Genomic DNA, 115343 nt, shown 5'->3' on the forward strand with positions numbered 1-115343 from the left:
CGGTGGACGACGCGACGGCGCCCGACGGCGGTCCGGAGGTGCCCGACTCGACGGCGACCGACGCCGACGAGACCGACCGGGCCGACGCCGGTCCGGCCGGCGAACCAGGCAGCCCGGTGGTCGACGACGCCGAGATCGCCGAGGTGCTGGAGGCGGAGCAGCCGTCCGGCACCGAGGGGCCGGTGGTGGACGCCCCGGCCGAACCGGTCACCGAGCCGGTCGACGAGCAGCCCGCTCCGCTGCGCGCCGAACTGGGAGCGCTCCGGGCCGAACTCGACGAGCGGACCCGGGACCTGCAACGGGTGACGGCGGAGTACGCCAACTACCGCAAGCGGGTGGACCGGGACCGGGGTTCGGCGGCGAAGGAGACCACCGGCAAGGTGCTGACCGCGCTGCTGCCCGTACTCGACGACCTGGACCGGGCCCGCGAACACGGTGACCTGGTCGGGCCCTTCGGTACGGTGGCCGAGCAGCTGATCGGCACCCTGACGAAGCTCGGTCTCACCCCGTTCGGCGAGAAGGGCGACCCGTTCGACCCGAACCGGCACGAGGCGGTTGCGCACCTGACCTCGGCCGACGTGACCGAGCCGACCTGCGTCGACGTGATGCGGCGCGGCTACGAATTCGGTGACAAGGTGCTCCGGGCCGCGCTGGTCGCGGTCGCCGACCCGGAGTAGTCGGGCGCACCGCCCAGGTTGAGTGAGTGACCATGGTCGAGGTGCCACCACGGCGTCGTCCCTCCGGACGCGTACGGGTGGCACCTCGACCGTCAGACGGACGAGGGGAAAGGGGGTGGACGACCGATGAGTTCGAAGGACTGGCTGGAAAAGGACTTCTACGCCGTACTGGGGGTGGACAAGTCCGCCTCCGCTGACGAGATCAAGAAGTCCTACCGCAAACTGGCCCGGGAGTTGCACCCCGACCGGAATCCGGGCGACGCGCCGGCCGAGGAACGCTTCAAGGCCGTCTCCGAGGCGTACGACGTCCTCTCCGACCCGCGCAAGCGCAAGGAGTACGACGAGATGCGCTCGCTGTTCGGCTCGGGCGCGTTCCGGCGCAACGCCCGGGCGGGCGGGCCGCCGGGCGGTTACCCGTTCGACGTCTCCGACCTCTTCGGCGGGATGGGGCAGGCCGGGGCGGGGGCGGGTGACCGCCGGTTCGGTGGGGCCGGGTTCTCCGACCTGTTCAGTTCGATCTTCTCCGGTGGCGGCGGGCCGACCCGGACGCGTGGTCCGGCCCGGGGCCGGGACGTCGAGGCCGAGGTGGTGCTCGGCTTCGACGAGGCGGTCCAGGGCGTGACGATGCCGTTGACGGTGCGCTCGCCCGGGGTCTGCGACACCTGTCACGGCAACGGTGCCAAGCCGGGCACCCTGCCCCGGGCCTGTCCGCAGTGTCACGGCTCCGGTCTGGTGACCCGCAACCAGGGCTCGTTCAGCTTTTCCGAGCCGTGCCGGGAGTGCCAGGGTGTCGGCACGATCGTGGACGAGAAGTGCCCGGAGTGCCGGGGCACCGGCGGGGTGACCAAGTCCCGCACGATCAACGTCCGGTTCCCGGCCGGGGTCGCCGACGGGCAACGGATCCGGCTCGCCGGCCGTGGCGAGCCGGGTGAGCGGGGCGGCCCCGCCGGTGACCTCTTCGTGCTGGTCAAGGTCCGCGACGACGACCTGTTCGGCCGCAGCGGCGACGACCTGACGCTGACCGTGCCGATCACCATCGCCGAGGCGGTGCTCGGCACGGACCTGCGGGTGCCCACGATGGACGGCGCGGTGACGCTCCGGGTGCCACCGGGGACCCCGAGCGGTCGTACCCTGCGGGCCCGTGGCCGGGGTGTGGTCCGCCGGGACGGCCAGGCCGGTGACCTGCTGGTCACCGTCGAGATCGTGGTGCCGGAGAAGCTGTCGGACGAGGCCCGCGAGGCGCTGGAGGCGTTCGCCGCCCAGACCCCGCAGGCGGGACGGGAACATCTCGACGCTCGGTTGCGTCGTTCCAACTGACCGGTTCCAGGTGGAGCCCGAAGCAGCGCGGAGGTGGGCTGAGGTGGCTGAGGAGTTTGTCGTCTCCATCGAGCAGGCGTCCGATGCCAAGGTGCTGATGATCTCGGTGGCGGCCCGGATGGCCGGCATGCACCCGCAGACCCTCCGCCAGTACGACCGGCTCGGGCTGGTCCAGCCCGGCCGGGCGCCGGGTGGCGGGCGGCGCTACAGCGTCCGGGACGTGGTGCTGCTCCGCGAGGTGCAGCGGCTCAGCCAGGAGGACGGGGTCAACCTGGCCGGCATCAAGCGGATCATCGCACTGGAGCAGTTCGTGGACGAACTGCAGCAGCGGATGGCCCAGCTGCAGGCGGAGCTGGAGACCGCGTACCGGCGGATGGCGGAACTGGAGGCGCTCGGCTTCGCCCGGCGTGACCTGGTCCCGACCAACCAGACCTCGACCGCGCTGGTCGTCTGGCGCCCGCGCCGCACCACCGACCCGTCGGCCTGACCGACCGTTGTCCGCCCGGCTCCCTGGTTCGGCCGCGGCCGTCCCGGGGGCTCGGTAATCTGCCTGGTAGTGCGGGTCGCCGCACGACCAGGCCATCGCTGTCTGGTGGCCCGGCGACGACCGGCGACCGCTGCGGCGGGGGCACCGGTGGGCCGGGATCCACGGGGGGTCCCGGCCCACCGTCGTGAACGGCCCACCGTCGTGAACGGCCCACCGTCGTGAACGGCCCGGCTACAGGCGGCGGCCCTGCCGGACCAGGCCGCCCTCGCACCAGTCGTGGTACTGGAAGAGTTCCGGACGGGCCTGGAGCATCCGCGTGTTGTACGCCCAGATGGCCATCGGCTCGTCGCCGTGCTGCTCGGCCTGCTCGACGAGCTTGCGCAGCCGGCGGCGCGGATGGGCCCGGAACTTCGTCCGGATCCCGTCCGCCGCGTAGATGTAGAGGCAGTGCAGGGCGAACCGGCGGGCCGGACACGACGGGTCCATCGCCAGGTCGAAGAGGGTGGTGACCAGGTGGTCACCGGAGACCAGCAGGTCCCAGTCCTGGGGCATCGTGTGCAGCGGCACCGAGTCCGGCTCGTACGCCCAGGCCCGCAGCTCGGCGGGGGACGGGTCCACGGGATTGGCGAAGCCCCGAAACGTCGAGTCGTGCACGCTCAACGGGCCGCCCTTCCGCTCGCGTCATGGCTGGCCACCCGGCGCCGGCGGGGCCGGGCAGCTGCCGCGGCGACACGGTAACGCGCTGTGGCCGGGCAGCAGAAGGGCAGCCACCGGCTATTTCATCAACCCGTTACCTGCCCTGGTCACCCGCCCCGGCGCCGTCGGCGCGAAATGGCCGACCGGCACGGTTCACTCGGTGGCGACGACCGGCGGCCGGGGGCCGGCTGCCTGCTTGCGCAGCCAGCGCTTGAACCAGCCGAAGTCCGGCAACCGGGCCAACATCGGACCGGTCACCACGGTGACCAGGACGTACGCCGTGGCGAGCGGACCGAGCTGCGGGTTGACGACGCTGGCGCTCACGGCCAGGCCGGCGATGACGATCGAGAACTCGCCGCGCGGCATCAGCGCCAGGCCGGTACGCCATCGACCGGGCAGGCCGATCCCGGCCCGCTTCGCGGCGATGTACCCGGTGAGCACCTTCGTCGCCATGGTGACCACGGCCAGCGCGATCGCCGGCAGCAGCACCGGTGGGATGTCCCGGGGGTCGGTGTGCAGGCCGAAGAAGACGAAGAAGACCGCGGCGAAGAGGTCCCGCAGCGGCGAGAGCAGCTCCGTGGCGTTGTGCGCCACCGGCCCGGAGAGCGCGATGCCGACCAGGAACGCGCCGACCGCGGCCGAGACCTGCAGCCCGGCGGCGAGCCCGGCGACCAGCAGGGTCAGCCCGAGGACGCCGAGCAGGAGCGCCTCCGGATCCTGGGGGGAGAACATCCGGGAGATGCCGTTGCCGTACCGGATCGCCACCACCAGCACGACGACCACGGTGGCGACCGCGATCACCAGCGCGATACCGCCGCCGAGCAGGCCCTTACCGCCGAGGATCGCGGTCACCAGCGGCAGGTAGAGCGCCATCGCGAGGTCCTCGATGACCAGGATCGACAGGATGACCGGGGTCTCCCGGTTACCGAGGCGGCCCAGGTCGGCCAGGACCTTGGCGATGACGCCGGACGAGGAGACCCAGGTGACGCCGCCGAGGACGATCGCGCCCACCCAGCCCCAGCCGAGCAGGAAGCCGAAGGCGACGCCGGGCAACGCGTTGAGCAGCCCGTCGACCAGACCGGCCGGGGCGGCGGCCCGGAGGTTGCCGACCAGTTCGTTGGCCGAGTACTCCAGACCGAGCATGACCAGCAGCAGGATCACGCCGATCTCGGCGCCGACCTGGAAGAACTCCTCACTGGCGTTCAGCGGCAACACCCCGCCGTGCCCGAAGGCGAGCCCGGCGAGCAGGTACAGCGGGATCGGTGAGAGTCCGAACCGCCGGCTGAGCCGGCCGAGCATGCCGAGGGCGAGCAGCAGCGCACCGACCTCGATGAGCAGGATCGTGGTGTGGTGCATACGCGTCAGCCGTCCGGGTCGGTCTCGGCGAGGATCGCGGTGACGCCGTCGAGACCCTGGCGGGTCCCGACCACGACCACCACGTCGCCGGTCTCGAACCGGAAGGTGGGCTCCGGGGAGGGGATGACCTCACGTTCCCGGAGTACCGCGACGATGGACGCCCCGGTACGGGTGCGAGTCTGTGTGTCGCCCAGCTGGCGACCGACGTACCGTGAACCGGCCGGGATCGAGATCTGCTCGGTGAGCAGCCCGGCGGCCTGCTGACGCAGCCCGGAGAGCTGACCCAACATCAGCGACGCGCCGAGGATGTCGGCCAGCGCCTCCGCCTCGTCGTCGGTGAGCGGGATGTCGGCGGTGCAGGCGTCCGGATCGTCCGGATCGTAGAGCACCAGATCTCGTCGGCCATTGCGGTGTGTCACCACACCGAGCCGGCGGCCGGAGGTGGTCACCACGTCGTGGCGTACGCCGATCCCGGGTAGGGCCGTCTGTTCCACACGTACTCGCACCCGGGCAACGGTACCGTGCTGGTCTGAGCGCCGGACACTGTGTCCGGCGGGCCTGTCGGAGCCCGCCGGGAACCGCGGGGAGGGGGCGTGGCTCGATCCCGGGGGAGGTGCGTGATGCGGATTCGGGGCGGCCGGGTCGACGCCGGCCGGGCGGGTGCCACGATCGCCGTACTGGCCCTGGTCGGGGCGCTGCTCGTCGGCTGTTCGATCGGCGACGTACGGCGTACTCCGCCGGCCCCGGTCCGGTCGACGGGGGCCGGCGACGGCGTACCGCCGGTTGTCGAGCGGGCGGTGCGGGTGTCGGTGCCGGCGTCCGCCCGGCTGCGGCAGATCGAGTTCGTCGACGCCGACCGCGGCTACGCCCTCTTTGTGGTCGGCGCCGCCGACCCGGCACCGACCGGCGCCGCCGAACCCGACGCGCCGGTCTCCTCCGGCCTGCTGCTCGGCACCGTCGACGGCGGACGGTCCTGGCAACCGGTACGGCATCCCCCGCTGGCCGGCCACCCACAACTCGACGCCGGATTCGGGCTGCTGGTCCTCTCGGTCGGGGCGAACGTCTGGTACGTCTCCGCCGACCACGGCCGGACCTTCCGCCGGTACGACGGTGAGCGCCCGCCGACCGCGTACCACCAGCTCGACGGCCGGTTCCAGATCTGCTGCGAGGATGACGTCCGGCCGAAGGTGGTGGAGTGGGTCGGCGACCGGCTCCACCCGGTGCCGGCGCAGCCGGCGTTGCCGGTGCTCGGCTCGGTCGGCCACGGCGGGGACCGGCTGGTCGCCGCCGGGGTGTCGGACGGCCGACCGTACGTCTGTGTCTCGGCCGACGCCGGGCGCAGTTGGCAACCGGCGGTGCCGCTCGGCGAGGACCGGAGCCGTTCGCTGGTCCGGGCGGCGGTGGCGCAGGACGGCGATGCCTGGCTGATCGGGTACGCGGACGACCGGACGCTCTTTCCGACGCTGTGGCGGCGGGACGGGCCCGGTGAGGGGTGGAGCCTCGTCCGTCCGGTGGACCCGCCGGAGCGGTTCACCTCGGCGGTGCCGCTCGGCGACGGGCTGCTCGCGGTGACCGGCCCGGACGGTCCCGGTCTGGTCGGCCGCGGCAGCTATCTGCACCTGCCCTGGCCGGTCGGTGGGGCGTACCTGCGGATGCTGCCGGACGGCACGCTCTTCGCCGCGGATCCGCCGACCGGGCGGGCTTGGCTCGGGTCGGGACGCGGCACCGAGCGGCGCTGGGTGACGGTGCGGCTGCACCAGGGGTGATCGACATCACCGTCGGGAAGTTGAGTGGAATACACTCAACTCTGGTTGTGTCGTCACCAGTGGAGGTCGCCCCGCCGTCCGGCGGCGGCGGTCGTCACGCTGTCGGTGCCGGTCCGTCTCCACGACCGGCGGGACCGTATGGGGAGTTCATGAACGCCGAACGTCTCACCACCAAGAGTCGCGAAGTCATCACCGGCGCGGTCGCGACGGCCAACCAGCGCGGCCACGCCACCGTCGAGCCGTGGCACCTGCTGCTCTCCCTGCTGGACACCGGTGGGTCGACCGCGGCCGGGCTGCTGCGCGCGGTCGGGGCCAACCCGGCCGACGTCCGGCGGGCCGCCGCCCGGGCCGTGGAGACCCAGCCGGCCGCTCGGGGCTCCAGCGTCGCCGAGCCGAGCCTGGCCCGCGAGTTCGTCAACGCGATCGGCGCGGCCGAGCAGATCGCCCGGCCGCTCGGCGACGAGTACACCTCCACCGAGCACCTGCTGGCCGGGCTGGCCCGGGTCGGCGGCGCGGTCGCGAAGCTCCTCCAGGAGGCGGGTGCCACCGAGGAGGACCTGGTCGCCGCCTTCCCGGCGGTACGCGGCGGGGACCGGCGGGTCACCACCGCCGACCCGGAGCAGACCTACCAGGCCCTCGCCAAGTACGGCGTCGACCTCACCGAACGCGCCCGCGAAGGCAAGATCGACCCGGTGATCGGCCGGGACGCCGAGATCCGCCGGGTGGTCCAGGTGCTGTCCCGGCGTACCAAGAACAACCCGGTACTGATCGGCGAGCCCGGCGTCGGCAAGACCGCGATCGTCGAGGGGCTGGCCCAGCGGATCGTCGCCGGGGACGTACCCGAGTCACTGCGGGACAAGTTGCTCGTCTCGCTCGACCTCGGCGCGATGGTCGCCGGGGCGCAGTACCGGGGCCAGTTCGAGGAACGGCTCAAGTCGGTGCTGGAGGAGATCAAGAACTCCGACGGCCAGGTCATCACCTTCCTCGACGAGCTGCACACCGTGGTCGGCGCCGGCAAGGGCGAGGGCTCGATGGACGCCGGCAACATGCTCAAGCCGATGCTGGCCCGGGGCGAGCTGCGGATGGTCGGCGCGACCACCCTCGACGAGTACCGCGAGCACATCGAGAAGGACCCGGCACTGGAGCGCCGCTTCCAGCCGGTGCTGGTCGGCGAGCCGACCATCGAGGACACCATCGGCATCCTGCGCGGCCTCAAGGAGCGCTACGAGGTGCACCACGGCGTACGGATCACCGACGCCGCACTGGTCGCCGCCGCCAGCCTCTCCGACCGTTACATCACCGACCGGTTCCTGCCGGACAAGGCGATCGACCTGGTCGACGAGTCCGCCTCCCGGCTCCGCATGGAGATCGACTCCCGGCCGGTCGAGGTCGACGAGATCGAACGGGCGGTACGCCGGCTGGAGATCGAGGAGATGGCACTCGCCAAGGAGCCCGACCCGGCCTCGGCGGAGCGCCTCGATCGCCTCCGCCGCGAGCTGGCGGACAAGCGTGAGCAGCTCACCGCGCTCAGCGACCGGTGGAAGCTGGAGAAGGACCACATCACCCGGATCTCCACCGCCAAGGAGGAACTGGAACGGCTCGGCGGCGAGGCCGAACGCGCCGAGCGCGACGGCGAGCTGGAACGCGCCGCCGAGCTGCGCTACGGCCGGATCCCGGAGCTGAAGGCCGAGCTGACCCGGGCCGAGCAGGAACTCGCCGGGCTGCAGGCGGACGGCGCCATGCTCAAGGAGGAGGTCGGCGCCGACGACATCGCCGCCGTCGTCGCCTCCTGGACCGGCATCCCGGCCGGCCGGCTGATGGAGGGCGAGACCGCAAAGCTGCTCCGGATGGAGGACTCGCTCGGCACCCGGGTCGTCGGCCAGGCCCAGGCGGTCGCCGCGGTCTCCGACGCGGTCCGCCGGGCCCGCGCCGGGGTCGCCGACCCCGACCGGCCCACCGGTAGCTTCCTCTTCCTCGGCCCGACCGGTGTCGGCAAGACCGAGCTGGCCAAGGCGCTCGCCGGCTTCCTCTTCGACGACGAGCGGGCCATGGTACGGATCGACATGAGCGAGTACGGCGAGAAGCACTCCGTCGCCCGGCTGGTCGGCGCCCCGCCCGGCTACGTCGGGTACGAGGAGGGCGGCCAGCTCACCGAGGCGGTGCGTCGCCGGCCGTACTCGGTGATCCTGCTGGACGAGGTGGAGAAGGCGCACCCGGACGTCTTCGACGTACTGCTCCAGGTGCTCGACGACGGACGGCTGACCGACGGGCAGGGTCGTACCGTCGACTTCCGCAACGCGATCCTGATCCTCACCTCGAACCTCGGCTCGGCGGTCGTCTCCGACCTGACGCTCGGCGACGAGGAGCGTCGGGAGGCGGTGCTGGCGGTGGTCCGGTCGCACTTCAAGCCGGAGTTCCTGAACCGGCTGGACGACATCGTGGTCTTCGCCTCGCTCACCGGTCAGGAACTGCGCGGGATCGTGGACATCCAGCTCGACCGGCTGCGTCGCCGGCTCGCCGACCGCCGGCTCAGCCTGGAGGTCAGCGACCCGGCCCGGAACTGGCTGGCCGAGCACGGCTACGACCCGATCTACGGCGCCCGGCCGCTGCGTCGGCTGGTCCAGTCGGCGATCGGCGACCGGCTGGCCAAGGCGCTGCTCGCCGGCGAGGTGCGGGACGGCGACACGGTCCGGGTCGACCTGGCCGACGGCAAGGAGAGCCTGACCGTGGCCCGGGCCTGATCCGGACCGGTCGGGTCCGGGCCTGGTCCGGGCCGCGTCCGGGCCTGGTCCGGGCCGCGTCCGGGCCTGGTCCGGACCCGTCGGGTCCGGCGCCGGTCGGCCGGTACCGATACGGTGGTTTCCCGATCAGACCGCGACCCGCGGACAACGAACCAGGAGAGGAGAGCCGTGTCGGTACCAGCGAACCCGACTCCGCCGGCTCCGCCGGCACGTCCGGCCACCGTGACCATCTCCAGCTATCTCCTTTATCTGACCGCGCTCATGTTCGTGCTGATCGCGGTCGCCGGACTGGCCGCCGCCGGTCCGAGCGGCGAGGTGCTCGCCGACCTGTACGCCGGCACCGAGCTTGAGGGCACCGAAAACTTCGCGACCGTCGGCGGCATCGTCGGCGCGGTGGTGGAGCTGCTGCTGGCCGCGGGGCTGGTGGTCCTCGCCGTGCTCAACAACGGCGGTCGGAACGTCTCCCGGATCATCACCTGGGTGCTCGGCGGACTCGGCGTCCTGTGCTGCTTCGTACCGGGACTCGCCGGGACCGCGCTGAACGGCATGCTCAGCGGCGTCGGTGACACCGGTACGGCGAACGTACCGGACCCGCAGGAGATCCAGCGTCGGATCGACGAGGCGGTGCCGGGCTGGACCGGTCCGGTCAGCCTGACGGCCACCATCATCGGCCTGCTCGCACTGCTGGCGGCGGTGATCCTGCTCGCGCTACCGGCGTCCAACGACTACTTCCGCCGGCCGGCCGTGGCCGGCTGGGAACCGCCGCTGCCGGGCACGCCGTATCCGGGCCAGCCGTATCCGGGCCAGCCCTACCCGGGTCAGCAGCAGCCGCAGCCCGGCCAGCCGTATCCGGGCCAGCCGTATCCGGGCCAGCCGTATCCGGGTCAGCCGTATCCGGGTCAGCCGTATCCGGGTCAGCCGTATCCGGGTCAGCCGTATCCGGGTCAGCCGTATCCGGGTCAGCCGTATCCGGGTCAGCAGCAGCCGCAGCCGGGCCAGCCGTATCCGGGTCAGCAGCCGCCGCAGTCGGGTGGTCAGCAGCCGGGGCAGTCCGAGCCGCCGGTCAGCTGACCGGCGGTGCAACGGCCTCCGGGGAACGACCCGTTCCCCGGAGGCCGTTTCGGGTCTTCCGGCCCCTGCGCCGGCCCGGCCGGCTCGCTGTCGGGCTTCCGCTGGCCGGGCCGGTCGGTTACCTTGGCTCGGCGGTGCCCACGGCGGGACGCGCGGAACCGGTGTCGTGCCGGACGAACCGGTCCGCGCCGAGCCCGCCGCTGCGGCTGCGCTCCTGTCGTACGTCAGAGCAGCCGTCGAGAGGGACCTCAGTGGTGTCAGCCTTCACCCGACGTGGGCGGGTCCCGCGTACCGTCACGGCCCCGGACGCGCCGGAGGCGGCCGCTCAGGCCGGCCGACCCCGCGCCCTGGTCACCGGGGCAACCGCCGGCATCGGTGCCGCCTTCGCCCGGCGACTCGCCGCCGACGGTCACGATCTTGTCCTGGTCGCCCGGGACGGCCGGCGACTCGCGGATCTCGCCGCCGAGCTGACCGACCGGCACGGTGTCGCGGTCCGGGTGCTGGCCGCCGATCTCTCCACTGACGAGGGTTGTGATGCGGTCGAGGTGCGGTTGCGCGACCCGGCCGAGCCGGTCGACCTGCTGGTCAACAACGCCGGGTTCAGCCTCAACCGGCCGTTCCTGTTGTCGACCGCCGACGACGAGGTACGCCTGCTCCGGGTGAACGTGCACGCGGTACTGCGGTTGACCCTCGCCGCCCTGCCGGGAATGGCCGAACGTGGACACGGGGCAGTGATAAATGTCTCTTCGGTTGCCGGATTCGGCCCGGTGATGCCCGGGTCGACGTACTCGGCGAGCAAGGCGTGGGTGACGAACTTCAGTGAGTCGATCGCCCAGTCGGTGCACCCGTACGGCGTACGGGTGATGGCGCTCTGTCCCGGCTACACCCGTACCGAGTTCCACGACCGGGCCGGGATCGACATGTCGAAGACTCCGGAGTGGATGTGGCTGCGCGCCGACGACGTGGTCCGGCACGCCCTTCGTGACCTGCGGCGGAACCGGATGGTGAGTGTGCCGGACTGGCGTTACCGGGCGGTGGTCTTCGGACTGCGGCACGCGCCGGGCCGGCTGTGGCGGGCGGTGGCCCGGGACACCCGGGGGCGGATCGGTCGCGAGGAGAGCTGATCCGGCGCGGGTCGACCGGGGCGTCGGCCGGGCTCGGTGGGTCGACCGGAACGTGGTCGCTCCGACCGGATGTGACCCGAAAGCAGGCAGGATTCAGTGCGGAGAGTAGCCGATTTTGTGGCTGCTCGGCCACCGTGGAAGCCGTACCCACGGCCGCCGTGCCGGGTCGGCCGTTCGGCTTTCATCTCGGCGCAGTACCCTTACCGGCCATGGGGGACCACGACGACCTGCGTAAATTCATCACTGACCTCGCCGTAGTCCATGGACGGGTAGTCCTGTCCTCCGGGCGTGAGGCGGACTGGTACGTCGACTTGCGGCGCGTGACCCTGCATCACGCGGCGGCACCGTTGGTCGGCCGGACCATGCTCGATCTCACGGCCGACTGGGACTTCGACGCGGTCGGCGGTCTGACGTTGGGTGCGGACCCAATCGCCCTCTCGATGCTGCACGCCGCCTCGGCGCGGCAGCGTCGGTTGGACGCTTTTGTGGTTCGCAAGACTGGGAAGACGCATGGTCTGCAGCGCCGGATCGAAGGTCCGGACGTGCGTGGTCGCCAGGTAGTGGCCGTAGAGGACACCTCCACGACGGGCAGCAGTGTGCTGACCGCAGTGGAGGCGTTGCGGGAGGCCGGGGCCGTGGTCGTGGGCGTGGCGGTTATTGTTGATCGAGGTGCGGGCGACGCCGTGCGAGCCGCCGGACTGCCATACCGGGCAGCCTATACGTTGGCTGACCTCGGCCTAGTGGCCTAAAAGTTTGCCGATTCGGTCTGCTGATATGCAGGCGGGTCGATGCTGCTGGTGGAAGGATGGAATACGTGGGAACTGCGTTGGCCGAAATGACTATGCCTCAGATCTCGCCGCTTGCCGGCGAGCCGATCGAGCGCGCCGATGCTGAGCGGCTTGCGGGGGTCCTCAAGGCCCTTGCTGACCCCGCCCGGCTGCGGCTGCTCAGCCTCATCCAGTCGGCGCCGGAGGGCGAAGCGTGCGTGTGTGACCTCACCGCGCCGCTCGGCCTCTCGCAGCCGACGGTGAGTCACCACCTCCGGATCCTCACCGAAGCCGGCTTGCTGGAGCGGGAGAAGCGGGGCGTGTGGGCTTACTACCGCCTGGTGCCGACGGCGATCGCGACGATCGCTGATCTGCTGACCCCGCCGCGGAAGCGGGCCACCAAGAAGGCTCGCTGAATCAGTGACGGTCCGTCTGGTGTCCGCCCTACCCGGGACGGCGCCAGACGGCCCGACCGCTGACGACGCGGTGGGTTCGCCCCGACCGACAACGTGAACCGTCCCGAGGAGTGGCTGCGGGACCGGTCCAGGTACGTCGGGCGATGAGTGGTGGGCTCATCCGGTGGGCCGGGGTCGCCGGCACGGCGCCGGGCAGGCTGGGCGGGGATGATGTGTCGCCCCCGCCCGATTTTTTGCTGCCCACGCCAGGGTGCTCCACGCCAGGGTGCCCATGCCACGGGTCGTGCCGCCCCGTGGCATGGCCGGGCGCCCGCCGACCACGGCGACCACGGTGAGAACCGCGACTGTGGCGAACCCGCAGGACTACGGCGGAGGCCAGCCTGGACGCGGGCCGGGGCGCCGCCCCGCGTCACGCGGTGACCGGTCCGCTCAGTAGCGGTGGTGCTGCCGGCGCTGCTGGGCCTCCTGGGCGGCGTGCTCCAGCTCGGCGGCCTCCGCCGGGGTGGTGCCCCGCTTCGCGGCGAGCCGGGCCCGGAGCAGTTCCACGGCGATCGGAATCACCGAGATGACCACGATCGCGATCAGGATCAGCTCGATGTTGGTCTTGACGAACGGGATCTGACCGAGGAAGTAACCGAGGACGGTGACCCCGGTTCCCCAGAGGATGCCGCCGACCACGTTGTAGACGACAAAGGTGCGGTACCGCATTCCGCTGACCCCGGCAACGATCGGCGTGAAGGTCCGGACGATCGGTACGAACCGGGCCAGGACCACCGAGCGTGGGCCGTACTTGTCGAAGAACTCGTTCGCCTTAATCAGGTTTTCCTGCTTGAACAGCTTGGAGTTCGGCCGCCGGAACAGGGCCGGGCCGACCTTCTTGCCGAACGCGTACCCGACCTGGTCACCGGCGATCGCCGCGATGGTGATGAGCAGGCAGACCAGCCAGAGCGGGTAGGTGATGTACTCGCCGTTCGCGGTGAGCAGGCCGGCGGTGAAGAGCAGCGAGTCGCCCGGCAGGAAGAACCCGATCAGCAGGCCCGACTCGGCGAAGACGATGGCCAGAATGCCGAGCAGCCCAAAGGCGGAGATCAACCGCTCCGGGTCCAGGAAATCCGGCCCCAGGGCCAGCGTGGTGGTGGGCGTCGGCACGAGTGGACCTCCGGAACGGGGCGGCGGGCGTGACGAGGGGACCGCCGGATCGGTGGCGGCCACCACAGCAGTCTAGGCGGCGTCCACGTCCCGCCGCCGTCGCGGTTTCGGATGGGAGCCGGGTGGCCCGCTCCGGGCGGTCGGATCTGAACCCCCCGTCGGGCACCCGGCCCCCACCGCTGCGCTGTGCACCGGACCGGTCACAGCCGCGGGTCGACCGGCTCCGACTCGCTGGCCAGGATGGCGAAGACCAGTTCGTGCCGCCGCCACAGCGGAGCCCGCTCGGCCAGCAGGTCGAGCGCGGCCAGGCCGAGCCCGTGTTCCCGCAGCGCCAGCCCGCGCTTGCGCCCCAGTGACCGGTGCCGGAGCGCGGCGAGCTGCTCCGGCCCGGCGTACTCCGGGCCGTAGATGATCCGCAGGTACTCCCGGCCGCGGCACTTGATGCCCGGCTGCAGCAGCCGTCCCCGGTCGTCCCGGGCGGCCGGCCCGGCGTACGGCTTGACCACCATGCCCTCACCACCGGCGGCGGTCAGCTCCAGCCACCAGTCGGTCGCCTCCGCGACCGACGCCTCGTCACCGAGATCCACGACCAGTCGCCGGGTCGGGGTGAAGAACCCGGGATCGGCGGCGTGCAGCCGGTCGGCCAGGGCCAGATGCCAACCGTGGTCCCGGCCGGCGTGCGACGCGCCCTCGCTGGCGAGCACCGCGAACGGGGCCAGGGTCACCCCGTCGAGACCGTCGGTCGGGCGTACGTAGGCCCGGTAGGCGTCGGCGTACCGGGCCAGGTCGGCCGCCCGGCGGCTCATCCGGTCCCGGAGCTCGGCCACCGGCAGACCCCGGGCACCCGCCCGGTCCAGCGTCTCCAACACGGCCGGCAGGGCAGCCCGGCCGGCGGCGCCCACGGCCGCGTACTGCTCCCGGATCAGGCCGCCGGCCTTCGCCGACCAGGGCAGCAGTTCGCAGTCGAGCAGCAACCAGTCGGTCTCCAGCTCGGCCCAGAGTCCGGCCGAGGTGGCGGCGGCGCGTACCCGGTCCAGCAGGGCCCGGTCCAGCGGGTCGCCGAAGAACGGCCGACCGGTCCGGGTGTAGACCACCCCGTCACCCGGGCCGAACCGGGTCGTGCCGTCGGCACCCCGGTCGGCGGTGTCACCCCGGTGGACCAGCACCACGGCCCGGGAGCCCATGTGCTTCTCCTCGCAGACGACCCGGTCCACCCCGGCGGACCGGTAGTCGGCGAACGCCTGCGTCGGATGCTCCAGGAAGCCCTCCCGCGTCGAGGTCGAGCAGGGCGCCATCGTCGGCGGCAGCCAGGGCAGCCAGCGCGGGTCGACGGAGAACCGGCTGATCACCTCCAGCGCCGCCGCCGCGTTCTCGGCCGGCACGGTCACCGTGCCGTAGCCGTAGTCGACGTGTCGCCGGCCGGTGACGTCCCGCAGGTCGAGGCCATGGTCGTCGGCGGCCGCCCGGTCGCTCGCCCCGGCGCCGTCGCCGGCGCCGCCCGACCCGTCGGGTACGGCGTGCAGTGGCCGGGCCGGTGCGTAGTACTCCTTCGCCGCCGGCACCGAGACCAGCTCCCGGCTCGGGTAACGCAGGGCGGTCAAGGCCCCGCCGAAGACGCAGCCGGTGTCGATGCAGATGGTGTTGTTGACCCAGTCGGGGGTCGGCGTCGGGGTGTGCCCGTAGACGACCATCGCCGAACCCCGGTAGTCGCGGGCCCACGGGTAGCGCACCGGCAGGCCGTACTCGTCGGTTTCGCCGGTGGTCTCGCCGAACAGCGCGAAGGCGCGGACCCGGCCCGAGGCGCGGCCCTGGTACTCCTCCTTCAACCCGGCGTGCGCGACCACCAGTCGGCCGTCGTCCAGCACGTAGTGGCTGACCAGGCCGTCGATGAACGCCGACACCTCGCCGACGAAGGCCGGGTCCTCGGCCTCCAGTTGCGTCAGGGTCTCGGCCAGGCCGTGCGAGACGGTCACGTTGCGGCCCCGCAGCTTCCGGAGCAGCTTCTGCTCGTGGTTGCCCGGCACGCAGAGCGCGGTGCCGGCGGCGACCATCCCCATCACCAGCCGGAGTACGCCGGGCGAGTCCGGCCCCCGGTCGACCAGGTCACCGACGAAGATCGCGGTACGGCCCTCCGGATGCTCGGCGCCGATCGGCCGCCCGTCTGCGTCCCGGTGCAGGGTCCAGCCGAGCCGCTCCAGCAGCAGCTCCAGCTCGGCCCGGCAGCCGTGTACGTCGCCGACGATGTCGAACGGCCCGGTCAGCTCCTTCCGGTTGTTGAACAGCTTCTCGTAGCGGATCCCGGCGGCCTCGATCTCCTCGACGCCGCGCAGTACGTGCACCTTGCGGAAGCCCTCGCGCTCCAGCCGCCCGATGCTGCGCCGCAGGTCACGCTGCATCCGGGTGATGACCTGTCGGCCGAAGGTCCGGTCGGGCCGGGCCTGGGTCCGCTCCCAGCAGACTGCCTCGGGCACGTCCAGCACGATCGCCACCGGCAGTACGTCGTGCTCCCGGGCCACCGTCACCAGCCCGGCCCGGGCGTGCTGCTGCAGGTTGGTGGCGTCGACCACGGTCAGCCGTCCCGCCCGCAGCCGCTTGCCGGCCACGTAGTGCAGCACGTCGAAGGCGTCGGAGGAGGCGGACTGGTCGTTCTCGTCGTCGGCGACCAGGGCCCGGAACGCGTCGGAGGAGAGGACCTGCGTCGGCGCGAAGTGTCGCCGGGCGAAGGTCGACTTGCCGGACCCGGAGACGCCGACCAGGGCCACCAGGGCCAGTTCGGGAATGTCCAGGGTGGTCACGCGGTCTCCTCGGGCTGTTCGGGGGCGGACGGGGTGGCGCTGCTGAAGACGGCGAGCTGGGTCGGGGCGCCGACCTCGGGGTCCTCGTCCCCGACCCCGCTGATCGCGACCGTGTAGCCGTACGTCGTGCCGACCCGCCCGGCCCACGCGGCGAACTCCGCCCGGCTCCACTCGAACCGGTGGTCGGCGTGCCGCAGGGTGCCGGCGGCCAGCCCCGGGTAGCGCACGTTGTACTCGACGTTCGGGGTGGTGACCACCACCGTCCCGGGGCGGGCGTGACCGAACACCGTCGCCTCCAGCGCCGGCAGTCGCGGCGGATCGAGGTGCTCGACGACCTCCATCAGTACGGCCGCGTCGAAGCCGCGCAGCCGGTCGTCCCGGTAGGTCAGCGCCGACTGCCACAGCTTGATCCGCTGCTGCTGCCGGGCCGGTAGCCGATCCAGGCGCAGCCGGCGTTCCGCCATCGCCAGCGCCCGGGACGAGACGTCGGTTCCGACGATCTCCGTGTAGCGGCGGTTGCGGACCAGGTCGGTGAGGAGCGCGCCACCGCCGCAGCCGAGGTCCAGCACCCGGGTCGCGCCGGACGCCTCCAGCGCCGCCAGGACCGCCGCCCGACGTCGGGCGGCGAGCGGCTGCCGGTCGACCGTGGCCGGCAGCCCGGCCTCCTCGTCGGCGCCGGTGTCGACGGCCTCCACCACGCTGTCCTGGTCGGCGGGGTCGTCGGCGAGCCGGAGTTCCGCCAGTCGGGCCAGGGCGGTGCCGGCCAGCGCCCGCCGGTGCGCCAGGTAGCGCCGGGTGATCAGACCCCGCTCCGGATGGTCGGCCAGCCAGCCGGCACCGGCCCGGAGCAGCTTGTCGATCTCGTCCGGTGCCACCCAGTAGTGCTTGGCGTCGTCCAGCACCGGCAGCAGGACATAGAGGTGGTTGAGTGCGTCGGCGAGCCGGAGTGTCCCGGTGAGGGTGAGGTCGACGTACCGGCTGTCACCCCAGTCGGGAAACCGTGGGTCGAGTGGCACCGGCACCGCCGCCACCGTCCAGCCGAGCGGGGCGAAGAGCCGCTCGGCCAGGTCGGCACCGCCCCGGCAGCGCAGCGCCGGCACCCGCAACTCCAGCGGAATCGGCGTCGCGGCCAGTTCGGGGCGGTCCTTCGAGTCGCCGCGCAGCGCCGAGCGGAACACCGTGGAGAGCGCGGAGGAGAGCAGGCTGGAAGCCGCGTACGGCCGGTCGTTGACGTACTGGCCGAGGGTGAAGCCCTCCGGTGTGCCGGTCGTACCCCGGCCCGACCGACCGCCCCGGTGCCGGGTCCCGGTCAGGGCCGCCGGATCCGTGTCGAGCAGCAGCGCGGCGGTGCACCGCTCCACCGTGGCCTCCGGGAACAGCACGTGTGCCGTACCGGTGGGGACGGAGAACGAGTGCGCCCGGTCCGGATGCTTGACCAGCAGGTAGCCCAGGTCGGTGGCGGGCCGGTGGGTGGTGGTCACGGTGATCAGCACGGTGACCATGCTGACAGGCGGCCGCGTCGTCGTCGCCCTGATTATCGGCGGGAACGGCGGCACCCCGTCGCCCCGGAAGCGGGGCGACGGGGTGCCGTCAGCCGTGGTGCGGGTGGTGCGGGACCGGCCGGGTCCAGGCCACCGGACGCTGGCCCGGGTCAGGCCACGAAGCGGGTCCGACGGCGCCGGGCGAGCACGAAGCCGACCACGCCGGCCGCGAGCAGCACCGCACCGGCACCGGCGATCAGCCCGGTCGCGGTTCCGGTGACCGGCAGGCCACCGCCGGCACCGCCGCCACCCTCGGCCGCGTTCACCAGGATCTTCGCGGTGTCGTTGGACTTGTCGGCGTCGCTCTGCCGACCCGAGCAGTTGCACGGGAAGTTGATCTCGACCTTGCCGGCGGCGTTCGGGATCACCGTGTCGATCCGCAGGGTGAACTCGACCGTCTGCCGGTCGCCGGGCGCCATCAGCAGCGGGGTGTCGCATTCGTAGACCGTGCCGAACGGCTTACCGCTCTGGCCCCAGTCGTTGCCCTTCCGCCCCACGCAGTCCTGCGGGACGCCCACCGCGCTGGTCCCGCTCGGCAGCGTGACCCGCAGGTTGGTGACCCCGTCGCCGGTGCGGATGGCGTCGGCGGTGGCCGACCCCGGGTTGTCCAGGCCGACCGTCACGGTGACCTCGTCACCCTGCTCGCCGGCGGCGCTGTCACCGATCGCGGCCAGGTCGACCGGGTTGTTGCCGGTGACCGTCACCTCGACCCCCGCGTAGTTGTTGTACGGGTCGGGGTCGGTCTGGGCGCTCCGGGCACTCACCCGGGAGACCTCGCGCAGGGCCAGCTTGGCGCCGGTACCGGCAGTCCGCTTCGCCCGGGTCTCGTTCATCAGATCGGCGAAGTCGTCCTTCGTGTACCAGGTCATGTTGCTGTGCTCCCGCCCCGGCGCCTCGGCGGCGGGGCTGAGGGTGTAGGCGAAGTCGACCCCGTACGTCGCGCCCGCTTCCAGCGCCTCGTCAAAAACGCAGGCCTGCAGGGCGTCGCCGTCGTAGAAGCAGTTCGAGTACCGCTCCCGCGGAAGGATCCCGTGGTCGTTGTCGAACAGCAGGGCAGCACCGTTGAGCACCGTGGTGCTGGCGTTCGTGACCCCCGCCGTCGCGGTGAAGTCGTCCCCGGGGCGGGCGGTGACCCCTGCGCCCTCGAGGGCGACGAGGTCGACACCCTCGCCGACCCGGATGGTCGCCTCGTGGCTGACGGCCGCGCTCCCCTCCGCCTCGAAGGTGACCTTCAGCGTGCCCTCGTCGCCGAGGGTGGCACCGTCAGCCACCTCGAAGAGCAACTTGTGGTCGTAGTAGCTGCCCCACGGGTCCACCATGATCGAGCCCTGCGGGGTGCAGACCAGCTTCGTCCCCGCCGCCTCGCACCAGTCGGCGGAACCGGTTTCGGTGACGGTCACCTTGCCGGCCAGGTCGGCGAGGTCGTACGTGAGCTTGGCCTCGTACACCGAGTCCTCTTCGGAGCCGTACAGGATCGGCGCCGCGACCGTGCCGGGCTGGCCGAGTACGACGGTGGTGTCCGGAAAGTAGACACCGAGCTCGATGGCGGCGGCCTGGGCCGGCGTCGGGGCCACGGCGACAAGCGCGCCGGCCACACCGAGCCCGGCCAGCGCACGCCGGGTGTTTGTGATTCGCATCGAGGGGGTTCCTCCCGTGAAGATCAGATGCGGCCCCCGGAGCGTACAAACCGGAATCCGGTCCTGCTGTCCCGAAAACCAAGCAGGTCCGTTCGGTGGATGGGCGCCTGTCGTTCAGCCCGAATGTCTTTCCGGTATCCCGCAATCATTCGGTCCGTCCGATCCGTCGAGATAGCAGAAGACGCCCGGAGGTGTGCGTGACGTACGAGGAGTTCGCCGACTCCCGGCTCACCGCGTTGCTGCGCTACGCGGTGATGCTGACCGGCGACCCCCATCTCGCCCAGGATCTTGTGCAGGAGACGATGGTGCGGGTCCAGCTCAACTGGCGACGGGTGGTCCGGGCCGACGTGCCCGAACGGTACGTGCGCCGAATGCTGACCAACCAGTACCTCGACTGGCAGCGCGGGTCCTGGATGCGGCGGGTGTGGCTGCGCGCGGAACCCGACGAGGGGCTGCCCGCGCCGGTGGACCACGCCGAGGCGACCGCCGACCGGGACCAGATCTGGAGCTGGCTGGCCCGGCTGCCCCGCCGCCAGCGCGCCGCGCTGGTGCTGCGCTACTACGAGGATCTGCCCGACGCGGAGATCGCCGAGGTGCTCGGCTGCGCGGTCGGGACGGTGCGCTCGGCCATCTCCCGGGCCCTCGCCACCATCCGTGCCGAGTTCGTGGAGGCCTGACGATGAGCGACGACATGCGGCCGGTCGAGGACGAGTTGCGGGCGGCGTTCGCCCGGTACGAGGGGTTGACCCCGGAGGTCGGCCCGGTGCGTGAGGCGATCGCGGTGACGGTGACCCGGCGTCGACGCCGCCGCCGGGCGGTACGGGCCACCGGGGCGGCGTTCGCCCTGGTCGCCGTACTCGCGGTGCCGTTCCTGGGCCGGGCCGGTGACCTGCCGGGCGTTCCGGAGGTCGCCGCGCCGCCGTTCGTACTGGCCCCGACCGGTCCGGCGGAGCCGCTGGACTTCCTGTTCCTCGGGCTCGACGGCGGTGACGGGCGGAGCAACGGGCACCGGGCGGACACCGTGCTGATGGTGCACGTACCGGCCGACCGGAGCCGGCTCTACCTGATCTCGATCCCCCGGGATCTCGGCGTCGAGATCCCGGGCCACGGCTTCGCCAAGCTCGGTTCGGCCTTCTACCTCGGCAGCCACCGGCCCGGAGCCCGGCCGGACCTGGCGGCCGGGGCGGAACTGACCGAGCGGACGGTCAGCGAGCTGACCGGGGTACGGTTCGAGGCCACCGCCACCCTCACCTACCGGGGGCTGCGGCAGGTGACCGACGCGGTCGGCGGGGTGCGGGTCTGCCTGCCGGCCGACGTGGCGTCCCAGCACACCGACCGGACCTTCCGGGCCGGTTGTCAGCAGCTGGACGGTGCCGCCGCGCTGGACCTGCTCCGGCAGCGGTTCACGATGCGCGAGGGGGCGCACGACCGGGACCGTAACGGGCAACGGTTCGCCGAGGCGCTGCTGCACAAGGTGACCGACCCGGCTACCGCCCTCAACCCGGTCCGGGCCGCGCAGATCGTCGACGCGGTCGGCGGTGACCTCGTACTGGATCTCGGCGGGGTGACCGTGCCGGAACTGTTCGGCGCCCTGCGTGGGGTGGCGGCGGCGGACGCGGTGGGCATCGGTTGGACGATCCGCCCCCGGCAGAGCGCGGACGGCCTGGTCGAGACGATCGACGCGGCGGAGAGCCGGAGTCTGTTCGACGCGTTGCGCCGGGACACGGTGGCCGAGTGGGTGGCGGGGCACCCGCAGCGGATCACCCGCTGAGGCACTCCCACCGATCTGGAGGCTGACCCGGGTGGTGCCGGGTCGGGGTCCGCCCGGTCAGCGGTAGTCGTCGTCGTGCGGGGCGACGACCCGGGACTGTTCGATGGCGTCGTACTCGTCGACCTCCAGGCCCCGCTGGACGGACGGCTGGTCCTCGGTCGACGGATCAGCGACGGTGGCCTGCTCGACCGCGTCGGCGGCCGGCGCCTCCGGATCCCGTTCGTCGGGGGTGAGGTGGTCGCCGGGGGCGAAGTCCTCGTCGGGCTGGGCCATGTCGCTCTCCTGCGGATCGGTCACTTTCCTCACCGTACGGGGTGTTCCGTCGCGAGTCTGCCAAGCACCGTGCCCGGTGCGGCGGCCGGGTAAACCGGCAGTGCCCGGCGGGTACCCCGACCAGTCGCCCGGTCCGGTCGCTGACCTGCTGCCCGGTCCGGCGTCCGGTCGCCGGAATCGCCGCCCGGCTCCGGATCGGCGTGCCAGGATGGGGCCGTGGGCTTCCTGATCAGGCTGGTGATCAGCGCCGTGGCGCTGTGGATCACCAGCCTGGTGGTGCCCGGCATCGAACTGACCGGGCGGTCCGGCTGGGAGAACGCGCTGACGGTGCTGGTCGTCGCGTTCATCTTCGGCATCGTCAACGCGGTGCTGAAGCCGATCATCCACGTGGTCGGTTGCGTCTTCTACCTGCTGACCCTGGGACTGTTCGCACTTGTGGTGAACGCGCTGCTCTTCCTGCTCACCGACTGGATCGCGAATCTGTTCGACCTGCCGTTCTCCATCGACGGCTTCTGGCCGGCGTTCTACGGGGCGATCGTGATGGCCGTGGTGGGCTGGCTGCTCGGTGTGGTGGTGCCGGACCGGTCCGAACGCTGAGGTGCGGAAGGGTGGGTTGCGGCGGCGGAAACGGCCTGCGGGATACTTCCGGCGGAGGACAGCGCGGTCCGGCGCACCCAATGAACCTTTTTCAACCTCCCGTAGCGGTCCGTCGTGGCCCAGGTGGAAGTCGGGGCGCGTGCGCCGCGCGGTTCAGGTTGAAAAAGGTTCAATCAGACAGCGGCCGACGAGGCCGGGAACGTTTTCAAAGGAGCGTTTGACATGCCCATCGCTTCCCCCGAGGTCTACGCCGAGATGCTCGACCGCGCCAAGGCGGGCCGGTTCGCGTACCCCGCGATCAACGTCACGTCCTCGCAGACCCTGAACGCGGCGCTGCGCGGTTTCGCCGACGCGGAGAGCGACGGAATCATCCAGGTCTCCACCGGTGGCGCCGAGTACCTCTCCGGCCCGACCGTGAAGGACATGGTGACCGGCGCGGTCGCCTTCGCCGCGTACGCCCGCGAGGTGGCCAAGAACTACCCGGTCAACATCGCCCTGCACACCGACCACTGCCCCAAGGACAAGCTCGACAAGTTCGTCCGCCCGCTGATGGCCGTCTCCAAGGAGCGGGTCGCCCGGGGCGAGGAGCCGCTCTACCAGTCCCACATGTGGGACGGTTCGGCGGTCCCGGTGGCGGAGAACCTGCAGATCGCCTCCCAGCTGCTCGACGAGGCCGCGGCCGGGCACATCGTGCTCGAGATCGAGGTCGGCGTGGTCGGCGGCGAGGAGGACGGTGTCGAGAACGCGATCAACGACAAGCTCTACACCACCGTCGAGGACGGCATCGCCATGGTCGAGGCGCTCGGCCTCGGTGAGAAGGGCCGCTACATGGCGGCGTTGACCTTCGGCAACGTGCACGGCGTCTACAAGCCGGGCAACGTCAAGCTCCGCCCGGAGATCCTCAACGAGATCCAGCAGGCCGTCGGCGCCAAGTTCGGCAAGGGCGACAAGCCGCTCAGCCTGGTCTTCCACGGCGGCTCCGGCTCGCTGCTCTCGGAGATCCGGGAGGCGCTCGACTACGGCGTGGTGAAGATGAACATCGACACCGACACCCAGTACGCCTTCACCCGCCCGGTCGCCGACCACATGTTCCGCAACTACGACGGGGTGCTGAAGGTCGACGGCGAGGTCGGCAACAAGAAGATGTACGACCCGCGGGTCTGGGGCAAGCAGGCCGAGGCGGGGCTGGCGCAGCGGGTCGTCGAGGCCTGCGAGCACCTCCGCTCCACCGGCACCACGCTCGCCAAGTAACCGAGACAACGGTCGCGCCGCGGCCGGTGTCCCGGACATGGAATGTCGGGACACCGGCCGCCGGTCTGTCCGGGCTCAGCCGGTGGTGGTGAGCAGCCGTACCGCCTCGTGCACGTCGTCGGTGACGTGGATCAGCGCAGACAGGTCCCCGGCCGGTGAGAGGGTCAGCAACGGGCGCAGCAGCGCCTCCACCGGCAGGGTCCGGGTCCAGAACGCGCGGTCCAGGAAGACGTACGGGCCGCTCGCCCCGTCGGTGCCGTAGAACGTCTTCGTCGCCGCCTGGAACACCTCCTGGACCGTGCCGGCCCGGCCGGCGGCGAAGACGATCCCGCCCCGGGCCAGCCGCAGGATGGTGTCCTCCCGGATGGCGTTCGAGAAGTACTTGGCGATCCGGCCGGCGAACAGGTTCGCCGGCTCGTGCCCGTACAGCCAGGTCGGGATCGCCAGGCCACCCCGGCGGGCCCAGCCGTCCGGGTCGTCGACCCGGTCCGCACCACCACCACCACCACCACCACCACCGTCGCCGCCGACGCGGGGACCGGGCAGTGTCGTACCGAACCGGGCCCGGACCTGCAACGCGACGGCTGTGTAGGGCCCGTGGTCGGCGAAGTCCGGCGCGGTGGCCAGCATGTCGATCGCCGCGGTCAGTTGCTCCGCCGAGTGGTCGGCGAGGTAGGCGCCGAGGTTCGCCGCCTCCATCACCCCGGGCCCGCCGCCGGTCACCACCAGCCGGCCGGCCCGGGCCAGCTCCCAGCCCAGCGTGGCGGCCAGCCGGTACGCCGAGGTGCCCCGGGGCACCGCGTGCCCGCCCATCACCCCGACCACCGAGCCGGGTCCGTGGGTGGCCAGCCAGGACCGGGTGGCGTCGGCCAGCGCGTTGTCGACGGCGTGGTCGTGCAGCCGCTGGGTCAGCGCCTCCCGTACCTCCGGCAGCGCACCCCCGTGGGCCCGGAAGTGCTGGTAGACCAGGGTGTCGTACATGCCGGCGAAGCCGTGGCTGTCGAAGCCGGCGGCCAGGTCGTCCGGCGTGTAGAGCCGCGGCGGGTGGATCGGGTACGGCAGCGTCGGAAAGGCCGGCACGACGTACGCGCCCCGGCGTACCACCTCGGCCTCGACCTCTCGGGAGGCGAACCGGCAGCCGACGAAGAGGGTGTCGGTCAGGTCGACGGCGGTCAGGTCCGGCACCGGTTCGAGGTCGAGCCGCAGCCCCTGGACGGTCAGCCCGGCGAGGCTGCCGCCGCGCAGGTGGGGTTCGAGTTCGGCACGGGATTCGATCTCGTCGGCGGTGTGGTCGTGGGGTTCGAGCACGTCGGCGGGGGGTGGAGTGGGCACCCTGACCATCCTGCCCCGGGCCGGCAATCGTCCGCCGCAGGGGCCGGTATGGCGAGAGCCCGGCGACACCAGGGTCACCGGGCTCTCTGTTACCGGGTCCTGGGGAGGCTCCGGACCTCCATTTGTAGTCCACTCCGTCGCCGGGCGCACCGTCCGCACGCGTGACGGCTCCCTCAGCCGTTCAGCCAGCCTCCGTGCCAGGGGTCCCTGGTCGGCGCCGAACGCCGCCGGGTTGAATGGTCCGATGCAGAACCTCTTGCCCGAACCGCCGGCCACCCTGCTGCCCGGCGACGACGAGGCCGAGGCGGCGCTCGCCGCCGCGCGGCAGGCGGACACCGACGACGCGTACGCGTCGGCGGCCGCCCACCATCCGACGTTCAGCGCGGCCTGGGCGACGTTGGCGGCACGTGCTTTCGACGCCGACCAGGTGGTCGCCGCGTACGCGTACGCCCGGACCGGCTACCACCGGGGTCTGGACCAGCTCCGCCGTAACGGCTGGAAGGGGCACGGGCCGGTGCCCTGGGCCCACGAGCCGAACCGGGGCTTCCTGCGCTGCCTGTACGTGCTCTCCCGGGCGGCCGACGAGATCGGCGAGGCGGACGAGGCGGCCCGGTGCGCCCAGTTCCTCCGGGACTGCGACCCGGCGGCCGGGGACGCCCTGGCCGGCAGCTGATCCGACCCGGCGCCCCGCCTCGGGACGGGGAGCGTCGGAGCTCTGACTCGGACGGGAAGCGTCGGCACCGGCCTTGGAACCGGTGTGTCGTCCGTCCCGGCCCGGTGTGGTCGGACCGGGACGGACGACGGGTCCAACGGCGATGCCGGAGTCAGAGCCCTTCGGCGACGGCAGCGGCGATCTTCAACCAGGCGTCCCGGGTCGCGGACGACAGTTGGGCGTACCGGATCGGTTCGCCGGTGTCGATCAACCGCTCGTACGGGGCGGTCAGCACCACCCGGGTGCGGGCCGCGAAGTGCCGTTGGATCGGCGGCAGGTCGATCTCCTTCCGGGACGGCGGCATGGAGACCACCGTCACCGCCTGCCGGACGAGCCGCTGCCGACCGCTCTGCTCCAGGTGGTCGAGCATCCGGGCAGCCGTCTCCGCCGAGTCGTTACGGGCGGACATCGTCACCACCAGTTGGTCGGTGGCGTCGATCGCCGCCTGCCAGTTCTGGGCCCGGACGTTGTTACCGGTGTCCACGAAGATCAGCTTGTAGAAGCGGCTGACCACCTCGCGGAGTTCGGCGAAGGCGGCGGCGGTGAGCATCTCGCCACCGGTCGCCGACTCGTCCGAGGCGAGGACGTCGAACATGCCCTCGCTCTGCGAACGGACGTACTGGGACAGGTCACCGACCCGGCCGTGCGCCCCCTTGAACTGATACAGGTCACGCAGCAGGTCCCGGACCGTACGGGAGTGGAAGTCCTGCTGGGCCCGCATGCCGAGGGTGCCCTGGGTCTCGTTGTTGTCCCAGGCCAGCACGTAACCGCCGCGCTTCTGACCGAACGTCATCGCGAGCAGCAGGATCGCCACCGTCTTGCCGGCGCCGCCCTTCGGGTTGACCACGGTCACCTGACGCAGTCCGCCGAAGTTGCGGCGGATCATCTCGATGTCCTGCTTGATCTCCTGCTCGTGCCGGCCGGGAGCGAGCTTGACCAGCCCCAGCGTCGACTTGTTCACCACGGCCCGGACGCCGGTCTGGGCGACCGGGTCGGCCGGCCGGACGGCCCGACGCTGGGCGAACTCCTCGGCGGTCGGGGTCCCGCCGTCCGGTGTCCAGAGCGGGTCCGGGTAGCTCGGCGTCGGTGGGGCGGGGTAGCCCGGTACCGGAGGAGCGGGGTAGCCCGGCACCGGCGGAGCGGGCACGTGCGGCTGCGGCGGCACCTCGGTGGCGCCCGGGTGGTGTGGCGGAACGGGACCCGGTCCGGGCACCTGCGGCGGGACCGGCGCCCAGGGGGACTGGGCGGCGGCATCCGGCGGGCCGGGCACCGGCGGTGCCGGCGGATAACTCGGATAGCCCGGTGGGGTCGGGTACGTCGGGGCGGGCGGGTACGTCGGACCCGGCGGTGGCGGGTACGCCGGCTGGTGCGGCACCGGCGGCGGTGGGACCTGCGGCGGCACCGGTGGCGGGTACGCCGACGCCGGACGCGCGGTCGCCGAGTAGTACCCGCCGGTCATGGTCGGCGGATACGGCCCGATCGGTGGTGTCGGTACCGGCGCGGCCTCGGCCCCGCCGGTCTGCTGCGGCGTCCCGGCCGCCGGCTGTCCGGCCGGTGCGTGTCCGGCCGCCGGCTGTCCGGTCCCGGTCGGCGGCTGGCCTGCTCCCGGCTGGGCGGACGGGTCGGCGGGTGGTGCCGTGGTCGGCCGTTGGGGCGGTTGGGCCCACGGCGACTCCGTCGGCCGGGGGATCGCGCCCGCCTCCGGCGCGGTGGCCCGGCCGGCACCCGGCAGGGTGGCCCGACCACGGATCGGGGCTACCGGCCGGGCGGCGTCGGGTGGTGCGGCGGCACCCTCCGGCCGGTCGGCCGGCGGTGCGCCCGCTTCGGCGCCGCTGCCACTCCCGGAGGCGCTGGCCAGGCCGCTGTCACTCCCGGCGGTGCCGCCCGGACCGCTGCCACCTCCGGCGGTTCCGCCCGGTGGCCCGGGCTTGCCCGACTGCTCGCGGGCGGGGTCGGCGACCGTCGGCGTGACCGGTGCCGGACCCGGGGCGACCGGGTCGGTGCCCGTGCCGACCTTGGGCGAGCCGGTGCCGGGGCTCACGCTGGCCTTGCCGGCGTTCGGGTTCACGCTGGCCTTGCCAGCGTTCGGACTGACCGTGGCCTTGCCTGCCGTGGGGCTGATGCCGATCGAGCCGGTGGTGCCCGAGCCGGTGCTGATCGAGCCGGTGTTCGGGTTGACACTGGCCTTGCCGGCGACGGGGCTGGTACCGGCGGCCCGGTGACCGGCCGCGTCCTCACCCGGTCGGTCCGGTGACTCCGGACGGGCCGAGCCGGTGGCCGCCGACGCCCCGGACTGTGCCGGCGAGACCGGCGAGACCGGCGAGACCGGCGTCTCCGGCTGACGGATGTCGCCGGTGTTGACGGTGGCGCGGCCCTGGCTCGGGCGCACGGTCGGCCAGACCCGGGTCGGCGAGTTCACCGACGCGGCGTTGGCCGGGTCGGCGGGCGCGGGCTGAGGCGAGGCGACCGGGGCGACCGGCGCTGGGGCGACCGGCGCTGGTGGGGCGACCGGCGGCGGTGGGGTGACCGGGGCCGCCGGTACCGCCGCCCGGGCCGCGGTGGCCCGCACCGGGGCGGGCGGCACCGGGGTCGACTGGACCGGCGTCGAATGGACCGGCGTCGAATGGACCGGGGTCGACTGGACGGGCGTGGCCCGCACCGGGGTCGCCGGCACCGGCGGGGGCGGCACCGGCACCGCCTGTACCGGCGGGGTCGGTACCGGCTGCGGAATGCCGGCGATCGGCGTCACGCCCGGCACGCTGGACGACGCCGGCGGCACGGCCGGTGTCGGTGGCATCGGACCCGGCGGCACGGCCGGCGGGAACGGCTGGTTCGACACCGGCTGGGGAACACCGGCCAGCGGATTCGGTGAGCTGCTGTCCGGCAGCGGCGGCGGTACCCAACTCGAGATCGGGTTGGCGTCGTCGCGCGGCTCGGCGACGATCTCGTCCGGCGGCCACAGCGGTTCGTCCGCCCGCGGTGCCACCGGCACCTGGCCGGGCGAGTATCCCCGGTCCGCGTGATTGTCGACCACGGCCTACCTACCTCCCCCCTGCCGAGAGCATGTCCAGCTGCCCGAGGGTGTACGCGCCTGCCCGAGGGGTCCTCCGCCCGGGCGTGTGCCCGAGGGTATGCGCCCGAGGGTACGTCTGCCCGATCACGCAGACCGGATGCCTGATCACCCGAACCGGATGCCTGATCATGCAGACCGGACAGTCGCACCCGACCGGATACGAAGGTCCCACCTACAGCCTTCCACAGGGGCTCAGTTGTCGTACACCGCCCATGCCCCGGGTTCGATCCACCATGACCTCTTGCGGGTCAGGGTCGCGGTCACCCCGTCGTCCAGGAACGGGATCTCCGGGTCCCGCGGATTGACCGCCGCGGCCCGTCCCCGGGCCCGGCGTACCTCCAGGCGTACCGTCCGGCGTCCCCAACGGGACCGGGTGACCACCGGTACCGCGACCGCGACCTCGACCCGGCCGTCGGCCGGGTCCGGGGCGGACAGCAGCTGTACGCCGGCCAGTTCGGCGTAGCCGCCGGCGTTGCCGACGGCACAGGCGAAGATCGGCTCGTCGCCGGTGGAAAGCACGGTGTCATCGACTTCCACCCGACCCCGCCAGGCCAGCGGCTGGCCGGCCTCGTTGGCGGCTCCGAGCAGGGCGCCGTCCAGGGTGACCGAGCCGCCGTCGTTGCGCAGCAGGTCGAGCCGACGTACCCGGCCGTCGAGCACCGCGGCGGCGACCGCCTCCGGCCGGCGGGGCAGGCCGAGCTGCCCGGCCAGGTCGTGCGGACGCTCCGCCGACGTCGGACGGGCCGGTTCGAGCGGAAGTACGCCGATCGGGGGCAGGTCCGGCAGGGTCCGGTCGCCGGCCAGGTCGGCCGGGCGACGGCTGGGCGGCGGCGAGTACCGGCGGACCAGACGACGTACCACTGCGCGCAACTGGCCGTCACTCGCCGTAGCGACGATGAGTCGGGTCTTGCTGTCCGGGTCCGGCCAGGGCAGGCCGTCCGGCCGGGCCGGCCCGTCGAGCCGGGACAGCACCTGGTCGATCTCCGCGTCCGACCGGGCGGTCACCGTCTCGACCCGGGCGCCGCCCGCGGTCAGGGCGTCCGCGCAGTTCAACACCGGTACGCGTGGGGTGTCGGCACAGTCCGCCGGGCCCGGTGCGGCGTCCGTCGTACCGGCCGAGCAGCAGGCACCGCCCGCGCCACAGCCGGCCGTGCCGTCCTCACCCGAGGCGAGGGTGAGTAGTACCACGTCGTACACCGGAGGTCGCCTCCTGCCGTCAGCCCCGGCCTCTGCTGGCCGGGTGGTCACTTTTTGTTAGCCTGACACCTCGGGCTCGCCACGCGGTCGCCACCTGGCACCCGAGCCCCCTGGAGGCGGGTTTAGAGATGCCGGCGATCGTGCTCATCGGGGCGCAGTGGGGCGACGAGGGCAAGGGCAAGGTTACCGACCTGCTGGGTGACCGGGTCGACTACGTCGTCCGCTACTCCGGCGGTAACAACGCCGGGCACACCGTGGTCACCCCGGACGGGCAGAAGTACGCGCTGCACCTGATGCCGTCCGGCGCGCTCTCCCCGAACGCGGTGATCGTGATCGGCAACGGCGTGGTGGTCGACCCGAAGGTGCTGCTGACCGAGATCGACGGGCTCGCCGAGCGCGGTGTCGACGTCTCCCGGCTGCGGATCTCCGGCGACGCCCACCTGATCATGCCGCACCACCGGGCACTGGACCGGGTGGTCGAGCGGTACCTCGGCTCCGCCCGGATCGGCACCACCGGACGCGGCATCGGCCCGACCTACGGCGACAAGGTCGCCCGGACCGGGATCCGGGTGCAGGACCTGCTCGACCCGGGCATCCTGCGCAAGAAGCTGGAGCTGGTGCTCCGGGAGAAGAACCAGATCCTGGTCAAGGTCTACAACCGCAAGGCGCTCGACGTCGACGCGGTCCACGAGGAGTACCTGGCGTACGCGGAGCGGCTGCGGCCGTACATCGCGGAGACCCGGGCGATCCTCTGGAACGCCCTGGACCGGGGTGACACCGTCCTGCTGGAGGGTGCCCAGGCGACCATGCTGGACATGGACCACGGCACGTACCCGTTCGTCACCTCGTCGAACCCGACGGTCGGCGGTGCCTGTGTCGGCTCCGGCATCCCGCCGACCGCGATCAGCCAGGTGATCGGGGTGACCAAGGCGTACACCACCCGGGTCGGCTCCGGTCCGTTCCCGACCGAACTCTTCGACGACAACGGCGCCCACCTGCGCAAGATCGGCGCCGAGTACGGCACCACCACCGGCCGGGAACGCCGGTGCGGTTGGTTCGACGCGGTCGTCGCCCGGTACGCGGTCCGGCTCAACGGCATCACCGACCTGGTGGTGACCAAGCTCGACGTGCTCTCCGGGATGGAGAAGGTACGGATCTGCGTCGGCTACGAGATCGACGGCGAGCGGCACGACGACATGCCGATGACCCAGACCGCGATCCACCACGCGAAGCCGATCTACGAGGAGCTCGACGGCTGGTGGGAGGACATCTCCAAGGCGCGTTCCGAGGCGGAACTGCCGGAGAACGCCCGCCGCTACCTCGCCCGGCTGGAGGAACTCTGCCGCGCCAAGGTCAGCGTGGTCGGCGTCGGTCCGGGCCGGGAGGAGAACATCGTCCGGCACGAACTCCTGCCGGCCCGCTGATCCGGACCGCCACGTAGGATCGCTCGTCGTGCGCGTACTTCTCATCGGTGGCGGCGGGCGGGAGCATGCTCTCGCGCTCGGCCTGGCCGCCGACCCCGCCGTCGACCACCTGATCGCCGCACCGGGCAACCCCGGCATCGCCGCCGTCGCCGAACTGCGTCCGGTGGAGGTCACCGACCCGGCGGCGGTCGCCGCGCTCGCCGTGGAGACCGGTGCGGACCTGGTGGTGGTCGGCCCGGAGGCGCCGCTGGTCGCCGGGGTCGCCGACGCGGTACGCGCCAAGGGCATCGCCTGTTTCGGGCCGTCCGGCGCGGCGGCGGTGCTGGAGGGGTCGAAGGCGTTCGCCAAGGACGTGATGGACGCCGCCGGGGTGCCGACCGCCCGCTCCCGGACCATCGAGCAGGCCGGGACCCCGGTCGGCACCGCCCTGGCCGCCCAGGCGCTCGACGAGTTCGGTGCGCCGTACGTGGTGAAGAACGACGGGCTGGCCGCCGGCAAGGGTGTGGTGGTCACCGACGACCGGGACGCCGCGCTGACCCACGCGACCGCCTGCGGCCGGGTGGTCGTCGAGGAGTACCTCGCCGGCCCGGAGGTCTCGCTGTTCGTCGTCACCGACGGCGAGACCGCGCTGCCGCTGCTGCCGGCCCAGGACTTCAAGCGGGTCGGCGACGGGGACGCCGGACCGAACACCGGCGGCATGGGGGCGTACGCGCCGCTGCCGTGGCTGCCGGAGGGGACCGTCGACGAGGTGATGAGCACCGTCGTCGAGCCGACCCTGGCGGAGCTGCGCAGGCGCGGCACCCCGTTCAGTGGCCTGCTCTACGTCGGGCTCGCCATCACCGCACAGGGTCCCCGGGTGATCGAGTTCAACGTCCGGTTCGGCGATCCGGAGACCCAGGTCGTACTCGCGCTGCTGGAGACGCCGCTCGCCGGTCTGCTGCACGCGGCCGCGACCGGGACGCTGGCCGGGCACCCGCCGCTGCGCTGGCGGCCGGGCGCGGCGGTCACCGTGGTCGTCGCCGCCGCCGGCTACCCGGGTACGGTGCGCGGCGGTGACGTGATCACCGGAGCCGAGCGCCCCGGGGTGGTCCACGCCGGCACCGCCCGTCGGGCCGCCGACGACGCGTTGGTCTCGGCCGGTGGCCGGGTGCTGTCGGCCACCGGGCTCGGTGCCGATCTCGGTGCGGCCCGCGAGGCGGCGTACGCCCTGGTCGACGGGATCGGTCTGGCCGGCTCCCACCATCGGCGGGACATCGCCGAGGCGGCCGCCGCCGGGCACATCTCGCCGCCCCGCTGACCCGACCGGGCGGCTCCCACCGGTCGGCCCGGCTGACCGGGCGCACCGAGCTCGGCCCGGCCGGTGGCACCTGCGGTGGCTGGCACGAAACCGTGATTCGCGACCGTGTGCGCGTTCCTACCGTGAGTATCCAGTCCCGGCGGTCGGCCGGGCGATCCCAGCGGTGGAGGAACGACCATGCACAGGTACCTGACCCGCGCCGCCCTGGTCGTACTCGGCGGTGCGGTGGCGTTGGCCACGAGCGGTTGCGCGCCGACCGGCGGGCCCGGTGCCGGCCGGGTCACGTCCGCGCCGGTCACCGGTGAGGACGGTCTCGGCAGCGCCCCGGAGTCCGGCGTTTCGGACGCTCCGGTGACCGATCCGGGCCCGACCACGGGAGACGGCGTCCAGGACGGTGGTCCGACCGGTGGCGGCTCGACCGGCGGTGGTCAGCAGGGCGGCCACGGCCAGCAGACGAAGCCGCCCGGCGACACGCCGAAGAAGTCGGCGCCGGCAGGCCCGACCATCCTCGTCTTCACGATCACCCAGAAGCCACAGTGCCCGCAGGGCACCAGCGTGAACCCGATTCCCGGTGTCCCGGTCGCGCTGTCCTGGAAGGTCTCCGGCACCGACACGGTGACCCTCTCCGTCGACGGCGGCGGGATCTACGACAGTTACCCGGCCGAGGGCGGTACGACCATCAACTTCCCCTGTTCCGGAGCGCCCGGGGAGAAGGTGACGCACACCTACCAGCTCCGTACCGTCGGCGGCGGCGAGGTGCGGTCGAAGACGCTGACCGCCTCCGCGACCGTCCACGACATCCCCCAGGTGTGAGAAGGGCCCGTCCGGGGAGGAGGGGCCCTTCCCCGGACGTCTCGGGTCGGACGGTTCAGCGGAGCTGTCGGCCGGAGATGGCGCGGGCGATGACCAGCCGTTGGATCTCGGAGGTGCCCTCGAAGATGGTGTAGATCTTGGCGTCCCGGTACCACCGTTCCACCGGATGGTCCCGCAGGTAGCCGGCACCGCCGAGGATCTGCACCGCCTTCTCGGTCACCGACACCGCCACCTCGCCGGCCTTGAGTTTGGACATCGACCCCTCGCCCGCCGCGAACGGCCGGTTGTTCCGGCCCATCCAGGCGGCCCGCCAGACCAGCAGCCGGGCGGCGTCGATCTCGGTGCGCATGTCGGCGAGGGCGAAGGCGATTCCCTGGTTCTCGATGATCGGGCGGCCGAACTGGACCCGTTCCTGGGCGTACGCGAGGGCGTACTCGTACGCCGCCCGGGCCACCCCGATCGCCTGGGCGCCGACGGTCGGCCGGGACAGTTCGAAGGTACGCATCGCCGCCTGGCTCTTGCCACGCTGACCCGACCGCGCCCGGTCGAGCCGTTCGCGCAGCGCGTCCCGCCCGCCGAGCAGGCAGCGGCCCGGTACGCGTACCTCGTCGAGGAAGACGTCGGCGGTGTGCGAGGCGCGTAGCCCCAGCTTGCGCAGCTTCTTCGTCGCGGTCAGTCCCGGGGTGCCCGGCGGCACCACGAACACGGCCTGCCCCCGGGAGCCGAGCGCCGGGTCGACCGAGGCGGTCACCACGTGGACGGCGGCGATCCCGCCGTTGGTGGCGTACGCCTTCTGTCCGGTGAGGACCCATTCGTCGGTCGCCTCGTCGTAACGGGCCCGGGTACGCATCGCGGCGACGTCGGAGCCGGCCTCGGGTTCGGTGCTGCAGAACGCCCCGACCGCCGGTTCGTCGACGGTGCCGAAGCACTGCGGCACCCACTCGACGAGCTGCTCGGGGGTACCGGATCCGTAGATCGCGGCGACCGCCAGCGAGGTGCCGAAGATGGCCAGCCCGATGCCGGCGTCACCCCAGAAGAGTTCCTCGCTGGCGATGGGCAGGGAGAGGCCGGTCGGGTCGGCCCAGCAGTTGGCGAGGAACTCGAAGCCGTACAGCCCGATCTTCGCCGCCTCCTGGACGACCGGCCAGGGGGTCTCCTCCCGGGCGTCCCACTCGGCCGCGGCCGGGCGTACGACGCCGCTGGCGAAGCCGTGCACCCAGTCGCGCAGGTCCCGTTGGTCCTCGTTCAGGTCGAGCGAGAATTCGACCATCGCCAGCTCCTCGGAACTCGGTCCCGGCTCAGGCCTTGGGGATGTCGAAGAGGTTGGCGATGTTGGCCGCCAGCGGCAGGTCGCCCTTGGCCTTGAGCTTGCCGGTCATGAACATCGTCACCGGGTTGGCGCCGCCCGACACGATCTTGAGGAATTCGACGGGTCCCATGGTGAGCGACAGCCTCGGGTCCCGGCTCGGGGTCCCGGTGACCTGGCAGGTCCCGTCCTCGATGACCACCTCGTAGGTGTTCGAGTTGCCGTCCGGCCCGCCGGTGATGGTCCAGTGGATGACCGCGTTGGTGGAGCCGGCCCGGTCGGCCCGGAACAGGGCCGGCATCCGGGAGAAGACCGCGTCGAGGATGGTGCCGCGCAGGTCGCCCTGCATCACCTCGGCGAGTTTGGCGTCCGGGGTGGACTTGACGAGCTTGGCGAACTGCTGGGGCTCGACCGAGGCGAAGGTCGCCGGATCGAAGTCGCTCATGGGGGTTGACCTTCCGGGCAGGATCATTGGTTACTGTTGCGTAACCTTACGCATGGGTAGGTAAGCTCGCAAGGGTGTCGTCCACACCCGCCTTCAAGCGGCTGCCCCGGGCCGTACGCGAGCAGCAGATGCTCGACGCGGCGGTCCGGGTCTTCTCCCGGCGCGGCTTCCACGCGGCGAGCATGGACGAGATCGCCGACGAGGCCGGGATCTCCAAACCCATGGTGTACGCCTACCTGGGTCCCAAGGAGGAACTGTTCACGGCGTGCCTGCACCGGGAGGGGACCCGGCTGATGGAGGCGATCATCGCCGCCGTCGGATCGGCCCCGGACGCTGCCGGCGCCGGTGCTGCCGACCGTACCTTCGACCAGCGGCTGTGGTGCGGGCTCCGGGCCTTCTTCCGGTTCGTCGGGGCCAACCGGGACGCCTGGTCCGTGCTCTACCGACAGGCCCGGGGTGAGCGGCCGTTCGCCGGAGTACTGGCGACGATGCGGGCCCGGATCATCGAGGTCGTCGCCGGCATGCTCGACCGGGGCCTGGCCGCGGACGACCGCCGGGTCGACGCGTCCGAACTGGACATCATGGCGTACGCGCTGGTCGGGGCGAGCGAGTCGGTGGCGGACTGGCTGGCCGACCACCCGGATGCCGACCCGGACGTGATGGCGACCCGGATGATGAACGTCGCCTGGACCGGTGGTGGTGGCCTGCTGGCCGGCGACCGCTGGCGCCCGCCCCGGACGGGGTGACCCGGCCCGCGCGGGTCAGGCGAGAAAGTATCCGGCCGGGCGGCGACGAAGGCCATCGTTCCGGGCGGCGACGACCACCGTGGTGGGTGAAGTGGTCCCGCGTGTCTCCGGACGAGGGGGCCGTTGTTGTCGGCGCGAATCCGTTCTGGTCCACCCTGGCCGGTTGACGAGTCGACGTCAGGGTGTCAGTCTTATCTGACAGGGGGGTGTCAGTTGAGACTGACACCCGGAAGGAGTTGGTGGCATGGCAGAGGTGCTCTCCTCCGGCGAGGAACTGCTGCGGGTGCTCACCGCACTGGCGAGCCCGCACCGGCTGCGGATCATCGCCGCCCTCAGCGAGGGGCGCACGTACGTCAGCCAGCTGGCCCGCCAGCTTCGGATGAACCGGCCGTTGCTCTACATGCACCTGCAGCGGCTGGAGGCCGCAGGCCTGGTGGTCGGCACGCTGGAGACCGCCCAGGACGGCAGTTCGGTGAAGTACTTCGAGGTCGTTCCGTTCGCGCTCGGGCTCACCCCGGAGGCGATCCGGACGGCGGCCCGAACCCTGGACCTGGACGGCACGGGAAAGGACGAGAGCTAAGTGAGCAGAACATCCGGCACCGCCATCAACGTCGGGCAGAGCATGCCGTTGGCACAGTCCGACATCGCCCAGACCTCGACCATCGCCTCGACGGTGCTGGTGGTCGCACTGGTCGCCATCGTCGCGGTCGTTGTCCTCGGCTTCTACCGGGCCCGACGCGCCTCGGACGGCAACGAGCGCTACCAGGCGCTGGTCGAGCGGACCACGGAAACCGAGGCCCGGCTCGCCGACGTCGCCGAGGCGACCCTGACCGAAGTGAAGGGGCTGCGTACCGACCTGCGGGCGGCCCGGGAGGAACTGGCAGAGGTCAAGCAGCGCCTCGCCAGCCTGGAGCAGCTGCTGAGCCAGATCGGCTGACGGACCGAACCAGGTCCGGCTGACGGACCGAAGAACCAGATCAGCTGAGGACCGAGCCCGGTCAGCACGGGCGCGGCCGGGCTGACGCGACCGAGGGGGAATCGTGCGGGGCTTACACATGTCACGGAGGACACCGGGGCCATCCGGGATCTGGGGAACGGGCGTCCGACCCGCCCTGGCGGTCCTGATCCTGGTGTTGCTGGTGGGCGTACCGGCCGCCGGGCCGGCATCCGCCAACCCGACCGCCGCCGGGCCGGCGGCCGGCGAACCGGGTGCGGGCGCGCCGTACCGGGGTGACCCCGACGCCGGCCGGATCGCCGAGGCGACGGCATACCTGCGCCGGCACATGGCGGACACCCGTACGCCGGGACTGGCGTACGCGATCGTGCATCGTGACCGGGTTGTCGCGCAGGGCGCCTGGGGCGTCGACGGGGCGGGGCATCCGGTCACCGTCGACACGCCGTTCCTGCTCGGCTCGCTGAGCAAGTCGTTCACCGCGCTGGCGGTGATGCAGCTCGTCGAGGCCGGTCGGGTCGACCTCGACAGCCCGGCCCGCCGGTACGTCCCCTGGCTCCGGCTGGCCGACGAGGGCGTCGCGGCCCGGATCACCGTACGGCAGCTCCTGACCCACACCACCGGCCTGCCGCAGATCATGGGCGGCGGACTCGCCGACCGGTACGACAACGCCCCCGGCGGGCTGACCCGGCTGGTCCGTGATCTCGCGTCGCTCCGGTCGACCATGCCGCCCGGCGGGAGGTACCAGTACAGCAACGCCAACTACGCGATCGCCGGGGTGCTCGTCGAGGAGGTGACCGGGCAGCCGTACGGCAGCTATCTGCGCCAGCACGTGCTCGACCCGCTCGGCATGACCCGGTCCGCCGCCACCGCGGCCGAGGCGAGGGCGGTCGACCTACCGGCCGGGCACCGCTACCACTTCGGCCATCCGCGACGCGTCGGATCGCCGTACGACACCTCCGGTGTGCCGTACGGCTACCTGGCGGTGAGCCTCACCGATGTGACGCACTACGCGATCGCCCAACTGAACGACGGCCGGTACGGCGAGCACCGTGTCCTCTCCGCCCAGGGGGTCGCCCAGCTGCACACCGGGCGAGTCGGCACCGGCGGCGACGGGAAGTACGGGTTGGGTTGGCGGGAGCACACCTTCGACGATGCCGGTGGCCGGATTGTCTGGCACGCCGGCGCGACTCCGGAGTTCTTCTCCCACCTGGTGCTCGTACCGGGATCGGAGCTGGCGGTGATGGTGCTGTCCAACGCCTACAGCCTGGGCATGGACGGACCACTGGCCTCGGCGGCGTTCAACGTCGCGCGGATCCTGCACGGGAATGCGCCGGTGACGACGCCGGCGGACCCGCTCCTCGGCGGAACGCTCGTCGGGTTGCTCGTGGTTGTCGGACTGTTGCTGGGGTTGCTGGTCTGGTCGATGGTCCGGCTGGTCCGGCGCCGTGGCGGGACGTGGTCCACCCGTCGGGTCGTTGTCGTCACCACGGGCTGGGTCGTCGGTTGTGTAGCACTGGGGGTCGGCGCGCTCTGGGGGCTGCCGGCGGCGTTCGACGGTGCCACCCTGGCCGTGGCCCTGCGGTACACGATGGACATCGGTCACCTGGTGATCGCGGTCGCGGTGCTGGCTGGCCTGCTCGCACTGGCCCGGATCGGGCTCGGGTTGCGGATGCGTGGTTAGGAAGGGGCCCTTCCTGTACCGGAAACGACAGGAAGGGCCTTCCTCGCAGCTGTCAGATGCGGCCGGTGCCCGCGCCGCCGGTGACGATCGACTTCACGTTGGCGGCCGGGTCCAGGCTGTAGCCGTACGGGATGCTGGCGACGCTGCCGCCGGTCTGGCCGCTGCCCGAGTTGACGAAGTGGTTGTTCCGGGCGACCAGTCCGCCGACCGGCGAGCTGCCCTCACCCCGGTGGTACGGGTCCTCGACGTTCTCGAAGTAGTTCCCCTCCACCAGGACGCCCGCGTTGCAGGTCGAGGCGACACCGTAGCCGCCGACGTTGCTGTAGTAGTTGTTGTAGACGTGCACCGGGTTGCCGAACCGGACCCGGGGGTGGCGCTGGTTGGAGCCGTCGAACCAGTTGTGGTGGTACGTCACCCGGAGCCGTCCGACGTCCTCGCTCGAGTTGCTGTCCGAGTGGCCGAGCAGGAACGACTTGTCGTGGCCGAAGACCCGGTTCCAGGAGACGGTGGCGCAGTCCGAGCTGCGCTTGATGTCCACCGCCCCGTCGTTGCCGTTGGTGAAGCCGTTGTGGTCGATCCAGACCCGGGTCGAGTACTGCACGTTGATCGCGTCGTCGTTCCAGTTCCGGAAGTTGATGTTCCGGATGATCACGTTGTTCACGCTGGCGACGTTGAGCCCGCCGCCGGTGATGGTGGCGTTGCCGCCGACGCCGATGATCGTCTTGTTCGCGGCGACCTTCTGCATGCCGCTGATCGAGATGGTGCCGGAGACCCGGATCACCCGGGCGCCACTGGCCTGCATGTTGCTGATCAGGCCGGCGGAGTCGGTGACGGTGACCGCCGAGGCGCTGCCACCGCCGGTGGTGCCGCCGCACTGGGTCGCCCATCCCTGCATGGTGAACGAGGCGGCGGAGGCGGCGGGTACGCCGGCGAGCGAGGTCGCCGCGAGGACGACGGCGGTGGTCGCGGCGAGCAGCGGTACCCGGATGAGCGGCCGGGTGCGCGGTGTCGCGGTGGTGGTGTCGGTGCTGGACACGGGGGAACCTCCGAGTGGAAGTGGTCCACCTCGGCGGCCGGGTCGCGGGTGGGACGCGGTCGCCGCCAGCGGTGGGCGGGCGAGGGTGGCCGGACGGTCCGGACCACACCGGGACGGGATGTCGGAAAGCGCTTTCCCAATACTTCGGAGAGTATCGACGCACTTCGACCCTGTCAACGATGAACCTCGATGTTCGTTGACTTCGCCGCAGTGGTCCGCGCCCGGGCGATCTTCGGCGACTGTTTCCAGCAAAACGAACTTTGCCAGTTGTCTGGGCGGAGCCTGCTGACTAAGGTGATCGGCATACACAGGTTTCACTGCGATCAGGTGGCTGCGGGTAGCCGGCGGACGGAGCGTGGGCGGGTGGCCGGGCCGCCCGTGCCCCTGGCTCGGCGCCGGGCCATGGCCTCGCCGAAGCCGGTGGCCACCGGAAGGGTTGACATGACATCCACGGCAGGCAACGGGGGGCACGCCGTGCCCGAGAACCCACTCATCCGCAACCCGGTGTTACCGGGCTTCCATCCGGATCCCTGCGTCCTGCGGGTGGGCGCCGACTACTACCTCGCCACCTCGACCTTCGAGTGGTGTCCCGGGGTGCGGCTGCACCACTCCACGGACCTGGTGCACTGGCGCCCGCTCGGGGGCGTTCTCGCCGAGCGCCGGTTGCTCGACCTCACCGGCGCCGCCGACTCGGCCGGCGTCTGGGCCCCCGACCTGTCCTACGTGGACGGCCTGTTCCACGTGGTGTACACCGACGTGTCCAGCTTCGCCGGCGGCTACTGGGACTCGCAGAACTACCTCACCACCGCTGCCGACCTGGCCGGCCCGTGGTCCGACCCGGTGCCGTTGCACGCCCGTGGCTTCGACCCGTCACTCTTCCACGACGAGGACGGCACGAGCTGGCTGCTGACCATGAACACCGACTGGCGGACCGGCCGGAACCGGTTCGCCGGCATCCAGATCCAGCAGTACGACCGGGCGGCCGGCAAGCTGGTCGGCGAGGAGCGACTGATCTTCGAGGGGACCTCGGTCGGCATGACCGAGGCGCCCCGCCTCTACCGCCGGGACGGCTGGTACTACCTGCTCACCGCCGAGGGCGGCACCAGTTGGACCCACCAGGTCACCGTCGCCCGGTCACGGGAGCTGTTCGGCCCCTACGAGGTGGCGCCGGACGGGCCCATGCTCAGCTCCGCCGGCCGGCCGGACCTGGCGCTGCAGAAGGCCGGCCACGGCAGCCTCGTCGACACACCGGACGGGCAGTGGTACCTGGCCCACCTGACGGCGCGGCCGTACTCCCCGCTCGGCCCGTGTGTGCTCGGCCGGGAGACGGCGATCCAGCGGGTGACCTGGAACGACGCCGGATGGCCGCAGGTCGAGGGTGGCGTGCCGGCCGAGGACGTACCCGCGCCCGGGGCGCCGGCGGCGGTGGACCGGTCCGACAGCCGCGTCGACCACGACGACTTCGACGGGGGCCGGCTCGGCCCCGAGTGGTCGACCCTGCGTCGCCCGCCCACACCCGACTGGGTGGATCTTTCCAGCAGGCCGTCCCACCTGCGCATCCACGGTGGCCAGTCGCCGGTCGGACGGCAGCGTCCCAGCCTGGTGGCGCGTCGGGTGACCGCCCGGCACTGCCGGCTGGAGACGACGATGGAGTTCCACCCGCGTACGTTCCGGCAGCTCGCCGGCGTCACCGCGTACTACAACACCCGCAACTGGCACTACGCCTACCTCACCCGGGACGACGACGGCCGGCGGGTGCTCGAACTGATGTCGTTCGACCAGGGCCGGCGGGTCCAGCACGCCGGGTGCCAGGTCGACGTCACCAGGGCGGAGGCGGTGCGGCTGCGGGTCCGGTTCGACGGGCCGGTCGTACGGTTCGGCTACTCGTTGCGCCGGCCGGCCGGGGACGCGCGGGACGGCGACGGTTGGTGCGAGTTTCCCGTCGAACTGGACGCGACGATCCTCTCCGACGAACACGCCGCGGAGGCGGAGGCCGGTGAGCCGACCGCGTGGGGCTTCACCGGGGCCTTCGTCGGCCTGTGGGTGCAGGATCTGGGCGCCGACGGCGGATTCGCCGACTTCGACTCGGCGACCTACGTCGTGGACGAGCCGTGACCCGGCCGGCCGAACGGTCCCCCGGTCCGGGATCACCCCCGGATCGGGGTCACCTCCCCGACCAGGTACGGGCGCCCGCGCCGGGCGTCGTACAGTCCGAAGCCCCAGGCCGGTGTCGCGGTGAACGAGACCGTCCCGGGCAGGGGTAACGGCAGGGTGAAGTCCACGTCCACGACGTACGCGTCAGGGAGCCGGTTCGCCAGCGCGGCCAGGCAGCGGGCCTTGCTCCACATGCCGTGTGCGATGGGGCGGGGGAACCCGAACAACCGGGCCGCCAGCCGCGAGGTGTGGATCGGGTTGTGGTCGCCCGACACCCGCGCGTAGTCGCGGCCGATCCCGGCCCCGACCCGCCACACCGCGGTCGGGGCCGGCGGCGTCGGGCGATCGGCCGGGTCGCGCCGGGCCCGCTCCGCCGCCACCCGCTCCCGGCGCAGGTACGTCGAAACGCCCCGCCAGACCACCTCGGCGCCGACCGACGCGGTGCAGAGTACGTCGAACTGCCGGCCCCGGGAATGCGGTCGCAGGTCGACGGCCCGGACCGACAGGTCGAGTGGCTCGGCGGCGTCGACCGGACGGTGCGTGGTGATCCGGTTCGCCACGTGCACCAAGCCGACCAGCGGAAACGGAAACTCCGGCGCGGTCATCAGTCGCAGCGCCAACGGGAACGCCAGCACGTGCGGATAGGTCGGCGGCAGTACGTCGGCCAGTCGGAACCCGCAGACCCGGTCGTACCCGGCGAGGTGGTCCCGGTCGACGGTGACGCCCCGGACGACCAGTTCGACGTCCGGGAGCCGGTCGGCGCGGCGGGCCGCGCCGAGCCCCGGGGTGAGCCCGATCGCGGCCCGCCGGTACAGCGGTCCGGTGGCCGGCAGCCTCGGGAGTTCCGCCTCGGTACGTTCGTCCGGCTTTCCGGTCATCACGCCCCCAGCAGGCTCTGCCCGCAGACCCGTACGACGTTGCCGGTGACCCCCGCCGAGCCGGGCGAGGCGAACCAGGCGATGGTGTGCGCCACGTCGACCGGGAGCCCGCCCTGCGCCATGCTGTTCATCCGGCGACCGGCCTCCCGCAGCATCATCGGCATCTTCGCGGTCATCCGGGTCTCGATGAAACCGGGCGCGACGGCGTTGACCGTGATGCCGCGGGCGGCGAGCGGACCCGCCATCGAGTGCACCAGTCCGATCACCCCGGCCTTCGAGGTGGCGTAGTTGGTCTGGCCCCGGTTGCCGGCGATCCCGGCGATCGAGGAGACCCCGACCAGCCGGCCACCGGCCGGCAGCAGGTCACGGTCCAGCAGTACGTCGTTGATCCGCTCCTGACCGGAGAGGTTGACCTCCAGTACGGCGTCCCACCACTCGGAGGTCATCCGCCCGAGGGTCCGGTCCCGGGTGATCCCGGCGTTGTGCACCACGACGTCGACCCGGCCGTGCCGGGTCGCCAGGTGGTCGGCGAGCCGGTGCGCCGCCGCCGGGGCGGTCAGGTCGAGCTGCACCGCCGTACCGCCGATCGTGTTGGCGACCTCGGCGAGCGCGTCCCCGGCGGCCGGCACGTCAAGCGCCACCACGTGGGCGCCGTCGCCGGCCAGCACCTGCGCGACCTTCGCGCCGATGCCCCGGGCGGCGCCGGTGACCAGGGCGATCCGGCCGGTCAGCGGCCGTTCCCAGTCGACCTCGGGAATCTCCGCCGGGGTGATCCGGACGACCTGCCCGGAGACGTACGCCGACCGGCCGGAGAGCAGGAACCGCAGGGTCGACCCGACGGCCGGCTCGGCACCGGGGGCGACGTACACCAGTTGGGCGGTGCTGCCCCGGCCGAACTCCTTGCCGATGCTGCGGGTCAGCCCCTCCAGGGCACGCTGTGCGGTCGCCTCCCGAGGGCTGGCGCAGAGTTCCGGCTGGGTACCGAGGACGATCACCCGCCCGGACGGGCGGAGCGACCGGGCCAGCGGATGGAAGAAGTCGAAGAGGGCGCGCAGCCCGGTGGAGTCGGTGATGCCGGTGGCGTCGTAGACCAGGGCGCCGTAGCCCCCCGACGGGGCGGCCGGACCCGCCGGGTCGGGGTCCACCGGGTCGGCGACCTCGACGTCGGCGGCGGTGAGCAGCGCGCCGACCGGGCCGACGAGGCGACCGCCCGGGGCGGCGTCGAGTCGTACCGGGCCGTGGATCAACGGATCTCCGGGTCGGTACCGGCGCAGTCGGGGCGGATCAGGCAGGCCGAGGCGCCTGACCAGCGCCCGGCCGGGTCCGCTGTGGGCGAAGCTCGCGTACCTGTCACTCATGGCCGTAGCCTACTCACGGGTAAGGTTGTGGCAACCCTACGTACCTGGAGGCGAGGCCGTGCAGACCGTCCGTCGTGTCGCGATCCTCGGCGGCAACCGGATCCCGTTCGCCCGATCGAACGGCCGGTACGCGAGGGCGTCCAACCAGGACATGCTCGCCGCCGCACTGAACGGGCTGGTCGCCCGGTTCGGACTCGCCGGCGAACGGCTCGGTGAGGTGGTCGCCGGCGCGGTGCTGAAACACTCCCGGGACTTCAACCTGACCCGGGAGGTGGTGCTCGGTTCCCGCCTCGACCCGCGTACCCCGGCGTACGACCTGCAGCAGGCCTGCGGGACCGGTCTGGAGGCGGCGATCCTGGTCGCCAACAAGATCGCCCTTGGACAGCTCGACGTCGGCGTCGCCGGCGGTGTCGACACCACCTCCGACGCCCCGCTGGCGGTCAACGACGAGCTGCGGCGCGCCCTGCTGGAGATGAATGCCGCCCGCAGCCTCGGCGGGCGGTTGCGTGCCGCCGCCCGGCTGCGGCCGGGCCAGCCGTTCCGGCCGGAGATCCCGCGCAACGCCGAGCCGCGTACCGGGCTCTCGATGGGGGAGCACGCCGCGATCACCGCCCGCCGGTGGAACATCGACCGGCAGGCCCAGGACGAACTGGCGGTCCGCTCCCACCACCGGCTCGCCGCCGCGTACCAGCGCGGCTTCTTCGACGACCTGCTCACGCCGTACCTGGGACTGACCCGGGACCAGAACCTGCGGCCGGACACCGACGTGGAGCAGTTGGCGAGGTTGAAGCCGGTCTTCGGAACCCGCGGGCCGGAGGCGGAGCAGGCGACGATGACCGCCGGCAACTCCTCCCCGCTGACCGACGGGGCGTCCACCGTGCTGCTCGCCTCCGAGGAGTGGGCCGCCGCGCACAACCTGCCGGTGCTCGCCTGGTTCGACGCCTCCGGGAGCGCCGCCGTCGACTTCGTGCACGGTGACGAGGGGCTGCTGATGGCTCCCGCGTACGCCGTACCGCGACTGCTCGCCCGGACCGGCCTGACCTTCGCCGACTTCGACTTCTTCGAGATCCACGAGGCGTTCGCCTCGCAGGTGCTGGCCACCCTCGCCGCCTGGGAGTCGCCGGAGTTCTGCCGGGACCGGCTCGGCCTGGACGCCCCGCTCGGCCCGGTCGACCCGGCGAAACTGAACGTCAACGGTTCGTCGCTGGCCGCCGGGCACCCGTTCGCGGCGACCGGCGGTCGGATCGTGGCGACACTGGCGAAACTGCTCGCCGAACGGGGTTCGGGACGCGGTCTGATCTCGATCTGCGCCGCCGGCGGCCAGGGCGTGGTGGCGATCCTGGAACGCTGACCGGCGGCAGTTCCCGGCCGCCCCGGACGGCGGCTCAGGCGGTCAGCCGGGCGGCCAAGTCCCGAAGGTACGCGTCCGCCTGGTCGCGGTCGTAACCGCGAAGGGCCACCGGGATTTCGGGCAGTGCTTCGGTGATCTCGGCGGCGACCTGCCGGCGGCGGGACTCGTCCCCGCCGGCCAGCGCGGCGTGTCCGCGCTGGATCAGCGTGTCGACGCGTTCGAGGTCGTAGCCGCGCAACGCGACGGTGAAGCTCGGTGCGGCGGACGTCTGCTGCCGCAGGTCGGTGAAGCGGCTCCCGGCGGTTCGGGTCAGTGCCGCCGCCACCTGGTCGGCCGACTGCCGGACTGCGGCGAGGTCGAGCAGGACCAGACAGGGACGGTCCGCGACCGGGTCGTGCTCGGTCGACGGCAACTCGAAGCCGGTCGGGTCGGCCGGCACCAGGAGCAGGCGGGCCCTGCCGGCAGTCGCGGCGGACGTGGCCGGATCGAGGATGACCGCCGCCACCTCGTCCCAGGCGACGAGCCGGTTGATGCCCCTGAGCCGCAGGGCCAGCCCGTCGTCGCCGATCCAGATTTCGAACGTCCGGTGTGTACCGACCAGGAGGCCGCCGAGCAGCAGCCCGAGTACGGCGGTGACGAGCAGGCCGTTTGCTCCGTTCGCCAGTGCGACGACCAGGCCCGGCACGCTCGCCGCGAGGACGAGCAGGCCGAGTACGAGCGACGAGCGCCTCGGGGTCAGGGACATGTGGAAGCTCCTCACGTCGGGATGCCCCATCCTGCACAAGGCGCACAACCGGATGGTGCCCACGACCAACTCCCAACAGATGTTTGGTAGTGAGGCACCCGTCCCGTAAACTCCCCAACATGTCTTTGGGAGTTGGTGGCGGAGCCACCCCCGACACCGGGCCCGACCCGACCGCCCGGTTACGTGCGCTGGCCCACCCGGTACGGATGCGGATGCTCTCGCTGCTCACCGCCTCCGCACTGACCGCCGCCGAACTGGCCCGCGAGCTCGACCTCACCCACGCCAACGCCAGCTACCACCTTCGGCACCTGCTCGCCGCCGGGGTGATCGAGGTCGCCGGCGAGGAACGCATCCGGGGCGGAGTCGCCAAGCGCTACCGGTACGACGCGGACGCCGACCACGACCGGCAGCCGCCGACCGTGCCGGAGGGCGCCGAGCCCACCCCGGAACACCGGCTCGTCTACGCCGCCCTCGCCGCCGAACTGCGCCGCCGTTCCGCCGAACTGCGTCGCGGCCCCGACAACTTCCTCACCGACGCCGAGTTCTGGGTCGACCCCGAGACCTGGCAGGAGATCCGGGGCCTGATCGCCGAGGCGTCCGCCCGGCTGCACCGGGCCGCCAAACCGGTGCGTACCCCGGGAACCGTCCGGGTCAGCGCCACCGTCGCCCTGTTCCGGATGGAGGACTGACCATGCTCACCGCCGCCCTGGCGCCGCTGCGGCACCGACCCTTCCGGCACCTGGCAGTCGGCCGGGCCGCCACCATGCTCGGCAACGCGGTCGCGCCGATCGCCCTCGGCTTCGCCGTACTCGATCTGACCGGATCGGTCCGCGACCTCGGCCTGGTGGTCGGCGCGCGGTCGCTGACCAACGTGTTGTTCCTGCTCTTCGGCGGGGTGCTGGCCGACCGGCTGCCCCGGCAGGCGGTGATGGTGGCCTCCCTCTCGGCCGCCGCGCTGACCCAGGGGGCGGTCGCCGCCCTGGTCCTGACCGACACCGCGACGATTTCGCTGCTGGTCGTGCTGGGCGCGGTCAACGGGGTGCTGAGCGGTCTGGCCTGGCCGGCCGCTGCCGCGCTGGTGCCGCAGACCGTGCCGGCGGAGCTGCTGCAGTCGGCGAACGCGGTCAACCGCCTCGGCATCAACGCGGCGATGATCGGTGGGGCCTCCCTCGGTGGCCTACTGGTGGCCGGCGCCGGCCCCGGCTGGGGACTGCTGGTCGACGCGCTGACGTTCGCGCTGGCCGCGGTCGCCTTCTCCCGGATCCGGGTGGCCGCGGTCGCCCGACCCGCGACGAACCGGCCGCATCCCCTCCGCGACCTGCGCGAGGGCTGGGGCGAGTTCGTCGCCCGGTCCTGGGTCTGGGTGGTGGTGCTCGGCTTTCTGCTGATCAACTTCGCCTACGCCAGCTCGGTCAACGTGCTCGGCCCGAGGATCGCGGACGAGACCATCGGCCGGTTCGCCTGGGGACTGGTGCTCGCCGCGCAGACCGCCGGCATGGTGGCCGGCGCCGCGCTCGCGCTCCGGATCCGGGTACGCCGATTCCTCCTGCTCGGCGTGCTCTGCATGGGCGTGGACGCGGTGCTGCTGGTGACACTCGCCTGGACCTCGTCGGTCTGGCTGCTGATCGGCACCGCGTTTGTCGCCGGCGTGGCGGTGGAGCAGTTCAGCATCGCCTGGGAGACCTCGATGCAGCGGCACATCCCCGCCGACCGGCTCGCCCGGGTCTACTCGTACGACGCCCTCGGCTCGTTCCTGGCCATCCCACTCGGGCAGATCGCGATCGGCCCGGTGGCCGAGGGGCTCGGCACCGGGCGGACGCTGCTGATCGCCGCGGGAATCGTGCTGGTCGCGGTGCTCGGCATGCTGGCCGACCCCGGCGTACGACGCCTCGACTCCAGCCCGTCCGCCACCGTGCCCGAAGAGCGCGGTGCCACCGTGCCGGACGGGCCACCGGACCCGGGCACGTCGGTCTTGTCGTCGGTGGACACCGCACCTGCCCGTTAGGCGGGCCTCGGTCCGACGTCGCCCGACCGGGGTACTGGATCGTGCGCACCACGATGGACCGTGGCGACGGGCGCTGACCAGCCGGCCCGTCGGTTGACATCTGCCGGTAGGGTCGCGCTGATCATCGGACCGAGCATCGGGGACGTGCGCGATGAGCTACTCAGGCCAGCCCACCTCCGGGTCGCCCTTCCCTCCACCGGCCGTACCGCCGGCACCGGCACCGGCCACGTGGCCTCGACCGCCGACGACGCTGCCGTCGGCCCAGCCGTCAGCGGCTGGCTCGGTGGGGCGGGTGCTGCTCGGGTTGGCGCTGGTGGTCCCGGCTCTGCTCGGCCTGGTCTGGTCCTACCTCGTCCCCACGGTCTCCACGGTGCTGGCCAGCTTCCGGCACGAGGACCTGGGCAAGCCGCCGACCTCGGCCGGCACCGAGAACTACCAGACGATCGTCGCCGACGGGGTGTGGGGGCAGCTCGGTTCCGTGCTCCTGCTCGGCCTGCTGCCGTTGGCGTACGCCCTGGTCGTCGCGCCGCTGCTGGCGGTCGTCGCGGACCGGGCCGGTCGGGCGGCCCGACTGGTGACCCGGATCGTGCTCGCCCTGCCGATCGCCGGGTACGCCCCGGCCGCGCTCGCCCTCGGCTGGCGGCTGCACCGGGTCGAGCCGGGTGACCGGCTGGGCCTGGGCGACGTGCTCTGGGCGCTCGCGGCAACCTCGTTCGGCCTGGTCGTCGCGCTCGCCGCGACGGCGTTCCTGAGCGCATTACGCAAACGGTCCTCCGACCGTCGGTCACCGGCCGCCCTGCTGACCGTGGGCGGGGTGGTCGGCCTGGGCGTGCTCGCCCTGACCCTGCAGACGTACACGATGCCGGCGTTGCTCGCCGGGGTGAAGGCGGACGGATCCGCCCTGAGCCCGGTGCTGGAGGTGCTGCAGTCCAGTTTCGTCCGCTTCCAGGTCGGGCCGGGCGCCGCTGTGGCGACACTGCTCCTCGTTCTGCTCGGCCTGCTCGGGCTCCTCGCCACCGGGCTGCTGCTGGCCACCCGTACCCGGATCGAACTCGACGGTTGGCGGGACCGGCGCGATCCGCAGCCCGCCGCCCGGCCGGCAGTGCCGGGCCTGACCGGCGCGCCGACCGCGACCGGCGCTCCGGCCCCGACGGCGGTGCCGGTGGCGCCGACCGGCGGCCGGGGACGCGCGGTGTATCTCGCGTTCCTGGTGGTCGGACTGGTCGCCCTGGTCGGGGTGGTCGGCTGGGCATCCGCGCCCTGGCTGCGGCACCTCGTCGACGACCCTGCCCTGGACACTCTCGGCGGCGGCCGATCGGAGTCGGGGCTCAGCCTGGCACGGATCCTCGCCAACACCTGGCTACCGCCGCTGATCTCGGCGGTCGTCTCGGTCGGGCTCGGGGCGGTCGGCGGCTTCGGCATCGGCGCGCTGCGGCCACTCGGCCGCTGGAGCGAACTGCTGCTGGTCCCGTTCGCCCCGTGGCTCTTTGTCGGTGTCGGCCCGCTCTCCGTCGCCACCGCGAACCGGGCCGCCGACGCGGAGCAGGTCAACACGTTCCTCGGGCTGATCCCGCCGGTCTGGCTCTCCATACCGGCGTTGTTCGTCTTCACGCTGCTGTTCCGGGGCCAGCACGCCCGGTGGCGGGCCGGCGGGGGATTCATCCGCACGCTGCTGCTCCCGGCACTGCCGATGCTGCCCGTGGTCCTGCTGCTGACCTGGCTGTTCAACGCGCAGCAGCCGTTCTGGGCGCGACTGATGGCGGTCGACCCGGAGCTGATGTCGGCGCCGGTTGTCGCCGAGCTGGTGATGTGGCAGCGCAGCGGCCCGAACGGCGGCATCCTGAGTCTGGTCCTGCCGCTGCCGATACTGCTGATCTTCCTTCTGGCGTTCGTCGCGCTCCAGGTCGGTTACCTGGACCGGCTCGCCATCCGGGTGGGCCGGACGACACCCAACCCGGCAGCCGGCCCGGCCGGGGCGCCGACCGTACCGGCCGCACCGGTGGCGCCGTACCCGCCGTCAGCGCCGCCGCAGGCGTACCAGCCCCCGGTCCCACCGCAGCGCGGCTAGGGCGCGCGGTACCCCGGCCCGGGTCGGGACGGCGTGCCGTCGACCGGTCACGGCTGTTCGGCGCTGATCGCCAGGGTGCCGAGCAGCCAGGCGTCCCGCCCGGTCCGGGCGGTGAGCTGGACCGGCCCGTCGTCGGGCAGCCGGGTACGGAGGACCCGGGCATCCGTACCGAAGGTGTTCCAGCCGGCGGTCGTGCCGTCGGTACGGCTGGCGGCGGCGTTGCTCGGGTTGCCCCGGTCGACCGGGGAACCGGCCAGGTCGAGGCGGTCACCGGTGGTCGCCCGGTCGGTCTCCCAGCCGACGAACCCGATCTGGGCCGCCGCGCCCGCCGCCCCGGGCAGCGGGGTGGAGACCGAGGCGCCGGGACGGAGGGCGAGCGCGCCGTTGAGCACCGCGACACTGCGCGGCGGACCGCCGTCGGTGACGACGGCGAGCAGGCTCCAGCCGCCGAACGCGCCGACCCCGGCGCTGAACGCGCGCCGGTCGACTCCCACCCACCAGGTGCCGGAGCGGGCGAGCCGGGTGACGTCGACGTACGCCTGGTAGCCGTGCCGCCCCTCCAGCCGGGCCGGGAAGGTGTCGACCCGGTCGGCGCGCAGCGGGGTGTACCGGCCACTGCCGGGCGCGCGGAGGTACGCGGTCGGGGTACGCGGCGGACGGCCGGTACCGGCCCAGTAGAGGCCGGCCCAGAGCACCCGCCCGGTGAGGCGTACCGAGGCGCCGCTGACCATGCCGCCGCGCGGTGCGCCGGCCGGGGCGTCGGGTGCCGCGTACCGGGCCATCAGGTAGTCGCCGTTGTCCACCCGGCCGAGGGCGGGGCGGCCGGCCCGCGCCGCACGACAGGTGAGGTCGAGGTCGAGGCAGGAGAGCAGGGCGTTGCCGGCGGCGGTGAGCCGGGCCGGCACCGTGCCGGCGTACACCGTCGCGAGGCCGGTGTCGGCGACGTCGAGCCGGAGGGTGGCGGTGCGGCGGGGCGTACCGGGGGTGTCGAGGCTGAGCCGCACGGTGCCGCCCCGGGCGGTTCCGGCGACGGTGACCGGCAGGTACGCGGTACTCGTCGAGGCCGCCGCCAACGGTCCCCGCCGGCAGGTACCGGGGCTGCCGGCGGCGCAGGTCCAGCCGTCGCCGGCCGACCCGGTCCGGAGTCGGATGCCGTTCGGCAGGGTGATCCGGGCGGACAGCGGACCGGTCCGGTCGGCCGGGCCGGCCCGGTACGTGCCGGGCAGCCGCCCTCCGCCGGCGCCAGCGGAGGACCGGACCGGGTTGGTCACCGTCATCAGCAGCACCGTGGAGCGGCCCCGGACCAGCGTGCCGACCGGCGCGAGTGTCACGGACAGCGGGCCGGCGGAGCCCGGCGCGGTGGTGCCCGGTCCGGTCGCGCCGGGTGATTCGGCGGTACCGGGCCGGTCGGCCGCGCCGGACGGTTGACCGGCGGTCGGGCCGGGGTCGTCGGGCGTCCCGGCGGCCGGGTCGGGGGTGGGGGTACCGCCCCGGTCCGGGTCGGGGGTCGGCGTGGGTGACTCCTCCGGTGTTGCCGGACCCGCCGGGGGCGGCGCCGCCCGTCCCGGACCGGCGGTTGGTTCCGACCCGCCGCCGAGCGCGAGCGCGACCGTCACCAGCAGGACCAGTACGGCGCCGGCGGCGGCGAGCCGGGTGGCCGGGTTGCGGAGGTGTCGCCGGAGCCGGGCCCGGCCACGCCCCGGCGTGCCGCGGTCGGCCGGGTTCCCACCGTCCCCGCCGACAGCGTCCCGGCCTCCACCACTGCCCCCGGTGCTGTTCCCGCCTGCGCCGCTGCCTGTTCCGCCGTCCGCACCCGTGCCGCCGCTTCCGGTGGTGGCACCGGCGGTGGCGTAGCCGACCGCTGCGGCACCGACCAGGGCCGGGACCAGGATGGCGCCGAGACCGGAGTTGACGTCGCCGAGTTCGACGAAGAGCAGTCGACAGGACCGGCAGCCGGAGAGGTGGTCCTCGACCTCGGTGCGGTCCCGGGCGGCCAACCTGTCCCGGACGTATGCGCCGAGCCGGTCGGCGGTCCACCGGCACGCCGCCTCGGTCCGGGTGGCGGCGTGCTCCCGCAGGTAGTTCTGGCGAAGACGCTCCCGGGCGCGGTAGGCGAGTGCGGAGACCGTGTTGGGGCGTACCCCGAGCAGGCGGGCGACCGTGGCCGGGGTGTCCCCCTCCACCTCGGTGTGCCACAGCACCAGGCGCCACCGCTCGGGGAGCGCGGCGAAGGCCCGGGCGACCATGCCGTGCTCCAGGCCGCGTACCGCGGGATCGACGAACGGCTCGCCCGGGTCGTGGTGGGAGAGGTCGTCGACGAGGTCGAGCCGGCGGGACCGCCGGGTCTCGTCGTGGAAGACGTTGCGCAGGGTGGTGAGGAGGTAGGTGCGGAAGGCCGCCCTCGGTCCGGCGCCGGCGCGGAGCGCGGCGAGGACCCGGGCGAACGCCTCCGCCACCAGCTCGTCCACGTCGGACGGACGGGGGTCCAGGGTGCGGGCCAGCCGCCGGGCCGCCGTCGCGTGCCGCTGGTAGAGCACGGCGTACGCGGTGGTGTCGCCGTCGCGTACGGCGCGCAGCAGCTGCAGGTCGCTCCGGTCGTCGGAAGTCGGGGTGCCGGTGGTGTCCGCCATGTCCTGCCAGGTCGGTGGAGTGGACGGTCCGGTGTGGACCGGATCAGGCGCTCGCGGTGCGGCCGCCGTACGGCGGACGAGAGACAAACTACCAAGGGCAACCCGTTGGCGGCAGAAGGTGAGGTGAATTCCCCGCATCCCTCGTCATGATCGGCCTCCGGCGCCGTCTAGCCGAGAGTGAACCGCTGTGACGGATGGAGCAGTGACGCCGGATGAACGACGAACGTCCACTCAGCCCGGCGGCCGCGGAGCGCCGAGCCCGTGCCGCCCGCCGTTTCCGGACCGAGGCCGTGGCGCTGCGCGAGGCGTGGCGCGAGTCGGTGCTACGCCGGCGGCCGGCCTGGAGCGGAGGCTGGTGGACGCCGGCGGTCGAGAGCCTGACCAGGGCGATCGTCGAGACGCGCGACCCGCAACCCGCCTGTGCCCGGCTGGGCCGGGCCAGGGCCGCCGCCGGGGTGGGCATCGACGACACGGTGGCCGACCTCAGCACGCTGTACCGCAAACTGCCGGAGGGCGAACCACCCGACCACCTGCTGGAGGTGCTGGTCGAGGCGTGGACCGAGGTGACCCTGGTTCCGGAACACACCGCGCGCTGCGTCGGGTCGCTGCACCGGCTCCGGGACGTGGACGAACTCCGGGCGGTGCTCACGGAGATCGGTCGACACGCCCGACGGGTCGGCATCCCGCTCGGCAACCGGCACGTGCTGCTGGTCGCCGACCTCACCACTGTGCTCGGGCAGCCGGTGCTCGGCGTGGAGCTGGCGACCCGGTTCCGGGCGGCCTTCCCCGGCGGCGAGCCGATCATCCGGCTCTGGCCCGGCGGTTATGTGGTCCTCACCGACACCTCGGTGGCGCCGGCCCGGCGTACCGCGTCGCTGCGGCGGGGGCTGGCCGAGATCGGGCTCGCCAGCGCGCCGCTCTGGTACGAGGACTTTCCCGACGACGTGCCGGCCGCCCAGGCCCTCTACCAACAGCTCACCCGACCCTGAACCACCCGTACGGGACGGTTCCGGGCGCGTTCGCCCGGCGGTGTTGCGGACCCCTGCCCGGCCGGTGCGGCCGCCCCGGGCGGGATGGTCGAGAATGGCGAGGTGAGCAGCATTCCCAACGTCCTCGCCAACCGGTACGCCTCGGCCGAACTGGTCGCCCTCTGGTCACCGGAGGAGAAGATCCGGCTCGAACGGCGGCTCTGGCTCGCCGTACTCCGGGCCCAGCGTGATCTCGGCGTGCCGGTGCCGGACGACGTGGTCGAGGCGTACGAGCGGGTGCTGGACCAGGTCGACCTGGCCTCGATCGCGGCCCGGGAGCGGGTCACCCGGCACGACGTGAAGGCCCGGATCGAGGAGTTCGGCGCGCTCGCCGGGCACGAACACGTGCACAAGGGCATGACCTCCCGGGACCTGACCGAGAACGTCGAGCAGTTGCAGGTCCGGCGCTCGCTGGAGCTGGTCCGGGACCGGGTGGTCGCCACCCTGGCCCGGCTGGCCCGGCTGGCCGTCGAGCACTCCGAGCTGGTTTTGACCGGACGCTCGCACAACGTCGCGGCCCAGGCCACCACGCTCGGCAAGCGGTTCGCCAGCGCCGCCGAGGAACTGCTGATCGGGTACGAGCGGCTGACCGACCTGATCGGGCGGTATCCGCTGCGCGGCATCAAGGGGCCGGTCGGCACCGCCGCCGACCAGCTCGACCTCTTCGACGGGGACGCGGAGAAGGTCGCCGAACTGGAGCGGCGGGTCGCCGCGCACCTCGGCTTCGCCCGGGTGCTGGACAGCGTCGGCCAGGTCTACCCGCGCTCGATCGACTTCGACGTGGTCTCCGCGCTGGCCCAGACCGCGGCGGCACCGAGCAGCCTGGCCACCACGATCCGGCTGATGGTCGGCCAGGAACTGGCCACCGAGGGCTTCAAGCCCGGCCAGGTCGGCTCCAGCGCGATGCCGCACAAGATGAACACCCGGTCCAGCGAGCGGGTCAACGGCTTCGCGGTGATCATCCGCGGTTACCTGTCGATGGTCGGCGAGCTGGCCGGCGACCAGTGGAACGAGGGTGACGTCTCCTGCTCGGTGGTCCGCCGGGTGGCGCTGCCGGACGCCTTCTTCGCCGCCGACGGGCTGTTCCAGACCTTCCTCACCGTGCTGGACGAGTTCGGCGCGTACCCGGCGGTGATCAACCGGGAACTGGACCGCTACCTGCCGTTCCTCGCCACCACCAAGATCCTGGTGGCGGCGGTGCGCCGGGGCGTCGGCCGGGAGACCGCGCACGAGGTGATCAAGGAGCACGCGGTCGCCGTGGCGCTGGCGATGCGAGAGAAGGGGATCGCCGAGAACGACCTCTTCGACCGGCTCGCCGCCGACGGCCGGCTCGGGCTGACCCGGGCCGAGATCGACGAGCTGGTCGCCGACCGGGCCAATTTCACCGGCGCCGCCACCGCCCAGGTCCGGGCGGTCGCCGACCGGGTCGCGGCGGTGGTCGCCGCCCACCCCGAGGCCGCCGCGTACAGCCCGGCGCCGATCCTCTGACCCGCCCCGACACCCGGCGAACCGCCGTCGGGCGTCGACGCGTCCCGGCCGGGTGGCAGCGGATCAGGCGGGTTCGGGGAGCCGCGGTTCGGCGACCCGGCGCACCGTCGCGGCCAGCCGCTCGCGTGCCCGGACCTGGGCGGAGATCCGCTCGTCGAGCACGGCAAGGCGGCCACGTGCGACCTGGACGGCCCGGTCGACACACTCCGGGGTCGGCGCCACCTCGTCGAGCGTGGGCAGAGCCGGCGACGCCCCGCCGGGGAGATCCGGGCCAGACGTCGGCCCGGCGGCCACGTCGGGATCCGACGCGGACGTGGCCGCCAGGTCGTGGTCCAGACAGCTCTGGAAGGTACGGATGTCGTCGAGCGTGAAACCGGCGGCGACCAGGTGGCGGATGTTGCGGACCCGGACGACCGAGATCGTCCCGTAGACCCGGTAGCCGTTCTCCGCCCGCTCGGAGGCGATCAGACCCGCCTGCTCGTAGTGCCGCAGCGCACGCGGCGTCGTGCCGGTGACCCGGGCCAACTCGCCGATCCGCACAGCTTCCACCCCCGGGCCATTCTTATCTCATTGCACCGCGGCACCACCATCCACGGCGAAGACGGTGCCGGTGACGAAGGACGCCTGCGGCGAGGCGAGCAGGGTGATCGCCCAGGCGATCTCCTCGGGCTGCCCGAGTCGCCGCATCGGCGTGGCGGCCAGCTGCCATTCCCGGATCGCGGCGATCCGCTCCGCCGGGAGGCCCTGGTGCAGCGAGATGGGGGTGGCGGTCGCCCCCGGCGCCACCGCGACCACCCGGATCCCGTGCGGCGCCAGCTCCACCGCCCAACTGCGGGTGAGGGTCTCCAGGGCGGCCTTCGTCGCCGCGTACACCGAGTTGCCCGGCCAGCCCCGTTGGCCGATCGGTGTGCTGACGTTCACCACCACCCCCTTGGCGGCGGTCAGCGCGGGCAGCGCGGCCCGGGTCAGCATGATCGGGGCGACCAGGTTTGTCGCCAGCTGTGCGTCGACAGCCTCCGGAGTGATCGTCTCCAGGGTCCCGCTCCGGACGATGCCGGCGTTGTTGACGAGGACGTCCAGCCGCCCGTACGACTCCAGCACGGTGCCGACGAGTTCGTCGGCGTCGGCGGTGACGTCGGCGACCAGCGGCTGGATCCGGTCGTGGCCGGAGGCAGTCTCGGCGAGCGGATCGTGGCGGCGACCCACCGCCACCACCCGCGCGCCTTTGGCGGCGAACCGTCGGGCGGTGGCCCGGCCGATGCCGGTGCCGGCCCCGGTGACCATCACGACCCTGTCCTGAGGTGCGCGGTCGGCTCTGTCCTGAGCTGCGGAGGTGTCCATGACACCGATGCTCGAACCCTGCCGTCAACGGCAGGGTCAAGTCGTACGGCGACTCCTTACCATGATCCGCGCCACACCTCACCGGCGGATGACGGCCCTCGGGGCGGGTCACGACGCCGACGGGCGAGCCGGCGACCCGGAAACGGCGTTGACCTTCCAGTAGGTGGAAGGTGCAAGTTGACCGGGTGGAAGACGGCACGGAACACCTGACGGTCGGGCAACTGGCCGCCCGGACCGGCGTACCGGCCCGGACCATCCGCTTCTGGTCCGACGCCGGCGTTCTTCCGCCCGCCGGTCGGTCACCCGCCGGACACCGCCGTTACGCCCCGAGCGCGGTCGACACCCTCGACCTGGTTCGGACCCTGCGTGAGCTGGGGATCGGTCTGACCGCCGTGCGGCGGGTCCTGTCCGGGCAGGCAGCCCTGGCAGAGGTCGCGAACCGGCAGGTCGCGGTCGTGGACGTCGAACTCCGCATCCTCCGGCTGCGCCGCACCGTCCTCCGCGCCGTCGCCCGGCGCGGCCCGACCGAGGAGGAGATCTCACTGATGCACCGACTTGCCCGGTTGTCCGCGCCGGAACGGCAACAGTTGATCGACACGTTCGTCGACCGGGCCTTCGCCGACGTCGACGACCAGGATGCCGAGGTTGTCGCGGGGTGGATGCGGGAGTTGCCGCCGACGTTGCCCGACGAGCCGACGCCGGAACAGGTCGATGCCTGGATGGAACTCGCCGAACTGGTCGCGGACGAGGAGTTCCAGGCGACCGTACGGCGGTTGGTGCTCGCCGGCGGAGTCGACAACCGGTTGGACTTCGGTCTGCACGTCCGATCCGCCGTACTCCGGTACGCGGGCCGGGCGGTCGACGAGGGCATCGCGCCGCAGTCCTCGGCCGGGAGCGTGCTGTTGGCCCGAATCGTCCCCGCCGATCTCAGCGACGCGGAGGTGACCGACCTGCTCGCCTGGCTGGGGACGGTGACCGAGCCCACGGTCGAGCGGTACTGGCAGTTGTTGGACCTCGTCGCGGGTCGGACACCGCCACCGCCCGCCGTCCCCGCCTTCGCCTGGCTGGCCGATGCGCTGCGCGCACACCGCTGATCAGTTTCGTGGCGTCGGGGTGCCGGCGGCGCTGCCGAGGTCCGGTGCGCTCGGCGGTTCGGCGATGGAACCGGAGCTGCGCGGTTCGGCAGGGTGCGCGGTCTCCGCGGCGACCCTCGGCTGGTCGGTCGGAGCGGGTTCGACCGGCTGCCGGACGGCGACCACCGCCGTCCCGTACGCGCAGAGTTCCATCCACAGCTCGCCGACGTCGCGGTGGTCGAAGCGCATCCCGAGCACCGCGTTGGCGCCGAGCCGCGTCGCCTCCTCACCCAACTTCTGCACCGCGTCGGTACGCCAGCGGGTGAGGTTCTCGGGCGCGCTGGGGTCGTACGCGCCACCCCGGAGACTCTTCACCCCCTCCCGGTACGGGTTCCGGGTCCGGGCCTGGGAGGAGACGACTTCGCCGAGAATCGCGCGGATCTCGTACCCCGGGAGGTGATCCGTCGTCACGATCAGCACACGTTGATGCTGGCAGAGAGCGGCCCGACCACTTCGCGGCCCGTGGTCACATCGTCGCCCTCAGCAAAACGAGGCGGCGACCCCGAACGGGTGGCCCCGCCCCGAACAGGCGCCGGGAGCCTGAACAGGTGCCCGGACCCCGAACGGGTGGCGGCAACCCGAAACGGTGGCCAGTACGCCGAACCGGGTGCGCCGGCCCCGAACGGGTGGCGAATGGCGCCGAAGGGCCGGCGACGGCCCGAAGGGTGTAGCGGGGACGGAGGGCTGAAACGGCGCGGCGGGGACGGAGGGCTGAAACGGCGCGGCGCGGACGTCCCGGGCGAGCCGGGAACGTCCGCGCCGTACCCCTGAGGAGGGTTCGAGGGCCTAGACCCCGGCCACGGAGGTGATCCAGGACCGGTTGTAGGCGACGCTGCCGTAGTTCTGGATGCTCACCCCGTCGGCCGTGGAGGCGACCCCGACCTGGGCCCCGTTGTAGAACTGCGGGCCGCCGGAGTCACCCCGCCAGGCGTTGCCGTTGATCCGCGTGCTGCGGATCGCCCGCCCACCGTACGCGTCGGTGACGTTGGTGCTGGTCACCTGGACGCTGGCGGTCTTCAGGGTGGTGGAGGCGGAGCAGTTGCTGTAACAGGTCATGCCCCAGCCGTAGATCGAGTTGGTCGAGCCGACCGGCGGGTAGGCGCTGGACAGCGTGACGTACGAGGTGTTGATCGCGGTGGAGAGGTTCAGCAGGGCCAGGTCGTACCGACCGTAGGCGGCCGTCACGCCACTGGTGACACCACCCGAGGACCGGTTGACGCTGCCCACCCGCACCGACATCGTGCCGCTGACGCAGTGCCGGGCGGTGAGCACCCAGCGCGCCGCGATGATGGTGCCGGAGCAGGTGAACGAGCCGTTGCTGAAGACCGCCGCCGCCCAGGGCGCGGACGAGACGGTACTACCGCCGATGATGTGCGACGGATCGCCCGGCGAGGGCGGGGCGGCCGGGGCCGCGGCCGGCGCGACGAGCACACCGGCGAGGGCGGTGGCGAGCATCACCAACGTGTGGCGAAGACGCATGGAGGGGCTCCTTCCGGGGGGTCACCCGGGATCACCGGGTCGGTTCGAGCCGCCGTAGGCGGGGGGATGTCCGCCGTACGGATCTGGACGGGTCAACGTTCGGCGGCTGAGACCGGACGTTTGACGCCACACGCTAAGCCGTTCGTCACCTATCCACAAGAGTCAACCTGTCCGGGAGGTTTCGGAGCCGCGTCGGCGGATGACCGGATCGACCGGAGACCCGACGGCCGCCGACCGGGCCGCCGGGAGCGGGCCGTCGGTCGCCGTCGGCGGGCCCACCGGCCGGCCCGTGCGCCAACTGCCTGGTCTGCCGGGTAGGCTGGCTCCGCTCGCCCCATCGTGGGCCGGCACCCAACTGCGTACACAGTCAGGAGTGCCCAGTGCCTCGCGTCGTCGTCGACGTCATGCTCAAGCCGGAGATTCTCGATCCTCAGGGCCAGGCCGTCGCGAATGCGCTGCCGAGGCTCGGAGTCACAGACGTGTCCTCCGTGCGCATCGGCCGGCGGATCGAAATCGAGTTCTCCGGCCAGCCGGACCTGGACCGGGCTCGGGAGATCGCGGACAAACTACTGGCCAACCCGGTGATCGAGGACTATTCGATCCGCCTGGCGGAGCCGGAGGAGACCGCACCATGACCGCCCGGATCGGTGTGGTGACGTTCCCCGGCTCACTGGACGACCGGGACGCCGCCCGCGCGGTACGGCTCGCCGGCGCCGAGGCGGTGTCGCTCTGGCACGACGATCCGGACCTGCACGGCGTCGACGCCGTGGTGCTGCCCGGCGGCTTCTCCTACGGCGACTACCTGCGCTGCGGCGCCATCGCCCGGTTCGCCCCGGTGATGGAGACGATCGCGGCCGGCGCCCGGGCCGGCCTGCCGGTGCTCGGCATCTGCAACGGGTTCCAGATCCTCTGCGAGGCCCACCTGCTGCCCGGCGCGCTGACCCGTAACCAGCACCTGCACTTCCGCAACCGCGACCAGTGGCTGCGGATCGAGTCGGCCGGCACCGGCTGGACCAACACGTTCCAGCCGGGGCAGGAGATCCTCATCCCGGTGAAGAACGGCGAGGGCTGCTACGTCGCCGACGAGCGCACCCTGGACGAGTTGGAGGCCACCGGCCGGGTCGTCGCCCGCTACGTGCACGGCAACCCCAACGGGTCGCTGCGGGACATCGCCGGCATCACCAACGAGGCCGGCAACGTGGTCGGCCTGATGCCGCACCCCGAGCACGCCGTGGAGGCACTGACCGGCCCGTCCCTCGACGGCCTCGGTTTCTTCACCTCGATCCTCAAGCACCTGGCGGGAGCGCCGGCATGATCGAACAGAGTGAGGTCATGGGCCAGCCCGAGCCCACCCTCGCCGACCACCCCTCGGCACCGGTCGACCCGGCCGGCCTGGACACCGTCGCACAGGCCACGGCGACCCCGGGTGACCTCCAGCCCTACACGGAGCTGGGGCTGCGGGACGACGAGTACGACCGGATCCGCCAGATCCTGGGCCGCCGGCCGACCCAGTCCGAGCTGGCCATGTACTCGATCATGTGGAGCGAGCACTGCTCCTACAAGTCGAGCAAGGTCCACCTGCGACAGTTCAGCGAGAAGGCGCCGCCGAGCGACCGGATGCTCGCCGGCATCGGCGAGAACGCCGGCGTGATCCAGGTCTCCGACAAGCTCGCGGTGACCTTCAAGGTCGAGTCGCACAACCACCCGAGCTTCGTCGAACCGCACCAGGGCGCGGCGACCGGCGTCGGCGGCATCGTCCGGGACATCCTGGCGATGGGCGCCCGGCCGATCGCGGTGATGGACCCGCTGCGGTTCGGTGCCGCCGACCACCCCGACACCGCCCGGGTACTGCCCGGCGTCGTCGCCGGCGTCGGCACCTACGGCAACTCGCTGGGTCTGCCCAACATCGGCGGCGAGGTGGTCTTCGACCCCTGCTACCAGGGCAACCCACTGGTCAACGCGCTCTCTCTCGGCGTACTTCCGGTGGACCGGCTGCAGAACAAGGCCGCGGCCGGCCCGGGCAACGTCGTCGTGCTGCTCGGCGCGAAGACCGGACGGGACGGCATCGGCGGAGTCTCCGTGCTCGCCAGCGCCACCTTCGACGACGCCAGCGAGCAGCGCCGCCCGTCGGTGCAGGTCGGCGACCCGTTCATGGAGAAGCTGCTGATCGAGGCCTGCCTGGAGCTGTACGACGCCCAGCTGGTCGTCGGCATCCAGGACCTCGGCGGCGCCGGACTCACCTGCGCGCTGACCGAGACCGCCGCCGCGGCCGGCACCGGCATGCGGGTCTGGCTGGAGCGGGTGCCGCTGCGTGAGGCCTCGATGGAGCCGCACGAGATTCTGGCCAGCGAGTCGCAGGAGCGGATGCTGCTGATCGTCGCCCCGGACAGGCTCGAGGCGGTGCTGAAGACCGCCGAGAAGTGGGGCGTACCGGCGAGCGCGATCGGCGAGGTCACCGGCGCCGAGGCGGGTGTCGAGCCGGGCCGGCTGCTGATCACCTGGCACGGCCACACCGTGGTCGACGTACCGCCGGGGTCGCTTGTGGACGACGGCCCGGTGTACGCCCGCCCGATGCGCGAGCCGGCCGACCTGATCCTGCTGCAGGCCGACCGGGCCGAGACGCTGGCCCGGCCCTCCACGCCGGAGGCGCTGCGGGAGACCCTGCTGCGGATGATCGCCTCGCCGAACCTCTGCGACAAGACCTGGGTCACCGAGCAGTACGACCGCTACGTGCTCGGCAACACCGTGCTCGCCCAGCCCGAGGACTCCGGGGTCATCCGGATCGACGAGGAGACCGGGCTCGGGGTGGCGATCTCGGTGGACGGCAACGGCCGGTACGCCCGGCTCGACCCGTACCACGGGGCCAAGCTGGCGCTCGCCGAGGCGTACCGTAACGTGGCGGTGACCGGCGCCAAGCCGGTCGCGGTCACCGACTGCCTCAACTTCGGCTCGCCGGAGGACCCGGCGGTGATGTGGCAGTTCGCCGAGGCCGTACGCGGCCTCGCCGACGGCTGTGCCGAATTGGGCATCCCGGTCACCGGTGGCAACGTCAGCTTCTACAACCAGACGGGCGCGGCGGCGATCCACCCCACGCCGGTGGTCGGTGTGCTCGGGGTGCTCGACGACGTCAACCAGCGGGTGCCGATGGGCTTCGCCCGGACCACCGGCGCGGACCACGACCTGATCTTCCTGCTCGGCGAGACCCGGCTGGAACTTTCCGGCTCCGAGTGGGCCTGGGTGACCCACGAGCACCTGGGCGGCGTGCCGCCGAAGGTCGACCTGGCGGCCGAGCGTACGCTCGCCGACCTGATCGCCGAGGCGGCCCGGGTCGGGCACCTGCGGTCGGCGCACGACCTCTCCGACGGCGGCCTGGCGCAGGCGCTGGTCGAGTCGAGCCTGCGCTACAACGTCGGGGCCCGGATCGCGCTGCCGGAGGGCTTCACCGCCGGTTCGATGCCGTTCGTCTTCCTGTTCAGCGAGTCCGCCGGCCGGGCGATGGTGGCGGTGCCGCGTGGCCACGAGAAGGCGTTCACCGCGCTCTGCGTCGAGCGGGGCGTGCCGTGGACCCTGATCGGGGTGACCGACGCCGCCGGTGGCGAGCTGGAGGTACGCGACCAGTTCACGATCGGGTTGGACGAGCTGCGTACCGCGTTCACCGGCACGCTGCCGCGGCTCTTCGGCGGTGCGGCGACCACCGTGCCGTCGCCGCAGGCGACCGGGGCGGAAGCTACGGAGACCGGCACCGACGCGACCGGACCGGCCGCTACCGGGCTGGCCGGGCCCGACGCGGCGGAGACCCAGTTGGCCGGCGCGGAGCCCACGGCCGACGTCGCCGACCCGGAGCCGGCGGCGACCACCGCAGACCCGGAGCCGGAGGCGACGGCTGCCGTCGCCGACCCGGAGCCGGCGGAGACCACCACCGACCCGGTCGTGGCACCCGTTGTTCCGGAACAGCCGGCCGCTCCCGCCGGGGAGCGTACGACTCCGGCGGGCGGCCCGCCGAACTCCTGATGGGACAGGCCGGGCGGTTCGCCGGATCGGTCTACGCCCAGCCGGGCAGTGGAGCCCGCTTCGACTGGGGGCTGGCCGGCGCGGCCGAGCTGAGCAAGGTCTGCGCCGCCCTGGTCGTCGTCGACGTGCTCTCCTTCACCACCTCGGTGGAGGTGGCGGTCGCCCGGGGGATGCGGGTCCACCCGTTCCCCTGGGGGGCCCAGGCCGGCACGTACGCGGCCCGGGTCGGTGGGGTGGCGGCGGTCGGTCGAGGCGCGGTCACCCCGGAACACCCCTGGTCACTCTCCCCGGCGGCGCTGAGCACCGCGCCCGTCGTACCGGACCTCGTGCTGCCCTCACCGAACGGCTCGGCGATAAGCGCGGCGGCGAGCGCGACCGGCGTGCCGGTGCTGGCGGCCTGTCTGCGTAACGCCGCCGCCGTCGGGCGCTGGCTCGTCAACCAGGGGTACGGCACAACCGAAGCGCCGGTCGGGGTGATCGCGGCGGGCGAGCGGTGGCCGGACGAGACCATCCGCCCCGGGGTGGAGGACCTGCTCGGGGCCGCCGCCGTGCTGGACGTGCTCGCCACCGTCCCCGGTGGCCTCTCCGTCGAGGCGGCGCTGGCGTTGGCCACCCTGGCCAGCGTGCCGGACCTGCCGGCCGCCGTCCGCGGCTGCGTCTCCGGGCGGGAACTGGCGGTCCGGGGCTTCGGCAACGACGTGGAGATCGCCGTCCAGGTCGGCGCCTCCGACGTCGTACCGGTGCTCCGCAACGGCGCCTTCACCGCCGCCTGACCGATCTCCGCCAGCCGGCGGAAAGCCGAAGGGCCGGGTCCGTGATCGGACCCGGCCCTGTCAAGCGTCGTACGTGTTGTCTGTCAGTCGTCCAGCCAGTCCAGTGAGCGACGCTCCCCACGGCCACCCTGCTGGGGTGCAGCGGAGCGGCTGTGCCCGCCACCGCCGGCCCGGGGCGCGTCGTCGTAGTAGCCGCCGCCCTGCTGCTGGTCGTAACCGGCCCGGTCGTCGTAGCCGCTCTGGTCGTCGTACCCGCCGCGACCGCGCTGGTCGTAGCCGCCACCGGTGCTCGGCTGGTCGTACCCGTCGTCCTGGCCGTAGCGCTGGGTCGCGTCGTAACCGCCGGCCTGGTCCTGGTAGCCGTTGCCGTAGCCGTTGTCGTCGTCGGCCCGGTTGTATCCACCGCCGGCGCTCGGCTGGTCGTAGCCGCCCCGGGCGGCACCGTACGCCCCGCCGTCGGCGTAGCCGTCGTCCTGGCCGTAGCGCTGGGTCGCGTCGTAGCCGCCGCCGGCACCGGAGGAGGGTCCGTAGCCGGCGTTCGGGTCGTACGGGTCGCTCGGCTGTCCGTAGTCGTCGTCCCGACCGGTGTACCGGCCGGTCGGCTCGTCGAACCGGTCGCCGTAGCCGCCGGCGGCGGCTCCGTTGGGGTAGCCCGCGCCGGAGACCGGGGCACCGTAGCCGCCGGCACCGGACGCCGGGGCGTTGCCGTAACCGGCCCCCGAGGCGGGGGCGTTGCCGTAGCCGGGGCCGGAGGCGGGGGCGTTGCCGTAGCCGGGGCCGGAGGCGGGAGCGGCACCGTAGCCGCCCGCGCCGGATCCCGGGGCGTTGCCGTAGCCACCAGCGCCAGGCCCGGCACCGTAGCCGCCCTCGTCGCCCCAGCCCTGCTGGGCCGGACCGGCGCCATAGCCGCCGCCGGGCGGGCCCGACTGCGGGTTCGGCAGCGGTGCGCCGTACGGGTCGGGGAACTCGTCGACCAGCGGGGCGTTGTGCATCATGGTCGGCGCGTCGGCCAGGGACGGCCGGGTGACCATGGTCGCGTCGGAGGCGGATCCGGCCCGGTTGGCGACCCGGGTCGGCTCGTCGCCGCCCCGGTAGCCGCGACCGCCACCCGCCGGGGTACGCGGGCCGTCCTCGTCGTCGTCATCCTCGTCGTCGTCGCCGTTGTCCCGGCGCCGCATCAGCAGCAGCACGATGGCGCCGACGCCGAGCGCGACCAGCAGACCACCGGCGAGGATCAGCAGCATGCCGCTGCCGCCGCCGGAGTCCTCGTTGCTGGCGTTGTTCGTGTCGTCGCCCTCGGCGGCCGCGTCGGTCGGCTCGTCGGTGGCCTCGTCGTCCTCGAGGGCCGGGTCCTCCTCGGCCTCCTCGGTCGGCGTGGCCGAGGGGGTCGGCTCGTTGGCGGCGAGGGCGAGCGCGATGCCCCGACCGGTGACCCGCTGGCCGTTGGCGGCGTTCACCGACACGGACTCGCTCACGCCGTCCTTGGTCGCCTGCAGCTGGATCGACCCGGGAGCGATCGGACGGTCCTGCGTTCCGGTGAACTGGAAGGCGCCACTACCGTTCGTGCTGGTGTTGTAGGAGTGCCCCTCGGAGTCGCGCAGCGTCACCCGGGCGTTCGCGACCGCGTCACCGCTTGCCTGGTTGGTGACCTTCCCCGAGACCACGGCAACCGTCGGCGTCTGCTGTACCTCCGGACCCCTGACCCGGATGTTCCGGGAAGCGCTGGCGCTGTCGTCACCCACCTCGGCGGTGATCTGGACGGCGCCGGACCGTTCCTGTCCCGGCGCGACGTTTCCGGCCTTCAGCGTGGCGCTGAAGGACTTCGTCTCGCCCGGTCCGATGGTGTCGGTGAAGTCGCAGTTGTTGACGCACTGCAACTCGCCGAACGTGGAACCGACGGTGATGTCGAACGACGTCCCGGGCAGGATCGGGCCGTTGTTGTTATTCCGGACGGTGAAGTTCAGCGTTGTGGTCGCACCGGCGTTGAGGCTGGCGTTGACGCCGGTGATCGTCACCGTCGGATCGGCTGCGAGGGCTGGTGTGGCGGGGAGAGCGAAGAGAGCGCCGGCTATCAGCGCCATCACCACACCGGCCCGTGGGATCCAGGCTCGTCGGTGTGTTGTCACGTCCACCGCCTTCCGGTTCACCCGCCGGCCTCTCGCCGGCTGAGGATCAACCCATACGACTACACCGTCGGCAACTATGCCTTGTCTGACGGGACGAGCGCGACCCAGGGGCGCCGAGAAATGCGACAAACGCGAGTCGTATCGTCCCGTTATGTCCTCGGAACACGATATGTCACCGGCGGTTACGGCGGCCCTGGCGGCCCTTGACGCGGGCCGTACTCCGGAGCGCACCACGCTCCGTGACGCTGTTCGTGCGCTGCTGTCCGCTCTGGCCGGGCGTGCTCCGGGTCGGGCGGTCGAGGTACGGGTGCCACCCTATGGCGCGGTCCAGTGCTGCCCCGGCCCCCGACACACCAGGGGTACGCCACCGAACGTGGTGGAGATGGAGCCGGTCACCTGGGTACTGCTGGCCACCGGTCGGCTGCCCTGGGCGGATGCGGTCGAGGACGGTCGGATACGGACCAGTGGCATTCGCGCGGATATCTCCCCCTACCTGCCTATTTGACATTATTCACTCATTACTAACCGTTACTGAAAGCAGCCAATGCGTGGCTCTCTGTATCAACTGCGGGTCGCGTACACTGTTGAGTCGACGGAACTCCGTATCACCCGGGCGACAGGCGAGTCCGAGCGAACTCAGCAAAGGGAGCGGCAGGTGCCCCGAGGCGACGGCCGGTTGAGCCATGACCTCGACCCCCAACGACCCGGCCCCCAGGACGCGTGCGGCGTCTTCGGTGTCTGGGCGCCGGGGGAAGAGGTGGCGAAACTCACCTACTTCGGTCTCTACGCACTCCAGCACCGTGGCCAGGAGGCGGCCGGCATCGCGGTCAGCGACGGCTCGGGCGTGGTGGTCTACAAGGACCTCGGGCTGGTCGCCCAGGTCTTCGACGAGCCGACCCTGGCGAGCCTGCGCGGCCACCTGGCGATCGGGCACGCGAGGTACTCCACCACCGGCGGTTCGACCTGGGAGAACGCCCAGCCGACGATCCGGGCCACCAGCGCGGGCACCACGATCGCCCTGGCCCACAACGGCAACCTGGTGAACACCGCCGAACTGGCCCGGCAGGCGACCGAGCGCGGCATGGACCCGGACGGGTCGACCAACGACACCTCGCTGGTGACCAGCCTGCTGGCCAGCCGGCCGGACCTCTCGGTCGAGGCGGCGGCGCTGGAGGTGCTGCCCACCCTGCGCGGTGCGTTCAGCTTCGTCTTCATGGACGAGACCACGCTCTACGCCGCCCGCGACGCCTACGGCGTACGGCCGCTGGTCCTGGGCCGGCTGGAGCGCGGCTGGGTGGTGGCGAGCGAGACCTCGGCGCTGGACATCGTCGGTGCGAGCGTGGTCCGGGAGATCGAGCCCGGCGAGCTGATCGCCATCGACGAGCACGGCCTCCGCTCGGCCCGGTTCGCCGCGCCGGAGCCGAAGGGCTGCCTCTTCGAGTACGTCTACATCGCCCGGCCGGACACCACGATCGCCGGTCGCAACATCCACGCCGCCCGGGTCGCCATCGGCCGGCAGTTGGCCCGGGAGCACCCGGTCGAGGCCGACCTGGTCATCCCGGTCCCGGAGTCCGGCACGCCGGCCGCGATCGGCTACGCGGCCGAGTCCGGCATCACCTACGGCGCCGGCCTGATGAAGAACCCGTACGTCGGGCGTACCTTCATCCAGCCGTCGCAGACCCTGCGTCAGCTCGGCATCCGGCTCAAGCTCAACCCGCTGCGGGAGAACGTCCGGGGCAAGCGGCTGGTGGTGGTCGACGACTCCATCGTGCGCGGCAACACCCAGCGGGCGATCGTCCGGATGCTGCGCGAGGCCGGCGCGCTGGAGGTGCACGTACGCATCTCCTCGCCGCCGGTGAACTGGCCGTGCTTCTACGGCATCGACTTCGCCACCCGGGCCGAGCTGCTCGCCAGCGGGCTGGACAACGACGGCATCCGGCGCTCGATCGGGGCGGACACCCTCGGGTACGTCTCCCTGGACGGCCTGGTCGCCGCCACCGAGCAGCCGAAGACCCGGCTCTGCCGCGCCTGTTTCGACGGTGAGTACCCGATCGAGCTCCCGGCACGGAACCTGATCGGCAAGCACGTACTCGAAGGAGTTGACCGACGGGTCGCGGGGGGCGTCCCGGAGGAGACGGGCGACCGTCCGGTCGGGGCCGCCACCCGCGGCGCCACCGGTCAGCCGTTCGTGAACAGTTCCAGTGGCGGCGAGCTGCCGTCACACGCGTGAGTACCACGTCGGTCGCGACTGACGAGTTCCGGCCGGCGATCAGGACCGGCCCGTCCGGAGCGCACCGGCCGGGCAGCAGGACAGTCGAGCGATCCTCGACCGCGACCGACGCGGCCAGCCGCGAGAACCACTAAGGGGAGAACCGTGACGCACGTGACCGAGCGCAGTGGTGCAGGAAGCGGGCCGGCTGGCACCCATCAGCCCTGGACTGCGGCGGCGGGACGCGCCGGCCGCAAACGCACCACGTCGTACGCGGACGCCGGCGTCTCGATCGAGGCCGGTGACCGCGCGGTCGAGCTGCTGCGCCCGAAGGTCAAGAGCACCCGCCGCCCCGAGGTGATGGGCGACATCGGCGGCTTCGCCGGCCTGTTCCGCCTCGACACCCAGAAGTACCGCAACCCGATCCTGGCCTCCTCCACCGACGGGGTCGGTACCAAGCTGGTCATCGCGCAGCAGATGGACATCCACGACACGGTCGGCATCGACCTCGTCGCGATGGTCGTCGACGACCTGGTCGCCTGCGGCGCCGAGCCGCTCTTCCTGCTCGACTACATCGCCACCGGCGAGGTCGTCCCGGACAAGGTCGCCGAGATCGGCGCCGGCATCGCCGACGGTTGCCGGTACGCCGGTTGCGCGCTGCTCGGCGGCGAGACCGCCGAGCACCCGGGGGTGCTCCGCCCCGACGAGTACGACATCTCCGCCACCGGTGTCGGGGTGGTCGAGGAAAGCGAGATCCTCCGCCCGGAGCGGGTCGAGGTCGGTGACGTGGTCATCGCGATGGGGTCGTCCGGGCTGCACTCGAACGGCTACTCCCTGGTCCGGCACGTGCTGCTCGGCGCCGGCCGGATGCGGCTGGACACCGTGATCGAGGACTTCGGCCGGCAGCGCACCCTCGGCGAGGAGCTGCTGACCCCGACCAAGATCTACGCCCAGGACTGCCTCAAGCTGATCGCCGAGGCCGAGGTACGCGCGCTGGCGCACATCACCGGCGGCGGCATCCCCGGCAACCTGGTGCGGGTGCTGCCCGACCACGTCGACGCGATCGTCAACCGGGCCACCTGGCGGCCGCAGCCGATCTTCGACCTGGTGCAGTCCAAGGGCCGGATCGAGGACCCGGACATGGAGGCCACCTTCAACATGGGCGTGGGCATGTTCGCCATCGTCTCGGCCGAGGACGCCGACCGGGCCCTGGCCACGCTCACCGGGCGGGGTGTCGAGGCCTGGCAGGCGGGCGAGATCATCGAGGGCACCGGCGAGGTGCACATGATCGGCCAGCACACCCGGGGCTGACCCCACCACGTGACCACCACCCGGCCGGCCCGACGGGCCGTTCCGGGTGGTCGGCGTACCTACGGGTGTTTCCGCGAAAGGCGCTAAAACCCGCAACCCAGAAGGTTGCCTCGAATCCACGTGATCCTCGGCATACCCGCCCAGGACTTCACCGGAGTGGCCGACGCCACCTAGCCTGAGGGCACCTCGGGCGCGGGGAGGAGGGGGTATGGCTGTCCGACGACAGGAGTTCTCCGGCATGCGGGGGATCGCCCCGGTCCCCAGCTACGTGGTGATGCAGCCGACCACTCTCTGCAACCTCGACTGCGCGTACTGCTATCTCCCGCTGCGGTCCGCGGACCGGCGGATGCCGGTCCCGGTGGCGGAGGCGGTCGCCGCGCCGGTCAACCGCTGGGCCGACCAGGGCCGCTTCTCCGTGGTGTGGCACGGCGGTGAACCGCTCGCCGCCGGCCGGGAGCACCTTGGGGCGCTGCTGGCCCCCTTCCAGCCTGCGGTCGAGCACCACGTGCAGACCAACGCGACCCTGATCGACGACGCGTGGTGCGAGTTCCTCGTCGAGCACCGGATCCGGGTCAGTGTCAGCGTCGACGGCCCGCGCGACCGGAACGCCGAACGGGTGACCCGAGGTGGACGGCCGTCGTACGACCGGATCATGGCCGGGGTGGAGGCGCTGCGCCGCAACGGCATCACCTTCTCCGCGCTCTGCGTGGTGAGCCGGCCGGAGGCCGGGCTCGCCACCGAGCTGTACGACTACTTCCTCGACCTCGGCTGTGACGTGCTGGGCATCAACATCGAGGAGACGGAGGGGGTCAACACCCGGCGCAACACCCACCGGGCCGACCGGGTCAGCGGCTTCTGGGCGGAACTTGTCGCGGCCTGGCGCCGCGACCCCCGGATCCACCTCCGGGAGGTCGAGTGGTCGCTGCGGTACGCGGCGGCGGTGCTCGACGGCACCGACGACCAGGTGCTGCCCCGCCAGCTCGACCCGATCCCGACCATCGGCCACGACGGCTCCGTGGTGCTGCTCTCACCCGAGCTGGCCGGCTTCTCCCACCCGGACTATGGCGACTTCAGCAGCGGAAACGTCCTGCGGACGGCGCTACCGGACATTCTCGCCGCCGCCACCGGCACCCCCTGGGTGGCCGAGTTCCTGTCCGGGGTCGAGTCCTGCCGCGCACACTGCCCGTACTTCGGGTTCTGCGGGGGCGGCCATGCCGCCAACCGTTACTTCGAGCACGGGCGTTTCGATGGTACGGAGACCGACCACTGTCGCAACAGCAAGATCCGTCTATTGGAGGGAGTGTTGGACCATGCCCGACACCACCAGCCGGCGCCAGCCTGAACAGACCGGGGCGGAGGCCGGCGACCCGGTGGCCCTGCGGGTCCGGGACGTCCGGGCGGGCCTGACCACCCTGCTCCAGGAGGCGGCGGAGGCACGACGGCTCCGGGCCGAGGTGACCGCGAGGAACGCCGACGGCGCCAGCGCGGTCTGCGCCTGGAACCACTTCGAGAACATCCCGACGTTCTACAACTGGAACAACCGACCCCGCTGAGCCCGTTGCCCGGTTCCGGCCGCCGCTGCGGACGCGGCGGGCGGTCCGGTACAGCCGCCCAGGTGATCGGGCGCACCCACACCGGTAAGGACCTGTCGCGGGTACGCCGGACATGATCCGACGCGGCAGGTCCTTACCGGTGGTGTTCCGATCCGCGGATGCGCCGCAATGCACTCGGACACGCGTGAGCACGCGGTGTCACCGCGTGCTCAGATGTGACCGGAGAGGTCAGCGGGTTGGCGCCCAGGTGTCCGGGTCGTCCTCCGCGTCGTGATCCTCGTCATCGTCGTCGACGTACTCTTTGTAGTCGTCGTCGAAGTCGTGGTCCGACTTACGGCTGCCGCCGAGTTCTCGCTGCAAGGCGGCGAGGTCGGTGTTCGGGGAGTGGTACTTCAGCTCCCGGGCCACCTTTGTCTGCTTGGCCTTAGCACGGCCGCGCCCCATGGCTCGACCCCCTCGCACAGAATTCGGGGCAGCCCGAAGGCGGGCCCCGATGACGTCAGGCATCTCTCGTGGCTCTTACGGTACATGGGGATGCCCAGGTTCGGCACCTCGGGTTGCCACCGTCCGTGCCCGCGCGTCGCAGCGGCATCGACCGGGCGCCCGATACCGGCGGGTAAGGGCCGCCTGTCGCACCGGTCGTGACCTTTCCGCCGGCTCCGGGGACCCGTTGCTACCCACAGCCTAATTTCGCCCCGTCAGCCCGGCAAACGTACGGATGTGCGAGGACCACCCGTCGGGGCGTGGAACGGGCCCCTGCCCCGTTTCCGGTGGCGGCAGGGGCCCGTTTGGTCGCTCAGCGGAGGTGGATGGTGCGGAGGCGGCCGACCTCGGCCATCCGGCGCTCGGCGAGCCGGTCGGCGGCGACCGCCGGCGGCACGCCCTCGGCGTCGGCGAGCCGGAGGATGTCCCGGGTGGTGTCGTAGATCTTCGTCGCCCGCAGCTTGGCCCGCTCGAAGTTGAAGCCCTCGATCTCGTCGGCGACCTGGATCACACCACCGGCGTTGACCACGTAGTCGGGCGCGTAGAGGATGCCCCGGTCGGCCAGCAGCTTCTCGATGCCGGGGTGGGCGAGCTGGTTGTTCGCCGCGCCGACCACGGCCCGGGCCCGCAGCGCCGGCACCGTGACGTCGTCGAGCGCGCCGCCGAGCGCGCACGGCGCGTAGACGTCGAGGTCGGAGGTGACCAGGGCGGTGGCGTCGGAGACCAGGTCGACCTGCGGGTAGGTCTGCCGGACCCAGGCCAGGGCCCGCTCGTCGACGTCGGTGGCCACCACCGAGGCGCCGTCGTCGATCAGGTGGGCGGTGAGGTGCCGACCGACCTTGCCGAGCCCGGCCACCCCGACCCGCCGGCCGGCCAGCGTCGGGGAGCCCCAGACGTGCTCGGCGGCGGCGCGCATGCCCTGGAAGACACCCCAGGCGGTCAGCACGGACGAGTCGCCGGCGCCGCCGTGCTCGACGCTGCGTCCGGTGACGAACCGGGTCTCCCGGGCCACCACGTCCATGTCCGCGACGTACGTGCCGACGTCACAGGCGGTGTAGTAGCGGCCGCCCAGCGACTCGACGAAACGGCCGTACGCGCGCAGCAGGGGTTCGGTCTTGATCCGGTCCGGGTCGCCCCAGATGACCGCCTTGCCGCCGCCCAGGTCGAGACCGGCGAGAGCGTTCTTGTACGCCATGCCACGGGACAGTTCGAGGACGTCGTGCAACGCCTCGGCCTCGGTGGCGTACGGGTAGAACCGCGTGCCACCGAGCGCGGGGCCGAGCGCGGTCGAGTAGATGGCGATGATCGCCTTGAGGCCGCTCTGCTTGTCCTGGCAGAACACGACCTGCTCGTGGCCGTCGGATTCCTGACCGTCGGTGCTGGCGAATACGTCCATGGCTCGCTCCTGGTGAGGCTGGACACCCTTGTGGGATGTGTGTGGGCCGGGGGTCGCCCGGGTGCCGGCGGGGGGATGGCGCCGACTCCTGCGAGCGTAATCGTGGTTCCGAACCCTGGTGGAGTGCCTCCGGCCCGTCCGAATGGTGGTCACCGGCGTTCGCCGGGCCGACCGGGTACCGCCGGACCCGGCGGGGATTGATCCGAGGTGCTGACGACAGCCGGCTCTCGTTTCGTGGGAGGATCGCGCCGTGCCGTCGCTCTTCGCTTCCTACCTGCGGGTGTACGAGCCGTTGACCGCCTTCGACCGGGATCGGCAGCTCTTCTGGCGCCGGTACGTCAAGGAGGGCAGAGCGGTCGCCCCGTCGGAGGGGCCGGTACGGCAGCGTACCGCCGTGATCGAGGCGTTGGGCGCGGGGTGGACCCGGCTGCCGGACCTGCCCGAGGAGGCGTACGTCCTGGAGGCCGACGACACGTTGCTGGTCTGTCCCTGGAACCTGCGGATCCGGATCGCCGAGGCGGCGCTGAGCGCCCGGGACGGCGTACCTCCGGTGTTGGCGGACGCGTTCGTGCCGCCGGTGCTGGCCGGGCAGGCGAAGGCGGTGGTGGACGACTGGCGCAGCGGGGCGCGGGTGCTGGAGCACGGGGTGCCCCGGCTGCACGAGCAGATCTCCACCTGGGGCGTGCCGCTGCGCTGGTTCGTCTTCGTGGACCCGGAGGAGCGCGAGTTGACGACCCGGCCGGACCGGCGGGTGCTGCGCTACCGCACGGAGATCTCCAAGGCCCGTCGGCGGGCCTCCCGGGCACTGTCGGTGCTGCGGAAGTCGGTGGGGGACGCGCCGATCACCGAGGCGGTCGAGGAGGGCGCCCGGTGGCTGGAGGAGTTCCACCCGCGCTCGGTGGTGGAACTCGACTACGGCGGTCTGGTGGACCTGCTGTCGGACGAGGCGCTGGACGGGGACGACTCGCCGGCGTTGGTCGCGGCCGGGCTCGCCGGGCTCTCCCGGGGCGACGCGGAGGCGGCCACCGAGGCGTACGAGACGCTCGTCGCGCGCTGGCGGGCGATCCAGCTACTGGAACGTTGCAACTAGTGAACGATGCCGCTCAGAGCGGGTTGGGAGCGCACACACGCGAGTGCCGCTCGTAATATTGGTATCACGAGGGGCAATCGGCCGTCCGGTTAAGTCTTTTTCTGGCATAAAAAATAACCATATTTCGGTCATTGTTCATCCGTCCATCCAGGGACGTTCGGCCGTTCGGCCCATGTCGGACATCGGGGACTAGCCGGACCATGGGAGACGCGTCGGCCGGCGGGACCCCGGCCGATGTCTATAGGCACCTGTGGAGGAGTGACCGATGGCATCGCGTACGCATGAACCTGAGCCGCTACTCACACCGGCAGAGGTCGCGTCGATGTTCCGTGTCGACCCGAAGACCGTGACCCGGTGGGCGAAGGCGGGAAAGCTCAGCGCGATTCGAACGCTGGGTGGACACCGTCGCTACCGCGAGTCGGAGGTTCGCGCCCTGCTGCAGGGACAGATTCCCCAGCAGCGCCAGGGCGACTGAGGCGCGGCTCGCAGATCGACGTCTGGCTCAGGGGTGGCACCGGGTGACCGGGACCACCCCTGAGTCCTGTCCGGGACCGGTCCGGCTTCCGGACGACTGAGTTCCCGGACGACTGATCCCCCGGACATCCGACAGCCCCGCCGATCCGGCAGGGACCGACGGGGCTGTGGCGTCAGGCGGTGGTACGGGAGGATCAGCCGGCGGCGGCCAACCCGGCCGCAACCACCTCCTCCTCGGACAACAGCCGACCGTCGCGCAGGGTCAGCACCCGGTTCGCCAGCTCCATCAGACTCGGATCGTGGGTCGCGACCAGCGCGGTCATCCCCCGGCTCCGGACCAGTGCCCGGAGCAGCTCCATGATCTCCCGGCCGGTCTCCGAGTCCAGCTGTCCGGTCGGCTCGTCGGCGATCAGCAGCGGCGGATCGTTCGCCAACGCCCGGGCCAGCGCCACCCGCTGCTGCTGGCCGCCGGAGAGCTCGTACGGGCGCTGGGCCGCCTGGCCGCCCAGTCCGACCAGCTCCAGCAGCATCGCCACCCGCTCGTCCCGCTCGGCCCGCGGCCGTTTCACCAGCCGCATCGGCACGCCGACGTTCTCGGCGGCGGAGAGGATCGGGATCAGGCCGAAGGACTGGAAGACAAAACCGATCTTCGAGCGGCGCAGTTCGGCCAGCTCCCGGGCGCCGGCACTTGTCATGTCCAGCCCGGCCACCCGGATCTGCCCGCTGGTCGGCCGGTCCAGTCCGCCGACGAGGTTCAGCAGGGTGGTCTTGCCCGCGCCGGACCGACCCCGGACAGCCACCAACTCGCCCCGCCCGGCCGAGAAGGAGACGTCCCGGAGCGCGTGCACCACCCGCTCACCGCTGCGGTAGTCGCGGCCCAACGCCTCGACCCGGACCAGTTCCTCACCCACCGGGCCGTCCCCCTGTCCGGCCCCGGCGCCGTGCCGTCCGCCGTTGATGCCGCTCACGATGCCTCCCCGCCACCGGCACCGCCGCCGGCCCCGTTGCTGCTGTTGTGGTCGTCGGTGGTGCTGTCGCCGGGGCGTACCTCGACGTGGTCCGGCTCCAGGTTGAGCTTCACCCGGTCCCGCAGGCTCAACGCGGACACGAACGCGGCCGGCAACTGCATCCGGCCCGAACGGTCCAGCACCGCGTACTCCTCGGAGACCACCTCCTCCACCCCGTCCGCGCCGACCCGGGCGGAACGACGTACCTCGGAGGCGGTCCGGCCGTCGCGGATCGCGACCGTCCGGCGGACCTGGCCGGCCACCGCGTGGTCGTGGGTGACCACCACGATGGTCACCCCCAGCTCGGCGTTGATGGTGCGCAGCGCCGCGAAGACGTCGGCGCCGGTCGCCTCGTCCAACTCGCCGGTCGGCTCGTCCGCGAAGAGCACCTCCGGATCGTTGGCCACCGCGACCGCCAACGCGCAGCGCTGCTGCTCGCCGCCGCTCATCTGGCCCGGTCGACGGTCGGCGCAGTAGCCGACCCCGACCATCTCCAGCAGCTCCGTCGCCCGCCGCCGGGCCGCCCCGCCGCGCAGGCCGTGCGCCAGCCGCATCGGCAGCTCGACGTTCTCCCGGGCGGTCAGGTACGGCAGCAGGTTGCGGGCGGTCTGCTGCCAGACGAAACCGACCATCTTGCGGCGGTACCGCAGCCGGCTCTTCGCCGACATGTTCAGCAGGTCGAAGTCGCCGACCCGGGCGATCCCGGCGGTCGGCACGTCCAACCCGGAGAGGATGTTCAACACCGTGGACTTGCCGGACCCGGAGGCGCCGACGATGGCGAGCAGTTCGCCCCGGTCGACCACCAGGTCCAGCCCCTGCAGGGCCACCACCTCGACACCCTCGGTCTTGAAGATCCGGACCAGGCCGTCGCAGACGATGTGACCACGCAACCGGTCCGCCCCGCCGGCCCGGGCCGCCGCCCGTTCCGAGGCCCGCCGCTGCAGCACGGCGAGATCGGGGGTGCCCGGTGCGGCGGTGCTCGTCGGACTCGCCATCAGTTCTCCTCTCCGAGACGGAGCACCTTGCCGAGACGCATCCGCCGATTGACCAGACTCTCGATTCCCAGCGCGGTGACCAACGCGACCACCACGAGCAGCAGCACCCCGACCACCAGCAGCGGGTCGACGTGGACCCGCGCCGGCAGGCCGCCGGTGAAACCGGACAGCCCGAGCGCCGGTCCGAGCAGCCGGGGCAGCAGCACCCCGACCAGCCCGCCGGCCAGCACCGCCACCCCGACCAGCGGCACCAGTTCGTAGACCAGCAGGCCCCGCCCCTGCCGCCCGGACAGGCCCATGGTGCGCAGCCGGGACAGCACCCGCCCCCGCGCCGGAGCCTCGGCGAGTACGGCGAAACCGACCGCCAGCAGCGCCAGCGCGAGCGCCCCGGCGACCCCGGCGGTGAAGGTGAAGCTCAGCAGGCGGTTCACCCCACTGCCTTCCAGCGTCCGACGGTGCTCCTGCCAGGTCGTGACGGTGACCGGCAGGGTACGGACCTCGTCGGCCGGCTCGCCGAGCAGCCGGGACAGGTACTCCCGCTGTCCGGCCTCGACCGCCTCGCGCAGCGCGGTGGTCGACACACCCGTCCCGGCGACCAGGAACTCACTCGGCCGGATCGGCTGGAAGTCCGGCACCGGCAGGGCCTGCCAGGGCAGGACGACAAACCGTCGGGCGTCGACCGGCAACCCGGGGAAGGTCGACCGCACGGCGTCGACCGTGAAGCCGTACCGGCGGCCCTGGACGTCGGTGACCCCGGTGGTGACCTCCTCACGGCGGAAGTCCTCGGCGATGTCCGGGGAGACCACCGCCGGCACCGGACCGTCGATCCGGCCCGGCCGGGTGAACGCGGCCGGCAGCTCGGCGTCGATCCCACTATGCCCCAGCACCCGGGCCAGCGCCGGTCCGTCCACCACCAGGATCTGCGCCTGACCGAGCGGACGACCGCCCGTACCGTCCGGGTTGCGGACCCGCAGCGGCTGCCCCGACTCGGTGCCGACCGCACTGACCGCGGTGACCCCGGGCAGCGCGGCGAGCCGCTCGGCCGTCTGCTCGGCGGTGAAGGCGTTGCTGACGATCCGGGCGTCGCCGCCCACCTCCTGGTTGCTGACCTGGTCCCGGGCCTCGCCGATGGTGCTGGTCACCACGCTTGTGAAAACGCCGATGGCGATCGCCACCACCAGGATCGCCGCCGGGAAGACGGTGACCGGGGCGGCCCGGCCGGCCCGGGCCAACCCGACGAACGGCACCACGGTCCGGGCCCGGGCGGCGAGCCTACCCAGCAGCCGCAGCGGCCCCGGTACGAGCCGCAGGGCGACCAGCGCGGCGGCGACCGCGAGCAGCACCGGCACCGACGCCAGGTACGGGTCGACCCCGCTGGACTGGCTCAGCCCGCGTCGGCGCAGCAGCACCACACCCAGGACCGCGAGCAGCAGCACCAGCGCCTCGGCGGTGAGTCGCCGTACGGTCGGCCGGTGCCGGACCAGATCCCGCCGCTGCCCGAGGAAACGCATCCCGCGCTGGCTGGACATCGCCAGCAGCGGAACGGCGAGGGTGGTGCCGACCAGCAGCGCCACCAGCAGTGGCAGTTCCAGCCCACTCGGCCGGCCCGGCAGCAGACCGCCGACCGCCCAGCCCACCAGCACGGCGACCGGCATGACCAGCACCGCCTCGGCCAGGGTCCGCCCGCCGATCGTCCAGATCGCGCCGCCCCGGGCCCGGAGCAGGGTCAGCTCCTCCCGGCGGCGTTCCACCGCGAGGCGGGCGGCGAGGACAACCAGGCCGAGCACGGTGGTGAGGATGCCGGCCTGCACCACAGCCAGCAGCGCCTGCACCGAGCGGAGCTGGCCGTCGAAGGTCGACAGCGCGGTGTCCAACCCGGTTGCCAGCCGTGGCGCGTCGTCGGCGGTCGGCCGCCGGGCCTGCCCGATCGCGGCCATCAGGTCCGGGATCCCGGCCGTGGTCAGCCGCCGCTCGTCGACCCGGTAGCGCCACGTGTAGTCGGCCGGCAGGTCCAGGGTCGCGGTGGTGAGCCCCGGCAGGTCGGTCAGCAGGGGGGCCTGCCAGGTCCCTCCGGCGGTCGGATCCGGACACGGGATCGGCACCAGTCCCGCGCCGTCCCAGTCCGGCGCCGCCGGGTCGGCCGCCTGGTAGATCCCGACCACCCGGACCGGCACGGAGCCCCTGGAGAACCCCTGGCCGACCAGCGAGAACTGGTCGCCGACCCGGAGGTCGGTCGCGTCCGCGGCCGCCCGGGAGACGGCCACCTCCACGGTCGTCGCCCCCCGGTTCGCCGGCCAGTGTCCCTCCACCACGGTCGACACCCGCTCCAGCCCCGGCTGGTAACGCAACGGCAGGTTCGGCCGACAGGAACCGGACATCGTCTGCTTGTCGCCGGAGACCGCCACGTCCTTCGGGCCGATCTGGCCGACGAACCACTGACGGTTGACCAGATCGGGCAGCGGCGCCTGCAGCCTCTGCCGGATCGGGTCGAGCGTCGCCTCCGCCACCGCGGGGTCGAGCGGCGGTTTGCCGCGAGTCAGGCCGCCGCCGAACAGCAGGTCCCGGACCTGGTACGGCAGCGCGCCGACGTCCTGGCCGAGCCCCTGGTCGGCGTACCGGTTCGCCAGTCGGGGCGCACCGGTGACCAGCAGCGCGGCGACCAGGCCGAGCACGGCCAACAGGCCCAGTTGACCGGCGAAGGTCCGTAGCCGGCGCAGCGGTCCGGGCAGCCGGCGCCGGGCACCGGCGGATCCGTTCACGGGGGTTGTCCTTCCGTTGTCGACGAGCGCGCCGCCCCTGGTCCGGTCGCTCACCGGTCATCTCCGATCCGCAGCTGGGCGGCCGCCAGGCGGTTCCGCGTCGTGACGGCGGTCAGCCCGCTCAACAGCATCGCGAGCAGCAGCAGGACGAGCGCCGTACCGCCGGAGGGCAGCCAGGCGATCTCCAGCAGCGGGACCGGCACCGGCCGCTCGGCCGCCGGGGTCAGAATGATCAGCGGGGCCATCGTGGCCGCCACACCGATCCCGACCGCCAGCCCGACCAGTACGCCGAGACCGGCGAGAAAGCCCTGCTCGACGAGGAGGGACCGGGTCAACGTCCGGGACCGGGTGCCCAGGGTCCGGAGCACCGCCAGTTCGGTCAACCGGCGTCGGGCCGTCGCCCGGATGTCGACCCCGACCCCGACCGCGGCGAGCAGGATCGCGCCGAGTGCCGCCGCGAACAGGGCGACCCGGGCGCCGACCCCGTACGGGTCACTGCTCGCCTGGTCGGCGACCTCCCGCCGGTCGACGATCCGCAGTCCGTCGAACGCCGCGGCCGCCCCGACCACCGACCCGGTCTGTCCGGCCCGGGTCCCCACCCACCACTCCTGGGCCTCCCTGAGCACGTTGGTGTCGTGGAAGAGCCGGGCGTTCAACGACGGCAGGTCGGCCAGCAGCGCCGCGCCCTCCGGAACCCCGGGTACGGCCGCCACGGTGCCGACGACCTTGACGGTCATGGATATGCCGGAGATGGTCAGCTGAGTGCTGGTGCCGACATTCATCCGTAGCGCGGCCAACGCCTCGGTGGTGGCCACCACCGGCACCGGCTCCTTGCTCGCCGCCGGGGTTATCGCGACCGACCACGGCTGCCGGGCGCCGGTCCAGTTGTCGAACGTCGGCGTCATCAGGTAACCGGCGCTCAGCGTGCCCTCGCCTGCCGCCGTCTCGACCTGCGCGCCGCGGAAGTTCGGATCGGCGATGAGGACACCCTGCCGGTTCACCAGCCGCCACTGCGGGTTCTCCCCGAGCGACAGCGGGGTGCCGGCCTGGTCGCCCGTACCGGCGCGCAGGTCGGTCAGGTGCCAGTCGAGGCGGTAGCCCCAGGTGCCGAAACCGTCGACCGCAAAACCGGCCAGCCGTACCGTCCCCGGCGCCAGCTCGATGCTGAACCGCAGCGGCTTTCCGCTCTGGCTCTGGCCGAGCGGAATCCGGTGGTACGCCCCGGTCGTGTCGACCAGGACGACCGCGCTGTTGATCGGGGCCTCGGGAGCGTCGGCCGCCCGCGGCCGGTCCTCGGGTGGGGTGTCACCGAAGTCGTAGCCGGTGGCGGTGGTGATCTGCCCGGTCAGCCGGCGGGTACCGGCCGGCAGTTCGGCCGTCGGCGCGGTGACCGGGCTCGCCGCCAGCGCGTCGAAGACCCGGTCGGGGTCGCCGCCCGCCAGGTCGGCCCGGTACCGGACGACCGGACCGGCCATGGCCGACGGCAGGGCGAGCAACTCGGCCGGCACCCCCTCGGTGCCGAGCCGTAGCTCGTCCCGCCAGGCGGGCAGGACACCGGTGGCGCCGGACAACTCCGCGAGCTGCCCGGCCCGCTCCGGCGGCGCCTCGCCGGACGCCTCCACCAACCGCAGGTCGGCACCGACCTGGTGGTCGGCCTGGTCGGTCAACGACCGGTCCGAGGTGGCGGCCAGGCACCAGGCGAGGGTGCTGACCGCCACCGCCAGCGAGAGCAGCAGCACCGGGCCGGCGTGCGGGCGGCGGCCCGCCTGCCACATCCCGAACGTCATCGCGGTCCAGGAACGCCGGTCGACGGTCCGCTCGACCAGCCGGGCCAGCGGCGGCAGCGCGCGCAGCGCGAGGACCGCGCCGGCCAGCACCCCGATCGTCGGGGTGGCGGCCAGCAGGGGGTCGATCCCGAGCGCGGCCCGGCCACCGGCCCCGACCAGCGGCGACGAGTACTGGCGGAGCTGGAACCAGCCGAGCACCGCCAGCGCGATCAGCGCCACGTCGAGGCCGGCCCGCTGGACGGCCGTACGCCGGCTCGGCCGGGACCGGGCGGCCAGGTCGCCGACGTACGTGCCGCCGCGGCGCAGCGCCGGACCGGTCATCGCCAGCAGGCAACCGACCACGGCCAGCCCGGCCACCAGCCAGGTCAGCGAGTCGGGACGGGGACTCAGCCGGATCGCGGCGTCGGTCAGCAGCGGCGTACGGTCGGCGACCCCGATCAGGGCGACCGAGAGGACCGGGCCGAGTACGACGGCCGGCAGCACCACCAGCAGCGCCTCCCGGATCGCGAGTCCGACGAGTTGACCCCGTCCGGCGCCCCGGGCCCGGAGCAGTGACGTCTCGTCCCGCCGCTGCTCGGTGAGGAGCAGGGCCACCAGCAGCAACGCGTACCCGCCGAGGACCACGACCAGCAGCATCGGGGTGACCAGGGCCGACCGGCCCACCAGTTCGGCCCGGCCGAGCCGGTCGGCCAACTGGTCGACCTGGGTGGTGACCAGGCCGGAGCTGCCGAGCCCCACCTCGGACGGCAGGGTCGTCCCAACCTCCTTGGCGGCCTGGCCGAGCCGGTGCAGGGTGCCGACCGTGATCCGGTCGAGGTTCGGCTCGACCAGCCAGGCCACCGAGGCGTTGGCCAGGAACTGGTCCAGGAAGTCGGTCCGGTCCACCACCAGCGGGCCGTAGGTCGCCGACCCCGGCGCCGCCCCGGTCATCACGTCCGGCGCCAACCGCCAGTACGGGTCGTGGCCGTCGCGCGGCTTCCACACCCCGACGACCCGTACCGGGGTGACCTTCCGGGTCACCCGGTCGGTGACCGGGATCTGGTCGCCGACCTTGACCCCGAGGATGGTCGCTACCGGTTCGGCGAGTGTCGTCTGCACCGGCTGGGCGCCCGGGCTGGGCCAGGCGCCGGAGACCAGGTCGGCGTGGGCGGCGAGGTCGTCGAGAAAGAGGACCGAGGCGAAGACGACACCGTCGTCGTCCGGGACCGCCGTACCGGTCGGGCCGGCGAGCTGCCGGCCGGCGGCCACCCCGGCACCGGAGACGGTGGTCGGGACCCCGCTGAACCCGTCCGCGAACCGCTCCCGTAGCGCCGCGTCCCGTTTTTCCAGTTCAGCCTGGTTACCCCCGGCCGAGCCGCGAACCAGGATCGACCGCTCCTCCGGACTCGCCGACGAGATCGCGACATCCGCCCCCGAATCGACCACGGCCCGGCTGTACCCGGCGAGGCCGGTGAGCAGGGCGGTGGCGATCAGGGTCGCCCCGGTCGCCGCGAGGAGCAGACTCTTCGCCCCCCGGGCGCGCCGCAACACCAGCCTCATCGTGTGGGTCTCCCCGTGTGCCGAACGGGGCGACGTCGGATCGTCGCCCCTCACGGCTGCTGAGGCGCCCAAGGCCGGGAGAAAGGTTGCCAGGTGGGAACGTGATTTCTCAGACGTACCGGGGTTGTGACCCGGGGCTGGCCCAATCGAGATCATTTTGTTGCGTACCGGGACGTGACTGCCGCCCCGCCGGCCGGCGCCGGCGGGGCGGCGTCCGCGCGGGACGGTCAGACGACCGGCGGATGCCCCCCGTCGCCGTCCACGACCTCGTCCGGCTGGCCGTCCTCGTCGACGTCGACCATGGTGATGTCCACCTGACCGTCGCCGTCGGTGTCGAACTGGAACAGGTCGGGCTTGCCGTCGCCGTCGGTGTCCACCACCCACACGTCGGTCTGGCCGTCCTGGTTGGCGTCCGCCGTGAGCAGTTCGATCCGCTCGTCACCACGGGTGTCGACGGTCTCCTGCGTCTCACTCATCTGTTGCCCTTCCGTCGGGGTTGGCGTCCGGACCGGGCCCGGACGGTTCCGCTCCGCGCCGCCCGGGTGCCACCCCCGCGGAGCTTTCGGACCTGGATACCCGACTGTGCCACTCCGCACTCCCCGGCGTGGCCCCGCCCGCCGGTCGACCGGGACGCGGCGGCGTGCCGGGCGGACCCCGGGTCAGTTGCTGACGTACGGGTTCGCGTCGCCGTCGAGGTAGCTGGCCCGGTCGACGGTGCCGTCGCGGTCGAGGTCCACCAGGAGCTGGTCGGCTCGGCCGTCCTCGTCGAGGTCGGTGACGACCACGTCCGGGCGCCCGTCCCGGTTGTGGTCCGTGAGCCAGGTGTCCGGCCGGCCGTCGAGGTCGGTGTCGGTGACGCTCCGGTCCACCAGACCGTCGTGGTCCCGGTCGAGCAGGACGGAGTCGACCCGGCCGTCCGAGTTGGTGTCGGTCAGCACCTGGTCGGTCCGGCCGTCGAGGTTGGTGTCCCGCTCGACCAGGTCGATCCGGCCGTCCCAGTCGGTGTCCTGGTAGCTCAGGTCCATCACCCGGTCGCCGTTGACGTCGACCTGCACCAGGTCGACGTAACCGTCGCCGTCGAGGTCGGTGGCGAACCGGCTGGAGCCGTCCGCGTAGCTGGTAAGGACGGAGCTGACCGGTGGCGGGCCGGGCAGGTCGGCCTCCTCCGCCAACGGGGTCGCCAGCGGGTCCGGCAGGCCGTCCGCCGCGGTGCCGAAACCCTCCTGCCCGCCGGCGTCGGGCAACTCGTGCTCCGTACACCCCTCGCCCAGCACGCTGGGGTCACCGTCGTAGCTCATGTCGTACCTCCCCGGTCGGCGGTGCCCGGCCGTCCCGCCCGGGCATGCCCGCCACGCTAGGTGGGCCGCGCCGCCGCCGACTCCCCGATGTGTGCCAGTACGCCGATCCGCCCGTACGATCCCGGCGCCCCCTGCCGACACGGATCCGCCGGCGACCCGTGACTACAGGGCGCCGGCGGAGGGCGGTGTCGCTACCGGTTCAGGTTCAACCCGGCGGCGGCGAGCGCCTGGATCACCTTCGCCGACTCGCCGAAGCCGATGACCAGGACGGCGTCCGCGCCGAACTGCTTGATCTCCTGTGCACCCTCGGTGAAGTCGGGTGGTGGCGCGTTCGGGTCCTCCGACGCCGGGTAGCTGTAGAGCTTCACCTGGTCCGAGCCGTGTCCGGCGCGTTCCAGTTCGGCCCGGACGTTACCCTGCAGACCCTCGCCGTAGGAGTCCTTCCGGGCCACCAGGGCGATCTTTCGGGCACCGTCCCGGAGGATCATGTCGGCGAGTGCCCGACCCTGCAGGACGTCCGACGGGGCGGTACGGAAGTACAGGCCGCTGTCCTCGACGGTGCTGAGCCCGGCGTCGGTGTTGCTCGGGGAGAAGAGCACCAGGCCGGCCTTGACCACGTCGGGCAGCACGGCACGGGAGATGCCGGAGGCACCCGCGCCGATGATGACGTGCACGCCCTCCGTGATGTGCGTGTCCACGGTCGCCTTGGCGACGGTCGGGCTGGTCCCGTCGTCACCGTCGATCCAGACCACGTCCTCGCCGAACACGCCGCCGGCGTCGTTGATCTCCTTCAGTGCCAGCGCCCCGCCCGCCGCCATCGGCGGGTACGCCAGCGCCAGGTCACCGGTCTTCGACAGCAGGCCGCCGAGCTTGAGCGGCGCTCCGCTCTCCCGGATGACGCTCGGCGTCTCCTTGACCGGTGCCGGCGGCTCCTTGCCGCTGGCGGTGGTCTCGTCGCCGGCACCGAGGAACTCGGTCTTGCCGTCGTCGAGCTGGCTGTCGCTGCCGAAGTGCAGCGTGCCGTAACTGGCGGTGGACGGCTCGCCGGCGTCGGTGAAGCCGCCCCGGGTCAGCGAGATGCCCCGGTAGGCGAGGTCGACGCCGTCGCGGGCCAACTCCAGGCAGGTGGCGATGGTGTCGCAACGTTCGCCGCCGTTGGTGACACCGACGATCTGCTCGGCGATCTTCGCCGGTTCGGTGCTGCCGGCGAGCTGCGCGGCGATCGCGCTGATCGCCACCGCGTCGTACGTCTCACCGGCGTAGAGGAAGTCGGAGAGTTTCGGGTCGATGCTGCGCAACCGTGCCTTGAAGTCGTCGGAGAGCGGCGTGAGGGGCGTGGTGCCCTTCATCCCCTTGAGCAGGCCGCTCTGGTCCCCGAACTCCTCGGCGAACGAGTTCTGCATGTTGCCGTCGGTGCCGTACAACCGGACCTGGGCCGGCGCGGTCTGGTCGACCGGACCGTCGTCGTCCGAACCGCCACAGCCGGCCAGCAGGAGTGTGGCGCAGGCGGCGACGGTCAGCGCGGCGCGGTGTGGGCCGCGTGATACCAGCATCGGGTCATCCTTCCTCCCCGGAGATCCGTTGGCACATTAGCGCGCTCCGCCGTCGAACGTAGGTGGTGGTCGAACGGTTGACGCCTACTGCCAGGGAATATCATCCGGAACAGTCGGTGGTAGGTGTTCTTCCGGGCGCGCCTTGACCTGGCGGCATACTCTTCCGCACGTGACGGACGTTCCGCGCCAGACGCTCGACGACGCCGCGGCGGTGCTGAGCTCGGCGTTGGCAGGTGACAGCGACGCCGTGGTCGGGACGTTCGACGCGGTGGTCGACCGGGCCGGGGTCGCCGGGGCGTACGAGGTGGCCTGGTGCCTCGCCGCGACGATGATCGGGGACGGTGTGCCACACGGCGCCTGGACCCTCGACTTTCCCGGCATCGACGAGGCGGGCTACGACGCCCGCTGGGTGGCCCGGTTCGTCAGTGCGTACGCGAACTCCGACATCGACACCGGGGAGGCGCTCTTCGGTGCGGCGATCGCCGACGGGCAGCTGCCGGAGTGCCTGCTGACCCTTGCCGGCTCGGCCGTCGCGACGCTGCGCCACCGCGCCGGCTGACCGCCCCGCCACCGCGCCGGCTGACCGCCCCGCCACCGCGCCGGCTGACCGCTGGGGCCGGTGGACGTGGGGCCGTCCGGCCCGTTGTCCGGACCACGCCAGGATGTTCAGTCATCGATCCACATCTTTGCATATCGCACATGCGTCCTGTCCAGGGCGGTCCGCCCGACTGTGGTAGTCCTGTGGGATGTCCGAGGCCATGTTGAGCAAGGTCCGCAAGCTGCTGGCCAAGGCGGAGGATCCGGCCTGCACAGCGGCGGAGGCGGAGGCGTTCACCGCCAAGGCGGCAGAGCTGATCGCCCGGTACGGGGTGGACCGGGCCCTGCTCGCCGCCCGTGACCCGGACACCGACCCGGTGGGCGACCGGGTGGTCGACGTGCCGGCGCCGTACGCCCTGGACAAGGCGGGACTGCTGGCCGGGATCGCCGACGCGCTGCGCTGCCGGGCGGTACGCCGACGGCAGGGCAACGGCTTCGCCATGCACCTGTTCGGGTTCGGCAGCGACCTGGAGCGGGTGGACCTGCTCTTCACCTCGCTGCTGGTGCAGGCCGCGCACGGGCTCGCCGCCGCGGTCGTACCGCCGGACGAGCATCCGGCCGCGTTCCGCCGGTCCTGGCTGGCCGGGTTCAGCCTGGCGGTGGCCGACCGACTCCGGTGGGCGGAACAGGCGGCCGCCGCCTCGGCGCCGCAGCCCGCCGCGTCGACCTCGGTGGCGTTGGTGCTCGCCGACCGTACCGACCGGGTGGAGCGACGGCTGGCCGAGGCGTACCCGCGACTGCGTAGCGCCGCGCCGCGTCGACTGCGCGGCGGTGGGCTGGATCAGGGCGTTGCCGCGGGTCGGCGCGCGGATCTCGGCGGGACGGGGCTGCGTTCCGGTCATCGGAGCGCGCGGCCGTCGCTCGACAGTGACGCCGGCCCGGTGGGCGGGAGGTGACGCCGGGCGCTGTCCACCGTTGGAGGAAAGCGCCGCCGCGCGACGGGTCGGGGTGGGAAGGTGTTTTCCCGGGGAGCTGAACACGGCGGGAGCGGCAGAGGAGCCATGACCAGGATCGGGTTCCTGCGCTGGCTGCGTCGGCGAGATCCGGGCTACCAGGTTCTACGGCGCGGGGTCCGACTGTCCCTGGTCGCCGCGGCCGGCCTCTTCGGCGGCACCTACGGCCTCGGTGATCCGGTGCTGGGTCTCTACACGGTCTTCAGCGCGATCGCCACCGGCTTCATCTCGCAGCTGCCCGGCAGCCCGGCGCAGCGGATCCGGTCGCTGCTCATCGTGCTCCCGGTGGCGTTGGTCCTGGTCACCGTCGGGAGTCTGCTCTCCGTGAGCACCTGGGCGGCGGTGGCCGGCATGCTTGTCGTCGGCTTCACCGTCGCGTTCGCCACGGCCGGCGGACCACGGATCCTCGGCGTCGCCACCGGACTACAGCTGTTCTACATCGCGTCGTCCTTTCCCCCGTACCAGCCGGCGAGCCTGCCCTCCCGGCTCGGTGGGGTCGCGCTCGGCATCGGGCTGCTCATCCTCGCCGAGCGGCTGCTCTGGCCGGAACGGCCATCCCCGGGGTACCGGGACCGCCTGGCCGAGGCCGGCCACACCGTGGCGCGGTACATCGAACTGGTCGCCGAACGGCCGTCGGGGGAGCCGGTCGACGGTGCCGAACTGGATCGCCGCCAGGCGGCGGCGCGCCAGGCGATGGCCGGGATGTCACTGGCCGGGTATCCGCCGATTCAGCGTCCGGCATCGGCCGGTTTCCGGGACCGGGCGATCCGGCACAGCACGAGCCTGCTGTCGCAGATCCTGGTCCAGGCGGACCGGCTCCGGGCGAGGGGCACCGACATCCGCGACGAGGATCTGACCCGACTGCTCCGGCGGGCGGCCGAGGTCATCCACGCCGCCGCCGACACCCTCGCCGACCGGACGGCACCGGTCGCGGAACACGAACTGGCCGAGCTCGACACCCAGATCCGGCACGGCTACCGCCATCCGGTGATCGAACGCGACGATCCGGCTCGGACGGTCACGCTGCTGCAGTTCGCCGCGATCACGTTGCGGCTCGCCAGCAATGCCCGGACCCTCGGCCTGACCACCCGGATCGCCTCCGGGCTCCGGCTGCCCCCGCGCCCCCGGCCGGCGCCCGGGCCGGACGACGTCTTCTACGCCCGGCGCTCCTCGATCTTCCTCTACTGGCAGCAGTTCCGCCTGCACCTGACCACCCGTTCGGTGTACCTGCAGGGGGCGTTGCGGGTCGCCGTGGCGTTGACCATCGCCCGGGGGGTCGCCGGATCCCTGCACCTGACCCACGGGTTCTGGGTGCTGCTCGCGATCCTGACCCTGATGCGGGCCTCCGCTGTCGAGACCGGAAAGGCGTTGAGTCCGGTCCTGTTCGGCACGCTGCTCGGTGCCGGGGTCGGCACCCTGCTGCTGACCGCGGCACACGTATCGGAACTCATCCTGGTGGTACTTCCGGTGGTGATGCTGCTGACCTTCACGTTCAGCCCGCTGCTGCGGCCCCTCTGGGCCCAGGCGATGTTCACCGTGCTGTTCGTTCTGGTCTTCACCGAGGTGGGGCCGGTGGACCTGAAGATTGCCGGCGCCCGCCTGCTGGACGTCACGGTCGGTGCCGTGGTCGGCATCCTCGTCGGGGTGCTGCTCTGGCCGAAGGGCGGCAGCGGCGAGGTGCGCCGCTCGGTCGCCGCGTATCTGGAGCAGAGTGCGGCGACGGCCGAGGGAGTGGTACGGAAGCTGGCGGGGCGGCCACTGGACATGGGCATACTCGACAGTTCGCGGCGCGGGCTGGTCCTCGCCGAAGCCTCGTTCCTGCAGTACCAGGCGGAGCGACACGACCGGTGGCTGCCACCGATCGACTGGATGGCCGCCATCGTCGCCGGAAACTACCTGCACCTCGGCGCGATCTTCCGGCTCAGACGTGGAGCCGACGCCCGCCTGCCCAGGGTGGCCGGCGCGGCCGACCGGCTCGAGGAGTACGCCGGGCAGATCCGGCGCAGCTACCACGAACTCGCCCGGCAGTTGGAGGAGGGCCGGTTGCGGCAGCGGGTCTCCGCCCCGGCGCCGGACGGCTTCGCCGAGGAGGTGCGGGCGGTGCTGGACGCGGGCGAGCCGCCGTCCGCCGCGTTGAACCTGATCGAGGTGGAGGTGTGGCTGAGCGGCGCGGCCGACAACCTGGACCGGATCCAACCGCCTTCGGCGGACCTGCCGGCCGCCGGACCCGGTGAAGGCCGGCGGCGGACCGACTGACCTGTGCGGTCAGTTCCTGGGAGAGTTGCGGACGGTCGTCGCGTACCGGGAGAGCAGTTCGTGCCAACCGGCGGTGAGCGCCGTGCGGTAGCCCTCGGCGGCCTCACCGTGCCGGTCGAAGTCGCGGTGCTCCACCTCGACGAGGGTGGTGCCGTCCGCCTTCGGATCGAACCGGACCTCCACCACGCTGCACTTCGACGGGTCCGGCACCGGAGCCCGGTCCGGCCCGATCTGCCAGGTGAAGACGAGGCGCCGGGGCGGTTGCCATTCCACCACCCGACCCCAGTCGGCGCGGAACCCGTGCGGACCGATCTCGTACGCCATCCCGCCGACGCCGGACTCGATGCCGATTCTCGCCAGCAGTTCCGGACCGGACCAGGTGTACTCCTTTACCCACCAGTCCGCCAGCCGATCGGTGAACACCCTGAAGGCCCGATCGGCCGGGCCCGGGACACGCAGGCTGCTGCGCACGGAGTACGCGGTCGACTCCTGCCGAATCGCGGCGGCGTTCGTGGTCTCCTGTCCCATAGGCCCGGACGATACCGGCTGCCTCCTAGCTGTGCACCTTTGGCGCGGCGGGCGGTCGATCCGTGCGCCGAACGGTAGATCGATTCACGTACCGTCCGGCTTCACGAGGATCGGTGACGAATCACTTGCCGCCCATCACGATTCCCGGGTTGAGGCAGAGGCCCGGGTTGCTGCCGGTCCGCTCGGCAATTTCGAGGCAGCGGGTGATCTTGTCGACCTCGGCGTTCTTCTCGGTGACGGCCTTCTGCTTTTCCGCGTTGATGAGGTCTTGGTCGAGGTTCCGGCCCTGCGCCAGCTTGTCCTGGAAGACCTTGATGTTGGCCTCGGTCTTCTCGTCGTGGTTGACCCGGATGATCGTGACGCTGAGGATTTCGATGTCGTCGCCGAGACGTTCCTGCGCGGAGGTCTTCACCTTGTCGGCGAAGGGCTTCAGGTCGACATTGAGGTTCCCGGTCTTCGCGTCGATGTTCGCCAGCGGGTTGTAGGTGGCGAAGGCGTCGTTCACCGCGCCGTCGAGCTGGACGCCGACGCGCTGACCTCGGAACGCTTCGAAGTCCCCCTTGTAGTCCATGAACTGCCGGGGCGCGTTCTCGGCACGGACCTGCCACTCGACCAGCAGCTCGACTCCGGCGACAGCGAGCGTTCCGGTCCGGACCGGGACCGCGTTGTCGGCCCCGATGTGGTCGTACTTCTGCCGGCTGGCGTCCCACTCGCCGATCTTGTTCCATGGCGCGACCCAGTTCAGTCCGCTGCCGGTGGTCTCACCGGTGGGCTTGTTGAACGAGGTCACGATGCCGACGTTCCGGACCGGCACCGAATTCGCCGAGGAGGCGATGGTGAGTGTGACGCCGAGCAGGAGTGCGGCGAACGCACCGCCCAGGGCCGCGGCCCGGGTGCCCCTCGGCGCGAACGCCGCGTAGAGCGCGCCGACCACCGCGGCGGCGAAGACGATCAGTGCACAGACGAACAGCGCTGGCATTGCCGCATCTCCTCTGCTGGGCCCGACCGATTCCCGTGATCTTGATCGGTATCCGAAGTGTAGCGAGGGCGGACAACCTCGACTTCCGTTGATGCCCGGACATTCAACGGCATCTCGTCCGCCGACAGGCCTTATGGAATATCGGCGTTCGGATCTCAGGCGTACGCGGTGCGGCCCACGCCCGTCACACGGCCTCGGTGCCGCAGCAGCCGGCACCGCAGGCGTCGGGTGCCGCACCGGCGGGTGCGTAGTCGGCGCAGTGTTCGCCGCGCCACGCCCCGACGCCCTCCTTGACGGCCACCCCGGCGATGACGAGCGCGGCGGCCGGGTCCGCCCACGACCAGCCGGCGGCGGCGTTGAGGACCAGGCCGACGAGGAGTACCGCGGACGGGTACGTGCACAGCATGGTCTGGGTGGAGTCGGCCAGGACCGTCAACGGGTCCGTGTGCGGTGTTGCTGCTAACCGCTGGCTGGTGCCGTTTCCGTCGGGCTCGAGACGGCCGCCTCGTACCTGAGCAGGGTGTCGACGAATGTGCGCTGTTGTGCCGGGCTCAGCGGTGCGAGGGCCTGCCGCCACGCATGGGCGCCCGGAGACAGCCATTGGGTGATGGCCGGACGGCTCTCAGGACTGATGTCGACGATGCGGCGGCGGCGGTCGGCGTCGTCCTCGCGCCGTACCAGGACTCCTCTGCGGCTCAGATCGCCCACGATCAGGCTCACCGTGGTCGGTGCCACACCCAGCATCCCGGCCAGTTGGGAGACGGTCAGCGGACCGTCGAGTAGGAGCAGGGACAGCATCGACAGGTGTCTCGGCGCCAGCTCAAGTGACCGTAGCTGTTCCGGCAGTGGCAGACGCTTGATCCTACCGACCAACCTTGGCATCACCAGGAGCAACGTCCTGACCGTGTCGTCCGTGGTGTCAGGCGTTGACATCCGCCCACCTCCCGAATACCTTTGTAACCAAAGCTAATTTGTGGTCAAACCCGTTCACGGAGGATGGTATGCCCCACCTCAGCGTGCATGTGCTGGAGAGCGACCTGGCCGGTCAGGAGACCGCATTGATTCGGAACCTGACCGACGCGGTCGTCGCCGTCTACGGGGAGTGGGCCCGAAGCATCGCGGTCGTGCAGTTGATCGGCCTACCGTCCGGCCGTTGGGGTATCGGCGGCAACCCAGCAGAAGCAGCCTCTCCCAGCGTCACATTCGGCATCAGGGAGGCGGCGTTCAGTCGACCCGACGCCGACGAGATCGTCGCCCGCCTCGTCTCCGGAGTCACGGACGCCATCGTCGACGTCCTCGGGGAGCGCGTCCGTGCCGGCCTCACGGTCGAGCTTGTAGGCACCCCGGCCGGGCGCACAGGAATCGGCGGAGTTGTCGTCACGGCATAGGGATCAATGAAGTGTCGGAGCCGGTTACGAGCACCAAACAACACTCCATCGGCGCGCTCGACTGTAGCCGTGACCCGTGCGCATCATTCTGTGGGCCTCTATGCCGACAACTGTGACCGGCAAGCCCAGGAGGTCAGCCAGGCCGTACCGGGCAGGGTGTAGAGCGGAGGTACCGCAACGGCCGCCGTCGGGCCTGATCCACAGTTCGTCACCAGGAGCCTGGCGAAAAGCAAGATCCCCACCCGCGTTTCCGCTGGTGGGGACCTCTGTAGCCCGGCGAAAGGCTATGTGGCCAGGGGCGGGGTCGAACCGCCGACCTTCCGATTTTCAGTCGGACGCTCGTACCAACTGAGCTACCTGGCCGGGTTGCTCGGCTCATGATACCTGTACGACGGCGCTACCGCCGCCCTGGGAACCTGGGCCGAAACGCAGAACGCCGCGCGTACAGACGCGCGGCGAGCGGCGCTGGCGGTCCTGACGGGACTTGAACCCGCGACCTCCGCCTTGACAGGGCGGCGAGCACTCCAACTGCTCCACAGGACCTAGCTCGTACTGCTATGCCTCCGGCCGAGACCGGAGCCGTGCCCCCAACGGGATTCGAACCCGTGCTACCGCCTTGAAAGGGCGGCGTCCTGGGCCGCTAGACGATGAGGGCGGCCCCGCCATCATTGCACATGACAACTTTGACGGCTGTGCTCCCATCCGGCCCCGCCGGAGGCTTGGAAAGCATACGTGATCCCGTGCCGCCCAGCAAAACCGGTATCCCGGCTACCACAATACCTCCCAAATCACCCGTTCCGCGCCCGACAGATGCCGGGATCCGGCGATCAACCCACCGGTACGGCGCGGAGCAGCGCGACCGCCTCGGCCAGGCTCGCCGGGGTGACCACCCCGGCCGGCAGCGCACCGGCCGGCCAGCCCGGGCCGCAGGCCAGCAGCAGCACCGGGCGCCGGGGCGTCGCGAGCACCGCCCGGAGCTGCTCCGGGTCACCGGTGTCCGGGAGATGCGACCAGACGGCCACGGCGTCCGGTGCGGTGCGGCGTACCGCCGCGACCAGCGCGGTCGTCGGCACCCGGGCGCCGAGCAGGCGGCACGGCACGCCCAGTTCGGCCAGCGCGGCGTCCAGCGCCTCCAACGGCAGGCTGTGCTGCTCCTCGTCGGCGCAGGCGAGCAGGATCCGAGGCGGGGACGGGGTGGCGGCCGGCCGGTCCACCGCTGCCAGGGCCTCCGACACACAGCGGGAGAGCAGGTGTTCCACCTCGACCAGACCGGCGGTGGCGGCGTGCCGGTCGCCGACTCCGGCCAGCACCGGCCGGAGCAGCCGCTCCCAGGTGGCGACCACGCCGTCGGTGTCGAGCGCCGTGCTGATCCGGGACCGCATCGCCGCGGCGTCGAGTCGCAGGGCGGCCCGGGACAGCCCCCGGGCGGCCGGCCCGGCCCGCCGTACCGGGATGACCGGTCCGCCGCCGGTCCGACCCGGCGCTCGCCCCGGGCCCTCCGGTACAGCGGCGACGGCAGGGGCGCCGATGGCGTCCGAGGCGGGGGTGGCGTCCGAGGCGGGGGTGGCGTCCGGGGCGGCGGGGATGGCCGGGGCGGCGGGACCACTCGCCGCAACGGGAGCCCGTCGGGCCCAGTACGCGGCCTCGGCCGGGTTCACCCCCTCGACGGTGAGCCGGTGCATCAACTCCAGCCGGACGAGATCGTCCGGGGCGTACCGTCGATGTTGACCCGGCACGTGCCGGCTCGGGCCCAGCCCGTACCGCCGGTGCCAGCTGCGCAGGGTGGTGACCGCCACCCCGAGCCGGCGCGCGACGTCGCCGGCGCTCAGTCCGTCATCGGCCACCCTGCCGCTCCGTCGCCGGGTGATCGGCTCCGAGGGGTCCGGTCCGGGCTCCGGCGGCCCGGCCACCCGGGTCGGGGAGATCCACACCGACGGCGCCGGCCGCCGGGCCCGAACCGGTGAACCGGCCCAGCACCCCACCGAGCCAGGGGGCGTACGACCCGGGGTCGGCCGTGATCCGGTCGCGCAGTTCCGCCGGGTGCACCCAGTGCAGGTCGGCGACCTCGTCCGGGTCGGGCAGCACCACGGCGTCCGGGTCGAACTCGCCGCGCAGTACGTGGTCGTACTCGTACTCGACCCGACCGGTGCCGGGGTCCTCGGCGCGGTAGAGGTAGACCCCGACCTCGGTCAGCGGTACGGGGTTGATGCCGAGTTCCTCGCGCAGGCGGACCCGGGCGGCGCGCTCCGGTGACTGGCCGGGGGCCGGATGTCCGCAGCAGCTGTTCGCCCAGCGCAGCGGGAACCGGGTCTTGACGGCGGCCCGCCGCTGGAGCAGCACCCGCCCGTCCGGGGCGACCAGCAGTACGGAGAAGGCCCGGTGGAGCAGGCCCGGTGACCGGTGCGCCTCGTCGACGGTACGGGTGCCGAGCGCCGTCCCGGCCTCGTCGACCAGTTCCACCAGGTGCGCCTCGCGACCTGATGTCATCCGTTACCTCCCGTCACCCGGGCAGCGGCGAGCTTCCCGGAGATCAGCACCATCGGCACGCCGACGCCCGGCTGGGTGCCGGAGCCGACGAAAACCACATTGGACAATGTTCGGTGCAGATTACCCGGACGGAACGGGCCGGTCTGCCACAAACTGTGCGCGGCGGCGAACGGCGTGCCGGCGGCCATCCCGGCGGCGGCCCAGTCGGCCGGGGTGACGATCCGGCTCACCTCGACGCTGTCGGTCAGCCCGCGGTAGCCGCGTCGTTCCAGGGTGGCGAGCAGTTCGTCGGCGTACCGTCGGGGCAGGTCGCCCTGCCAGTCGAGCCCGGCACCGACCTCGAGGTTGGGCACCGGGGCGAGCACGTAGTAGCTGTGCCGGTCCGGTGGCGCGGCCGACGGGTCGGTCCGGCTGGGGTTGGTGACCAGCAGCGACGGGTCGGACATCAGTTCGCCCCGACGGATGACCTGGTCGAAGGTGCCCCGCCAGGCCCGGCCGAAGTGGATGTTGTGGTGGGCGATCCGCCGGTAGCCCTGCCGGGCGCCGACGTGCAGCACCACGCAGGACGGCGAGTAGCGCAGTCGGCGTGGGCCGGGTCCGGCCGCCGTGGGCAGCAGGTCGCGGTACGCGACCGGCAGGTCGGGGTTGAGCACCACCACGTCGGCCGGGATCCGTTCGCCGTCGGCGGTGACCACGCCGGTGGCCCGGCCCGTCGAGGACTCCACCCGGGTGACCGTGGTGCCGTACCGGATCCGTACGCCGTGTTTCTCGGCGGCGTCGGCGAGTGCCCGGGAGACGGCGTGGATGCCGCCGCGCGGGAACCAGACCCCGGCGACCGAGTCGAGGTACGCGATGACGGTGTAGATGGCGAGCGCGTCGTGCGGGGCGAGGCCGGCGTACATGGCCTGGAAGGAGAAGATCCGTCGGGTCCGGGGGTCGGCGAAGAACTGGTTGATCTTGGTTTGGAGTCGCCGGAAGGCGCCGGCGCCGAGCAGGCGGAGCAGGTTGGCGGTGAGCAGATCGGTCGGGCTGTCCAGGTTGCGGTCGATGAAGTCGGCGCGTTCGAGCTGCCAGAGGCGCTGGGCGTAGTCGACGAACCGCAGGTAGCCGTCGGCCTCCCGGGGGCCGCAGACCCGGGAGATCTCGGCGGCCATCCGGGACGTGTCGGTGATCACGTCCAGTGTGGAGCCGTCCGGGTAGTGGGCCCGGTACGCCGGGTCGAGCCGGACCAGGTCCAGCCAGTCGGTCAACTCCTCGCCGACCGCGCCGAACGCCTCGGCGAGCAGGTCCGGCATGGTCAGCACGGTCGGGCCGGTGTCGAACTCGTAGCCGTCCAGGGTCAACCGCCCGGCCCGGCCGCCGGGGAGCGGCTCGCGTTCCAGCACGGTCACCTGGCGGCCGCTGCCGGCCAGGTGCAGGGCGCAGGCCAGGCCACCGAGTCCGGCGCCGACGACCACCACTCGGTCGGTCCGTCCTGTCACGGTTCGCACCCGTCCACCTCCGCCACGCCGTCACCAGCAGCTCCGTCGACGGGGCGAACCCCGGCGTCCGTCCGCCGCTGAGCGTACCCTGAGCTGACGAGTTGCATCGATTTATGCGTCGATTCCCCGGGAGGGTCGGTGTACACCAGTCTCGACGGGTCCTACCAGCGCTGTCGCGAGCTGCACCGACAGCACGGCCGGACCTACTATCTCGCGACCCGGCTGCTGCCGGCGTGGAAACGACGACATGTGCACGCCCTCTACGGCTTCACCCGCTATGCGGACGAGATCGTCGACCGCACCGAGGACCTGCCGGCCGAGGCCCGGGCCGCGCGACTCGCCGACTGGTCGGAGCGGTTCCTGGCCGGACTGGCCGGGGAACCGGTCGACGACCCGCTGCTGCCGGCGGTCCTGCACACCATCGCGGTCTTCGACCTCGACCGGGCGGACTTCGCCGTCTTCCTGCGCAGCATGGCGATGGACCTCACGGTCACCGACTACCCCCGCTACGCCGACCTGCTCGACTACATGGCGGGCTCGGCGGCGGCGATCGGCACGATGATGCTGCCGATCCTGGGCAGCGCCGACCCGGCCGCCGCCCGGGAACCGGCCCGGCAACTCGGCCTCGCCTTCCAGATGACCAACTTCATCCGGGACGTCGCCGAGGACCTGGCCCGGGACCGGGTCTACCTGCCCGGCGAGGACCTGGCGGCGTTCGGGGTGACCCGCGCCGACCTGGTCGAGGCCGCGCGGCGACGGGCCAGCCCACCCCGGGTCCGGCACCTGATCAGGTACGAGGTGGAGCGCGCCCGGGCGCACTACGCGGCGGCGGCGCCCGGGGTGACCCTGCTCGCCCCCGCGTCGCAGTCCTGCATCCGGACCGCGTACCTGCTGTACGGCGGCATCCTCGACGAGGTCGTCGCCGCCGACTACGAGGTCTTCGCCCGCCGGGCCGTGGTGCCGAAAGGCCGTCGCGCCGCCGTGGTCACCCGGGCACTGCTGACCCCGACCGGCGCCCCGGTGCCGGTACCCGGAACCCCGTCCGCCCCGACCCGGGACGAGCGGGCCGCCGGCGGTCAGCCGCTGAAACCGCCGGCGGTCAGCCGCTGAAACCGCCGGTGGTCAGCCCTTGATGCTGCCGGTGGTCAGGCCAGACATGATGTTCCGCTGGAAGATCAGGAAGATGATCACCGTCGGGATCGCGGCGATGACCGAGGCGGCGACCACCACGTTCATCGGCGTACCACCGGAGAAGGCGTAGATGCCGACGCTGACCGTCCGGGTCTCCGGCGACGGCATGACCAGCTTCGGCCAGAGGAAGTCCTTCCAGACCGCGGTGACCGCCAGGATCGAGACCACGCCGAGGATGGGGCGCGACATCGGCAGGATGATCGACCACAGGGTGCGCAGCGGTGACGCCCCGTCCATCACCGCCGCCGACATCAGCTCCTCCGGGATCGAGTCGAAGAAGCGCTTCAGCAGGAAGATGTTGAACGCGTTCGCGACCAGCGGCAGCCAGATCGCGAACGGCGAGTCGAGCAGGTTGATGTGCAGGATCGGCAGGTCGATCACGGTCACGTACTGCGGGACGATGAGCACCATCGCCGGGATCATCAGGGTGGCCAGCATCAGGCCGAGGATCACGTTGCCGAGGACCGGCCGCAGCTTCGACAACGAGTACGCCGCCGCGGCGTCGAAGACGAGTTGGAACAGCACCGCGCCGGTCGCGTAGTAGAACGTGTTGAAGAGCAGCTTGGCGAGGTCGAGGTTCTGCCACGCGTCGACGTAGTTCTGCGGCTGGGGATCCTCGGGGAACAGGGTCGGCGGGACCTGCGCGATCTCCTGGCCGGACTTCAACGCGCCGGTGACCATCCAGTAGAGCGGCCCGAGGAAGACCAGGGTGAACACCACCACGACGACGGTGAGCAGCGTCCAGTAGACGACCCTGCCGCGCCCCCGCCTCAGCTGGGCGTGGGAGATGAGCGTCCGGGTGCCGGAGTCCTGTGCCATGTCTCGCCCGTCCTAGTCCTGCTTCGAGGTCATCCGCGCGTAGACGGCGCTGAAGCCGGCGAGCACCACCAGCATGATCACGCCGAGCGCCGCGGCGCCGTTGAGGTCGTTCTGGAAGAACCCGTGCTGGTAGATGAGGTACGCCACCGAGGTCGCGGAGTCCTCCGCGCCCGCACCGTTGGCGAGGATCAGCGGTTCGATGAAGAGCTGCATGGTGGCGACGATCTGCAGCATCGCCAGGAGCAGGAGGATCAGCCGGGTCTGCGGGATCGTCACGTTGACGATCCGTCGCCAGATCCCGGCGCCGTCCAGTTCGGCCGCCTCGTACAGCTCGCCGGGGATGTTCTGCAGCGCCGCCAGGTAGATGAGCACCGCGCCGCCCATGTTCATCCAGGTCGACGCGAACACCATCGCCGGCATCGTCATGTCGGGGGACTGCATCCACTGCGACGTCGGCAGGTGCAGCGCCTTGAGTACCGCGTTGAAGAGGCCCGCCTCGCTCGGGTCGTACGCGTAGTACTTGAAGAGGAAGAGCGCCGAGGCCGGCGGCAGCATCACCGGCAGGTAGACCAGGATCCGCAGATAGCCCTTGAAGTGCCGGAACTCGTTGAGCAGGATCGCCACGAAGAACGGCACCGCGTACCCGAGGATCAGTGCGAGCGCGGTGAAGTAGAGGGTGTTCTTCCAGGCGGTCCAGAAGCTCGGGTCGTCGATGATGCGCAGGTAGTTGTCCCAGCCCACCCAGGTGGTCTCGCCCCGTCGGGTGCGCTGGAAGCTCATCACGATGCCGCGGATCATCGGGTACCAGGAGAAGACCGCGAAGCAGAGCACCGCGCCGATCAGGAACGCGTGCCCGGTGAGGTTGTCCCGTACCTTGCGGCCGAGGCCGGTACGCCGCGGACCGGCCGTCTTCGGCGGTGGCGCGGCGCGACCCGGCCTGGTGGTCCCCGGGACGGTGGTGATCGCCAAGGCAACTCCTGCGGAAATCGGTGGCCGGACTCGGGCGGCGCGGACGCCGATGGGGGGCCGGTGTCCGCCGGCCCCCCGGGGGTACGTCAGCTCTCGGCGGCGAGCAGCTGGTTGACCTTTTCCTCGGCCGTCTTGAGCAGTGCGTCGATGTTCGAGTTCGGGTTGGTCAGCACCCCGGACATCGCGGCGTCGAGGACCGCGTAGATCGCCTGCGCGTTGCGCGGTTCACCCTTGATCGGGACCGGGGTCGCCTCGAAGAGCGCGAAGTTCGCCGTGTCGACGTTGGCGTTCGCCTTGCGCAGTTCGAGTTCCTGCTTCTGCGCCTCGGTGCCGTTGGCGAACAGCAGCGGCTGGGGCAGCCCGACCGGGTAGTTCTGCGGCTTGGACCGTACGTAGTCGAACTGGCCCTTGCCCGGGGTCAGCTTCTGGTACGCGATCCACTTCAGACCGGCCTTGACCTGCTCGGGGGTGAGGCCCTTCTTGAAGAAGTAGCCCTCGCCGCCGCCGAGGGTCGCGCTGGCCGGACCGGCCTGGCCGGGCAGCGGCGCCATCGCCCAGTCCTGGAACTTGCCCTGGAACTGGCTGACGATCGCCTGGGTGGCGTCCGGCGCGCCGACGAACATGCCGACCTTGCCGCCGGCGGCGTTGGTCAGCAGGTCGCCCCACTGCAGCAGCTGGCGGCTGCCCATGCTGTTGTCGCCGTACCGCATGTCCTTGAGGTTCTGCAGGACCTGCTTGCCCATCGGGTTGTTGAAGTCGGCCTTCGTGCCGTCCGGGGTCAGCACCTGGCCGCCCTGGGAGTAGAGCAGGGCGGTGAAGTGCCAGCCGCCGGTGTTGCCGGCGCTGTACTCGGAGTAGCCGGCGATGCCGTTACCGAGCGCGGAGATCTTCTTGGCCGCCTCCCGGACCTCGGGCCAGGTCTTCGGCGGGTTGTTCACGTCGAGCCCCGCCTGCTGGAACAGGACCTTGTTGTAGATCAGACCCATCGAGTAGTTCTTCACCGGCAGGGCGTAGAGCTTGCCGCCGTCGCTGAAGACCTCCTTGAGCGCCGGGTCGATGCTGTCCCAGGTCGGCACCGTCTCCCTGGTGGCGAACCCGGTGATGTCCATCGCCTGGCCGGAGTCCAGCACCTGCTGGAGGTCGGTCATGTATCCGTAGAACACGTCGGTCACGGTGCCGCCGGCGAGCCGGGCGGTGAAGTCCGGCGGGTTGTTGCACTGCTCGCCGACGCTCACGCTCTTGACGACGATGTCCGGGTTCAGCCGCTGGAACTCGGCGACATCGTCGTTCCAGTTCTGCAGCAGCTCCTTCTGGGAGCCGACCGGCTGGCAGTCGACCGTGATGGTGACCTTGCCGCCGGCGTTCGAGTCGCCGTCGTCGCTCTTCGTGGAACATGCCGTGAGGCTGAGCCCCAGGCCGGCCGCGAGCGCCAGGGCCGCGGCCTTCCGGTACTGCGGTACGGACATCTGTCCATCCCTTCGGGAACGGGAGTCTCCAGGACCTCTGCTGATCCGCGGGATCGTCACCGTGGCTGCCCTGCTGTCGACCGCTATCCGCCCGGTGACCAGGCCCTGGAGCTGCGTGGCGTCAGTGTGTGAGTGGGGTCACTGTAGCGAGGCGAACTCATCTTCGCAAGATATCGATTGTGCTGTGAAAAGACACGACTTCATCACGACAGATGATGACAGGAGTAATGCTTGATGCCCGGAATCCACCGGTTTGGTGGAGCCAGCCGAGGCGCGGTTGCCCTCTCGCCCGTCGCCGGAGGCTTCTGAGGTTTGTCGGATGCGCCCCAAATCCGAGTCGGGAACCCGGCACGGAGTTGCCGTCGGACGTGCCCGGGGCGGGGAGCCCGATGCGCCGATCCGGTTGGTCGGCCAGCCACGGATGCGGAAAGCTGGCCTCATGGCTGAACCGGAACAGAGGCACGCGGACGGCGACGTCACCGCCGAGGTGGACGTCGTGGTGATCGGGCTGGGGGTGGGCGGCGAGGAGACGGCGAACCGACTCGCCTCCGCCGGCCTCACGGTCGTCGGCGTCGAGCACAACCTGGTCGGCGGCGAGTGCCCGTTCTGGGGATGCGTACCGAGCAAGATGATGATCAGGGCGGCCAACGTGCTCGCCGAGGCGCGTCGGGTCGACCACCTGGCCGGTCGGGCCCGGGTCGAGCCGGACTGGAACACGGTGGCCCGGCGGATCCGGGACGACGCCACCGCCGGCTGGACCGACAACCGCGCCGCCGAGCGGTTCACCGCCAACGGCGGCCGTCTGGTCCGGGGCACCGGCCGGCTGGTCGGCCCCGGCCTGGTCCAGGTCGCCGACGAGCTCTACCGGGCCCGGATCGGGGTCGTGCTGGGCACCGGAACCACCCCGGTCATCCCGCCGGTGCCGGGGCTGGCCGGTACGCCGTACTGGACCAACCGGGAGGCGATCGAACTGGCCGAACTGCCCGGATCCCTGGTGATCCTCGGCGGCGGGGCGATCGGGGTGGAACTCGCGCAGGTCTTCGCCCGGTTCGGCGTACGGGTCGAGATCATCGAGGCCGGCGGACGGATCCTCGCCCTGGAGGAACCGGAGTCGTCGGAACAGGTCACCGCGGCACTGCGCGCCGACGGGGTGACGGTGCACACCGGCGCCGCCGCCGAGCGGGTGGCGTACGACGGCACCGGCTTCACCGTGCACCTGGCGAACGGCGACGACGTACGCGGGGAACGGCTGCTGGTGGCGACCGGCCGGCGGGCCGTACTCGACCGGCTCGGCCTGGACACGGTCGGGCTGGACCCGACGGCGCGGTTCGTGACGACCGACGACCGGATGCGTGCGGCGGACGGCATCTGGGCGGTCGGCGACCTGACCGGACACGGCGCCTTCACCCACGTGGCGATGTACCAGGCCGGGGTCGCGATCGACGACATCCTCGAACGGGCCGGGACCGCCTCCCGGCAGGGTGGCGCCCGGCGGGCCGACTACCGGGCGGTGCCCCGGGTCACCTTCACCGACCCGGAGGTGGGCGCGGTCGGGCTGACCGAGCGGCAGGCCCGGGACCGGGGGCTGACCGTCCGGGTCGGCAACACCGCGCTCTCCGACTCCACCCGGGGATGGATCCACGACGTCGGTGGCGAGGGCTTTATCAAGCTGGTCGCCGACGCCGACCGTGGGATCCTGGTCGGCGCGACCTCGGTCGGGCCGGTCGGCGGCGAGGTGTTGAGCGCGCTGGCGGTGGCGGTGCACGCCGAGGTCCCGGTGCAGACGCTGGCCGGCATGATCTACGCCTATCCGACCTTCCACCGGGCGATCGAGACAGCGGTACGAGGTTTGTTGCAGTAGCGCGGCGAACTTTGGTTCGGTTTTTGCAAGTTCCTGTCGTACGATCGCGGCCGTGACGAGAAGACTCACCGAGGTGGCCCGGAAGGCCGGGGTCAGCGAGGCCACGGTGAGCCGGGTGCTCAACGGTCGGGGCGGCGTCTCCGAGAGCACCCGGGTCGCCGTGCTGACCGCCCTGGACGTGCTCGGCTACGAACGGCCCAGCAAACTGCGGGGAGAACGGGCCCGGTTGGTCGGACTCGTCCTGCCGGAACTGCAGAACCCGATCTTCCCCGCGCTGGCCGAGGTGGTCACCGGGTCACTCGCCCAGCGTGGTCTGACCCCGGCGCTCTGCGCCCGGACCATCGGCGGCATCTCCGAAGTGGACTACGTGGAGATGCTGCTCGACCACCAGGTCTCCGGCGTCATCTTCGCCGGTGGCTCGTACGCGCTGGCCGACGCCCAGCACGACCACTACCGCCGGCTGACCGACCGGGGCCTGCCCGTCGTCCTGGTCAACGCGGGTGTGGACGAGCTGGGCTTCCCGTGCGTGTCGACCGACGACGCGGTGGCGGTCGAGCAGGCGTACGGGCACCTGCGGTCGCTCGGACACGAGCGGATCGGTCTCGTGCTGGGGCCGGCCGACCACGTACCGTCCCGCCGGAAGCTGGCCGCGATGGCGAACATCGCCGGCTGGTCCGAGGGCGAGGAGTGCGTGGAACGCTCCAGCTTCTCGATGGAGGGTGCCCGGGTCGCGGCGAGCAAGCTGATCGAGCGCGGGGTGACCGGGGTGATCTGCGCCAGCGACGTGATGGCGCTCGGCACGATCCGGGCCGCCCGTCGGTTGGGTCGCGCGGTGCCGGCGGACATCTCGGTGGTCGGCTTCGACGACTCGGCGCTGATGACCTGCACCGACCCGCCGCTGACCACGGTCCGGCAACCGATCGAGATGATGGGCCAGGCCGCAGTGGACCTGCTGGTCAACCAGATCGAGGGGGTCGGGGTGCTCACCGACGAGCTGCTCTTCGAACCCGAACTCGTGGTACGCGGCTCGACCGCGCCGGCACCCGGCCACTGAGCCGGCACCCGCTGCCGCCGCTCGTCGCAGGTCGCCCGCTCCGAGATCGTCGCCGTCCCACTGTCGCTGTTGCCGGCCGCCGGCCGGAACGACCATGTTGCCGGCCGCCTGCCACGGCCATCCCCGGGTGGGGCCGTCCCGCTCTGGTGCGTTGCCGTCCCCGGGCTGACCCGGCCCGGCTCGTGTCTCGTCCGGGAACATCCGGAAGCCCGGCCGGCCCTGCGCCGTGCAGATCGCCACTCACCCGCAACCCGGACAGCCTCGGTCGTCATCTTTCAGACTTCTGTCGGCTTATTGCGAAGCTCGCGCAGGGTTTGTATGGTCATCGACACCAAACAAGGCGTAGCAGAGGTCCGTGTCACCCCCGCACGCCCGGACCCGGGTGGCCAGCTGCCGACGGCGACGACCCCGGACCGATCCAGAGAGCAGGTACTCGTGTCCACATCAGACAGCCGCCGGTGGTGGCGAGACGCGGTGATCTACCAGGTCTACCCGCGCAGCTTCGCCGACGCGAACGGCGACGGCATCGGCGACGTCGCCGGCATCCGGAAGCGGCTGGGCTACCTGGCCGACCTCGGTGTCGACGCCATCTGGTTCGGGCCGTGGTACCCGTCCCCGATGGCCGACGCCGGCTACGACGTCTCCGACTTTCGGGCCATCGAACCGGTCTTCGGCACCCTCGACGAGGTCACCGAGCTGGTCACCGAGGCGCACCAGCTCGGCCTGCGGATCATCATCGACCTGGTCCCCAACCACTGCTCGGACCAGCACCCCTGGTTCCAGGCGGCGCTGGCCGGCGGGCCGGGCGCGCCGGAGCGGGACCTCTTCTGGTTCCGTCCCGGACGCGGGGAGCACGGCGAACTGCCGCCGACCGACTGGATCGGCGAGTTCGGCGGCGGCACCTGGACCCGGACCACCAACCCGGACGGCAGCCCGGGTGAGTGGTACCTGCACCTGTTCGCCGCGGAGCAGCCGGACTTCAACTGGGACCACCCCCGGGTACGGGCCGAGTTCGAGGAGATCCTGCGGTTCTGGCTCGACCGGGGCATCGACGGCATCCGGATCGACTCGGCCGCTCTGCTGCTCAAGGACCACACCCTGCCCGAGGTGGTGGAGGGCTCGCCGCACCCGTTCCACGACCTGGACGGCGTACACGAGATCTACCGGAGCTGGCGGCGGATCGCCGACTCGTACCCGGAGCCACGGGCGCTGATCGGCGAGGTGTGGCTGCCGGACCGGCAGCGGTTCGCCAACTACCTGCGGCCGGACGAACTGCACACCGCGTTCAACTTCGACTTCCTCAGCTGCGCCTGGGACGCCGCCAAGCTGCGCGACAGCATCGACGGCACCCTCGCCGAACACGCCCCGATCGGCGCACCGGCGACCTGGGTCCTCTCCAACCACGACGTCACCCGGGTGGTCACCCGGTACGGCCGCGAGGACACCACCTTCGCCTTCGCGAAGAAGCGCGAGGGCATCCCGACCGACCTGGAGCTCGGCACCGTACGGGCCCGGGCGGCCGCGCTGCTCTCCCTGGCGCTGCCCGGCGCCGCGTACGTCTACCAGGGCGAGGAACTGGGCCTGTGGGAGGTCGAGGACATCCCGCCGGCACTGCGGCAGGACCCGATGTACCCGCGCTCCGGCTACGTCGACCCGGGCCGGGACGGCTGCCGGGTGCCGCTGCCCTGGGAGGGGGACGCCGCGCCGTTCGGCTTCAGCCCGGACGGGGCCACCACCGCGCCATGGCTGCCGCAGCCGGCGACCTGGAAGGACCGGACCGTACAGGCGCAGACCGGCGACCCGCACTCGATGTTGGAGCTCTACCGTACGGCGATCCGGCTCCGCCGCGCGCTGCCGGCCCTCGGCGACGGCGCCCTGCGCTGGCTCGACGCCCCGGACGGAGTGCTCGCCCTCGCCCGCGACCCCGGGTTCATCTGCCTGGTGAACCTATCCGCCGAGCCGGTGCCGCTGCCGGCACACCGTACCCGGCTGCTGACCAGCCGCCCCGTCGACGGTGACGTTCTGCCGCCGGACACCGCCATCTGGCTCGAGGTCTAGGTACGGATGTCAGGGAGGGGGCCTCCGGTCGTCTCCGGTATCGGAGAGGGCCCCTCCCCTGACAGCTGGGCCCGCCCACCTGCTGGACGATGTTTGTCCTGTTCAGTACGGCGGAGCAGGATGGGAACGTGGGCAAAGTTCATGATCGGATCGACGGTCGACTGCGCGCCTTCATCGAGGCACAGCCGGTCTTCTTCGTGGCGACCGCGCCACTGGCCGCCGACGGGCACGTCAACCTTTCGCCGAAGGGCCTCACCGGCTCGCTGGCGGTGCTCGACGAGCGGACGGTGGCGTACCTCGACTTCGGGGGCAGCGGCGCGGAAACCGTGGCCCACCTGCGGGAGAACGCCCGGATCACCCTGATGTGGTGTGCCTTCGACGGCCCGCCGAACATCGTCCGGGTGCACGGCCGGGGCGAGGTGGTCTTCCGGGACGAGCCGCGCTGGGGCGACCTGATCGGGCGGTTCAGCCGCGCCGACGATCCGGGCCTGCGGGCGATCATCCTGGTCACCGCCCACCGGATCAGCGACAGCTGTGGTTACGCCGTACCACTGATGGACCTGCGGGCGGAGCGGACGCTGCACACGGAGTTCTTCGGCCGCAAGACCGACGAGGAGTTCTCCGCCTACTGCGAGAAGAAGGAGTACGTCGCCAGCAGCCTCGACGGCCTGCCCGCGATCCCACTCCCGCTGCCGCCGCTACCCGACCGGCCTGACTGACCGTCGTCGGCCCGCCCGGCCCGGCTGACTGACCGGCCTGACCGACCGTCGTCGGCCCACCCGATGCGGCTGACCGCCCCGGCTACGGTCTCGCCGCCGGCTTCGGGGACGGCCAGGCGCCGGTCCGCGCCGGCTACCCGGTTCCGGCGGCGTCGCCGTCCCCGCCGACAACCCGGGCCGCCGGCCCCCGTCGGGGCCGGGGCGTCGGATCGTACGTCCCGTGCCGGCCCTCGCCGGCCACGAACCGGGCCACCCCCTCCGGCGCGTCGACGGCGAGCGAGTCCATCCCGTACGCCAGCTCGGTGCGCAGCGCCTCCGCGTCCGGCCGACCGGCGCCGGCCAGGACGGCCAGCCGGTCGTTGCGCAGGCAGCGCTGCGGAAACGAGGCGATCTCGGCGGCCAGCCGCTCCGCCGCCGCCCGCGCCTCACCCGGCGGCACCAGCCGGTTCACCAACCCCATCTCGTACGCCTCGGTGGCCGGAACCGGCCGGCCGGTGAGGATCAGGTCCATCGCCCGGCTCTCGCCGACCAACCGGGCCAGCCGACTCGTCCCACCGTCGATCAGCGGTACGCCCCAGCGGCGGCTGAACACCCCGAACACGGCGTCGGTCTCGGCGACCCGCAGATCGCACCAGAGTGCCAGCTCCAGCCCGCCGGCGACGGCGTATCCGGCGATCGCGGCGATCACCGGCTTGGTCAACACCATCCGGGTCGGTCCCATCGGACCGTCCCCCTCCGGTTCGACCCGGTTGCCGCTGGACGTGGTGATCGCCTTCAGGTCGGCTCCGGAGCAGAACGTGCCACCCTCCCCCCAGAGCACCGCCACCGACGCCTCGTCGTCGCTGTCGAAGATCCGGAACGCGTCCGCCAGTGACCGGGCGGTCGGCCCGTCCACCGCGTTCCGGCTCTCCGGCCGGGACAGCACCACCGTCCGAACCGGACCGTTATCCTCCACCCGTACGCCCATCGGACCAGGATGCCTGCCGGACGTGGGTCTGCCCATCCCCCGGGTACGCGGTCCTGCTCCCCAGTTCCGGGCGGGCCGGCCGGACGAGGCGACGGCCGGCTACCGGGCGACGGCCGGCTACCAGGCGACGGCCGGCTACCGGGCGGGCCGACGCTCCGCCACCGGGCGACAGTCGGCTACCGGGCGAGGGTCGTGCTGAAGCCGTCGGCGGCGAGGTCGACCAGTTCGGCCAGGGCCCGGCGGGCCTGGTCCGCCGCGACCGGGTCACGCTCGACCAGGCCGCTGGCCAGGAACTCGTCCTCGTCCAGCCGTTCCACCCGGCTCAGGTCGGCCGAGACCCACAGGTCGAGGTCGAGATCCGCCACCTCCAGCGCGCCGCCCCGGACCACGGTCGGCCGGGTCACGTCGCAGTACCAGCCCTTGAGCCCGCCGGCCGCGTCCCGTACCTCCTTGACCGCGTACCACCGGTCCCGCCAGTAGTGCTCGACGAAGACGTCGCCCGGTGCGAACTGGACAAAACCCAGATCCCGCACCTGCGGGTCAGCCCAGGGGGCGTAAACCGTCACGTGGACGCCGTCGTCGGCGACCACCGTCGCCGGGTACGACTTGTCCGGCCGGGGCGCCTTGACCAGCCGTACCGTCACCGGGCTGCCCGCCGACAGCCGCTCGTCGGTCAGGTTCCGCTCCGCCATGTCGTACGCCTCGTCTTGTCGGATCCTCAGGTCGAGGGCCGAGATTAGCCTGGAGGGGTGGTCCACGCCACCGGTTTCAGCCGGGTGGGGCGAACGGCCACTCCTCGAAGGACCGGCACCGGTTGTCCCCGGCAAACCGCATGATCCAGAGGTCGCGGTACTCGTCTCCGCTCGGCGGGCCGTACCGTACCTCGACCCGGGCCACCGCGACATCGCCGTCCACCGCGACGATCTCGTGCCGCATCGTGAAGACCTCGTCCGGGCCTTCCCGCTCCGCCTGCCACATCCGGGCGATCGCCGGCAGGCCGACCACCGGTTCCCGGTACGGTCCCTGCAGGTAGCGGGCGTCGTCGGTGAAGAGTTCGGCCAGCGGGGCGGTGCCGACAGCGCGCCACGCCCGCTCGTACCCGGCGATCCAGTCCGCCACCCCGGTCCGGTCCACGCCCTCCAGCCTGCCGCACCCGGGTGTCAGGAACGGGCCCTTCGCCACAACCGGCCGCCGCCCGGCGACAAGAAGGGATTCCACCTGCCGATCAGGCTGCTTGTTGACGCATCGGTGGAGTCGGGGCGCCGGCATGCTCGGCAATCCCGGCGAGCAGTTCCCGCAGCGCGTCGACGGCGTCGTGCCGGGGCCGCCAGCCCAGCTCCCGCTCGGCCCGGGAGCAGTCCATCAGCGGCGCGGCGGCGCTCAGCTCGAACCAGCCCTCGTCGGCGGGGAGCAGCCGGCTCCGCCACGCCGTCCGGGCCAGCAGCCGGAGCAGCGGCAGCGGCAGCGGCGCCGCCAGCCCGCCGACCTCGGCGGCGACCAGCGGCCCGTCGAGCACCGGCTCCGCGGCGAGGTTGAAGGCTCCGGTCAGGCCACCGCGCAACACCTTCAGGTACGCCTCGGCGACGTCGTCGGCGTGCACCACCTGTACCCGTAACAGCCGGTGCCGCGGCACCACCGGGAAGCGCCCGCCACGGAACAACGAGACCGGTACGAGGCGGCCGAGCAGGTGCCGGGTGACCTCGGCGCCCGCCTCACGCTGGACGACCAGGGGTTTGCGCATCCGGACCACCCGCAGCCCCGGGTAGTCGCGTTCGACGCCGTCGAGGTACGCCTCCACGGTCGCCTTGTCGACGCTGTAGCCGGAACGCCGGCCGATGCCGGTTGCCGGCCAGCTCTCGTCGACCAGCCGGTCCTTCGGCCCGGGCGCGTACGTCGCGACCGACGACCCGTACACCAGTTTCGGTACGTCGGCGGCGAGCATCGCGTTCACCACGTGCCGGGTGCCGTTGATGTTGGTCCGCCGCATCCGGGCGCGCTGGTGACCGGGTTGCAGTTGCCAGGCGAGGTGCACCACCGCGTCGACCCCGGCGAGGAGTTCGGCGAGTGGATGCAGGCAGGCCGGGTCCCCGAGGTCGGCGGAGTGCCAGCGCACCGCGTCGTACGGCGGGCCGGAGCCCGGTTCCGGACAGCGCCGGACGATGCCGATCACCTCGATGTCCGGCTCGGCGGCGAGCCGGCGCAGCAGCGCACTGCCGACGTTGCCGGTGGCGCCGGTGATCGCGATCCGCATGCCTGCCGTTCTACCCGGCCCGGGTCCGGGCATGCCGGCGACTCGCCCGGAGTGTGTGCCGGTCCGGTGGACGCTGTCGAACCGGTGGGCGTTTGCCGACCGCGACGGTGGGTAAACCCCGGCGGTGCGTGCCCTTCTGAGCCGACTTGAGCAGACTGCCGTACTGGACCGGGCTGGTGACCGGCTCCAGCGGGGGGTGCTCGCGGTGCTGCGTCCGCAGCGGGTCCGCGACGCCCTGCACGGGGTGTGGCTCGGGCATCCGCTGCATCCGGCGCTGGTGCAACTGCCGGTCGGCGCCTGGACCTGTTCGGCCATCCTCGACCTGTGGCCAGGCCAGCGCCGCGCCGCCACCGCCCTGGTCGCGGTCGGTACCGCCACCGCGTTGCCCGCCGCGCTCGCCGGGGTCAACGACTGGGCGTCGCTGGCCCGGGAGCAGCGTCGGGTCGGTCTGGTGCACGCGATCGCCAACGGCGTCGGTGTCCTGTTGTACGCGGGCTCACTCGCCGCTCGGCTCGGTGGGCTGCACACGGTCGGCCGGGCCCTCGGGTTCGCCGGCCTGTCGGCGGTCAGCGGTGGCGCGTTCCTCGGCGGGCATCTGGCCTACAAGCAGGCGTCGGCGGTCAACCACGGGGCGCCGGAGTTGCGTCAGCTCTCCGACGGCTGGTACGCGATCGCGGACCTGGCCGCCCTGCCGGAACGTGCCCTGCTCACCCGTCGGATCGACGAGGTGTCGGTGCTGGTCTACCGGCAGGGTGACCAGGTGAGTGTGCTGCTGGACCGGTGCGCCCACCAGGGCGGTCCGCTCGGCGAGGGTGAGCTGGTGACGGTGGGCGGTCGGGACTGCGTCCAGTGCCCGTGGCACGGCAGCAGGTTCCAGCTGGACGCCGGTCGGGTGGTGCAGGGTCCGGCCGCCAGTGACCAGCAGGTGCTGCCCACCCGGGTCGTCGGGGGCGTTGTGCAGACCCGCCTTCCCTGAGCAGTCCGCGGCCCGCCCGGCACAGCGGGACAGGTCGAATCCTCGTGCTGAGCGTTGGCTCTCAGTCACCCGCCCCGTCACGGAGCCGGTGCCGGCCGGTGCTCACCGAGGTCCGTCGGGACGGCCGGCCCCGCAGCCCGAACAACGCACCGACCTGCGCGCCGACCATGCCGGCCGCCGCGATCACCGCGGCAACCGCCAGTGGCCGGTCGACCCCGTCCGGCGTGCCGCCGACCGGACCGGTCGCGCCGACCGGGTGTGTCGTCCCGTCGTCACCTCCCCGACCCGACGGGGGCGCGGTCGTACCGGTCCCTTCCGACTGCCGCCCGTCGGGGAACGGCCCGCTCGCCGGCCCACCGCCCGGCTGCTCTGCCGTGCCTGGCTGCGCTGTCCCGCCCGGCTGCTCTGCAATGCCCGGCCGTTCTGTCGCCCGGTCGGGCTGGACCGGCTGGACCGGTCCGGGGCGGTCTGGTTCCGGCCAACCGCCGGGCGGCGGCGGGTTGGCCACCAGGCCGGTGGCGTGGTCGCGTACGCCCCGGTCCTCGGCGGACTCCGGCAGGTGCAGGAACTGGCCGGGGCGGATCCGGTCCGGGTCACCGATCCTGTTCAGCCGGGCCAACTCCGGGTACCGGTCGAAGTCGCCGAGGTACCGGTCGGCGATGTGCCCGAGGTAGTCGCCCTTCTCCACCCGGTACACCGGCTCCGGCTGGTCCGGACCGCCCGGTGCGGCCATCCAGTGCGGCGCCGGTCCGGACGGGGTTTCGGTCATCCAGTGCGGCGCGGGTCCGGACGGGGTTTCGGTCATCCAGTGCGGTGCCGGCCCGGACGGCGGCTCGTCGGCGAGCAGGGCAGCCGAGCCGACCGAGGCCGGCAGCACCGCCGGCGCCGGCAGGGCCGCCAGCCCGCTGCCCGTGGCCGCGGTCGCCGCCACCGGACCGGCGGCGAGGGCCAGGGCGACCGAGCCGACCAGGGCGGCGGCCCAGCGCTGCTGGCGACCGAGCCCGGGCAGCCGGATCGCCGGCCGGCGCAGCATCCGGGCCGGTATCTCCACCAGCACCGAGAGCGCGAACGTCGCCCAGCCGGCCCAGCCCACCAGGGCCAGCGCCCGCAGGAAGAGTTGCCCGTCGTCCCGGCTGGTCAGCACGGTGCCGATCTCGTCGAGGGTGGGTACGTGGTCCGGTAGCGGGTTGCCGGCGAAGGTCAGCAGCGCGATCGGCGCGCCGACCAGCAGTCCGACCAGGACAATCAGCGCGCCGAGTCCGGTGACGACCCGACCGGCCCGGTGGGCCGTCCGCGATGCAGGCATGGCCATGCCCCCTGTTCAGCGGTTGCTCGTGGTGAGGAGTGTCGCGGTGGCGGTGCCCGGCACCGTGACGGTGCCGTCGAAGCTGAAGAGGCCGAGGAAGGCCCGTTCGTAGGTGAGTTCGAGGTCGACGGTCAGCCGTGGGTTACCGTCCTCGACCTGGATGTCCACGTTCCGCAGCGTCACCCCGTCGACGCTGTCCAGGTAGTTGTCGATGGCTGCCCGGGCCGCGTCCCGGTCCAGCACGGTGGTCCCGTCCGCCAACAGCTGTCCGAGGTCGACGGCCTGACCGCCGGCCCGGGCGGCCTCGGCGGCCAGGTTGTCCGCCCGCTGCATGGTGCGGAGCTGCCCGGCGCCGTCGTAGGCGAGTCCGATCAGCGTCAGGATGCCGACCAGCGCGATCGCCAGGAACAGGCTGACCCGACCGGCGTCACCCGGGGGCACGTCCCACTCCGGTCGGCTCACTGGCCACTCCTCGCGCGGTAGCGGTCGAGCGGGGACGCGAAGGTCGCCTCGGCGTACGTGTGCTCCGGCACCCCGGGCACCAGCGGCATCCGGAGATTGCCCACCGGCACCCGGCAGCCGACGGTGACCACCACCGTGGCGTCCTCCCCGAGATCGCTGGCGAAGACCTCGTCGAGGTCGTGTTCCTCGCCGGCCACCGTGCCGGTGAGGTCCAACTCGGGTGCCCCGGCGCAGAACCCCTGCTCGGCCAGGCGTTCCGTGACGGCGGCCTCGGCCGCGTCCCGGGCCTCGTCGGCGGTCCGGGAGATCGAGGCGGCGCGGGCGGCCTCGTGTGCGGCGACCTCGATCGCCTCGTGGGCGACGGCGGTCCGGCCGGCGACCCCGGCCAGCGCGACCAGCGCCAGGAAGGCCGGGGCGAGAATCGCCACCTCCACCGAGACGGAACCCCGGTCGCCACCGGTCATGGCCTCTCCTCGCTCCGCTCGTCGACGCCATGACCTGCGTGACTGTCCCTGCTGATGACCTCGCTCCGCTCGGTCATGGCCTCTCCTCGCTCCGCTCGTCGACGCCATGACCTGCGTGACTGTGCCCCTCATGACCTCGCTCCGCTCGGTCATGGCAGCCCCGGCTCGGTGAAGCGCTCGACCGGCCCGGAGGCGGTCTCGCGGATGGCGGGCAGCGAGATCAGCGGTACGACCCGCAGTGGTGTGCCGGTGACGGTGGCGCTGACCCGGGTGCCGTCCGGGTCCGGGACGCTGACCGTGACCTCCCAGCCGACCAGCCAGTCGCCGGCCCGGTCGAGGAAGTCCAGTGCGCGTTCCTCGCCGACGCCCGGTTCGGCCTGGTACACCCGCTGTGCGCTGACCGCCTCCTGGGCGGCGTTCAACGCGGTCGAGCGGGCGAGGAACCAGGCCGCCGCCTGGATCGAGGAGAGCAGCAGGACGAGGATGGCCGGCATCAGCACGGCCAGCTCTACCGGCGTCGCTCCCCGCTCCCGGTCGGATCCGGTGTCAGCTGTCGCCACCGGTGTCCCCGCCGTCCCCGCCGTCACCGGGCTGGGGCAGGTCCTGCAGCCAGTCGCTGACGCTGTCCGAGACGGCGACGGTCACCGCGAGCGCGGCGGCCGCCAGCCCGATGATGATCACGGCGGTGGGTACCGGGCTGTCGCCCCGGTCGCGTTCGGCACCTCGGCGCAGTTCGTTCAGGCGTATCACCAGCGCGGTGTGCAGATAGGAGATGACGGACATCGGGACTCCCTCCTCACGGGATCAGGTGCGTCGCGGTCAGATCCGGGCCACGAACGGATAGAGCACGAACCCGACCAGCACGAAGACCAGCAGCGCCCCCGGTACGTCGAGCCGGCTGGTGATCGTCTCGGCCCGGGCCAGGTTGTCGGTGCGGATCTGGTCGCGTAACGAGTCGGCGCGGCTGCGCAGCGAGTCGTGCACCTGCGCACCCTCGGTGCCGGAGGACTGCATGATCGCGCCGACGTCGCCCAGCTCCGGGATCCCGATCTTCTCCGCCAGGTCGCGCAGTTCGGCCCAGGGCGAGTGCATCTGCAGTTGGGCGATCCGCAGCGCCTCGCGGATCCGTTCGAAGACCCAACCGTCACAGACCCCGGCGGCCCGTTCCAACGCCTGCACCGGGCCGTGCGCGGCGGCCAGTTGCAGCGCCACCAGGTCCAGGTACGCGCAGACGGCCTGGCTGAACTCCCGTCGGGCCCGTTCCGCCCGGACCAGGACGTTCCGGTGTGCCAGCAGCACCGCGAGCAGCGCGAAACCCAGCGAGCCGACGGTCGGTACGACAACCGGTGGCCGTACCCCACCGAGGAAGAGGATCGCGCTCGACACGGCGGGGGTGGCCAGCCCGACGAGCCCGGACAGTACGAGCGAGAGGGTGTACTGCTCCGGGGTGCGGCCGAGCAGTGCGAGTTGCCGGTGCGGTGGGCGTACCCAGCGGGTGAGGCCGGTGAGCCAGTCCAGGTCGCGGACGCCGGCCCTGGTCCGGGGCCGGGTGAGCCCGGGGGGCTGGTGCAGCCGGCGCAGGGCCGGCCCGAGCGCCGGGGTGGCCGGCATCGCCTCCCGGACCAGCAGGAACAGCCCCAGCCCGACGGCCGCGCCGCCGAGCACACTGATCGCGAGGTGCCAGTTCAGCATCACTGGAGCACCTCCTCGGCGGCCGGCGGGGCGAGGAACCGGGCGGGCCGGGGCGGCAGGCTCATCGACCGCACCCAGGCCAGCAGGGTGACGAAGGCGGTGCCGAGCAGCACCATCACGAGCTGGCCGGTCGGTGTCCCGTACGGGCGCATGTAGTCGGGGTTGACCAGCCCGTACGCCAGCACCAGCAGGGTCATCCCGGTCAGGAAGCGCACCGCGAACCGGGGCTGGGCCCGCTTCGCCTCCACCTCGCGTCGGGTGACCACCTCGGCCGCCGCCGCGCCCGCAATCGCCCCGAGTACGTCGCCGAGCCGCTCGCCCCGGTCGCTCAGGTGCAGGATCAGCGCCGCGACCACCTGGTCGCAGACCGGGTCACCGATCTCGTCGGCGAAGGCCAGCAGGGCGGTACGGCCGTGCCAGCCCGCCTGCAGCCGGGCGGCGAGCAGGCGTACCTCCTCCTCGATCTGCTCCGGTGCGGTGGCGACCGTACCGACGATCGCCTGCTGCAGACCCTGTCCGGTGCCGGAGACGTCCTTGAGCCGGCGGGCCCACTCGCCGATCGCCTCGATCCGGTTGATCGCCCGGCGTTCGGCCCGGCCGGCGGTGAGCAGCCATGGCGTACCCGGGACCGCGACCGCGACCAGGAGGCCGACCACCGGCAGCCCGGTGAGCAGGAACGCCACCGCCCCGGCGACGACCGCGCCGACCAGCAGCGTCTGGTGGGCCCGCCGTTCCCGGGGTGTGCTGCCGTTGCCCTGCCAGAGCCGGCGCAACCCGGGGCCGGAGTTCGGTCGGGCCGGCCGGGTGGTGCCGACGATCGCGACCACAGCCAGGATCAGCCCGGCGACGCAGGCCGCGCCGGAGAGCACCGCGATCAGCTCGATGTTCGACGGCAGGTTCACCTGACCACCACCTGACCGGGACCCGGCGCCGCCCGGACGGCGGCCG

Annotated in this window: 101 protein-coding genes, 3 tRNA genes and 3 pseudogenes (1 of these 107 running past the window's edge); 51 read left to right on the forward strand and 56 right to left on the reverse strand. The window is 72.3% G+C overall.

The window, feature by feature from the left end:
* The 3 genes from grpE to ABGB21_RS01610 form a co-directional block, all read left to right on the forward strand.
* Positions 1–677, forward strand: the 3' portion of a protein-coding gene (grpE, locus tag ABGB21_RS01600; RefSeq protein WP_347658193.1) for a nucleotide exchange factor GrpE. It extends 271 nt beyond the left edge of the window; only the last 677 of its 948 coding nucleotides appear in the window; the start codon falls outside the window, past its left edge; the stop codon is at positions 675–677.
* Between the two features lie 126 nt (positions 678–803).
* Positions 804–1994 (forward strand): molecular chaperone DnaJ, encoded by a 1191-nt coding sequence (gene dnaJ / locus ABGB21_RS01605; protein ID WP_347658194.1) that lies wholly within the window; start codon positions 804–806, stop codon positions 1992–1994.
* A gap of 43 nt (positions 1995–2037) precedes the next feature.
* Entirely contained in the window at positions 2038–2481 is a 444-nt protein-coding gene (locus ABGB21_RS01610) for a helix-turn-helix transcriptional regulator (protein ID WP_347658195.1), read from the forward strand.
* Positions 2482–2712: 231 nt separating this feature from the next.
* Here ABGB21_RS01610 and ABGB21_RS01615 read toward each other — a convergent pair whose 3' ends face one another.
* From ABGB21_RS01615 to ABGB21_RS01625, 3 genes are all read right to left on the reverse strand, one after another.
* On the reverse strand, positions 2713–3141 hold the full coding sequence (locus ABGB21_RS01615) for a hypothetical protein (protein WP_347658197.1): 429 nt from the start codon (positions 3139–3141) through the stop codon (positions 2713–2715).
* 189 nt (positions 3142–3330) lie between these two features.
* Positions 3331–4533, reverse strand: a complete 1203-nt coding sequence (locus ABGB21_RS01620; RefSeq protein ID WP_347658199.1) for a cation:proton antiporter — start codon at positions 4531–4533, stop codon at positions 3331–3333.
* A gap of 5 nt (positions 4534–4538) precedes the next feature.
* A complete protein-coding gene (locus ABGB21_RS01625; protein WP_347658200.1) occupies positions 4539–5039 on the reverse strand; it encodes a TrkA C-terminal domain-containing protein in 501 nt (166 codons plus the stop codon).
* A 114-nt stretch (positions 5040–5153) separates the two neighbouring features.
* Here ABGB21_RS01625 and ABGB21_RS01630 point away from each other — a divergent pair, with 114 nt between their 5' ends.
* From ABGB21_RS01630 to ABGB21_RS01655, 6 genes are all read left to right on the forward strand, one after another.
* Positions 5154–6299: a sialidase family protein gene (locus tag ABGB21_RS01630; protein ID WP_347658202.1), complete on the forward strand. Its 1146-nt coding sequence runs from the start codon at positions 5154–5156 to the stop codon at positions 6297–6299.
* 149 nt (positions 6300–6448) lie between these two features.
* Entirely contained in the window at positions 6449–9040 is a 2592-nt protein-coding gene (clpB, locus tag ABGB21_RS01635) for an ATP-dependent chaperone ClpB (protein ID WP_347658203.1), read from the forward strand.
* Positions 9041–9208: 168 nt separating this feature from the next.
* Entirely contained in the window at positions 9209–10111 is a 903-nt protein-coding gene (locus ABGB21_RS01640) for a hypothetical protein (protein ID WP_347676080.1), read from the forward strand.
* Between the two features lie 347 nt (positions 10112–10458).
* A complete protein-coding gene (locus ABGB21_RS01645; protein ID WP_347654454.1) occupies positions 10459–11235 on the forward strand; it encodes an SDR family oxidoreductase in 777 nt (258 codons plus the stop codon).
* A gap of 209 nt (positions 11236–11444) precedes the next feature.
* The gene (pyrE, locus tag ABGB21_RS01650; protein ID WP_347654307.1) at positions 11445–11984 is read left to right on the forward strand and encodes an orotate phosphoribosyltransferase; all 540 of its coding nucleotides are present in this window, start codon (positions 11445–11447) and stop codon (positions 11982–11984) included.
* A gap of 56 nt (positions 11985–12040) precedes the next feature.
* Positions 12041–12418 (forward strand): metalloregulator ArsR/SmtB family transcription factor, encoded by a 378-nt coding sequence (locus ABGB21_RS01655; protein WP_007073957.1) that lies wholly within the window; start codon positions 12041–12043, stop codon positions 12416–12418.
* 429 nt (positions 12419–12847) lie between these two features.
* Here the strand turns inward: ABGB21_RS01655 and ABGB21_RS01660 are convergent, their stop codons facing one another.
* The 4 genes from ABGB21_RS01660 to ABGB21_RS01675 all read right to left on the reverse strand — a co-directional run bounded on the left by ABGB21_RS01660 (position 12848) and on the right by ABGB21_RS01675 (position 19540).
* Complete coding sequence (locus ABGB21_RS01660) at positions 12848–13567, reverse strand: VTT domain-containing protein (RefSeq protein ID WP_347654308.1); 720 nt, start codon at positions 13565–13567, stop codon at positions 12848–12850.
* 200 nt (positions 13568–13767) lie between these two features.
* Positions 13768–16362, reverse strand: a complete 2595-nt coding sequence (locus ABGB21_RS01665) for a polynucleotide kinase-phosphatase (protein WP_347676082.1) — start codon at positions 16360–16362, stop codon at positions 13768–13770.
* On the reverse strand, positions 16359–17855 hold the full coding sequence (locus ABGB21_RS01670) for a 3' terminal RNA ribose 2'-O-methyltransferase Hen1 (RefSeq protein ID WP_347676084.1): 1497 nt from the start codon (positions 17853–17855) through the stop codon (positions 16359–16361). Before ABGB21_RS01670 ends, ABGB21_RS01665 begins: the two co-directional genes overlap by 4 nt.
* Positions 17856–18013: 158 nt before the next feature.
* Positions 18014–19540 carry an LPXTG cell wall anchor domain-containing protein gene (locus ABGB21_RS01675; RefSeq protein WP_347654311.1) on the reverse strand — a complete coding sequence of 509 codons (1527 nt, stop codon included), beginning with the start codon at positions 19538–19540 and terminating at the stop codon, positions 18014–18016.
* 197 nt (positions 19541–19737) lie between these two features.
* Here ABGB21_RS01675 and ABGB21_RS01680 point away from each other — a divergent pair, with 197 nt between their 5' ends.
* Entirely contained in the window at positions 19738–20217 is a 480-nt protein-coding gene (locus tag ABGB21_RS01680) for a SigE family RNA polymerase sigma factor (RefSeq protein WP_347654312.1), read from the forward strand.
* A gap of 2 nt (positions 20218–20219) precedes the next feature.
* Positions 20220–21311 (forward strand): LCP family protein, encoded by a 1092-nt coding sequence (locus tag ABGB21_RS01685; RefSeq protein ID WP_347654313.1) that lies wholly within the window; start codon positions 20220–20222, stop codon positions 21309–21311.
* A gap of 57 nt (positions 21312–21368) precedes the next feature.
* Here the strand turns inward: ABGB21_RS01685 and ABGB21_RS01690 are convergent, their stop codons facing one another.
* Positions 21369–21584, reverse strand: coding sequence for a hypothetical protein (locus tag ABGB21_RS01690; protein WP_347654455.1), 216 nt, complete (start codon positions 21582–21584; stop codon positions 21369–21371).
* Positions 21585–21800: 216 nt separating this feature from the next.
* On the opposite strand from ABGB21_RS01690, the gene ABGB21_RS01695 reads away from it, so the two are divergent.
* Together ABGB21_RS01695 and fbaA are read left to right on the forward strand one after the other, a co-directional pair.
* A complete protein-coding gene (locus tag ABGB21_RS01695; protein WP_347654314.1) occupies positions 21801–22181 on the forward strand; it encodes a phage holin family protein in 381 nt (126 codons plus the stop codon).
* Positions 22182–22403: 222 nt separating this feature from the next.
* On the forward strand, positions 22404–23432 hold the full coding sequence (gene fbaA, locus ABGB21_RS01700) for a class II fructose-bisphosphate aldolase (RefSeq protein ID WP_347654315.1): 1029 nt from the start codon (positions 22404–22406) through the stop codon (positions 23430–23432).
* 75 nt (positions 23433–23507) lie between these two features.
* Here fbaA and ABGB21_RS01705 read toward each other — a convergent pair whose 3' ends face one another.
* Positions 23508–24773, reverse strand: coding sequence for a hypothetical protein (locus ABGB21_RS01705; protein WP_347654316.1), 1266 nt, complete (start codon positions 24771–24773; stop codon positions 23508–23510).
* Between the two features lie 235 nt (positions 24774–25008).
* On the opposite strand from ABGB21_RS01705, the gene ABGB21_RS01710 reads away from it, so the two are divergent.
* Positions 25009–25437 carry a DUF3151 domain-containing protein gene (locus ABGB21_RS01710; RefSeq protein ID WP_347654317.1) on the forward strand — a complete coding sequence of 143 codons (429 nt, stop codon included), beginning with the start codon at positions 25009–25011 and terminating at the stop codon, positions 25435–25437.
* Between the two features lie 151 nt (positions 25438–25588).
* Here ABGB21_RS01710 and ABGB21_RS01715 read toward each other — a convergent pair whose 3' ends face one another.
* Complete coding sequence (locus tag ABGB21_RS01715; protein WP_347676086.1) at positions 25589–27895, reverse strand: chromosome partitioning protein; 2307 nt, start codon at positions 27893–27895, stop codon at positions 25589–25591.
* Positions 27896–27998: 103 nt separating this feature from the next.
* Between ABGB21_RS01715 and ABGB21_RS01720 the strand changes: the two genes are divergently transcribed.
* Complete coding sequence (locus ABGB21_RS01720) at positions 27999–28499, forward strand: hypothetical protein (protein WP_347654319.1); 501 nt, start codon at positions 27999–28001, stop codon at positions 28497–28499.
* Positions 28500–28741: 242 nt separating this feature from the next.
* On the opposite strand, the gene ABGB21_RS01725 is transcribed toward ABGB21_RS01720, so the two are convergent.
* Entirely contained in the window at positions 28742–29746 is a 1005-nt protein-coding gene (locus ABGB21_RS01725; protein WP_347654320.1) for a hypothetical protein, read from the reverse strand.
* 128 nt (positions 29747–29874) lie between these two features.
* Here ABGB21_RS01725 and ABGB21_RS01730 point away from each other — a divergent pair, with 128 nt between their 5' ends.
* The 3 genes from ABGB21_RS01730 (at position 29875) to ABGB21_RS01740 (ending at position 33280) form a co-directional block, all read left to right on the forward strand.
* A complete protein-coding gene (locus ABGB21_RS01730; protein WP_347654321.1) occupies positions 29875–31170 on the forward strand; it encodes an adenylosuccinate synthase in 1296 nt (431 codons plus the stop codon).
* A gap of 28 nt (positions 31171–31198) precedes the next feature.
* Entirely contained in the window at positions 31199–32467 is a 1269-nt protein-coding gene (gene purD / locus ABGB21_RS01735; protein ID WP_347676088.1) for a phosphoribosylamine--glycine ligase, read from the forward strand.
* A 177-nt stretch (positions 32468–32644) separates the two neighbouring features.
* On the forward strand, positions 32645–33280 hold the full coding sequence (locus ABGB21_RS01740) for a hypothetical protein (protein ID WP_347654323.1): 636 nt from the start codon (positions 32645–32647) through the stop codon (positions 33278–33280).
* A gap of 55 nt (positions 33281–33335) precedes the next feature.
* Here the strand turns inward: ABGB21_RS01740 and ABGB21_RS01745 are convergent, their stop codons facing one another.
* Together ABGB21_RS01745 and ABGB21_RS01750 are read right to left on the reverse strand one after the other, a co-directional pair.
* Positions 33336–34550, reverse strand: coding sequence for an acyl-CoA dehydrogenase family protein (locus ABGB21_RS01745; RefSeq protein WP_347676091.1), 1215 nt, complete (start codon positions 34548–34550; stop codon positions 33336–33338).
* A 28-nt stretch (positions 34551–34578) separates the two neighbouring features.
* Positions 34579–35031 carry an SCP2 sterol-binding domain-containing protein gene (locus ABGB21_RS01750; RefSeq protein ID WP_347654325.1) on the reverse strand — a complete coding sequence of 151 codons (453 nt, stop codon included), beginning with the start codon at positions 35029–35031 and terminating at the stop codon, positions 34579–34581.
* Between the two features lie 74 nt (positions 35032–35105).
* Between ABGB21_RS01750 and ABGB21_RS01755 the strand changes: the two genes are divergently transcribed.
* From ABGB21_RS01755 to ABGB21_RS01770, 4 genes are all read left to right on the forward strand, one after another.
* Positions 35106–35777 (forward strand): TetR/AcrR family transcriptional regulator, encoded by a 672-nt coding sequence (locus tag ABGB21_RS01755; protein ID WP_347654326.1) that lies wholly within the window; start codon positions 35106–35108, stop codon positions 35775–35777.
* Between the two features lie 244 nt (positions 35778–36021).
* Entirely contained in the window at positions 36022–36357 is a 336-nt protein-coding gene (locus tag ABGB21_RS01760) for a winged helix-turn-helix domain-containing protein (RefSeq protein ID WP_347654327.1), read from the forward strand.
* Positions 36358–36714 carry a hypothetical protein gene (locus ABGB21_RS01765; RefSeq protein ID WP_347654328.1) on the forward strand — a complete coding sequence of 119 codons (357 nt, stop codon included), beginning with the start codon at positions 36358–36360 and terminating at the stop codon, positions 36712–36714.
* A 118-nt stretch (positions 36715–36832) separates the two neighbouring features.
* A complete protein-coding gene (locus ABGB21_RS01770) occupies positions 36833–38413 on the forward strand; it encodes a serine hydrolase domain-containing protein (protein WP_347676093.1) in 1581 nt (526 codons plus the stop codon).
* Positions 38414–38465: 52 nt separating this feature from the next.
* Here ABGB21_RS01770 and ABGB21_RS01775 read toward each other — a convergent pair whose 3' ends face one another.
* The gene (locus tag ABGB21_RS01775) at positions 38466–39449 is read right to left on the reverse strand and encodes a pectate lyase (RefSeq protein ID WP_347676095.1); all 984 of its coding nucleotides are present in this window, start codon (positions 39447–39449) and stop codon (positions 38466–38468) included.
* Between the two features lie 441 nt (positions 39450–39890).
* Between ABGB21_RS01775 and ABGB21_RS01780 the strand changes: the two genes are divergently transcribed.
* Positions 39891–41564, forward strand: coding sequence for a glycoside hydrolase family 43 protein (locus ABGB21_RS01780; protein ID WP_347676097.1), 1674 nt, complete (start codon positions 39891–39893; stop codon positions 41562–41564).
* A 32-nt stretch (positions 41565–41596) separates the two neighbouring features.
* Here ABGB21_RS01780 and ABGB21_RS01785 read toward each other — a convergent pair whose 3' ends face one another.
* Both ABGB21_RS01785 and ABGB21_RS01790 read right to left on the reverse strand, forming a co-directional pair.
* On the reverse strand, positions 41597–42481 hold the full coding sequence (locus ABGB21_RS01785) for a MaoC/PaaZ C-terminal domain-containing protein (RefSeq protein WP_347676099.1): 885 nt from the start codon (positions 42479–42481) through the stop codon (positions 41597–41599).
* The gene (locus tag ABGB21_RS01790) at positions 42481–43839 is read right to left on the reverse strand and encodes a 3-oxoacyl-ACP reductase (protein WP_347654333.1); all 1359 of its coding nucleotides are present in this window, start codon (positions 43837–43839) and stop codon (positions 42481–42483) included. The genes ABGB21_RS01785 and ABGB21_RS01790 overlap by 1 nt, the downstream gene beginning before the upstream one ends.
* A gap of 58 nt (positions 43840–43897) precedes the next feature.
* On the opposite strand from ABGB21_RS01790, the gene ABGB21_RS01795 reads away from it, so the two are divergent.
* Positions 43898–45190 (forward strand): acetyl-CoA C-acetyltransferase, encoded by a 1293-nt coding sequence (locus ABGB21_RS01795; RefSeq protein WP_347654334.1) that lies wholly within the window; start codon positions 43898–43900, stop codon positions 45188–45190.
* Positions 45191–45224: 34 nt separating this feature from the next.
* Here the strand turns inward: ABGB21_RS01795 and ABGB21_RS01800 are convergent, their stop codons facing one another.
* A complete protein-coding gene (locus ABGB21_RS01800; protein ID WP_347654335.1) occupies positions 45225–45935 on the reverse strand; it encodes a hypothetical protein in 711 nt (236 codons plus the stop codon).
* Positions 45936–46054: 119 nt separating this feature from the next.
* Between ABGB21_RS01800 and ABGB21_RS01805 the strand changes: the two genes are divergently transcribed.
* The 3 genes from ABGB21_RS01805 to ABGB21_RS01815 all read left to right on the forward strand — a co-directional run bounded on the left by ABGB21_RS01805 (position 46055) and on the right by ABGB21_RS01815 (position 50008).
* Positions 46055–46624: a helix-turn-helix domain-containing protein gene (locus ABGB21_RS01805; protein WP_347676101.1), complete on the forward strand. Its 570-nt coding sequence runs from the start codon at positions 46055–46057 to the stop codon at positions 46622–46624.
* A gap of 2 nt (positions 46625–46626) precedes the next feature.
* Positions 46627–47940 carry an MFS transporter gene (locus tag ABGB21_RS01810; RefSeq protein ID WP_347676103.1) on the forward strand — a complete coding sequence of 438 codons (1314 nt, stop codon included), beginning with the start codon at positions 46627–46629 and terminating at the stop codon, positions 47938–47940.
* Positions 47941–48232: 292 nt separating this feature from the next.
* Positions 48233–50008, forward strand: coding sequence for a sugar ABC transporter permease (locus ABGB21_RS01815; RefSeq protein WP_347654338.1), 1776 nt, complete (start codon positions 48233–48235; stop codon positions 50006–50008).
* A 47-nt stretch (positions 50009–50055) separates the two neighbouring features.
* Here ABGB21_RS01815 and ABGB21_RS01820 read toward each other — a convergent pair whose 3' ends face one another.
* Entirely contained in the window at positions 50056–52638 is a 2583-nt protein-coding gene (locus tag ABGB21_RS01820; protein WP_347676105.1) for a sigma-70 family RNA polymerase sigma factor, read from the reverse strand.
* Positions 52639–52850: 212 nt separating this feature from the next.
* Here ABGB21_RS01820 and ABGB21_RS01825 point away from each other — a divergent pair, with 212 nt between their 5' ends.
* Both ABGB21_RS01825 and purB read left to right on the forward strand, forming a co-directional pair.
* Complete coding sequence (locus tag ABGB21_RS01825; protein ID WP_347676107.1) at positions 52851–53627, forward strand: hypothetical protein; 777 nt, start codon at positions 52851–52853, stop codon at positions 53625–53627.
* Positions 53628–53729: 102 nt separating this feature from the next.
* Positions 53730–55154, forward strand: coding sequence for an adenylosuccinate lyase (gene purB / locus ABGB21_RS01830; protein WP_347654341.1), 1425 nt, complete (start codon positions 53730–53732; stop codon positions 55152–55154).
* Between the two features lie 63 nt (positions 55155–55217).
* Here the strand turns inward: purB and ABGB21_RS01835 are convergent, their stop codons facing one another.
* Entirely contained in the window at positions 55218–55703 is a 486-nt protein-coding gene (locus ABGB21_RS01835) for a MerR family transcriptional regulator (protein ID WP_347676109.1), read from the reverse strand.
* 18 nt (positions 55704–55721) lie between these two features.
* Entirely contained in the window at positions 55722–56438 is a 717-nt protein-coding gene (locus tag ABGB21_RS01840) for an SDR family oxidoreductase (protein WP_347676370.1), read from the reverse strand.
* A gap of 242 nt (positions 56439–56680) precedes the next feature.
* Between ABGB21_RS01840 and ABGB21_RS01845 the strand changes: the two genes are divergently transcribed.
* Positions 56681–57589, forward strand: a complete 909-nt coding sequence (locus ABGB21_RS01845) for a MerR family transcriptional regulator (RefSeq protein WP_347676111.1) — start codon at positions 56681–56683, stop codon at positions 57587–57589.
* Here the strand turns inward: ABGB21_RS01845 and ABGB21_RS01850 are convergent, their stop codons facing one another.
* Both ABGB21_RS01850 and ABGB21_RS01855 read right to left on the reverse strand, forming a co-directional pair.
* Positions 57590–58048, reverse strand: a complete 459-nt coding sequence (locus ABGB21_RS01850; protein WP_347654343.1) for a heavy metal-binding domain-containing protein — start codon at positions 58046–58048, stop codon at positions 57590–57592.
* Between the two features lie 366 nt (positions 58049–58414).
* Positions 58415–59107 (reverse strand): DUF1986 domain-containing protein, encoded by a 693-nt coding sequence (locus ABGB21_RS01855; protein WP_347654344.1) that lies wholly within the window; start codon positions 59105–59107, stop codon positions 58415–58417.
* 380 nt (positions 59108–59487) lie between these two features.
* Between ABGB21_RS01855 and purS the strand changes: the two genes are divergently transcribed.
* The 4 genes and pseudogenes from purS (at position 59488) to ABGB21_RS01875 (ending at position 63891) form a co-directional block, all read left to right on the forward strand.
* Entirely contained in the window at positions 59488–59742 is a 255-nt protein-coding gene (gene purS / locus ABGB21_RS01860) for a phosphoribosylformylglycinamidine synthase subunit PurS (RefSeq protein WP_347654345.1), read from the forward strand.
* Positions 59739–60422, forward strand: coding sequence for a phosphoribosylformylglycinamidine synthase subunit PurQ (purQ, locus tag ABGB21_RS01865; protein ID WP_347654346.1), 684 nt, complete (start codon positions 59739–59741; stop codon positions 60420–60422). Before purS ends, purQ begins: the two co-directional genes overlap by 4 nt.
* A gap of 74 nt (positions 60423–60496) precedes the next feature.
* A pseudogene (purL, locus tag ABGB21_RS01870) lies at positions 60497–63118 on the forward strand (phosphoribosylformylglycinamidine synthase subunit PurL); the annotation flags it as partial.
* On the forward strand, positions 63118–63891 hold the full coding sequence (locus ABGB21_RS01875) for a 2-phosphosulfolactate phosphatase (RefSeq protein ID WP_347654347.1): 774 nt from the start codon (positions 63118–63120) through the stop codon (positions 63889–63891). The pseudogene purL and the gene ABGB21_RS01875, both read left to right, overlap by 1 nt.
* 83 nt (positions 63892–63974) lie before the next feature.
* On the opposite strand, the gene ABGB21_RS01880 is transcribed toward ABGB21_RS01875, so the two are convergent.
* On the reverse strand, positions 63975–66017 hold the full coding sequence (locus tag ABGB21_RS01880; protein ID WP_347654348.1) for a carboxypeptidase regulatory-like domain-containing protein: 2043 nt from the start codon (positions 66015–66017) through the stop codon (positions 63975–63977).
* Positions 66018–66168: 151 nt separating this feature from the next.
* On the opposite strand from ABGB21_RS01880, the gene ABGB21_RS01885 reads away from it, so the two are divergent.
* The 5 genes from ABGB21_RS01885 (at position 66169) to amcA (ending at position 71090) form a co-directional block, all read left to right on the forward strand.
* Complete coding sequence (locus ABGB21_RS01885; RefSeq protein ID WP_347676113.1) at positions 66169–66522, forward strand: sterol carrier family protein; 354 nt, start codon at positions 66169–66171, stop codon at positions 66520–66522.
* Between the two features lie 150 nt (positions 66523–66672).
* Positions 66673–68247, forward strand: coding sequence for an amidophosphoribosyltransferase (gene purF / locus ABGB21_RS01890; RefSeq protein WP_347654350.1), 1575 nt, complete (start codon positions 66673–66675; stop codon positions 68245–68247).
* A gap of 144 nt (positions 68248–68391) precedes the next feature.
* Positions 68392–69537 carry a phosphoribosylformylglycinamidine cyclo-ligase gene (gene purM, locus ABGB21_RS01895; RefSeq protein WP_347654351.1) on the forward strand — a complete coding sequence of 382 codons (1146 nt, stop codon included), beginning with the start codon at positions 68392–68394 and terminating at the stop codon, positions 69535–69537.
* A gap of 238 nt (positions 69538–69775) precedes the next feature.
* Positions 69776–70879: a cyclophane-forming radical SAM peptide maturase AmcB gene (gene amcB / locus ABGB21_RS01900; protein ID WP_347654456.1), complete on the forward strand. Its 1104-nt coding sequence runs from the start codon at positions 69776–69778 to the stop codon at positions 70877–70879.
* Complete coding sequence (gene amcA / locus ABGB21_RS01905; RefSeq protein WP_347654352.1) at positions 70848–71090, forward strand: multiple cyclophane-containing RiPP AmcA; 243 nt, start codon at positions 70848–70850, stop codon at positions 71088–71090. The genes amcB and amcA overlap by 32 nt, the downstream gene beginning before the upstream one ends.
* Positions 71091–71318: 228 nt before the next feature.
* Here amcA and ABGB21_RS01910 read toward each other — a convergent pair whose 3' ends face one another.
* Positions 71319–71534 (reverse strand): DUF3073 domain-containing protein, encoded by a 216-nt coding sequence (locus ABGB21_RS01910; protein ID WP_347654353.1) that lies wholly within the window; start codon positions 71532–71534, stop codon positions 71319–71321.
* Between the two features lie 352 nt (positions 71535–71886).
* On the reverse strand, positions 71887–72969 hold the full coding sequence (locus tag ABGB21_RS01915) for a Glu/Leu/Phe/Val dehydrogenase dimerization domain-containing protein (protein ID WP_347654354.1): 1083 nt from the start codon (positions 72967–72969) through the stop codon (positions 71887–71889).
* Positions 72970–73219: 250 nt separating this feature from the next.
* Here ABGB21_RS01915 and ABGB21_RS01920 point away from each other — a divergent pair, with 250 nt between their 5' ends.
* Positions 73220–74059 carry a hypothetical protein gene (locus ABGB21_RS01920; RefSeq protein ID WP_347654355.1) on the forward strand — a complete coding sequence of 280 codons (840 nt, stop codon included), beginning with the start codon at positions 73220–73222 and terminating at the stop codon, positions 74057–74059.
* A gap of 265 nt (positions 74060–74324) precedes the next feature.
* Positions 74325–74534: a BldC family transcriptional regulator gene (locus ABGB21_RS01925; RefSeq protein WP_007073996.1), complete on the forward strand. Its 210-nt coding sequence runs from the start codon at positions 74325–74327 to the stop codon at positions 74532–74534.
* Between the two features lie 193 nt (positions 74535–74727).
* Here the strand turns inward: ABGB21_RS01925 and ABGB21_RS01930 are convergent, their stop codons facing one another.
* The 7 genes from ABGB21_RS01930 to ABGB21_RS01960 all read right to left on the reverse strand — a co-directional run bounded on the left by ABGB21_RS01930 (position 74728) and on the right by ABGB21_RS01960 (position 85471).
* Entirely contained in the window at positions 74728–75444 is a 717-nt protein-coding gene (locus ABGB21_RS01930) for an ABC transporter ATP-binding protein (protein WP_347676372.1), read from the reverse strand.
* 53 nt (positions 75445–75497) lie between these two features.
* The gene (locus ABGB21_RS01935) at positions 75498–76535 is read right to left on the reverse strand and encodes an ABC transporter ATP-binding protein (RefSeq protein WP_347654356.1); all 1038 of its coding nucleotides are present in this window, start codon (positions 76533–76535) and stop codon (positions 75498–75500) included.
* Positions 76535–79294, reverse strand: coding sequence for an FtsX-like permease family protein (locus ABGB21_RS01940; protein ID WP_347654357.1), 2760 nt, complete (start codon positions 79292–79294; stop codon positions 76535–76537). Before ABGB21_RS01940 ends, ABGB21_RS01935 begins: the two co-directional genes overlap by 1 nt.
* Before the next feature lie 50 nt (positions 79295–79344).
* Entirely contained in the window at positions 79345–82620 is a 3276-nt protein-coding gene (locus tag ABGB21_RS01945) for an FtsX-like permease family protein (RefSeq protein WP_347676115.1), read from the reverse strand.
* A gap of 227 nt (positions 82621–82847) precedes the next feature.
* On the reverse strand, positions 82848–83096 hold the full coding sequence (locus ABGB21_RS01950; RefSeq protein WP_347654359.1) for a hypothetical protein: 249 nt from the start codon (positions 83094–83096) through the stop codon (positions 82848–82850).
* A gap of 183 nt (positions 83097–83279) precedes the next feature.
* A complete protein-coding gene (locus tag ABGB21_RS01955) occupies positions 83280–83918 on the reverse strand; it encodes a hypothetical protein (protein WP_347676117.1) in 639 nt (212 codons plus the stop codon).
* Positions 83919–84109: 191 nt separating this feature from the next.
* Positions 84110–85471, reverse strand: a complete 1362-nt coding sequence (locus ABGB21_RS01960) for an ABC transporter substrate-binding protein (protein WP_347676119.1) — start codon at positions 85469–85471, stop codon at positions 84110–84112.
* Between the two features lie 169 nt (positions 85472–85640).
* On the opposite strand from ABGB21_RS01960, the gene ABGB21_RS01965 reads away from it, so the two are divergent.
* From ABGB21_RS01965 to ABGB21_RS01975, 3 genes are all read left to right on the forward strand, one after another.
* Positions 85641–86030: a hypothetical protein gene (locus ABGB21_RS01965; protein WP_347654362.1), complete on the forward strand. Its 390-nt coding sequence runs from the start codon at positions 85641–85643 to the stop codon at positions 86028–86030.
* Positions 86031–86217: 187 nt separating this feature from the next.
* Complete coding sequence (locus tag ABGB21_RS01970) at positions 86218–86964, forward strand: DUF2786 domain-containing protein (protein WP_347654363.1); 747 nt, start codon at positions 86218–86220, stop codon at positions 86962–86964.
* Positions 86965–87069: 105 nt separating this feature from the next.
* Complete coding sequence (locus ABGB21_RS01975) at positions 87070–89277, forward strand: FUSC family protein (protein WP_347676121.1); 2208 nt, start codon at positions 87070–87072, stop codon at positions 89275–89277.
* 9 nt (positions 89278–89286) lie between these two features.
* Here the strand turns inward: ABGB21_RS01975 and ABGB21_RS01980 are convergent, their stop codons facing one another.
* The 4 genes and pseudogenes from ABGB21_RS01980 to ABGB21_RS01995 all read right to left on the reverse strand — a co-directional run bounded on the left by ABGB21_RS01980 (position 89287) and on the right by ABGB21_RS01995 (position 91717).
* Positions 89287–89805, reverse strand: a complete 519-nt coding sequence (locus ABGB21_RS01980) for an SRPBCC family protein (RefSeq protein WP_347676123.1) — start codon at positions 89803–89805, stop codon at positions 89287–89289.
* A 121-nt stretch (positions 89806–89926) separates the two neighbouring features.
* Positions 89927–90784 carry an SPFH domain-containing protein gene (locus tag ABGB21_RS01985; RefSeq protein ID WP_347654366.1) on the reverse strand — a complete coding sequence of 286 codons (858 nt, stop codon included), beginning with the start codon at positions 90782–90784 and terminating at the stop codon, positions 89927–89929.
* Positions 90785–91025: 241 nt separating this feature from the next.
* Positions 91026–91217 (reverse strand): annotated as a pseudogene (locus ABGB21_RS01990) (hypothetical protein); the annotation flags it as partial.
* 26 nt (positions 91218–91243) lie between these two features.
* On the reverse strand, positions 91244–91717 hold the full coding sequence (locus ABGB21_RS01995) for a MarR family winged helix-turn-helix transcriptional regulator (protein WP_347654367.1): 474 nt from the start codon (positions 91715–91717) through the stop codon (positions 91244–91246).
* Between the two features lie 68 nt (positions 91718–91785).
* Between ABGB21_RS01995 and ABGB21_RS02000 the strand changes: the two genes are divergently transcribed.
* A complete protein-coding gene (locus tag ABGB21_RS02000) occupies positions 91786–92172 on the forward strand; it encodes a hypothetical protein (RefSeq protein ID WP_347654368.1) in 387 nt (128 codons plus the stop codon).
* A gap of 289 nt (positions 92173–92461) precedes the next feature.
* Here ABGB21_RS02000 and ABGB21_RS02005 read toward each other — a convergent pair.
* The 6 genes from ABGB21_RS02005 to crtI all read right to left on the reverse strand — a co-directional run bounded on the left by ABGB21_RS02005 (position 92462) and on the right by crtI (position 96149).
* Positions 92462–92535 (reverse strand) — tRNA-Phe (locus ABGB21_RS02005).
* Positions 92536–92638: 103 nt separating this feature from the next.
* Positions 92639–92715, reverse strand: a tRNA-Asp gene (locus ABGB21_RS02010).
* Positions 92716–92754: 39 nt separating this feature from the next.
* Positions 92755–92827: transfer RNA gene (locus tag ABGB21_RS02015), tRNA-Glu, on the reverse strand.
* 172 nt (positions 92828–92999) lie between these two features.
* The gene (locus ABGB21_RS02020) at positions 93000–94040 is read right to left on the reverse strand and encodes a MerR family transcriptional regulator (RefSeq protein ID WP_347654458.1); all 1041 of its coding nucleotides are present in this window, start codon (positions 94038–94040) and stop codon (positions 93000–93002) included.
* Positions 94006–94659: an isopentenyl-diphosphate Delta-isomerase gene (idi, locus tag ABGB21_RS02025; protein WP_347654369.1), complete on the reverse strand. Its 654-nt coding sequence runs from the start codon at positions 94657–94659 to the stop codon at positions 94006–94008. The genes ABGB21_RS02020 and idi overlap by 35 nt, the downstream gene beginning before the upstream one ends.
* Positions 94656–96149, reverse strand: coding sequence for a phytoene desaturase family protein (crtI, locus tag ABGB21_RS02030; protein WP_347676125.1), 1494 nt, complete (start codon positions 96147–96149; stop codon positions 94656–94658). The genes idi and crtI overlap by 4 nt, the downstream gene beginning before the upstream one ends.
* Positions 96150–96278: 129 nt before the next feature.
* On the opposite strand from crtI, the gene ABGB21_RS02035 reads away from it, so the two are divergent.
* A complete protein-coding gene (locus tag ABGB21_RS02035; RefSeq protein ID WP_347654371.1) occupies positions 96279–97250 on the forward strand; it encodes a phytoene/squalene synthase family protein in 972 nt (323 codons plus the stop codon).
* A gap of 12 nt (positions 97251–97262) precedes the next feature.
* Here the strand turns inward: ABGB21_RS02035 and ABGB21_RS02040 are convergent, their stop codons facing one another.
* The 3 genes from ABGB21_RS02040 to ABGB21_RS02050 all read right to left on the reverse strand — a co-directional run bounded on the left by ABGB21_RS02040 (position 97263) and on the right by ABGB21_RS02050 (position 100585).
* Positions 97263–98150 (reverse strand): carbohydrate ABC transporter permease, encoded by an 888-nt coding sequence (locus ABGB21_RS02040; RefSeq protein WP_347654372.1) that lies wholly within the window; start codon positions 98148–98150, stop codon positions 97263–97265.
* 12 nt (positions 98151–98162) lie between these two features.
* On the reverse strand, positions 98163–99119 hold the full coding sequence (locus tag ABGB21_RS02045) for a sugar ABC transporter permease (protein WP_347676127.1): 957 nt from the start codon (positions 99117–99119) through the stop codon (positions 98163–98165).
* An 86-nt stretch (positions 99120–99205) separates the two neighbouring features.
* The gene (locus ABGB21_RS02050) at positions 99206–100585 is read right to left on the reverse strand and encodes an extracellular solute-binding protein (protein WP_347654374.1); all 1380 of its coding nucleotides are present in this window, start codon (positions 100583–100585) and stop codon (positions 99206–99208) included.
* A 439-nt stretch (positions 100586–101024) separates the two neighbouring features.
* Here ABGB21_RS02050 and ABGB21_RS02055 point away from each other — a divergent pair, with 439 nt between their 5' ends.
* The 4 genes from ABGB21_RS02055 (at position 101025) to ABGB21_RS02070 (ending at position 106277) form a co-directional block, all read left to right on the forward strand.
* The gene (locus tag ABGB21_RS02055; RefSeq protein WP_347654375.1) at positions 101025–102446 is read left to right on the forward strand and encodes an NAD(P)/FAD-dependent oxidoreductase; all 1422 of its coding nucleotides are present in this window, start codon (positions 101025–101027) and stop codon (positions 102444–102446) included.
* 52 nt (positions 102447–102498) lie between these two features.
* A complete protein-coding gene (locus ABGB21_RS02060; protein WP_347654376.1) occupies positions 102499–103500 on the forward strand; it encodes a LacI family DNA-binding transcriptional regulator in 1002 nt (333 codons plus the stop codon).
* 435 nt (positions 103501–103935) lie between these two features.
* Complete coding sequence (locus tag ABGB21_RS02065) at positions 103936–105558, forward strand: glycoside hydrolase family 13 protein (RefSeq protein WP_347676129.1); 1623 nt, start codon at positions 103936–103938, stop codon at positions 105556–105558.
* A gap of 128 nt (positions 105559–105686) precedes the next feature.
* Positions 105687–106277, forward strand: coding sequence for a pyridoxamine 5'-phosphate oxidase family protein (locus ABGB21_RS02070; RefSeq protein ID WP_347654378.1), 591 nt, complete (start codon positions 105687–105689; stop codon positions 106275–106277).
* A gap of 217 nt (positions 106278–106494) precedes the next feature.
* Here the strand turns inward: ABGB21_RS02070 and ABGB21_RS02075 are convergent.
* The 4 genes and pseudogenes from ABGB21_RS02075 to ABGB21_RS02090 all read right to left on the reverse strand — a co-directional run.
* Positions 106495–107244, reverse strand: a pseudogene (locus tag ABGB21_RS02075) (crotonase/enoyl-CoA hydratase family protein); the annotation flags it as partial.
* A 176-nt stretch (positions 107245–107420) separates the two neighbouring features.
* Positions 107421–107936: a DUF402 domain-containing protein gene (locus ABGB21_RS02080; RefSeq protein ID WP_347654379.1), complete on the reverse strand. Its 516-nt coding sequence runs from the start codon at positions 107934–107936 to the stop codon at positions 107421–107423.
* 76 nt (positions 107937–108012) lie between these two features.
* Positions 108013–108462 (reverse strand): nuclear transport factor 2 family protein, encoded by a 450-nt coding sequence (locus ABGB21_RS02085; protein WP_347654380.1) that lies wholly within the window; start codon positions 108460–108462, stop codon positions 108013–108015.
* 7 nt (positions 108463–108469) lie between these two features.
* The gene (locus ABGB21_RS02090) at positions 108470–109495 is read right to left on the reverse strand and encodes an NAD-dependent epimerase/dehydratase family protein (RefSeq protein WP_347654381.1); all 1026 of its coding nucleotides are present in this window, start codon (positions 109493–109495) and stop codon (positions 108470–108472) included.
* Positions 109496–109619: 124 nt separating this feature from the next.
* Here ABGB21_RS02090 and ABGB21_RS02095 point away from each other — a divergent pair, with 124 nt between their 5' ends.
* Entirely contained in the window at positions 109620–110471 is an 852-nt protein-coding gene (locus tag ABGB21_RS02095) for a Rieske (2Fe-2S) protein (protein WP_347654382.1), read from the forward strand.
* 61 nt (positions 110472–110532) lie between these two features.
* Here the strand turns inward: ABGB21_RS02095 and ABGB21_RS02100 are convergent, their stop codons facing one another.
* The 7 genes from ABGB21_RS02100 to ABGB21_RS02130 all read right to left on the reverse strand — a co-directional run bounded on the left by ABGB21_RS02100 (position 110533) and on the right by ABGB21_RS02130 (position 115297).
* Positions 110533–111777 (reverse strand): LysM domain-containing protein, encoded by a 1245-nt coding sequence (locus ABGB21_RS02100; RefSeq protein ID WP_347654383.1) that lies wholly within the window; start codon positions 111775–111777, stop codon positions 110533–110535.
* A 15-nt stretch (positions 111778–111792) separates the two neighbouring features.
* Positions 111793–112239 (reverse strand): hypothetical protein, encoded by a 447-nt coding sequence (locus ABGB21_RS02105; protein WP_347654384.1) that lies wholly within the window; start codon positions 112237–112239, stop codon positions 111793–111795.
* Positions 112236–112703, reverse strand: a complete 468-nt coding sequence (locus ABGB21_RS02110) for a TadE/TadG family type IV pilus assembly protein (protein ID WP_347654385.1) — start codon at positions 112701–112703, stop codon at positions 112236–112238. The genes ABGB21_RS02105 and ABGB21_RS02110 overlap by 4 nt, the downstream gene beginning before the upstream one ends.
* 149 nt (positions 112704–112852) lie before the next feature.
* Positions 112853–113263, reverse strand: a complete 411-nt coding sequence (locus tag ABGB21_RS02115; RefSeq protein ID WP_347654386.1) for a TadE family protein — start codon at positions 113261–113263, stop codon at positions 112853–112855.
* The gene (locus tag ABGB21_RS02120) at positions 113250–113486 is read right to left on the reverse strand and encodes a hypothetical protein (protein ID WP_347654387.1); all 237 of its coding nucleotides are present in this window, start codon (positions 113484–113486) and stop codon (positions 113250–113252) included. The genes ABGB21_RS02115 and ABGB21_RS02120 overlap by 14 nt, the downstream gene beginning before the upstream one ends.
* A 36-nt stretch (positions 113487–113522) precedes the next feature.
* Positions 113523–114395 (reverse strand): type II secretion system F family protein, encoded by an 873-nt coding sequence (locus tag ABGB21_RS02125; protein WP_347654388.1) that lies wholly within the window; start codon positions 114393–114395, stop codon positions 113523–113525.
* Positions 114395–115297 carry a type II secretion system F family protein gene (locus ABGB21_RS02130; RefSeq protein WP_347654389.1) on the reverse strand — a complete coding sequence of 301 codons (903 nt, stop codon included), beginning with the start codon at positions 115295–115297 and terminating at the stop codon, positions 114395–114397. The genes ABGB21_RS02125 and ABGB21_RS02130 overlap by 1 nt, the downstream gene beginning before the upstream one ends.
* Positions 115298–115343 lie beyond the last annotated feature (46 nt).

Origin of the sequence: Plantactinospora sp. B24E8, assembly GCF_039871735.1 — a bacterium.
Classification (GTDB): Bacteria; Actinomycetota; Actinomycetes; order Mycobacteriales; family Micromonosporaceae; genus Plantactinospora.

Excerpts from the sequence above, each read along its gene's own strand:
- ABGB21_RS01925 (WP_007073996.1), top strand. The coding sequence starts at position 74,325 with ATGGCATCGCGTACGCATGAACCTGAGCCGCTACTCACACCGGCAGAG.
- ABGB21_RS01655 (WP_007073957.1), top strand. The coding sequence starts at position 12,041 with ATGGAATACGTGGGAACTGCGTTGGCCGAAATGACTATGCCTCAGATC.
- clpB (WP_347658203.1), top strand. The coding sequence starts at position 6,449 with ATGAACGCCGAACGTCTCACCACCAAGAGTCGCGAAGTCATCACCGGC.
- ABGB21_RS01975 (WP_347676121.1), top strand. The coding sequence starts at position 87,070 with ATGACCAGGATCGGGTTCCTGCGCTGGCTGCGTCGGCGAGATCCGGGC.
- ABGB21_RS02110 (WP_347654385.1), bottom strand. The coding sequence starts at position 112,703 with ATGACCGGTGGCGACCGGGGTTCCGTCTCGGTGGAGGTGGCGATTCTC.
- ABGB21_RS01630 (WP_347658202.1), top strand. The coding sequence starts at position 5,154 with ATGCGGATTCGGGGCGGCCGGGTCGACGCCGGCCGGGCGGGTGCCACG.
- fbaA (WP_347654315.1), top strand. The coding sequence starts at position 22,404 with ATGCCCATCGCTTCCCCCGAGGTCTACGCCGAGATGCTCGACCGCGCC.
- ABGB21_RS01800 (WP_347654335.1), bottom strand. The coding sequence starts at position 45,935 with ATGTCCCTGACCCCGAGGCGCTCGTCGCTCGTACTCGGCCTGCTCGTC.
- ABGB21_RS01740 (WP_347654323.1), top strand. The coding sequence starts at position 32,645 with ATGCACAGGTACCTGACCCGCGCCGCCCTGGTCGTACTCGGCGGTGCG.
- ABGB21_RS01935 (WP_347654356.1), bottom strand. The coding sequence starts at position 76,535 with ATGGCGAGTCCGACGAGCACCGCCGCACCGGGCACCCCCGATCTCGCC.
- ABGB21_RS01745 (WP_347676091.1), bottom strand. The coding sequence starts at position 34,550 with ATGGTCGAATTCTCGCTCGACCTGAACGAGGACCAACGGGACCTGCGC.
- ABGB21_RS01785 (WP_347676099.1), bottom strand. The coding sequence starts at position 42,481 with ATGACCGGAAAGCCGGACGAACGTACCGAGGCGGAACTCCCGAGGCTG.
- ABGB21_RS02050 (WP_347654374.1), bottom strand. The coding sequence starts at position 100,585 with ATGTCCGTACCGCAGTACCGGAAGGCCGCGGCCCTGGCGCTCGCGGCC.
- purQ (WP_347654346.1), top strand. The coding sequence starts at position 59,739 with ATGACCGCCCGGATCGGTGTGGTGACGTTCCCCGGCTCACTGGACGAC.
- ABGB21_RS01955 (WP_347676117.1), bottom strand. The coding sequence starts at position 83,918 with ATGAGCTACGACGGTGACCCCAGCGTGCTGGGCGAGGGGTGTACGGAG.
- ABGB21_RS01825 (WP_347676107.1), top strand. The coding sequence starts at position 52,851 with ATGAACGACGAACGTCCACTCAGCCCGGCGGCCGCGGAGCGCCGAGCC.
- ABGB21_RS01810 (WP_347676103.1), top strand. The coding sequence starts at position 46,627 with ATGCTCACCGCCGCCCTGGCGCCGCTGCGGCACCGACCCTTCCGGCAC.
- ABGB21_RS02040 (WP_347654372.1), bottom strand. The coding sequence starts at position 98,150 with ATGGCACAGGACTCCGGCACCCGGACGCTCATCTCCCACGCCCAGCTG.
- ABGB21_RS01685 (WP_347654313.1), top strand. The coding sequence starts at position 20,220 with ATGAGCGACGACATGCGGCCGGTCGAGGACGAGTTGCGGGCGGCGTTC.
- ABGB21_RS02055 (WP_347654375.1), top strand. The coding sequence starts at position 101,025 with ATGGCTGAACCGGAACAGAGGCACGCGGACGGCGACGTCACCGCCGAG.
- ABGB21_RS02000 (WP_347654368.1), top strand. The coding sequence starts at position 91,786 with ATGCCCCACCTCAGCGTGCATGTGCTGGAGAGCGACCTGGCCGGTCAG.
- ABGB21_RS01675 (WP_347654311.1), bottom strand. The coding sequence starts at position 19,540 with ATGCGAATCACAAACACCCGGCGTGCGCTGGCCGGGCTCGGTGTGGCC.
- ABGB21_RS01970 (WP_347654363.1), top strand. The coding sequence starts at position 86,218 with ATGTCCGAGGCCATGTTGAGCAAGGTCCGCAAGCTGCTGGCCAAGGCG.
- ABGB21_RS01840 (WP_347676370.1), bottom strand. The coding sequence starts at position 56,438 with ATGGTCACCGGGGCCGGCACCGGCATCGGCCGGGCCACCGCCCGACGG.
- ABGB21_RS01915 (WP_347654354.1), bottom strand. The coding sequence starts at position 72,969 with ATGGACGTATTCGCCAGCACCGACGGTCAGGAATCCGACGGCCACGAG.
- ABGB21_RS01950 (WP_347654359.1), bottom strand. The coding sequence starts at position 83,096 with ATGAGTGAGACGCAGGAGACCGTCGACACCCGTGGTGACGAGCGGATC.
- ABGB21_RS01760 (WP_347654327.1), top strand. The coding sequence starts at position 36,022 with ATGGCAGAGGTGCTCTCCTCCGGCGAGGAACTGCTGCGGGTGCTCACC.
- ABGB21_RS01885 (WP_347676113.1), top strand. The coding sequence starts at position 66,169 with ATGTCCTCGGAACACGATATGTCACCGGCGGTTACGGCGGCCCTGGCG.
- ABGB21_RS01730 (WP_347654321.1), top strand. The coding sequence starts at position 29,875 with ATGCCGGCGATCGTGCTCATCGGGGCGCAGTGGGGCGACGAGGGCAAG.
- ABGB21_RS01790 (WP_347654333.1), bottom strand. The coding sequence starts at position 43,839 with ATGAGTGACAGGTACGCGAGCTTCGCCCACAGCGGACCCGGCCGGGCG.
- ABGB21_RS02080 (WP_347654379.1), bottom strand. The coding sequence starts at position 107,936 with ATGGCGGAGCGGAACCTGACCGACGAGCGGCTGTCGGCGGGCAGCCCG.
- ABGB21_RS02090 (WP_347654381.1), bottom strand. The coding sequence starts at position 109,495 with ATGCGGATCGCGATCACCGGCGCCACCGGCAACGTCGGCAGTGCGCTG.
- ABGB21_RS01770 (WP_347676093.1), top strand. The coding sequence starts at position 36,833 with ATGTCACGGAGGACACCGGGGCCATCCGGGATCTGGGGAACGGGCGTC.
- ABGB21_RS01805 (WP_347676101.1), top strand. The coding sequence starts at position 46,055 with ATGTCTTTGGGAGTTGGTGGCGGAGCCACCCCCGACACCGGGCCCGAC.
- ABGB21_RS01985 (WP_347654366.1), bottom strand. The coding sequence starts at position 90,784 with ATGCCAGCGCTGTTCGTCTGTGCACTGATCGTCTTCGCCGCCGCGGTG.
- ABGB21_RS01750 (WP_347654325.1), bottom strand. The coding sequence starts at position 35,031 with ATGAGCGACTTCGATCCGGCGACCTTCGCCTCGGTCGAGCCCCAGCAG.
- ABGB21_RS01945 (WP_347676115.1), bottom strand. The coding sequence starts at position 82,620 with ATGAGGCTGGTGTTGCGGCGCGCCCGGGGGGCGAAGAGTCTGCTCCTC.
- ABGB21_RS01705 (WP_347654316.1), bottom strand. The coding sequence starts at position 24,773 with ATGGTCAGGGTGCCCACTCCACCCCCCGCCGACGTGCTCGAACCCCAC.
- amcA (WP_347654352.1), top strand. The coding sequence starts at position 70,848 with ATGCCCGACACCACCAGCCGGCGCCAGCCTGAACAGACCGGGGCGGAG.
- ABGB21_RS01620 (WP_347658199.1), bottom strand. The coding sequence starts at position 4,533 with ATGCACCACACCACGATCCTGCTCATCGAGGTCGGTGCGCTGCTGCTC.
- ABGB21_RS01820 (WP_347676105.1), bottom strand. The coding sequence starts at position 52,638 with ATGGCGGACACCACCGGCACCCCGACTTCCGACGACCGGAGCGACCTG.
- ABGB21_RS01980 (WP_347676123.1), bottom strand. The coding sequence starts at position 89,805 with ATGGGACAGGAGACCACGAACGCCGCCGCGATTCGGCAGGAGTCGACC.
- ABGB21_RS02100 (WP_347654383.1), bottom strand. The coding sequence starts at position 111,777 with ATGCCTGCATCGCGGACGGCCCACCGGGCCGGTCGGGTCGTCACCGGA.
- ABGB21_RS01780 (WP_347676097.1), top strand. The coding sequence starts at position 39,891 with ATGACATCCACGGCAGGCAACGGGGGGCACGCCGTGCCCGAGAACCCA.
- ABGB21_RS01855 (WP_347654344.1), bottom strand. The coding sequence starts at position 59,107 with ATGCGTCTTCGCCACACGTTGGTGATGCTCGCCACCGCCCTCGCCGGT.
- ABGB21_RS02125 (WP_347654388.1), bottom strand. The coding sequence starts at position 114,395 with ATGCTGAACTGGCACCTCGCGATCAGTGTGCTCGGCGGCGCGGCCGTC.
- ABGB21_RS01995 (WP_347654367.1), bottom strand. The coding sequence starts at position 91,717 with ATGTCAACGCCTGACACCACGGACGACACGGTCAGGACGTTGCTCCTG.
- ABGB21_RS02120 (WP_347654387.1), bottom strand. The coding sequence starts at position 113,486 with ATGTCCGTCATCTCCTATCTGCACACCGCGCTGGTGATACGCCTGAAC.
- dnaJ (WP_347658194.1), top strand. The coding sequence starts at position 804 with ATGAGTTCGAAGGACTGGCTGGAAAAGGACTTCTACGCCGTACTGGGG.
- amcB (WP_347654456.1), top strand. The coding sequence starts at position 69,776 with ATGCGGGGGATCGCCCCGGTCCCCAGCTACGTGGTGATGCAGCCGACC.
- ABGB21_RS01910 (WP_347654353.1), bottom strand. The coding sequence starts at position 71,534 with ATGGGGCGCGGCCGTGCTAAGGCCAAGCAGACAAAGGTGGCCCGGGAG.
- ABGB21_RS01875 (WP_347654347.1), top strand. The coding sequence starts at position 63,118 with ATGGGACAGGCCGGGCGGTTCGCCGGATCGGTCTACGCCCAGCCGGGC.
- idi (WP_347654369.1), bottom strand. The coding sequence starts at position 94,659 with ATGACATCAGGTCGCGAGGCGCACCTGGTGGAACTGGTCGACGAGGCC.
- ABGB21_RS01690 (WP_347654455.1), bottom strand. The coding sequence starts at position 21,584 with ATGGCCCAGCCCGACGAGGACTTCGCCCCCGGCGACCACCTCACCCCC.
- ABGB21_RS01710 (WP_347654317.1), top strand. The coding sequence starts at position 25,009 with ATGCAGAACCTCTTGCCCGAACCGCCGGCCACCCTGCTGCCCGGCGAC.
- ABGB21_RS01960 (WP_347676119.1), bottom strand. The coding sequence starts at position 85,471 with ATGCTGGTATCACGCGGCCCACACCGCGCCGCGCTGACCGTCGCCGCC.
- pyrE (WP_347654307.1), top strand. The coding sequence starts at position 11,445 with ATGGGGGACCACGACGACCTGCGTAAATTCATCACTGACCTCGCCGTA.